This window comes from Streptomyces sp. NBC_01445 (assembly GCF_035918235.1).
GTDB lineage: Bacteria > Actinomycetota > Actinomycetes > Streptomycetales > Streptomycetaceae > Streptomyces.
Genome location: NZ_CP109485.1, coordinates 8610808 through 8725203 on the forward strand (window position 1 = coordinate 8610808; position 114396 = coordinate 8725203).

Genomic DNA, 114396 nt, shown 5'->3' on the forward strand with positions numbered 1-114396 from the left:
AAGGTGCCGTTCTGGCGGGACCAGCGCGGCTCGCTGGCCAGGTCGATCTGCGGGTGCAGGGCCACCCGGAAGCCGACGGCGAGGTACTCCCGGCGCACCGTGTCCGCGAACTCGTACACCAGCTTCGGATCGCGCAGGGCCGCGAGGCCGATGGGCTCGGGCCAAGCGGAGAAGGCGCCCGCGTTGAAGGACGCGCCGACGTTGTCGGTAAAGGCGTGGCGCGGGTCGGTGGAGAGCGTGACCGGGATGCCGAGGCGGGTGTCGGCGGCCATCGACTGGAGGGTGTTGTGCCAGCGCGCCATGGCGCCAGGCTCGTACGTCCCCATGAGGTTGAAGTGGGTCATGAACTGGCCCTTCAGTAGGGCCGTGGTGTCCAGCGGCATGACGCCGACGTTGCCCTTCTCGACCGTGGAGCCGTCCGGCTTCATGGCGAGCATGGTGTGGAAGAACTGGCCGGCCTTCTCAGCGAGCGTCATCCGGCTCAGGAGATCTTCAACCCGCTGCTCCACGGGGAGTTCGGGGTTCTGGTACGGGTGGCCTTCGTTGCGGATCGTGGACTTCTGTGCCGTGGGCTTCATTGCTTGGTGCCTTACTTGGAGCTACTTGACGCTGCGAATGAACTGGACGGCGAACGCGCCGAGCACGCACGCGATACCGCCGAAGAGGAAGAGGGCGCCGTAGTTCCCGCCGCCGCCGAGGGCGAGGAGGGCCGGGGCGACGATCGGGACGAGCGACTGGGGGAGCGCGTTGCCGATGTTGAGGACGCCCATGTCGCGGGCGGCCTGCTCGGGGTCGGGCAGCACGGCGGCGGCCAGCGCCACGTCGACGGAGAGGTACAGCCCCTCACCGAAGCCGAAGACCGCCAGGGCGAGCAGGAAGACCGGGAAGGAGTGCGCGAACGCGAGCAGGGCCAGGCCTGCCGCAATGATCATCGAGGAGCCGAGCACGTACGGCTTGCGGCGGCCCGAGCGGTCAGAGAGCTGCCCGCCGATGACCGAGCCAGCGACGACGGTGACGACCATGACGAGAATGCCGACGAACAGCTTGTTCGCGACCTGGTCGTCGTCGTAACCGAGGCGGTCCATCAGGAAGTACGCCTGGTAGGAAGTGACGCAGGAAATGCCGACGAACACCAGGAAGCGGCCCGCGAAGTTCCACACGAAGTCCGGGTGCTTGCGCGGGCTGACCCAGAAGCTGCGCAGGAACTCCTTGAAGCTGTATGGCGCGAAGGCGCCGAGGCGGGCCGGGCGGTCCTTCATCACCGCGCACAGCGTTATTACGCCGGCGATGCCTAGCAGGCCAGGGCCGAGGAAGGCGAGCGCGAGGTGGGTGCTGAAGGCGTTCGCGAGGCCGCTGCCCGCGATCATCGACAGGGACGTCGTCATGCCGACCATGCCGGAGACCCGGGCGCGCTGATGCTCGGGCACGAAGTCTGGGATGCTGGCAGTGACGGCGGTCAGGGCCGCGTTGCCGCCGATCTGAGCGAGGGCCCAGCCGAGCATCAGCGTCGGGACATTGCCACCGAGTGCCACCACTACCAGGCCCGCGAAGGCGGCGAGCACACCGCCGAGCAGCCAGGGCCTGCGTCGGCCGAACCGGGACGTGGTGCGGTCGGAGAGGCCGCCCATCACGGGGTTGGCGATCATTGCGAGGACCGCGCCGAGGGAGAGGACCTGGCCGAGGGCGGCACCCCGGTCGCCCTCGGGGACGATCTGGGCGACGCGCAGGGCGAGGGTCACCATCACCGGGGTGAGCAGGGTGGCCATGACGCCGAACTGGGCGAAGGCGAGTCCGAAGACCAGCTTGCCGGAGGCGTTCGCCGGGGCCGGACCGGGAGCGGGGGCCGCAGCGGCCGTGGGTGCGGACTCGGGGGGTGTGGCGCTCGGGGCGACGCCGGGGAAGACAGCCATGACGGCTCTCCTGAGAGGACGGGGACGGCTTCCTTGCCGACCTGCGCGGTCAGCGTAGACGTGAAAAGCGAGTGACCAGTAGGTTTCGTTGAAGTGGCTTGAATCACACCAGGTGGAGCCTTGTCGGCCGCCCGTTAAGGTGAACCTCATGGACCGGAAGCAGGAGCGGAACCCGCGGACGAACGCGGCCAGGGGCAGCTATGCCGTCGGTGACGAACGGCGCGCGAGGATCCTGGACACGGCCGTCGAGCACTATGCCCAATGGGGTTTCCACGCCTCCTCGCTGGCCCGCATCGCCAAGGATGTTGGCATCACGCAGGGGGGACTCCTGCACCACTTCCGATCCAAGGAAGACCTTCTCGTCTCCGTCCTGGAACGCAGCGAGGAGCAGGATGTGGCGCGGTTCTTCGCGAAGGAACCCGGCAGCGTGGTGGAGGTGTTCGAGGCGATGCTGGAGCTGGCCGAGTCCAACGCTCAGCGGCCCGGCCGGACCAGGATGTTCAACGTCCTTGCTGCTGAGGCCGGTGAACCCGGCCACCCCGCCCATGACTTCTTCGTGCGCCGCTATGGCGCCGTCATCGCCAAGATCGCCGGAGCTCTCCGCGGTGACCTGGAACGCGGCGTGTTGGAGCCCGGCACTGACTGCGAAGGCGTCGCGAGTGAACTCGTCGCTGTCATGGACGGGTTGCAGCTGCAGTGGGCGCTCGCGCCTGGCGCCTACGACATGACGGGCGGGCTGCGGCGCTATATCGACCGGCTGCTGCGCTCGATCAATCGGGATGGGTCCGGTCTGCCCAAGTGACGGTGACTGGCCGCACCCGCTGCGGGCGCGGGCAGCCGACTCACTTTGTGGCGTGACTTTGCGCGCTGAAGAAGTCCCACATGATCTCGGTGGCGTCGATCTCGTGGGTGACCGGGCCGAGTCCGGGCATCTCGGGGCCGGTGGAACCGGGCCAAGTGTGGCCGCCGCCGTGCACGACATACATTTGCGTGTCTGCGCCCGTGCGGCAGCCCTTGTACGTCACCTTGTCGACGTGTGTGGAGACCTCGGCGGTGCGCGGGCCAGCCTTGCAGCCATTGAGCTTCGCCCAGGTGTGCAGGGCGCTCTCCGCCCCGTAACCCCAGTAGGGTGCGCCGCCGCCGAGGTACGGGTTCACCGGGTCGGCGTCCCCCTGGAAAGTGAGTACCGGGACGGGTGCGCCGGGCTGTGCGGTGCTTGTTCATTTCTGCGCTGGCAGCGGGAGCCGTCGGTGTTGTCTCGACGTGTTCTCGATGACGCACCATGTTGAATGCGTCGCGGTGCTTGAACCGGTCGCGAAGGGCTCCTGACCTGCGCTTTTACCCGTGCGCATTATGTGCAGTGTGGGCGTTACGGGCGATATCTTGACGCCGAAATGGCGCTCGTTCTGATGGGTCGTCAGCCGCCCTGTGGAACTGGTCAGACGCTCTGCCGCCTACTTGAGTGTGGCAGGGCGTGGGGGTCCTGTGACGCTAGGCGGTGCCGCTGATCCATGTGACCTCAGCTGGCGGTTCAAGGCGGCTGGTGGCCTCCTGTCGGTGCCATCGCCCGGAGAGGATCTGATCCGCAGTTGATCCGGGCACGGTGGCCGCCGACGAGGACGGGGCGCCTACTTCCGCTTCCGCGTCCGCTTTGGCTCAACGATCACCGTCTGAGGCGCAGCAGGCACTTCGGCGTCCGACAACGGCTCAAATTGCCCTGGAGTGCTCCTGCGCATCGCCTCGACGTACGGCGGGAGTACGAAGGTCCGTTGGTCTCGATCGATCGGAACCTCTCCAAGGTGTCCCGAGGCATCCCTGGCGCCGCGCGCCCCCTCCCCGGGCGAGCACGTCGAGCGTGCCGTGGACGCGATCGACCCAGTCGCCGCGATCCAGCCTGGGATGCCAGCGTTCCTCTCCTCGCTTGCGGTCCCAGGGCGGGAAGCCAAAGGCGTATGACCAGGGAACGGCTTCCGACAGGTACCTCTGCACGTGATATTTGCCGGCGGCTTCACCAGCCGGCGCTCACTGAGTGCTGACGCACTCCTCGATCACCGAGACGACCTGGTCGGTCGCGGGGGAGGCGCGGCGTGCCCGGCGGGCCAGGAGGAGATCGACCGTCTCGGGTTCCGCCAGCGGCAGGTAGGTGACGCCGTCGAGGCTGAGACTGCGTACGGACCGAGGCACCAGAGCGACCCCGTGGCCGGCGGCTACGAAGACGACGAGGGTGGTCGTCTCGCCGACCTCGATCAGCGAGACCGGCTGGAACCCGGCACGCTCGCACGCGGACAGCACGCGGTCGTACATGGAGGATCGTGACCGCGAGGGATGGATGACGAACGGTTCGCCGGCCAGCTCCTCAAGGCCGATGTTCGCGCGGCCCGCCAGCGGGTGGTGCGAGGGCAGCACGGCCACCAGCGGCTCGGACCGCAGCGGTGTGACGAGCAGGTCCGCGTCTCCGGCCGCGCCGCGGACGACCGCGAGATCGTACGTGCCCGAGCGCACGCCCTCCACGAGTTCCGGGGTGAGCAGCTCACCGCGCAGGTCCAGGGTGATGCCGGGCAGCTGTGCCCGTACGGTCCGTGCGACCCGCGGCAGCACGTCGTACGTGGCCGTGCCGATGAAGCCCACCGACACCCGCCCCGCGTGGCCGGTGGCCAGCTCGCGCATGTGGATGCGGGCCCGCTCCTCCTCCGTCACCAGGGCGCGCGCGTAGTCGGTGAGCCGGCGGCCAGCCTCGGTGGGTTCGACGCGGCGCGTGGACCGGTGGAACAGGGTGACGCCCAACTCCCTTTCCAGCTGCTTGATCTGCTGTGAGAGGGCGGGCTGTGCCACGTGCAGACGGGCCGCCGCGCGGCCGAAGTGGCACTCCTCGGCGAGGGCGAGGAAGGACCGGAGCTGACGGAGTTCCATGACCCCAGCCTATCCAACTCATAAAGATGCCTTATCAATCGATGCTGACTAGGTCTTGGACGTGATGAACCCGGCGCTTCTACGGTGGAGAGTGTGACCGACAGTTACCTGTACGCAGCAGCACGAACCCCCTTCGGACGGTTCTCGGGAGCCCTCGCGAACGTCCGGCCCGACGACCTTGCCGCCCGAGCCGTCACCGGGACACTGGCCAAGACCCCCGGCCTCGATCCGGCGGAGATCGGCGACGTCGTCTGGGGCAACGCCAACGGCGCCGGTGAGGACAACCGGAACGTCGGCAGGATGGCCGTCCTTCTCGCCGGGCTCCCGACGTCGGTGCCCGCCACGACGGTCAACCGCCTGTGCGGGTCGTCCCTGGACGCCGCGATCATCGCCTCCCGCGCCATCGAAACCGGCGACGCGGACATCGTGCTCACCGGCGGCGTCGAGTCCATGACCCGCGCGCCCTGGGTCCTGCCCAAGCTCGCGAAGGCCTTCCCCGCCGGCAACATGACCGCCGTGTCCACCACGCTGGGCTGGCGCCTGGTCAACGAGCGCATGCCCAACGAGTGGACCGTCTCGCTCGGCGAGGCGAACGAGCAGCTCGCCGACCGCTTCGACGTCCCCCGCGAACGCCAGGACGCCTTCGCGGCCCGCTCCCACACCCTCGCCGACGAGGCCTGGAACGCGGGCTTCTACGACGACCTGGTCGTGCCGGTCGCCGTGGACGCCAAGGGCGCCACGCTCGACAAGGATGAGGGCATCCGCCCCGGCTCGACGGCGGAGAAGCTCGCCGGCCTCAAGCCCGTCTTCCGCCCCGACGGCGTCATCACGGCCGGTAACGCCTCCCCGCTGAGCGACGGTGCCTCCGCCGTCCTGCTCGGCTCGGGTGCTGCCGCCGCACGGATAGGCGCCGACCCCGTTGCCCGGATCGCCGGACGTGGCGTGTCCGCCCTGGATCCGCAGATGTTCGGTTACGCCCCCGTGGAGGCGGCGAACCGGGCACTCAAGGCCGCCGGGATCACCTGGTCCGACGTCGCCGCCGTCGAGTTGAACGAGGCGTTCGCCGTGCAGTCCCTTGCCTGCGCCGACGCCTGGGAGGTGGATCCTGGGATCGTCAACGCCAAGGGCGGCGCGATCGCCATCGGCCACCCGCTCGGCGCGTCCGGCGGCCGACTCCTCGGCACCCTTGCCCACCGGCTACGCGAGTCCGGCGAGCGCTGGGGCGTCGCTGCCATCTGCATCGGAGTGGGCCAGGCACTCGCCGTGGTCCTGGAGAACGTGACCGGGAGCAACCGATGACCACTCAGATATGCGCCGACGTGGACGAGGCTGTGGCCGGGATCGAGGACGGCTCCACAGTGCTCGTCGGCGGTTTCGGCATGGCCGGCATGCCCGTCGACCTGATCGACGCGCTCATCCGCCAGGGCGCCAAAGACCTCACCGTGGTCTCCAACAACGCGGGCAACGGCGACACCGGACTCGCCGCGCTGCTTGCCAAGGGCCGCGTCCGCAAGGTGATCTGCTCTTTCCCGCGGCAGGCGGACTCGTGGGTGTTCGACGAGCTGTACCGCGCCGGCCGGATCGAGCTCGAGGTGGTTCCGCAGGGCAACCTCGCGGAGCGCATGCGGGCGGCGGGAGCCGGCATCGGCGCCTTCTTCTGCCCCACTGGCGTCGGCACGCTGCTCGCCGAGGGCAAGGAGACACGCGAGATCGACGGCCGAACCTACGTCCTCGAGTACCCCATCAAGGGCGACGTCGCGTTGATCGGCGCCCACCGCGCCGACCGCATGGGCAACCTCGTCTACCGCAAGACCGCCCGCAACTTCGGACCGGTCATGGCCACCGCGGCGACCACCGTGATCGCGCAGGTACGCGAGATCGTCGAGACCGGCGAGATCGACCCGGAAACCATCGTCACCCCGAGCATCTATGTCGACCGAGTGGTGCAGGAGGCGGCACGCGCATGAACCCCACGAGCCACGTACTGAAGAACGAGCAGGGTCCGCTGAGCAAGCACGACATCGCTGCCCTGATCGCGCGCGACATCCCCCAGGGCGCATTCGTCAACCTGGGCATCGGTCAGCCGACCCTCGTTGCCGGCCATCTGCCCGCCGACTCCGGCGTGGTGCTCCACACCGAGAACGGCATGCTCAACATGGGGCCCGCCGTGCAGGACGCCCAGGTCGACCCCGACCTGACCAACGCGGGCAAGGTCCCCGTCACCGAACTGCCCGGAGCCGCCTACTTCCACCACGCCGACTCCTTCGCCATGATGCGCGGCGGCCACCTGGACATCTGCGTCCTCGGCGCATTCCAGGTCTCGGCCCTCGGCGACCTGGCCAACTGGCACACGGGCGCACCTGACGCCATCCCCGCCGTCGGCGGAGCCATGGACCTGGCGATCGGCGCCAAGAAGGTGTTCGTGATGATGACCCTGTTCACCAAGGACGGCACACCCAAGCTGGTTCCCGAGTGCGGCTACCCGCTCACCGGCCTCGGCTGCGTCGACCGCGTCTACACCGACCTCGCGGTCTTCGACATCACCCCCCAAGGAGTGCGCGTCGCGCAGACCTTCGGCATCACGCCGGACGAGCTCGCCGCACGCCTGGACATGCCGCTGACTGTCGTCGAGCAGTGATGTGCGGGTGATGGACCGCCGTCGCGGAACATGCGAGGTGTGCACAGCAGGCGTCAGTCCGCAATGGTGACCAGCACCCGGCCGCGCCCGACGGCCTCAACCCGCTCGTGGGCTTTGGCGATATCCTGAAACGGCTGGCGGTCGCCGATGTCGACGGTGAGGGCGCCCACGGGTTCAGCTGCGTACCGAGCGGGACCTGGAGCGCGCTCAAGACCTGTTCCGGCTGAGCTACGCCGCGGCGTGACGGAGCAGGAGCCGGCACACGTGACGCGTGGCGGTGACGTGATGGATCGTGGCAGTGCTGCCTTTCGACGGGCGGTCAGGAAGTGGCGGTGGAGCTACAAGTATTCGGCGGATCCCCGGTTTCGGTAACCGGGGATCCGCCGCTATATTGCCGCCGCCTTCCCGCGTGCCCCTGAATGGACTGCTGCTCTCGGTTCTCTGCTGGGGTCGGCTTCCGGTGTCGACCCCGGCCTTTCTCCAGCGCGGGGCGATCCCATTCGGCGGCTTTCTGTTCGGCCGGCTGCGGCGGGTGCAGCACGGTCTTGGCCTCGGCGAGATCGCTGACCAGGCTGACCGTCTCCCACTCGGTTCCGTCCCATTCCTGGATCACGCGGGGTGCGTCGGGGGCGACGTGTTGCCCGCGGTGCGGCCCTTCGGTCAGCGGCACCGCGCGACGCTTGCCCTTCGAGGCGTTCTGACGTTCCTCGCGTCGCCGTGCCCAGTCCTCCAGCGACTCCTGTTCGTCGTGCATCTCAGCATCGTGGCGCAGATGTGATGGCCGCGGCCACCGGCTTGGCCAGACGTCACCGTGACCTCGCCGAACCGGCGCGTGTCTGCGCATCGCCTCCCCGTCCGTCGATGAGCTGCCATCTGGCCAATCGACGGACGGGGAGGGCAGTTGGGAGACCCCAAGACCTTACCGTCATGCAAGAAGGTGTCTCAGGTTGCCCGTCGTGACGCCTCGATGGAGCGGCAGAAGATGTTGACGATGTTGAGATCGAAGACAGCGCTCATTGTCGGACCAGCGCGATCAAGCGTAGATCTGGATGACTCATCGGAGCGAAGGCCATGATGCGTACTTGGATCTCCTGGCCGCCGTGAAATGGCAGCGAGAAGCCTCGGACATCCCCGTCTGGATGCGCCTGTGCCAGACGATCGGCCCAGAGCTCACGAGCTTCGTCGTTGCCGTCCAGGATGTCGTCGCGGAGTTGTAGGAGCTCTGGAACGTCGGGATGCGTGGCGATCGCGAAGCGGATCTGCGCGAGGAAGGGGACGGCCCAGTCACTACGCCAGTTGACGAGCTGGTCCCGGGCCTCCGGATACAAGAAGGCGAAGCGCATCAGGTTCGGCTCATATGGCAGCCAGGGGAACCAGTCCTCCTGGGGCTTGTTATGGGCGACGATGTCCCACCAGAGGTTCGAGACATAGGCCGGATGAGGCAGGAGCGCGTCGAGCACTGACTGCAGATTCGCATAGGACGCGGGGTCCGGCGCTGTCCGGGGCGGCGGAGGCGCGTGGCCGAGCGCGAGCTGGAAGAGGATGACGCGCTCGGCTTCCTTCAGCCGGAGAGTCATGGCCAAGCGCTGGACGAACTGTTCCGAGACGGGGCGCGGGCTGCCGCCCTCCAGCTGGCGATACCAGGAGCTTGCGACGCCGGTGAGAGAGGCGACCTCGTCCTGAGTCAGCCCGGGTTTCAGGCGCCTGCGCGTGGAATCGATGCCGGTGATCCGCCTGTGGTCGATCCGTTTGCGCCACCGCTTGAGCAGGGGGCCCAACTCCGGAGAAACCGCGTGCTTGGACGGTGTATGGGCTGTGTCACTCATGTGCCGAATGCACCGCTTCCCGCGTAGGAAGAATTTGAGGTTATGTCCGACTATTTTTGCTGGTTGATGTGTGCGGAGGGCGACATTCTGGACGTGTGTGGAGTGTCGAGGGTGCGGCAGGTCGAGTAGCGCCACTCCTGGTGGCGGAAGTGGCTGTGCAGGATTACTCATGCAAAGAATGTGTGAGTGAGGGAGCTGGGCAGCCGTGGTGTTGCGATGGCGGTCCGCCAGGTCTGAATCGGTACCGAGCCTCGGATCGGAGCAGGCTTCCGGGGAAGTGGGGCGGCCGGTCCCACGTGGGCGGTCGAGGGGACGTGGCGTGCAGGTGTGGACCAGCCGTGAGCTGGAGAAGCGTATTCGGCGCTTGTTGCGTTCGCTCGATGTTCAGCCGCCGCTGAGCGTGCCGGATCTGTGTACGGCGCTTGCGCGGCACAGAGGCCGGCACATCGAACTGCGGGCCTTTCCGCTACGGGCCGACGGCCCGCTCGGGGCATGGCTCGAGACACCGCAGGCGGACGTGATCGTCTTCCAGCGGGAGACGACAGCGCACCACCAGGACCACATCGTCCTGCACGAGCTGGGACACATCCTCGCCGACCATCCTGGACCACCGGGCGGTGCCGTATGGGAGGCCCTGCTTCCTGGGCTCGGCGCGGACGCGATACGACGTGCGCTCCTTCGCTGCTCGTACGGGACCAAGGAGGAGCAGGAAGCCGAGCTCGTCGCCACGATCGTGGGGGAGTGGGCGGCGATCTTGGATCACGTCACGCCGACGGTGCAAAGTGATGACCTGTCAGTCCGCCGGGTGCAGTCCGCTTTGGGTGATCATGCAGGGTGGCTGTAGTGGCGTTCATCTTCCTCTTCTGCCTCGGCGTGGCCGTGGCCTGGAAGTGGTATCAGCTGTCGAAGGCGCCGAGTGATCGACCTCTCCGGTCCGTCACCCTCTGTCTGACGTGTGCGGCCGCGTCGTACCCGGTCGCCATGCCCGGGGGAGCGACAGGCCTGGATACGGTCGCCGGCGATGGCGCTGCAAAGGTCGCTCAGAATCTGCTGCTGCTCGCCACGGTGTACTTCCTGATGTGCTTCTACCTGTACGCGGCCGCGGACGAGCGCCGTGGCCGCCGCCGGGCGCGGGCCGAGGCCGCTCTCGTGCTCGTGGTCGGTACCGCCATCACGGCCGCCGCAGCAAGCGTCCCGCACCGCGAGCTGGCAGGCAGCTTCGCCACAACCGACATGACGGTGTGGCAAGTCGCCTTCTTCTACGCAGTGGCCGGCGTGTATCTGATGTACGCGCTGACGGTTGCCGGCCTGTGGACCCGCCGGTACGCACGCCTGTCCATGAGGCCGCACTCGACGGGCCTGTGGGCCGCCGGAGCGGGCATGGTCGGCATGGCGACCGCTTGTGCGATGCGTGCCGTCATCGTCGCCGCGCGATGGCGCGGAGCGGCGGTCTCCGACTCGGTCTTCCTCTGCGTAGCGCTGATCCTCGTCTGCTCGAGCCTGCTGTTTGTCCTCGGCATCACCTATCCCGGCCTACGCACCCGCCTGTCGCTGTATCGGTTGTGGCTACGACATCGGCGCGAACACGCGCGCCTCGAACCGCTCTGGCTCTTGATGACCGAGGCCGCACCGCACGTGGTGCTCAAGACCGACTCACGTTCGCGCTGGGACCAGTGGCGGGCGCGGGGCGTCCACCGTCGGCATCACCGCCGGTTCGTCGAGTGCCGCGACGGCCTGGTCGAGATCAGCCCATACCTGGAATCGAATCCGCGCATCGATGCGGTCTCACCCGAGACGAACGTTGACCGGGTGGCGGAGCAACTCCGCGCAGCCGTGTACTCACGTCGGAGCGGGGTACCGACGAACGCAGCCACGCCCACGACGCCTACTCTGCCGGGCCCACCCAGCCGGGAAGCCGACATGCAAGAGCTCCTCGCCCTGTCCGACGCCCTGCGCTCCACCAACTGACTTGCAACACAAGGAGAACCGCGTCACATGCTGATCACCGCCGCCCACGTTCTCGCCGGACCTGACCGGCAGCCGATCGCCGATGGCGCCGTCCTCGTACGCGATGGCGCGATCGCCGGTATCGGACCACGCGAAGAGGTCCAGCGCCACGCTCACCCCGACGAGCCGCGCCTTGCTTTCCCGGCCGGCACAGCGATGCCCGGCCTGATCGATGCTCACGTGCACCTTTGCTTCGACGCAGGCCCCGATCCCGTCGCCACTCTTGAGGAGCAGGACGACGAGGCCCTGTTCACGGCGATGCAGGCCCGAGCCGAGCAGCTGCTGCGCACGGGCATCACCACCGCGCGCGACCTCGGTGACCGCAATGGCCTGGCCGTGCGCCTGGCGCAGTCTGTCGCCGACGGCCGCAGTGTCGGCCCGCGCGTCGTCTCGGCCACCACGCCCGTGACGCCTCCGGGGGGCCACTGCTGGTTCCTCGGAGGTGAGGTGTCCGGTGTCGACGAAGTACGCCGTCTCGTGCAGCGCAACGTGGCCGCCGGTGCCAAGGTCATCAAGGTCATGGAAACCGGCGGTGGGCTCACCAAGGGGGGCGCCAAGAGCTGGGAGACCCAGTTCTCCCGGGCCGAGCTGGACGCGCTCGTCGACGAGGCTCACCGCGCCGGACTGCCGGTCGCCGCGCACGCCCACGGCGTCGACGGCATCACCGCCGCGGTCGAGGCAGGCGTCGACACGATCGAGCACTGCACCTGGATGACCGCCGACGGGTTCGAGGTCCTCGAGGACGTGCTCACCCAGATCATCGACAAGGGCATCTACGTCTGCCCGGCGGTCAGCCCGCACTGGCCGATGCTGCCGAAGTTCTTCGGCCCCGAACGCGCCGAGGCCATGTTCGACGCCGTACGGCGCATGGCCCAGGCCGGAGCCCGACTGATCGCGGGTACGGACGCCGGGGTGCAGCGCGCCGGCTTCGACGGACTGCCCTCAAGCCTGCGTTTCTACGAGCACCTAGGGCTGCCCAACGAGCGCATCCTCGCGATGGCCACCACGGACGCCGCCGGCGCGCTGGGGCTCGGCGACACCACGGGGCAGCTGACCCTCGGATACAGCGCCGATCTTCTGGTGGTGGAGGGCGACCCGCTTACCGACCTCGACTCCCTGAAGTCGGTCAACGCGGTGATCGCGGCGGGACGACACCACCACCTGGACACCAACGGGTAACCGTACGAAGGAAGTTGTTCAGTGCCCGGGGCCGTCGGCTCCGGGCCTTTCCCTGTCGGCCATCTCCTCAACGACCTGGTTCAGGAACGACAGAAGCTCGTCCGACATCCCCTCCGGCCCGAGCCCTCGCGCCGCTACGCGCCCCACCGCGCCGGTCCTGACGGCGGCGAGCAGCCGCAGCCCTTCCACGACCTGCCGGGCCACGGTGTCGTCCGGCTGGAAGAACAGGGGGGAGACGTCGAAGACTTCGGCCAGGCCGGATGCGACGAGCGGCGGCAGTTCGGCGTCGTCGCCCGTTCTCAAGTCGCGCACACCGGTCTCCGTGATGACCTGGCCACCGGCGTGCTCATTGACCGCGCGGGCGATCTCGGCGTCCGACGGGGGAGTCTGAGCGCCGGGATATGAATGCTCCAGCAGGTAGGTGATTTTCTCGGCCACCGATCGGGGCACCGACGATCCACCGGATGCCGCCGGTACCTCGATGCCGAAGGAGCGCTCCTGCGCCGCCAGGAGCTCCTCGACGGGCACGCCGTAGGCCTTCGCCAGCGGCTCCTGGAACTTCGGACTCAGGCGACGCTTACCGCGCTCGGCATTGGCGACCGGGCCTGAGCTCTTGGTGCCGATGAGCTCTCGCGTCTGGTACTGGCTGTAGCCGGCATCGCAGCGCAGATCGGCCAGGTCGGGCTGCTCGCCTGAGGGGCGGGGGAACAGGTCGTCCAGCGGGAGGCCGAAGAATCTGGCCAGGAGGGGCAGCTTCTCACCGTCGGGTGTCGAGGAGCCCAGCTCCCAGCTGGCCACGGTCGAGTCACCCACACCGACCGCGTCCCCGAGATCGCTCTGCGTGATGTCGCGTGCGCGGCGCAGGGCGCGAACTCGGTCGCGATCGAAGCGACGAGGGGCCATCTGGCGGCTCTCCCGATCCTGGTTTCCCAAATCCCGAAAACTTCAGCTTGTTGATTCGATGCTCAAACCGGGATAGATTCAGTTTGGCGAATCGAGGTGTCCAACGTACACCTCCTCCGCTCCTGCGCTCATGTCGACCTGCGTGTCCCGCGGGCGGCAGGACACGCAGGTCGACTGCTCGCCATGCGTCGGCGATGACGAGTAGGCGTCGAAGTGAGGTCATGGACGCGGTCCGCTGGATCGCCGAAGGCTTCATGCATCCGTTGCTGATCCCTCGGGGACAGCGCCGACCTGAAGAGCAACTCATAGGAGCTGTTTGGGAGTTACCACACGCCAGAGACGGCGCCCCTACCAGGGGAAACGAAACCGGCGCCCAGAAGTTCGCAGCTTCCGGACGCCGAGACCACACCCCGAGGGGGCGGCTTCATAACTGGAGCGGGTCGGCTGGCCTTTTCGACGAGAACGGCCGTCCCACTTCATCTACGAGTGAGGAATTCTCGCATGTCCCAGCACAGCCGCGAAAGACCGGCAGACCCTCGTGCTTCCGCCGGCAGCCCAGCCGCCGGCAATCGCCGCATCCGGCTGACGCGCTGCCTCGCAGAGATCATCCCGAACGCCCGCACTATCCGGGTCACGCTCCAAGCACCGGCACGGACCTGGCCAAGCCCCTACGCAACCGCCTACGACGCAACAGGGCGACGGCTCACGCTCAACCAGGCCCAAGCCCGAACGGCCGCCCGCTGGATCATCCGTGCCTGCCCCGAGGCCGAGTGGCGCCACGAGCAAGTACTCGACCTGGCAAGCGGATCGATCACCAACGCCGCAGCCACTGCGTACTCGATGGACGGAGCACGCTGATGGCCCGCATCCGCACCATCAAGCCCGAAGCCTTCGCGTCCGAATCTCTCGCTGCGGTCTCTCTGACCGCCGAACGGACCTTCTTCGGCCTCCTCACCCAAGCCGACGACCGCGGCCGCTTCCGCGACCAACCTGCCGTCATCGCCGGCCTGCTGTGGTCCCTGCGACCGGGCCATGGGCCCATGGGGGTCGAGGACGACCTCATCCAACTCGCCGCCGAAGACCTCATCTGCCGCTACACAGGTGACGACGGCAAGGCCTACCTCCACGTCGTCACTTGGTCCCGGCATCAGCGGATCAACCGGCCCAGCGGCGTACGCACCCCCACTTGCCCACATCACGACCAGAAGCCCGCCGACCGGGCCGAGGACGCGAACACGCGACGAGCGCTCACGGAGGACTCACTGACGGCTCACGACGCTGACAAGCGACTCCCACCCCACCCTGCGGACGCGCCTGAACGCCTCGAAATAGCAGGCCAGAGAGTTGTATCGGGGGGCTCTGCCCAACCTCAGGCACAGCTCACTGAGCCCTCGGTGAACCCTCACACTCCGGATCTAGGACCTAGGAACCTGGATCTAGGAACTACTTCCCCTTCGGGGAGCGCAAGCGCTCCCGCGTCCCAGCACCTATCCGCCCAACAGCTCATTGCCGAATACACCGCTGCCTGCACACACCGCCCACCCAGCGGAGTCCTGGGACATCTGGGCCGGGAGACGGTCAAACTCCTCTCGGAAGGCATCACCCCGGCCCACATCCGCTCGGGGCTGAGCCTGCACCGGGCCAAGGGCCTGCACCCCAGCACCCTGCCGAGCCTCGTCCACGAAGCGATGAATGCCTCCCGGACCAACTTGGACCGGCCGGACTCCCGACCTAATGTGCCCGCCCATCGGGCCTGGGCCAACCCCGCCGACCCTGCCGCCGCCTACGCCGAGGAGCTGTGATGCGCGACCACGACGCTCAGCCCGTCGGCGGCCTAGCCCGACGCCTCGCGGGCATCCTCGCGGCTCGCGGCCAGGACCCCACAGCACAACCCTCCTACGAACCAGAACGGCTACCCGCCCTCGAACTGGGCGAGGCCCGCATCCCCGCCCGCTACCAGAGGGCCGTCGCTGATCACCCCGCCGTCGCCGCCTGGGTGCGCGAGGTCGCCGACGGTGGACGCCCCGGCCCCCAAGGCGCCCCGGGACTCGCCGAAGGCCGATCACTCCTGATCGTCGGCACCACCGGCACCGGCAAGACCCATCAGGCCTACGGAGCGGTGCGCTCGCTCCTGATCGCCGGAGTCCGACTGCGCTGGAAAGCGATCACCGCCGCCGACCTCTACGCCGAACTGCGCCCAAGGCCCGGACACGACGGCGAACGGGAACTGATGGACCTGGCCCGCTGCCCCCTGCTGATCATCGACGACCTCGGCGCTGCCAAGTACAGCGAATGGACCGAGGAGATCACGATGCGGCTCATCAACCGCCGCTACAACGCGATGCTCCCGACCCTGATCACCACCAACCTCGGCATGGCCGATCTACGCACACACATCGGCGACCGCGTCGCCTCCCGCCTGACCGAGATGACCGACCGCGTCATCCTCGACGGCCCCGACCGTAGACGCGCCCTCGCCGCCGAGCGCCACGCCTCAGCGGCAGCCCGTACCTGACCGCACGGATCCACGTCACCCCCCGCACCCTGCACCACCCCCTGGCCACCCCTGCCCAAAGGCGCCCAGGGGAGACGGAGACACCCATGCACAACACCACCAGCAGTAACTCGCAGCACCGCGCACTTGGCAATCACGCCTGGCGCGACCGCGCAGCATGCCGCTCGACTCCCCACCACCAGATCGACCCCGACCTCTTCTTCCCCGAACCCGACGAACTGGACCGCATCCACCAGGCCAAGGCACTCTGCGCCCAGTGCCCCGTCCGCCAAGGCTGCCTTGACGCGGCCCTCGACAACGGCGACACCGTCGGCATCCGAGGCGGCATGACCGAAGAGGAACGGGAACCGCTGCACAAGAAGACGGAGTTCCGACTCGACTACAGCCGAGTCAACGACGCATTGGCCGGCCGCGACATCTTCCTCTCCCGAGCCGAACGCCGCGCCGTCGCGCGTGCCGCCTACCAGGCCGACATCCCCGCGGACCGGCTCGCCACCATGCTCAAGATCAGCGATGAGCACGCCAAGAAGCTCTACCGCCGCACCCGGCGCGAAATCCGCAACCGTGCCGCAGAACAGCAGCAAGCGACGGAGCACAACGGGGCAGTGATCCCCCTCGGCAACACCCGCAAGGCGCCGCATAACCCGCAGCGCAAAGCCCCCGCACACGGCACACGCCAGAGCGCCGCATGAGCCACTCGACGCCGACACCGGCCCACATCAACTCATGGGACCGAGCCGCCATCGTCGCCCTCGGCGGCGCCGGATGCGCACTCTCCTACGACGCCCTCCAACAGATGGCCACCGCCATCCACATCCGAGGCTTCCTGACCTTCGTCTTTCCCCTGGTCATCGACGGCTTCATCGCCTACGGAGTACGCGCACTCCTCGTCCTGCGCACCGCACCCCTCGCCGCCCGCTGCTATGTCTGGCTGCTCTTCGCAACAGCGACCGCCGCCAGCATCTGGGCCAACGCACTGCACGCAGTACGCCTCAACGAACAACAGCCCGAGCGCACCGGCCTCCGGCTCGGCGACGTCACCGTCGGGGTGTTGTCCACCCTGGCCCCACTCGCCCTGGCCGGAGCCGTCCACCTGTACATCCTCATCGCCCGCCGAATAACCGAAGCAGCTGTGACCGGGACAATGGACAACCAGAGTGACCGGAGCGGGCGGGACGGCGCTGCTGACCCGGACACCGTCGCGATAGCCACCGGCCACGTACTCGCAGACAACGTCCGTCGGCCGACCGTCCAGTCATCGGCCACAGAAGTGTCCCTGGCGACCAACACGGTCACAGCGTCGGCCGAAGCCTCCGGACACTCGCGGGTCGGCCCGGAACCCGAACGCCATGACCGCGCTGCCGACCTGGACGGACAGTCGGTCACCAGACCTCGGCTGGCAACCGTCCTTCCCCAGGCGAAAGCGCCAGAGGCCGTCGGGGACACCATCCGCGCTCGCCGCCCGGACAGCCGTGACCAGAAGCCAACGGCGGTCACCGACGACCAACTCCTCGACATCGCCCGCACCGCGGTCAGCGACTCCGGACGCGTGACCCGGAAGGTCGTCGGCGACGCCATCCGAAGCCGAAACCTCGGTCTGGGCAACGACCGGCTCACCGACCTCATGCGCCTCCTGCGCGAAGAACGTGACAAGGCCCAGCAACAGGTCAGCGAATCGGTCAACTGACCGGACACCTTCTCTCCGGCGGGTGCCCAGAACCGCCACCGAGCCGGGCACCCGCCCCTGCACACGAAACGGGAGGCAGCACGAATGCGCCCAACTCCAACCACCCGCCTCGAAGCCGACACGTGGATCGCCGTACTCATCAGGTACGGGCACCTGCACAGCGCAGAACCCGGACCCGACGAGACCTGGATCGTGAAGCGCACACCCGCGAGCACGCCTCAGACCCTTCACCACCCCGTTCTGGCCCTCGACTTCGTCGCTGACGTCCTGCGCGACGCACACCGCGACGCCTCCGGCCTTCGCCGATGACCCTTCCCGACTCGACTCCGACCCGCCTGGCCTCGGGGGAGGTCCATTGCCCGTACCGAGGCCGAGCAAGCTGTAGCTTCCGTAACTCCTCCGCTGCCACGGGCTGCGGAGGAGTTACGGAAGCGCATGCCCCCACCCTTGAAGGGGAGGGAGAGGCCCGGCACCAGGGGGTGCAGGGCTGCGGGGCTGCGACCGAGGGTGGACCGCAGCCTGCGGGAGAAGCCGACCCGGCCGCCGCGACGCGTGCGCGACCCCGACTGCGACAAAGCGTGCCCCGCGACCAAATCCGCAGCATCCGCCTGACCCGCGACGAACTCGACCTCGTCCACCACGCCGCCGAATCCGTCGGCCTGAAGACGGCCGGATTCCTCGCAGACTCCGCGGTCGCGGTCGCCCAGGCCCAAGACAGTCCGAAAGTCTGGCTGTTGGACCAGCGCCGCCAAGTCGAGGAACTGATGGCCGCGAGCACCCAGCTCGCCCGCGCCGGCAACACCCTCAACCAGGTCGCCCGCATCCTCAATTCCGGAGGCCACGTCGAATACGCAGGCGAGGCGGTCGCGCGCGTCCTGCGGGCCGCGGCCCGTATTGAGGCTGCGGCTATCGAACTGGCCAGGCGGTGAACCGTGGTTCCGGACGTCTCTACCGGCAGCCGTACGTACGGACTCCTCGCCTATCTCTATGGCCCCGGCCGCCGGGACGAACACACCGACCCGCACATCGTCGCCGCCTGGCGGCCGGAACTCGCCCCAGACCCAGGCCGCGACCCGGCCGCCACCCTCAAGCAGCTCACCGACCGACTCGACCTCCCCGTTCTCGCCCTGCCCAAGGACCGACGCCCGACCCAGCAGGTCTGGCACTGCCCCGTACGCACCGCGCCTGACGACCGGCACCTCACCGACGCCGAGTGGGGCGAGGTAGCCCGCCGCATAGTCCACGCCACAGGCATCGCCGAAAAGGGCGACGACAAGGCATGCAGGTGGGTCGCCGTACGCCACGCCGACGACCACATCCACATCGTCGCCACGCTCAAGCGCGAAGACGGACGCAGCCCTCGCCGCCACGAAGACGGCATTCGTGCCCAGGCCCAATGCCGCAAGATCGAAAGGGAATGGGGCCTACAGATCCTCAACGAGGGTGACGGAACCGCTGCTCAACGCCCGACCAGTGCCGAACGCTCCAAGGCCGAACGCGCGGGCCGGGCCGAACCGCCCCGCGAAACGCTACGCGAGCAGGTCCGCCAGGCCCTGGCCGGAGCCGCCGACGAGGACGAGTTCTTCCGCCGCCTCACCGAGGTCGGCCTGCGTCTCGAAAAGCGCATCGCTCCCTCCGGCGACACCATCGGATACAAGGTCGCCTTGCCCGGCGACCGCAATCGCGACGGCCAGCCCGTCTGGTTCCCCGGCTCCAAGCTCGCCCCCGACCTCTCCCTGCCCAGGATCCGGGAACGCCTCGAAGTTGGAACCGTCGACAACGAGCCAGTCCCCGGCGGCCCCGTCCACCAGTCCTCCCGACCGGCCCGCGCACGACGTAACGCCACCCGCATCGCTGAGCAGGCGCTCACGACGCTCGCCGGAGACCACGACGGAGACATAGCCGCGCAGCTCGTCGGCGTCGGTGAACTCCTCGACGCGGTCGCCCAGACGTCCCCGGCCTCCACCCGCAAGCAACTCTCCGAAGCAGCCCGCACCTTCGAGCGCGCCACCCGCTCCCACATCCGTGCCGAGCACGCCGACCATCACGCTCTACGGTCCGCTGCGCGCGGCATCGTCCGTGCCGGCAACGCCCTGGGCAAAGGCGAGGACGGCGGCACCACCGCGATGCTCCTGTCCACCATGGTCCTCGTCACCTTCGCCGCCATTCAATGGCACTCCGCCCGCGGACACACCCAACAGGCCGCTGCCGCCCGGCAAGCCGCCCAACACCTGCGCGCCGCGTACCGAACAGCTGCCGCCACCCCCCTGAACACGATGCGCGCGCAGGGCCGCCACCTCCCCGCCCCCGTCTGCGAGCGCTACGCCCACACCCTCGAAGGCGCCCTCCCCACACAGGCCGACCACCTCCTCTGCGAACCCGGCTGGGACGCCCTTGCCGCCACCCTCGCCCAAGCCGAACATAAAGGACACGATCCTGAGGCGCTCCTTCAAAAAGCCATCGAATCACGCGAGTTGGAAACCGCTGACAACGTCACCGACGTACTCGTCTGGCGACTGCGTCGCATCGGAGAGCTGCCAGCAGCTTCCATCTCAGCCCGCGTACGAACGAACCCCCGGTTGCACCCGCCACAGCCCCAAGCCCCGAAGCCAGCGACAACCGAGTATCCGCACCGCAGGGGCACGAACAGCTCGCGCAGGCCAGGCCCACTGCGCTGACCAGCACCGCAACGGGCTGGACGTCCACGGGTGTCGCCTGTTAGGCCTGGTGAAGGAGAGGACGAGGAGACCATGCCGATGCTCATTGAAGACCGCCAGCCCCCGAGAACCATTCCGCCAACATCGGGTGGGGACGCCGACCCCCTGCTGTGGCTCCAGCAGGAAACCCAGCGCGGCGACGGCATCATCCGCCTCCGCACCACCACCCACCCCGAAGAGATCCGGATCACGGGCATCCCCGTGAGGTGCTCGAAGTGTGGGGCCCGCCGAGACTGGATGGTCATCTGTGACCGCAGCACGATCAGCATCCGCTGTCGCTGCGCGCACGAGTGGGTTGAGCCCGAGCTGACTCGCGCGGACTATGAAGCGGTGATCGACGTCGGCGGCGTGGACCACCCGAGCCTGGAGGCCGCCGCCCAAGCCATGGGATACGACGGCACGCTGGCCGGCACCTACCTCGCATAACGAGCGGTATTGCGTTGGATGGCAACATACGTGGTGGCACTCAAAGCCTCGTGAACGGCGAGTGTCAGGCCACACGTTTCGCGGATCGCTCATCGCGAGCGCCGAACCCCTGCGCTTCCCGCGCCGGACCACCGCCGCCGTGAACCGGGGCAGGACCCACTCACAACTCTCCGGGCTGCTGCCTGCTTTGCGGGCTGGGAGGCGACCGCGTGGGTTTCTAACACCAGTGCGGCGAAGTCCGTCAGGGTGTGCGCTGGCTCTCCAACGCCTGTAGCTGCGCGCGACCCTGACGCTGGGGCAGGTCGACCCGCGCGGCGACGGCACACCGATACCTGCCGACGATCAGGACTTGACCCGCTACCTCTCCGGATGGCCGACGGCATCTCGGGGCAGGCTGAACTCCTCAGACAGATGGCCATTCACGCCACTCGTTCCGCTGCCGTGCCCGCATGGTGGGCAACGAGTTCGGCGTTCGCAGCAGGAGCAACGTTTCGGGGCGAGGGGCCCGTTGGGGAGTCCCCAAGTCCAGGGCGACCGTCGAGGCGCTCGCACCCTTCCTCGGGGTCAAGGTCAAGAGTGCACGGTGCCTGACGCGAACCAGTCGTAGGCGTTGGGCAGGGCTTCGTCGGGGACGTCGGTGAGGAAGACGACCGCGAGGCCACGGCGAGCTCTGGAGCACGAGACATAGAAGAGGTTGCGTGATCGCTCCAGTCGTTTCTCGAGGTCGCGGCCGGTGAGCATCTTGCCCATGTTGTACTGGGTCCACGACCCGTCGTCGATGATCACGATGACGTTGTCGAACTCGTCGCCCTTGACTCCATGCTGGGTGTGGAACGGGGTGAGCTGCTCGCGGTACTCGATGAAGCGGATGACTTCCTTGTAGGGGACTTCCCGCAGGGCGTTAGAAAATTCGGCCAGTTTTGCGTCGTAGCCTTCGAGGTCTTCAGACCTCCGTCGGCGTTCGAGGTCGCTGAGCTTGCGGGGCACTGACAGAAGGTGCTGCCGAGCCATGTGGTCGAGTACGTCACCGATTGTTCCGGACTCTCGCACCGTGGTCAGTTGTCTGATGTCGGCTGCGATCCGCTGCTTGTCAGTGTGACTTGTGATGATGGTCCGTCCTGCCACCAAAAGGGTTGTGAGCTCTGCGTAGTCGAGCGCGTGGAAGGCACGACAGAGAGCTTCGACCCGGCTGAAATATTCGACGTAGGGCTCGTCGTTGTCCAGAAGCTTGTCGCGACCTCGAGAGCCGAGGATCTGGTACTGCTGCAGAAGGGCACCGTAGGACAGGGCTCCCGCGATCCCTCGGTGGGTGAGCATCAGGTAGCTGGTGGTGTCGTCGCTCCAGCCCAGTTCGGCGAGTTGCCGACGAGCCGCATCCAGGCGTGCCTGGCCAGTGGGCAAAGCAGAGTTGAGGAAGAGGTGCACTTCCCCGTCTGTGTGCTCGCCCACCGCTTCCTGCTGCAGCTCGGGACGGATCTTGTTGAGAACGGAGACAACCGGGGGAGAGCAGCGGTAGTTCTCGTGCTTGGTGATGACGGTCAGCTTGGAGTGCAGAACGGCGCCCTGCCCCGTGGCGTAGATCTTCTGCATGGAGTCGCCGAACAGTCCAACGACGCAGGACTGGCGGCCGGCCCCAGCGAGGTGGTCGAGCAGCAGGCGGATCGTCTTGGGGGAGGTGTCCTGGTACTCATCCACGAAGACGACGGGGTAGCAATCGGCGATGAGACGTGTGAGTTTGGGATGCCGGGTCACCATGCGCAGCGCGAGGTCGATGACCTCGTCGTGGGATATCTCCCCCCGGTCCAGGCGCCGCCGCCGGTCGACATACTGGACAGGCGGCAGAGGGCTGGTTAGCTCGCTGAGATCCTCGGGCGTCGGCAGAGCATCGTTATATTCAATGATCTGCTGCCACAGCTCGGCTCCGAAGCCCTTGATGATCTCCCAGAGAAACTCATGGATGGTTGCAACCGCCACGAGCGGGTTGTCGCGGATCCGGTCGGTGATCTTGCGTTTGGCCACGTTGGTGAAGGTGATGCATGCGATGCGACGGCCCTTGCTCGCCAATTCCGCACCCTGGCTCCGGAGGCTGTGCTCCAGAGCCTCGACCAGTGTCGTGGTCTTGCCAGCGCCGGCACCGGCCTCCACCAGGAAGCTACGCCGTGCTTCCAGTTCACCGATAACCTTGTCGATCGTCGTCTTCACGGTAGTGTCAGCCACTGCAGGCCCTCGTCGATGTACCGGGGCACCTTCCAGCCGTTCAGAAGCATGGCGTCGAAGGCGAAGTCTGTCTTGTGGTCACGGAGATTCTCCGCGATCTGGTAAGCCTGCGTCGCGATTGCTGCCTCGCTGGGGTGCTCGCCGACAGTGCGGTCGAAGTGCCCCTTCAGAGCGAGGCCGGAGATGTTGTCGGCGAGGACAAGGGCGTTGGCGATGATGAAGGCGTCCTCGAAGCTGCGGCCGAAGGACCCGCCTGGCTGTTCGGGCACCTGATAGGCGACTCGAACGTTCTTGCTCACCTTGTCTTCGTTCGGTGTTGAGAGTAGTTCGATGATGGCTTCCTTGCCCGGAAGCCAGTGCTTCAGGGTGGAGTTGGAGGTGCAGGCACCCGGGGTGGCAGGATGACAGCCGAGGCGTTTCTTCTGGGACGGGTCGACGGAGTCGATGTCCGTGATGATGAGGGTCTTGACGTTGAGGAACTCCAGCAGGCTGCGGAAGCGGACCGCGTAGGCGTCGCCTACTTCGATGACCGAGACGTACTGGTGCTGCAGACGCGCTGCGCAACGGGCGATCATCTTCGGCAGGAGGAGACGTTCGGCCGTCCCCTCGATGAGGATGATCTTGTCTGCGAAGAACATGTCGCAGCGGTGCAGTTCCATGTACTGCTCCAAGAACCGCAGAGTCTCCCTGCCGTCGCTCCTCTTCTTGACGCTGGCCTGGAACGTGGACATGTCCTTGATGGTGACGTGATGCTCCGCGGCGTCGAAGTAGCGGATCTTCGAGAAACCACTCCTGGCGACCATGTGGGAAGAGTGCGTGGTGATGACGACCTGCACCTTCCGGTCGGTCTTGCTCCGGATGTACTCCTCGATGTTCTTGATGAACGTCTCCTGCATCTGGGGATGCAGGTGGGCCTCAGGTTCCTCGATGAAAAGGATCTGCAGCGCAGGCCGTGGGCTAGCCTTGCTGCAGCTCTCGATGAAGCCCCTGATCTGCAAAATAGTGAAGATGAGCTTGCTGTAGCCGAGGCCGTTGTGGCCTTCAGGCAGCGGGTACTGATCATCCCCGGAGGGGTACTGGATCCGGGTGCTCCCACGCAGGACGGCAGCGCCCTCGATCAGAGCGACGATTCGGGGCGGGTGCAGTGGAGACATCAGCTGCAGGCCGAAGCGACTCAGGTCGTCGAGGAACGGCTCGAAGAGTTCGTCGTAGTTGGAGTCCAGCTCCTTCGACGCCAGCGCGAGCGCCTCTTCGATCCGGTCGACATTCTGCCCACGGTTGTCATCACTGCTTGAGGCCCGGTAGTAGGCCTCGAACGTCTTCGACAGGGTCCGGGTCTTGTCCGCGGGAGTGTCGTCGAACTTGTTCTGCGCGTAGATGAAGCGGACCGCGAGTATCGACCGCGCGGCAGTCGGTTTGAGTTCACGGCTGACCGAGTCATCGACGGGGCTCACCGCACGGTACGTCGCCGTGAAGTACTCGTTGAACTTCCGACGCAGCCACTTGTAGCTGTCGAACTGGCTCCCAGCACGGCGAGCGGCTTCGCTGAAGTCCGCAAGGAGCTTCACCGGGTCGCCGGCAGCCAGCGTGGCAACGATGCGGACACTGCGGCAGGTCTCGTCGAGATCGAGGATCGCGGCGCTGATGGGGGCGAGGTCGTCCTCCTCGTCGTATTCGACCGTGATCGCGAGACGAATGGCCGGCACCAGCTCAAGCGCCTTACTCCGCAGAGCTTCAGCGGCCTCTCTGTCGCCCGCAGCGTCCAGCTGCGCGGCGTCAGTGAACTGTCGGCGAGCGTGCTCCAGGTCGGCAATGCGACTTGTGGTGAAGTCCTCAAGGACGAACTTGACATCGTCGCTCGGGCTGAAGAATTTCTCGAACAGGTTGACGAATGATGTCTTGCCGCTGTTGTTCCGGCCCACGACCAGTGTCGTCGACGCGTCGATCTGGATCTCCGCGTCACGCAAGGCGCGGAAGTTAGCCACTTTGGCGTGGGTGACGTGCATGGTGCTCCCGGAGCAGCCCGACGGAATCCGTGCCATCACCACGCCGTACAACCCGTGGCACGTGAGGCGACAAGTAGTATGTGTTACGAAAAGCCGCTGTGGGGGAGTTTCTGGCCAAGGGGTGGAACGGAGGCTCACGCGCCGGAGCTTGGTGGCGGGCTCACGCCCAGCTGCACCCTCGGGGCCTGGTGCTTGAGATGCTTCTGTTCTCTGCCGCCGACTCGAGGCGTTCGCTGGGATGCTGTGGGAGGAGTTGCCCGGGGATTACTCGTCGTTACCCGATGACCGTCGGTTAGGGTGCCCCTTCACGCCGAACTGGCTGTCCCAGTAGCGCACTTGGCAGGCGCCCTCGGCAGGGCTGGCAATCGCAGCTGAATTCGAACGGGCGATCTAAGAGGCGTACTGCTTCAGGCTGGGCATCGATGACGCGACTGCCGATGGGCGGCTGTCCCCAGCCGTCTCACGGGATCTCGGCGGGTAGCTCAAGCGGGAGCGGGAGGTGTTGTTCCCTCCGCCATGGACTGACCGGCGCATACTGGCGCGAGCGGTATGGCTCGCCGTCCAGCACAGCTTCTCGCCTCGCAGGAACACGGCGATGTGGCTGCCGCGTTCATATCAAGGCTGTCTCCGCCGAAGATTTCTGGGCCCGCTATGGCGACACACGCCTCTTGATCTGCGCTGTACCAAGGTGCCAACTATTTCGCTGATTCTGCGACTCCGGCTGCTGAAGGTACTTGGCATCAGTGCAGGTCGTGAACGTGGCCTGGTGCCAGCTAGCGAGCCCGGTCACAGCGGCGTGCGGTGACCAGCAGCGTGCCCAGGTGCTCGCCGTCGGGAGCGGGCACGGTGCCGGCCCGCACCTCGCTGAACCCAAAGCGTTCCAGGGCCTGAGCCCACACACCGGGTTCGTACGCCCACCGCCGGATGGCATGCGGCTTCCTGTCCGTGCCGCGCACATAGGCGCCCTGGGGGCCGTAGCACTCGGCGATGGGCGGCTCCTGGGAGAACGCCAGTACTCCGCCCGGAGTGAGATGCTCATAGATCGCGGGCAGCAGGTGGGCCGGGTCGGTGAACCAGAGCGCGCCGAACACCGAGTACACCGCGTCGAACCATGGCGCCGAGCCCAGATAGGCGAGCGCGTCCGCCTGCGCGAACGTCACCCGTTCCAGGGCCTTCCACTGCTCCTGCGCCTGCTTGACGCGGGCGCCGGCGACATCGACGCCGACCGTCCGCACCCCGACAGTGGCCAGATGCGCGGCGTTGCGGCCCGTCCCACAGCCCAGGTCCAGCGCGCGGTCCGGCGTGCCGAGGAGTTCCACGCCGGGTCCGTGGTCCGCGTATTGCGTCCAGTTGAACCACGTTGAATGGCCTGCGGAGTTGACCGCCCGCCCTGGGCCTTTGGTCATTGCGTAGACGTCCCACGCGCCTTGGCTCATGCTCTTCCGCCCTGCCTCATGTTCGGGCCCGCCCACACCCCGGGGGAGGGTGCAGGCGGGCGATGGTAGCGCTGCTACTTCGGGCTGTCGTGGCACCCGGCGTGGCACTGGTTGCACTTCGCCGCGAAGGCAGGCCACAACTCCTCGTCGACCGCGAACCCTTGAACAGTGATCGCTGCGACCGTACGGGTGCGTGCGGCGGCGGCCTCGCTGCGGTCGACGGCAGCGTCCTCGGGAATGTGGTGTACGAAGTGACCGGCGAACTCATCGCACCAGTCGGCGTAGTCGCGGGTGTGCAGGATCATCGCGTGCCAGGCGAGGTCCACGATCGGCGACGGCGACAGCAGCTCCCCGGCACGGGCGGCGGTGTACAGGTAGGCCAGGCCCTGCTCGGTGATCCGCTCGGCCAGTGCCCGCTCGAACGTCGGGTGCGCGTTGAGGAGCCGGTTCGTGATGCGCTCGAAGAACTCCTTCGAGCACACTTTGCGGGGGTCGGTCCGCTTGATCGGCGTCGAGGTGTCGGTCATGCCGTCTGTCCCTTCTCGCGGTTGGCGCGTGCACGGCGCATCCGGTAGATCGCTGCGACGGCGCGCGCGTTGTTGCCCAGGTGCCGCAGGTGGTCGTACGCATCGGTGTGCGACATCTGCCCTGGCGGCACGGGGTGGGAAATCAGCCGGTGCGCCGTGGAAAGCAACCCTCCGAGGGTGGGGTCGTCCTTGTCGATCACTCCAGACTCGATGACCTCGGCCAACTGTCCGCGCAGGCGCAGGACGCGTGTCTCAACGCGCTGCTTGTCCGGCAGCTCCAGCCGGATCTGGAGCGCCCACTGCACGTCCGCGTCAAGTTGTTCGAGGTCCAGAGGAAGGGCCTCGGCGTGGGATTCTCGTTCCTGCTCAACTTCGATCACCGCGCGCCCCCAAGGGTCGATCACTTCCGACTGGTGCATTTCAAGCTAGGGAAGTGGCGAGTCGACCCTCTATGAAGTTGCGCGAAGTTGCGCGGGCGTCACCCGAGAGCGGCGATCTCCTTTAGGATCAGGGCGCGTGCTTTTGGCCCGAACACCGCCATGTCCCGCAGGCGGTCGAAGGCGCGCGAGTAGGCAGCGATCTCGTCGGGTGCGGTGATGTTGATCTCCGCGGTCAACGTCTCCACCTGCACACGCGATTTGTCGAAGATCATGAAGGTCTCCAGCGGCCACATGGTCCGCTCGGCCGGCTGGGGCACGATGCCGAATGCCACGCTGGGCAGCGACATCACTTCCAGCAGGTAGCCCAGTTGTCCCGCCATCACCGAGGGCGTGCCGAACCGGTAACCGAGAACGGCCTGTTCGATGAGCAGCACGAACCGGTGCTGGCCCTCATAGATGACCCGGGAGCGCTCCAGGCGGGCGGTCGCCGCTTCGGGGGAGTCGTTCGGGGTTCCCTGGAAGTCGCTGATCAGGTTCATCAGCGCTTCGGCGTACCCGTGGACCTGCGAGAGGCCAGGGACGACGTTGTGACAGTAGACGCGGAACACGCTCGTGCCCTCGTACAGCGGGACCGCGCTCTCCTGCATGCGGCGGATGCCGTCGCGGTGCAGTCGCTTCCACTCCACGTAGAGCAGGTCCGCATCCCGCGTCTTGGCGATCAGGTCACTGACCTGGTCGGGTGCCCGGCATGCCGTGCACCAGGCGCGAATGTCCGCGTCCGAGGGCAGCATCCGGGCGTTCTCCAGCCGGGACACCTTCGACTTGTGCCAGCCGCAGGAGGCGGCCAGCTCCACGGCCTTGAGGCCGGCGGTCCTGCGCACGTCGAGCAGACGTGCGGCGACCTGAGCGCGGGCCGCTTGGGCGGCAGATGAAGGACTGCTGTTCATGGTGGTGCGTGTCGCAGATCGTCAGAGGGCGTACTGCTCGTGATCGATTCCGAGCTCCCACACTGTCTCAAAGGCGTGCGTGCTCTGCTTGATGACGCCCGCGTCCCAACTGGCCTGCGGCTCTACGGCTTTCCCGTCGCCGCTGAAGATGTTGAACCGGATGACCCGGTCGTCGATCAGCCAGAAGTCGTTTCCCGGAAGCATCAGGTGCGAGGCGCGGGCGCGCGGCAGCCACCTGACCTGTTCCCCGGCGTAGAGGTTGGCGCCGGTGATCGCGTGTTCGAATCGGATGTACTCCGTGACCGGCTCCGATACGACGCGAGCGCGCCTTACGGCCACGCCACGGGCGACGGTGCGCTGGACGAGTTCGACCCACGGCTTCCAGAATGCCGAGTCGACGGCCGGGACAACGCCGCTGTCGCGCCAGGCGCCCACGGTGTCAGCCTCTTCGTCGACGCCGTAGTGGTCGCGCATCTCCAGGTGCAACGCCTGGTGCTGTGCGCTGTCGAGCAGCTCGTCAAAACTGGGAACGTTCGACAACGTCGCATGCCTCCCTGATCTGTTTCACCATCCGCGCGGGGATGCGGATGACGGCCTCGGTGTCCGGTCGCGGGCTGTCCTGAGCGCAACGCTCCAGCATGGCGGCATCGGCCAACCATCCCTGGAGCACCAGCTCAGGCTCCTCGCCTGCGCCGTCGGGCTGGTCGACCCAGACCGCCGGGCAGTTCCCGCCGCCGGTGTTGGGGTCGATCCCGATGAAAAGTAGTGCCATGACCGCCTCCTGCGTCCAGACAGTTGCGCCATGTTGCACTGCGATCATTACGGAGGACTAGGTTCGCGGGAAGGGCGGAATCCGGCCGAAGGGTTTCGCGCCCCCGCGTGGCGCGATCGTTCCGGTGAAGAGAGGGGGTTGCACGACGCGGGCCCTGCCGTGCGGCCCCTCGGGGCCGGGCGCGCGACTCGATTCCCACCGGCAGCGCGCTACGCCCTGCTCGCCGTAGCGTAGAGGCAGGGTGTGACAACGGTGGCGAGCGCCGTTCAGGGCCCGTCACACAAGCGTGCGACCCCCGTGTGTATTAAGCGAGCCGGGCACGCAGCAGCCGCGAGACGGTCGACTCCCCCCGTCCAGGAGGAGTTGGAGCAACGCCTGTGCCACGTCGTCGAACGAGTGGCCCGAGTGCGCGGCCTCCCGCTTGAGATACTCGTTGAGCAGCGACACGTGCCAGTTCGTACGTGTTGGCCATGTCAGGCTCCGGCGGACTGGGGGGAGGCCAGCAGTCGGTGGTTGGGGCGGGTTGCGTTGGTGGTGCACGCCCCAAATGGGCCGTCAGGGGTGCGGAGTTGAAGCAGCGTGGGATCGAGATGATCGCGGTGCCAGGTCGATGGGCCCGTGAGGCCGGCCTCGACATCGGTGAGCTGCTGCCAGGCCAGCCACAAGGCATGCAACCGTGCCACCGCTTCGGGGTGCTCCAGCCACTGCTCGCACCACGGGCGACTGGTGGAGACCTCCCGCCCGTACACCGGCAGCAGCAGGTCGTCCACCCACTTGGTGAGCGTGGCGAGTTCCTCGGTGTACGCCGTGCCGTCGAGCGCCAGGATGAAAATGGAAGTCGGTGCCTCGGCCGAGGTGACCGGCGCGGTCTGCGCGGCACCGGAAGGCGAGGTCGCCGTGCTCACGGACTCTGCCTCACCGTCGGCGCCGTCGTTGATGGACGTCTCCTCGTCGGTGAGGCGGGCGAGCGTTTCGTTCTGCTTACGGGTCTCCGTGACCAACTGCGTAACCGTGGAGACCAGGTCGTCCAGGTCGTGGTCCGGTATGCGTACCAGCTCGGCCCCGTCCCGTGCGGGCTCGGACATTTCGATACCTCCGAAGAGTTCGTGGGTGTCGAGAGTCCGGAGATTCAGCGGTTTGGCCCGGCCGGAGTTCTCGTGTAGAGGACCCGCTCACAGCGCGATCCGATGAGGGCGCCTGTCCTTCGGAGGGGCAAGGCACTTCAAGGCATAGGCTGCCTGTTGGGGAACGACACCGGTGCAAAGCGCGGACGGTTGGGCAGGCCTGCCCAGGCCTGGGGTGTCGGTTCCCCATCCTTCGTCGGGGCCCGCATCCATTCCATGAACCGCGGGCTCAGGCGGCCCGCGTCGTCGGTGGGACGGGGCGAGCAGGTAGCCCGGTGTACGACTGAGTGATGTCGGTGCGGAGATTCTCGAATTCGTGGGCCATGGCGTACAGCCTGTCCTACCCCAAGCCGACCCGGCTGGCCTGATCGTTCATTTCGGACTCCGATGGGTGCGACGGTCGGTACTGGAGCGGTGGGGGACTGCGGTGGACGCTGCCGACAGCGTGGTGTCTGCGAGGCGGCTGCGGACACGTGCGGCATCGCTGCGGGCGCTCGGCGCCGGGGCGCCGGGCGGGCTGAGTGATGGACGTGGTTCCGGCTCAGCTTGGCGCGCTGTGCGAAGGCGACGGCGGACGTCGTCCAACGGATGGAGAGTGTGCAGGGCGTAGCTGATGAGCTGCCCAGGGGCGAGCGCGTCACGGTCGGCTAGGGCGCCAACCTGCCCGGCTGTCAGAGTTGCGGTGCGGACGAGAGAGGCTTGGACGACCTGCTCGCCAAAGTGTTCGGCTGCTCCACCGAGTAGTGGGTCACAGATCCGCCGTACGCGCTTGGCGTCGAGAACACCGTCGGCCAGTGCACCGCGCCGCTGGGTCTCCCACAGCACGGTCAACTGGTCGATCGGTTCGCCGCGATGGTGCAGTGCTACGAGCGCGCGGTAGATCTGCTGATTACCAGGGTCGGCGAAGTCGTCGGGGAGGAGCGAGTGCACCAGCTCGAGAAGCTGCTCAGGCCGGGACGCGAGGCAACCGAGGAGGAACTCCTCGTCAGCTAGCCCCTGTTCGCTGAGGGGTGGGGGAGGGGCGGCTTGCGGCGTGTATGCGGTGGGCGGCTGCGCGGGCCGGGCCTTGGTTCCCCAAGCGCGGGCAAGGTCGGTCAGCACGTCGGAGAGTACCTGGGCGTGGTGCAGCGTCTCCGCCACTGTCCCGTTCCGGTCGTCGGCGAGCGCGGCCTGGTGCAGGCGTGCGGCATGCTGGGCGACGCTGCGGCGGATGGCGCCCTCCAGGACCATTCGTCCGTACGCCGGGGCGTGGTCGGGGCGCGGGCACGCGGAGATCAGAAGGTGCGGGTACGACGGGGTGAGCCCGCGGGCGTGAGTGCTCGCCTCGTACAAGGTGTCGGTGATCCAGGCCAGCGGTACGGGTCCACCTACCGGCGCGGTCGTCGCTGGGTGTTCGTCGGCCTGGAGCTTGAGCATCGTGGCGTAGAGCGCGGAGTGCGCGGGACGGGAGAAGTGCTCCGGGTGGAGCCAGGTATCAAGCCGGTCGAGCTGGCCGGGATCCAGGAATAGTGCGCCCAAGACGGCTTGCTCGGCTTGGACGAGCGGGGTCACGGCTGCGCCTTGCGTGCGTGCTGGCTCTGGGCGTGAATCTCAGCAACGGCACGGTTGGCGTCGGCCAAGGCGGTGGCAAGGCGCTGCAGTTCGTCGGTGAATGCCGGGTCCGCTGCGAGCAGAGAGCCGCTCGGGGACACGAGCCACCAGTGGGCGCCGCGCTTCACGGCGGGGGTGTCGGCGAGTCGTTCGGAGCGGCGGACGGAAGTCCAGGTCGGTGCGGGGTGGGACATGGGAGTACCTCGCGAGGGAGGGGCGAAGGCCCGGACGTACTGCGGTTCGGGGACGTGCGCCGTCGCGTCTCGCCCTTGAGGGGTTCGGCTTCGGCGGGGTCATGTGGCCGGACCGAAGTCGTCGTGGTGCAGGGTCTTGGCCAGCGCGCGCTCGGTGATGGCCGCGGTTTCCTTGGCGGATGCGGCGCCGAGCCGGTCGGCGTTGGGCTCGCGGTACCAGGGCTTGAGGCTGAGGAGTGCAGGGCGGATGCCGGTGGCGAGCAGGAGCGCAGACCCCTTGGGTAGGGCGCGAATTGCGTCGGCTGGTAGTACGCGTTCCTGGCGCATGGATACTGAAGTGGACTTGCCCGACTCGCTGGTGGACACCGAGACGGTACGGACGTCGTGGTCGCCCACCAGGCGGGAGAGTTTGTCCGCGAAGTCGGCGTCGTCGATACCGGAGCCGACGAGCTTGATCGTTGCAGCCGACCAGAGCGCGTCCATGCCGGACTCGCCCCATACTCGGACGCCCTGGCGGTAGGACTGCAGAATGGTGATCGGGATGACGCCTCGGCTGCCGAGGTGGGAGTACAGGTCCGGCAGGTCCGCGATCTTGCATACGTTGGCGGCCTCGTCGAGGATCGCGAGCAGCGGGGCATCGAGGCGACCGCCGTCGCGCTCTGCCTGGGTAACGGCCGAGCGCATCACAGCGTCGGCAGCGGCGGCGATGATCGCCGACGCGGAGCCGCCGCCGTCCTTCGACAGCAGGAACAATGTGTCCTTGCCGGTGACGAACGCTTCGGGCTTGAACTCCAGGATCGTGTCCATCCCGCTGGGTGGGGTGACCCAGGCGGCGATGGCCGGGTTGAGTAGGCAACTGGCGTACTGCCGGGCGGTTTCGAAGATTCCGTCACGGGTCTCGACGGCTCCGGCCACGGTGCCATGGAGTTGGGCGGCGATCGCGTCAAGCCCGGCGTCCTGGAGCAGGTCAATGGGGGAGCGGTCTGCTGGCGAGGCGAGCCAGGCCAGGACGTCGGTGATCGGCCGTCGGCCGCGGGCGGCGGCTAGGAACAGCGCGGTGAGGGTGTTCGCGGCGGCAGTCGACCAGAAGTCACCGGCACTCGATTCGTCCACGGAGGCGGTCACGAAGTGCCCCGCCAAGCGGCGGGCCCCGGCGAGATCACGGGCGTCGGAGAGGATGTCCCACCACATCGCCTGCGGGGCGTGGGCGATCTGCTGTGGATCGAGCGTCCACACTGTGCCGGCCTCGGCGCGGGCCGTGAGCGTGGCGGTGTAGGCGTCGCGCGCCGCTTTGTTGGAGGTCAGCAGTACAGGGCCCGGCGCGCGGAGGATAGCCGGTATCGCCAATCCGGAGGTCTTCCCCGAGCGGGGCGCCATGATCGCGAGGAGGACGTCCTCCCACGATGAGCGGACCTCCCGCGCACCGGGCGTGAGCGTGCCGAGCAGGACCCCGCAGTCGTCGGGCGCGACCGCCTTGGGCTTGGTGCCCTTGAGACTCGGACGGAGATCGATCGACTTGGCCGCGACCTTCTTGGGCATCAGGTCGGCCAGGTCCCGCTGGTCGGCCAGTCCCTTGGGATCGCCGCGCAGCCGGAGCCGCACCTTCATCCCGAACAGAGCGGTGGCCAGGAGGAAGAGTGCGGGGAGGGCGTAGCACCCGCTGATCACGGCAGGGTGGGCGAGATGCGGCCAGACACGACCAGGGTGCAACAGCGATTCTGTTGGTCGGAAGGAGGCCCACGGATCGGAGCCGACAGCCGCGTTGAGGAGATTGCCGAACAGCCAGGCGAGTGTCCCGCCGCCCATGGTGAGTGCGGCGACCGCGATTAGGAGGTAGAGGAGGGCGTCGGTGCCGGTGGTGGTCGACGGTGTGCTGGTGCGTGCAGGAGACAAGGCGCGGTCCCGTTACGTGCTGAGTGGCGGGCGATGGGGTGGGACCAGCGGCTTCTTCTGGTGATCACGAGGGGGCTCCAAGAGGCTGTGGCGCGAAGGAAGAAGGGGGCGGCAGTCGGTGCAGTCCCGGCCGGCGAGCCAGCGCGTATCCAGCCCGCCGGTCAGCCGGGCGGCCGGAGGGTACGAGCTGGGGTGTGCGGGGTGCCCGCACTGCTCGGTGCCGCCCCGTCGGGGTGCGGCGCAGCCCTCGCAGGGTGATTGCCGAGGACGACCGACGCTCGTCTGCGACGGCGGCGGCCACCCCGAGGCGACGTCCGGCTCGAGCTGCAGATTCATCGTGAGTTCTTGTTGGCGCGGATCGGCTAGCGGGTGCGGCTCGGCTCCGGGGCAGCTGGGGTGGGGTGGTACTCGACGGAAACAGCGGGCCGTCGTGGCGGCGATACACCCGTACAGGCCGGGGAGAGGGCAGTGGCGGCCTGGGCTCGGCGCTGTTGCATGGTCGATACAGGGTCTGGCCACCCGCTGTCGCGCACGTAGGAAAAGGCGTCGAAGGCGAGGTCGGTACGGACCTGCAGGGTCTCGACGTACTGGAGGTCGCCCTCGCCAGGGAGCGGGACGCCCTCGTTGGTGCGGGTCTCAGTGCCCATGGCCCGCAGGATGCCTTCGGGGTCGCGAACCTGGTCGTGCACGATGATCCGGTCGGCACGGATGTCGGCGTCGAGGGGGCGGGCCGAGGCGACCGCCGCCTCCTGGATGCCGGAGACCGGCATGATGGGAGGTTTCTCCGGCAGGTCAGTGGGACCTCGGCTCGGGCTCAGCCGGGTGTAGGGCTGAAGGTCGTACGCGGCGTCGGAGGTGACGCTGTACTGCGCGGCCCGCATGGATTGCACGGCTTGTGCTCCGCGCCGCAACGGTTCGCGGGTCGGATCGGTGAGGCTGTACAAAACGCTGCCGGGGAGTCGCTCGAAACCGACGAGGCGAAGGATGTGCTCGGCGACGTGGTTGTCGTGCGATGTCGCTGCCACGACGCCGTAGCGGCCGTGATGGCCGACGGTGATGTGCGGATGTGTTTCCGCCACGAAGATGCACCTCGCAGAAGTCGGGGCCGTGCGGAGGACGAGAATGCGGCCCGAAGCCGGGTTTGGTGCGGCCTGGAATCTGAGCTATTGAGCGCGAGCGCGGCGGCCGGGCAGCGCGGAAGAACCGATCGGCCGGTGGGCCAGAGGCGTCTCGATCGCCGCAGCGGTGTGGGCAGGCCATGTGGCCACGTGTGGTGACCAGGCGCGGGCTGCCTCGACCCGAGCCGAGGGGTATCCACCGGAGGCCGGCCGCGTCGCGAGGGAGATAGGGCCTTCTTGGTCCGAGCCATGTCGACGCGCGCGCATCGGCGTTCTCTGCCTGCGTCAGGGAGTAATGCCAGCCACAGGCGTTGCTCAGGGCGACGACGTTCGCGAGGGCCGCTGCACTGACCTGCTAGAGCCCGGGGCGGGCCCTGGGCCCAGTCCTCATCACCGGGGGTCGCCCGCCGACCTTCGACACGGAGGCAAATTAGCAGCGCAACGCGGTCGAGCGATGCACCAACGGACGCCCTGCGTACCGACAAACTCTCCATTGCCTACCAGGCTGCAGCCCACCTCGCAGTCATCCTCATTTGAGCAAGGCGCTGACGGCTGAAGGACGCTCTTGCTGGTGCGCCCGGATATCGTGCACCAGGGCGAGTAAGAAGTCATTTCGTTTGGTGTGATCTTGCGGGATGCTGATGGGGTGACGACGAAGCTTATTGAGCGGTTGGTGCCGGACGTCTTGTGGGAGTTGTTCCAGCGGGTGGTTCCTCCGGCGCTGGCATGGGGACCGTGAAGTGCTGGCGGCCATCGTCTTCGTGGCCTCGTCAGGATGTACGTGGAACCAGCTCCCACCTGGTTTCGGGCCGTCAGGTGTGACCGCATTCCGGCGTTTTACCGAGTGGTCTCAGGCCAGAGTGTGGGCCAGGCTCCACCGCCTGGTGCTCGATGAATTCGGTGCCCAGGGCGAGCTGGAACGGTCGCGCTGCGCGATCGATTCGATGAGTGTCCGAGCGCTCAAAGGGGGCAGGTGACGGGACCGAATCCGACCGACCGAGGTAAGAAGGGGCCCAAAATCCACCGCATAGTTGACCGCAACGGTCTTCCGATCTCGCTCGGAATCTCCGCGGCCAACACCCATGACAGTCAGGGCTCAGTCCCTCGTCCGTGGGATTCCGCCGATCAGGTCCCGCCGCGGACCTCGTCGCCGCAGGCCGGACAAGCTCCATGGCGACAAGGGCTGCGACTACCCTCATCTGCGGCGATGGCGCCGCTCACGCGGCATCACGCCCCGCATCGCCCGTCGAGGCATCGAAAACTCCGAACGCCTCGGACGGCACCGCCCGGTCGTGGAACGGTCCGTTGCCTGGCTTGCTGGCTGCCCGAGACTTCACCGTCGCTACGAACGCAAGCCCGAACACTTCCTTGCCTTCGTCGCCATCGCCGCAACACTCATCTGCCACCGCAGACTCCCCAAATGAAATGAATTCTGAGGTGGCTGGGCCGTTATGCACCTGTCGTCGAGCCAGGGCGGACGATCATCAGGACCACCACGATCAGCCAGGCGAGGGCGAACAAGCCGGTGATCATCGACAGGCGAGGCAGCCGGGCGATCAGGGGCTCCACGGAGGTCGACACCTGTTCGGGCTTGTCGAGCTGGGTGACCACGCTGTCCTGGATGCCGAGTACCGCGATGCCCAGCAGGACGGCGGCGACAACTGTCAGTGCTATGGAGGCGATGAGCCAGGCGCTGCCCATCACACCCATCACCTCGGCGGTGCCGACACCGAAGACCGGGACGGCGATTCCGACCACCGAGTAGACGCGGCAGATCCGGTGCAGCAGCTCGACCGAGCCGCTGGCCGACTGCTGCTCGGGTCCGTCGGCCAGTGCCTGGCGCGCGTAACGCGGGAACAGGCTCGCCGCAATGGTGACCGGTCCGATGAGCAGGATCGCCGCCAGCACGTGGACGCTGAGCAGGAATTTGGCCATGGCGGTGTCTCCCCTTTTCGCGCACACGCTGACGCGGGGGTCAGGTGCACAGTTTCAGTCAGACTTAAACTGGGTCGACGATAGCATTCCTGTTTCAAGAGCCCAGAACTGCCGACTGTCGGCAGCCGGCCTGGAAGGTGGGACAGGTGACGAGCAACCCGGCCGAGCGCCTACCCCCAGGGCGCCCCGCGCTGCTGCTGCTCACCCTGGGGCGGATCGTGCGGGAGGAGGTCGAGCGCGCCCTTGAGGCCCAGGGGCTGTCGCTGCGCCTTCTGAGCGCTTTGGGTCATCTTTCGCGTGAGCCCGGGCTCTCCTACAGCGCGTTGGGGCGCAGGGCTGGAGTCACCGCGCAGAGCATGCAGGCCACTGTTCGCCAACTCGAACAAGCTGGCGCCGTCCGCCGCGTGAGTCCAGCAGGACGTGGCCGCACCGCCGAACTGCGCGTCACTGACACAGGCCGCCAGTTGCTGCGCGAACTGGACCATGCCCTCGGCTCGGTCGAGACCCCACTGCTCGATGGGCTGACGGCCGAGGAGCAGGCCAGCCTCGGCGCGCTGCTGCACCGCCTCCTGGCCAAGAATCTCCGGGCTGACGCGCCCGGCAGCTCCTGACTCCCGGTCGCGGAGCGGCTCGCCGAAGGGTGCGGCGTCCTTGCGGGCAGTTCCCACACGGCCGGCTCCACCGCGTCCACCGCCGAACCCTTCGGCGCCCGCCGATACCGCGGCGGGCGGTCCGAGGCCGGCGCCCGCAGCATGGTGATCCTGGAGGTCCTCAGCTGACGAGCCACCGCCCGAGCCGGCAGCCCTCTCATCGGATGTATCCGACGGATCTCAGCCCAGTCCTCCACGTGGATCACCCTTTCTTCCTCTCTTCCTCCCGACTCCAGAAACGGTGAAGTCAGGAGGATCAAGAGATCGCAGAGTGGCTCACTTTTCATCCGCCGTCCGTGGCCCTTTGGTTCACCCGTCTTCAAGACCTGGACGGTCCGTAGTGGGCCGATCGAAGGTCGACAACTCCACCCCGATTTTGCATGTATGACCCGCACGAGCCCCGGAGCCGGGGAATGCGCCGAGGCTCGGGTCTGTGGGGGCGGCTCTCCGCGCGGGGCCAACTGGTCGTCGGTCGCGGCCGGTAGCCAGGCTGTCGGTCCCACCGGTCGTGGGGCCGGGTCGGAGAATCATGAGGACGGTCACGATGTCCATAACAGGTTGAACGCGCCAGCCGTCCCGGCCAGCCGACCTGGCGATGCGAGGCGGGACTCCTCCAGCGCCTTCGTCTGAAGCGCCACGGTCGCGAAGAGGGTCACGGCAGCCAAGGCCGTGAGACAGATCGAGGCGATCAGCCACAGGGAGTCCAGGACATGCATGCGTGAGGCGGTGGCCATACCCAAGGTGGGTACGGCGAGGCCCATCAGGGCGTAAACGCTGCAGATGCGATGCAGGATCCGTTGTTCCCTTCCAGCCGCTGTGGCTTCAGCTTTCATGCGGCGCAGGCGGCGGTTCGGAGACCGTTCAGCGTGTGGCGAGGAGTTCCAGCGTGTCGATCACGCGGTTGGAGAAGCCCCACTCATTGTCGTACCAGGCGACTACCTTGACGTGGCGGCCGTCGACGCGGGTGAGGGCGGCGTCGAAGATCGACGAGGCAGGGTTGCCGATGATGTCGGACGAGACGAGCGGGTCGTCGGAGTACTCGAGGATGCCGAGGAGCGGGCCCTGCGTGGCGGCGCGGTACGCAGCCAGCACATCGTCGCGGGTCACGTCGCGGGCGACGGTGGTGTTGAGTTCGACGATCGAGCCGACCGGCACAGGCACACGAATCGAGTCGCCGGACAGCTTGCCGTCGAGGCTGGGCAGCACGAGGCCGATCGCCTTGGCGGCGCCCGTCGTGGTCGGCACGATGTTGACAGCGGCGGCGCGGGCGCGGCGGGCGTCGCGGTGCGGACCGTCCTGCAGGTTCTGCTCCTGGGTGTAGGCGTGCACCGTGGTCATGAAGCCGTGCTCGATGCCGGCGAGCTCGTCGAGCACCGTGGCAAGCGGTGCAAGGGCGTTGGTCGTGCATGAGGCGTTCGAGACGATTGTGTGCGCGATCGGGTCGTATGCCTCCGTGTTGACTCCGTAGGCGAGCGTGACGTCGGCACCGTCCGACGGCGCACTCACGAGCACCTTCCTCGCGCCCGCGTCGAGGTGAGCGCGGGCGGCCTTGGCGGAGGTGAAGCGGCCGGTTGCCTCGAGCACGATGTCTACGCCCAGCTCGGCCCACGGCAGCTGTGAGGGTTCGCGCTCGGCGAGCACTGTGATGCGACGGCCGTCGACGACGAGGGCATCCACGTCAACGGTCACCGGACGGCCGAGCCGTCCGGCCGTCGTGTCGTAGGCGAGGAGCCGGGCGAGGGTGACGGGCTCGGCGAGGTCGTTGACGGCGACGACTTCGAGGTCGCTGTCGCGTTCGAGTAGTGCGCGCAGCGCGTTGCGCCCGATGCGGCCGAATCCGTTGATGGCGATGCGAGTCATGCGTTGTGTTCCTTCGGTTCGTTACCAGTGCTTGTTGAGAGGCGCTGCGCTTCTTTTCGGCACAGCTGCGCTCATGGCCCGGAACGTGAATTCGCGGGAGGTGCCGGTGTTGATGAGAGGGGCTGCTCAGCGATCAACACCGGCTGCTCGGTGGGACGTTGTTCGGCTAGAAGACCTTCAGGCCTCGCAATGGCGTTCGCCTACCGCTTATGCTTCGGCGGATTTTCGGGGACTGTGAACCTTGTGGCGGACGAACAGCGCGGCAGGTACGGCCATGACGATCAGTACGACTCCGCCGATGACGTTGCCCACGTGCACGGCGTCGGTGAAAGCCCTCGGTACCGCCGTTCCCACCACGCGGGCAAGGGAAGCGGGGAGGTCCGCTCCGCCACCCCCGTGTGACACACCCTCCACGATCTTGTCCGCCTGCGGCGAGGGGATGTTCGCCTCGACGAGGCGGTCGTGCAGGTTGCGGGGGAAGCGGCTGGTGACGATCGTTCCGAGCACACTGGGGCCGAGAACCGTGCCCAGCTGGCGAGCCATGTTGACCGCTGCCGCCGCCATGCCCTCCTGCTGTGGCGGGACGCTGTTGACCGCGGCGGCCGTCGAAGGTGCCGTCAGCAGGCCCGCGCCGACGCCCGCGATGAGCAGCCCCGGCCACATCGCCCCGTAGCCTCCCGAGGCGTCGGTCGCGAGCAGTGCGAGGGACCCGGTTCCGATGAGGACGAGACCTGCGGTGATCAAGGAGGTCAGGCCGACCCGGCGTACCAGCACCCGGGCGGCCACCACGGTGACCAGGAGGAACGGTCCGAACAGCGGCAGCAGGCGCACCCCGACGTCGAGAGGGCTGGTCTGTCCCACGCGTTCCATGTAGAGCACGCTGAGCAGGGCGACACCGACCAGTCCGAAAACGCTGACAGCGGCCACGCCCATCACGGCCGAGAAGGAAGCGCTCCGAAAGAGCCTCAGGTCCAACATGGGGTCGGGGTTGCGGAGTTCCACGCGTACGAACAGGAACAGGGATAGGGCGAAGACCACGTACATGGTGATGATCGGTGCCTCGGTGTAGCCCGTGGAGCCACCTTGGATGATCGCGTAGGTGGCCGAGGCCGTCATCACAGTGCCGAGGACGAGGCCCGCGAGGTCGGGCTTGCGCGTGGGGTGCTTGGACTCGGCCACGAAGGCCGGGGCCAGGAGGAGGGCCACGCCGGCGATGACGATGTTGGCGATGTAGACGGAGTGCCAGGAGAAGTGTTCGAGCAGGGCTCCGGCGAGGATAGGGCCGACGGCGAGGCCGACTCCGGAGCATGCGGCCCAGATGCCGATCGCGGAGGTGCGCTCGTGCGGGGCGGTGAACGTGGCGCTGACGATCGCCAGGCTCGTCGGCAGTACGGCTGCCCCGCCGAGGCCCGCGGTCGCCTGTGCGGCGATGAGCATGCCGGCGCTGTCGGCGAAGACAGCGACCACGCTGCCGGCCAGGAAGACGGCGGCACCCAGGCTGAACACTCGCCGGCGCCCCACGAGGTCGCCGAAGGTACCTGCGGACATCACGAAGCTCACGACAGCGAGGCTGTAGGCGCTGGTGATCCACACCAGGGTGCTCGCGGTGACGTGCAGGTCGGTCTGTATGTCGCCCAGGGCCGAGATGGTGGAGGTGACGTCGACGAAGGCCATCATGACGCCGAGGCAGACCACCAGGAGGCCGAGCCAGCGGGACCGCCCGCTGCCGGGGCCCGCGGCGCGGGAGGTCTGAGCGGGAACGGACGCCGTCATCGGACCGCCACCGCCCTCTTCGGAGACACGCCCAGTGACACCACGCCCGCGACGGCCATGAGGGCCATCGCGACCAGCCACGCGTGCCGGTAAGTGTCCAAGGAGGCGCCACCGGAGGCGGTGCCGAGCATGGCGACCAGGATGCTGATGCCGACGACCGAGCCGATCTGCGTCGACATGGTCACGATGGCGCTGCCGGTGGCGGCCTCCTCGGGGCGCAATCCGACCGTCGCGGACGAGACGACGGTCGGTAGCGCCAGGCCGGCGCCGAACCCGAAGAGCAGCCAGCACGGGAGGACTCCGGAAAGGTAGTTCGGGTCGTCGTGCAGCAGGAAGACGAAGAGCAGGATGCCGACGGAGGCGATCGCGCTGCCGACCGCCGCGACGACACCGGCCGGGATCCGGAACCGGCGCTGGAGGGTCTCACTGATGGTGGCGGCGACCGCGAAGCCGATCGGGCCGGGAAGGCTGGCGCATCCGGTCTTGATGGCGGAGTAGTGCCAGTGGTTCTGCATCCAGAGGATCGACGACAGCAGGAGGCTGGCGAACGAGGCCAGTTGCAGCATGCCGGCGAGGTTCGCCGAGGCGAAGATCCGGTCACGGAAGAGCGAAAGGTCGACCACGGGCACCCGGTGCCGTGACGAGCGGAACAGGAACGCCACCAATCCGACCACTGCCACGGCCAGGGACGTGATGACGCGGGTGTCCGACCAGCCCCAGTCGGGCGCCTTCACCACGCCGAGAGCCAGGGCGCCGACCATGACGATCAGCAGGACGCCGCCGAGCAGGTCGGGGATGCGGGCGTCCTGTTCGTGCCGGGCGTTGGTGATGAGCCGGGCGGCCAGTGCGATGGCGAGCAGTCCGACGGGAATGTTCACCAGGAACAGCCACCGCCAGGAGGCCTGGACCAGCAGCCCGCCGAAGATCGGTCCGCACACCCCGGACAGCGAGCCTGCGGTGAACCAGATCTTGACGTACCGCTCCACCTTGTCGGCGGGGGCGCTCGTCAAGACCAGGCCGAGGCTGGCGGGGGTCAGCAGGGCGGCACCCACCGCCTGGATGGCGCGGAAGACGACCAGCACCCAAACGTCGCCGGACAGCGCCGCACCGAGGCTCGCCGCTACGAAGACGGCCATGCCGAGCAGGAAGCCGTTCTTGCGTCCGAAGCGGTCGGCGAGCCGCCCGGCAGGGACGAGAAGGGCAGCGAAGACGATCGCGTAGCCATTGAGCACCCAGCTCAGGTCCGACAAGGAGGTCGAACCCAGTCCCTGCCCGATGTTCGGCAGACCGACATTGGTGATCCACACGTCGAGTTGGCCGAGGAAACTCGCCATGGCCATCACGGCGAGGATGAGGACAGGCCGTGTTTTTGGTGTCTCCCCGCCTTTCGTCTGCGCTCGCGCAGGGGCCATCTGATCTTGCCAAGACATACGTCTTTTATCCGTTCCGTGGGCTTCGAGGGTGCCGTGAGCAACTGGCAGCAAAGTTCTGGACTGATTCGCCAAGAACTCTACGAAGTTCTGGAACGACGTGTCAAGAATGCTCGTGCGGCCTGTAAAGTGGCCCCATGGGACGCCCACCAGGATTCGACAGGACCAAGGTCATGCAGGCCGTCGAGCGACAGTTCCGCCGAAGCGGATACGCCGGCACGAGCGTTGACGACATCGCCAAGGCCGGCGGGCTGGGCCGCGGCAGCCTTTACGCCGCCTTCGGCGACAAGAGCACCCTGTACCGGCAGACGCTGTCGGCCTACTGCGAGCGCAACGAGGCCGCCTGGGCGGCGGTACTCGAAGGCCCCGACGAGACCGCGCTGGAGCGGCTGCGGGCATATCTCTTGAAGTCGGCACGGGTCGTCCATGACGACCCCGACGGGCTCGGCTGCATGGTGACCGGCTTCGTCGTCGAGGGAGTCGACCACGATCCGCAGGCCCGCGCACGCGTCCGGCAGGCTCTCGCGAGAATCGGGGGCTCACTGACCGAGTGCGTTCAGGCCGGACAGCGCCATGGCGACCTCGATCCGGAGGCGGATGCCCCCGAAATCAGCCAGATGCTCATGGCGGTTAACCGGGGCATGGAAGTAATGGCCAGGGCCGGGCTCGACGCGGTCGCGCTGGAACGCGTCGCCGGTCACGCGTTCGAGGGACTCCCGCTCACGGTGCAGGCCCGGTCCCAGCAGGTGTCCCAGGCGGCCACCGCGGATGCTTCCTGAGCGCTCACGCGCAGGTCAGGAGACGTTCGGATCGCGCTCCGCCCTGGCCGGAGTCGCCCTCCTGCGCCACCGTGTGATCCTGACGTGCCATCTCTGACGCCGCTACCCGTGACGGGGTGTCACCGGCGCACCTGGATCCCGGTGCGTGAGTATCCAACGTCGTGTGACCTCCTCGGAGGGGGACGTCGGTCGGCTGGCGGTAGTTGCGCGGTCAGGTCTGCGCCGGCTCCGTCTTGTGGCGGAACAGGGTCCGGTATTCCTGGGGGGAGGTGCCGAGGTGCCGGTGGAAGGCGGCCCGCAGCGAAGCGGGAGCACCGAAGCCGGTGAGGCGGCCGACCTGCTCGACGGGCACGGTGCTCGCCTCCAGCAGTTCGCGTGCTCGGTCGATACGCGCGTCGGTCAGCCAGGCCATCGGTGTAGTGCCGGTTTCCTCGCGGAAACGGCGGATCAAGGTCCGCCGGGACATATGGGCGTGTTCTGCGAGGTCGTCGACAGTGAAGGTGGCTGCGAGGTTGTCGAGCATCCACTCGCGCAGGGGAGCGAGCTCGTCTCCGCTGGCTTCGGGGCGGAACTGTTCGATGAACTGCGCCTGGCCGCCCCGTCGCCGTGGCGGTGCGACGAGGTCTCGTGCGTGTGTGTTCGCTGCTGCGGCGCCCAGGTCGGTGCGGATCAGGTGCAGACACAGATCGATCCCTGCCGTCACGCCGGCGGATGTGAGGATGTCGCCGTCGTCGACGTAGAGCTGGTTGGGCAGGACATCGACGTGCGGGTAGCGCCGTCGCAGTTGCTCGGCATGCCGCCAGTGCGTGGTGGCGGGGCGCCCGTCGAGCAGTCCGGTCGCGGCAAGGGCGAAGACCCCGGTGCAGATGGAGACGAGCCGGGCGCCCCGGGCGTGAGCCGCCCGCAGCGCTGCCAGCATTCCCGGTGAGTGGGTCGTGTCGATGTCGTCGTAACCCGGGATGATCACGGTGTCGGCGTCCTCCAGTGCCTCGAGGCCGGCTGCGACAGTGATCGTGAAGCCGGACACGGGCACGGGTCCGGGCCCGTTGTCGGCGCATAGGGTCAGCTCGTAGTGCGGGTCCGTCGAGAAGATCTGCGTCGCAGCGCCGAATTCGAGCGCGAGCACACCGGGCAGCACGAGCACGGTGACATGGTGTCTGTTCGTCATGGTGGCACGACAGTAGCGCTGGTTGGCATCAGTGCCACTTTTCGCGCGAGATCCGCTCTCGTAGCGTCGAGTCATGACCGACATTCCTGCCCCCTCGAACAGGCTGCACGACGGCGTATTCGCTCTCCCTTCCGGGCCGCTGGTCGAAGCGAGCCTCGCCGCCGCCCGCGCCGCGATGCATCCGTCCGTGCTGAACCACTGCATCCGCGGCTTCTACTGGTCCCGTTTGTTCGCCGCCCATAAGGGGGTTCTGAACGACGCGGACTACAGCGAGGAACTCCTCTTCGCCGCCAACGTGATGCACGACCTGGGAACCGGGCCGGACGCACCGGGCTTGCTCCGGTTCGAGATCGAGAGCGCCGATCTCGCCGCCGCTGTGCTGACCGGTGTCGGCGCCCCGGCCGGGGATGTGGACAAGGTCTGGGAGGCCATCGCTCTGCACACCATTCCGCAGATCCCCGAACGAATGGGGCTGCTGACCTACCTGACCTACGAAGGCATCTCGATCGACTTCGGCAAGAACGCCGACCTCGTGGCCGGGGAGCAGAGTCAGATCCATGCCGCGTATCCGCGGCTTCAGATGGTCCACCACCTGGCCGAGGAAATCCTTGCCCACGGTGCCCGCTCCGAGTCAGCCGCGCCTCCCTACGCGCTCGCCTTCCACCTTGCGCAGGAGCGGGCAGCTGACGGCGTCACCACCATGGAGCGGGGCGTGGTCGGCGGGCCGTGGGGGGAGTAGCCAGGAGCCCTCAGCGGCTGTGCCAGGTGCCCATTCCCTATCTGAAACGTTCCTGGCTTCCCGAGAGAGCCGGGGAGTCAACCATGAGAAGCGGAGTCAAGCAGTGTCGGATTTTGCGGAGTTCACGTTTCGAGCGCAGCCGGGTTAGGACGAAGCGGTGGCTCGGGAGATCGTCACCGGTTCGATTCCCGTCAGGACGATCATCATGCACTGCTTCGACCCTCGGGCGGCCGGGGTTGCGCAGGCGGTGGCCGATCACTTCGGCGACGAGGTCTACCCCGGCGAACTTCTCCTCGACGCGACTTGTAAGAAGATGGGCTCCACAGCGACGGTGTTCCCCTGATCGTCGGGGTGGGCGCGCTGCGGATGCTCTTCGCTCGATCACGGTCTCCCAGCACCTCTTCGGTGTCGAACGAGTTGTCGTCGTACACCACTCCTTCTGTGGCGCCACCTCCTTCACGGCGGAGGGAATCACCTCTGCGTGGAGAAATGAGCAGCACACCGACATCTCGTCGTTGTACGACTGGGACGGCATCGCCATCACCGACTTCGAAAAGTCGCTCAACTACGACGTGAGTCTGATCCGCAACAGCCCGGGCACCCGAAGCACGTGGAGATCTACGGCCTCTTCTACGACATCGATTCCGGCGACCTGACCGAGATCGTCCGCGACGTTCCCGCCGAGGTTGCGCAATAGTCCGTACGAAAGCACAGCGGACGGGGTAAATCTCGTGGACGTCCGCCTTACCCGCGCTCGACTTCACTGTCTCAGGGCGTGGCGGCCGGTACGTCGACCAAGACCACGGAGACGAAGTGCCCGGTAGCAGCCAGGCACTTCGCCGCCGCTGTGCCCGGGTCGGACTGCCACTGTGCTTCGTCGAGCAGTCCGGACAGCCGACCGAATCGGTTGCCTCGCCAAGGATCTGATCCACGGTGAACTCGCCTGTGCTCGCCCGTTCCTGTACCCACTTGACGGCCTGTGCCGGATCGTCCAGCAGGTCGGTGAGGAAGTCGGCACCGACATCTGCCAGCGCGCCGTCCGCCTGGGCCAAGATCCCTTCCGCCTCGGTTATGGCGCATCGCGCGGCGTCCTGAGCACGCGCCGCGTCCCCCGAGTACCGGCAGAGGCCGCCAAGCAGCCCGAGGTTCACGGGGACATCAGTCTGTGTGGGCGGGGCCTCGGCGACCGGCCGGTACACCTCCCCGGCGGCTTGTGCGCAGTCGCCGATCAGTTCGGTGAGAGTGGCGAGCAGCCAGGCGTGCCGACGACGGCGTGCGAGCGGCTCCGCGCAATTCGGCGCGGCCACCCCGTCCATGCCTCGTTCGGGCAGCGGATCCATGGTCAGTACCTCGTCGATGCCGAGTGCGGCACAGCGCCATGGCGACCTCGATCCCGAGGCGGACGCCCCGGGGGATCAGTCACCTGCTCATGGCGGTCAACCGGGGCATGGGAGCGCTGGCCTGGGCCGGGTCCGACACGGCCGCGCTGGAACGCGTCGCCGATCAAGCGTTCGCCGGGCTCCCGCTCACGGCACAGGCCTGGTCCCCGCAGGCGCCCCGCCCGGGTCCGGTCGTCTCTGGCGCTTCCTGAGCGCCGCTTGCCCGAGGGCACTCCGCGGTGCGGTCAGCGTTCCGCGGCGAATGACTCGACGTAGGCCAGGGCTCCGTACAGTGCGTCGCGCAGAGGCGTGGAATCGCCGGCCGCCTGGTCCAGCAGCGCTCCGCCTTGAAACGCGGCGGTGAGCAGGTGGGCGAGCGCGGCCGGGTCGGCCTCCGGCCGTAGTTCGCCGCGCTCGCGCATCTTGCCCAGGCCGCGCTTGAACAGCTCATGCCACCGCTCGAAGCCGACTTCCACCGCGTCCCGGTGGATGGGCTCGGTCTTGACGACCTCAGCGGCCAAAGAGCCGAACGTGCACCCGCCGCGCAGCATGTCCTGCGAGGCGATGTAGGAGTCGGCCCACCAGTGGAGGGCGGCGAAGCTGTCCAGCTCGCCCAGCTCGGGTGCCTGGTGGCGGGCGACGATGCTGTCGGCCTGCCAAGCAAGCACTGCGCGCACCAGGGACTCCTTGGTGGGGAAATGGCGCGTCAGCTGCGAGCCGCTGACTCCGGCGGCCTGACGGATCTGATCGTTGTTGGTGTTCTGCGCCCCGTGTTCGTAGATCAGTTTTGCCGCCGCCCTGACGATGCGTTCGCGTGTGGCCAGGCCCTTTGCGGTGAGCTTCCGGCTCGACGCTTCGCTGGTGGTGGTCATGGGGGCAACAGTAACGCAAAAAAGGGCTTGACAGCCCATTCCAAAGGGTGTCTCCTGACCGCAGACCAAAAAAGGGCTGCCAGGCCCATTTCCTTGGAGGCGGACAGGATGTCCACACAGGCTGCACCGCAGGCGGTCGCGACGACAACGCGCAGCGGCCCGGGTCCGGCCGCCACCGAGGCGGGTCACCCGCGCCGCTGGAGCATCATGGCGGTGCTCGGTGCCGTCGCCTTCATGGCGCAGCTCGACTTCTTCGTCGTCAACGTCGCCCTCGACGGAATCGGGCAGTCCTTCCCCGGCACGAACGTCGCGAACGTGTCGTGGGTGCTGTCGGCCTACGCGATCGTCTTCGCCGCCGTGCTCGTGCCCGCGGGCCGGATCGCAGACCACCGGGGACGCAAGAAGATGCTGCTGTCCGGAGTGGCGCTCTTCACCCTCACCTCAGCCGTCGCGGCCGCCGCACCCAGTCTCGGCGTGCTGGTCGCGGCCCGGGCTGTCCAGGCCGTCGGCGCGGCGATGATCGTGCCGACCTCGCTCGGCCTGCTCTACCCGAGCTTCCCCAAGCGCCAGCACACCCTGGTCGTCGGCCTGTGGGCGGGCGTGGGCGCGATCGCCGCCTCGGCCGGCCCGCCCGTCGGCGGTCTGCTCGTCACCCTCGACTGGCGCTGGATCTTCCTGATCAACGTCCCCGTCGGCATCGCCACCCTCCTCGCCGGCGCGCTGCTCCTGCCCGAGGTGCGCCAGCCCAAGGGCGCCGCCGTGCCGGACGCGGCGTCCACCCTCGCACTGCTGCTGGCCGTGAGCCTGCTGGTGCTCGCCACCGTCCAGGGACCGGCGTGGGGCTGGACGGACGTCCGCACCGTGGCCCTGTTCGCCGCAGCCGCCCTGGCCGCCGCCTCGACCATTGAGCGCACCCTGCGCGCCAAGTCACCGGTGATCGAGAAGCAGCTCTTCGTCGGCAGGCAGTTCACCGCCGCCACCGTGGCCCTGTTCCTGTTTTCCGCCGGCTTCGCCATCGTCCTGCTCGGCACCGCCCTGTTCATGCAGGAGGTCTGGCACTTCAGCCCGCTGCGCGCAGGCGTCTCCATCGCCCCGGCCCCCCTGGCCTCGATCGCCTTCGCCATGAACGCAGGCCCCATCCAGCGCCGCTTCGGACGCACCGCCCCCGCCGTCACCGGCACGCTGTCCATGGCACTGGCCGCCGGCTACTGGCTTGCAACCGTGCACACCACCCCCGACTACTGGGGCGCCATGTTCCCGGGCCTGATTCTGGTCGGCCTAGCCGGCGGGCTCGCCTGGGCACCGCTGTTCGCCGCCGCAGGCACCCTCGCACCCGAACGCGCCACCACCGGCAGCGCCGTACTCAACATGAGCCGACAGATCGGCAGCGCCGTCGGCGTGGCCGTGCTCGTCGCCCTCACGCCTCACGCCACGCTCATCGGATTCGACCATGCCTGGTCGGTCCAGGCCGGAGCCGGTCTGGCCGCCGGTATCGCCCTGCTCGCCCTCCACTCCCGCCGCATGCCCTGACAGCACGGCCTCCCAAGCGCTCGGGAGCGAACGCTATCGCCCATGGAGCGCCTTCTCTCGGCCCTACGCGGCCGGGGTCCACCGAGTTGGGTCACTATGCAGTCGGCGCACAACTGCATGCGGCCATCGGGGTGCAAGAGGGCTTGGTGCAGACCGGAGAGCCGGGGCCGCCCGATTTGCGGGATGTGGCGGCGGGCTGGCTGTATTCGCGTGTACCGGGTCGGCGAGAAAGGCTGAGCTCCCGACACTCCGAGCCCCATTGTTCGAAGTCCGCCGGGACATCCTGGGCCTACCTGGGCAGCCTTCCTGGCGCGGTGCATCTCCCGCGCGGGGGGTCGTTGACGCCGCAAACGCCCTCGCTTACGCCTTGCTGTGAAGCAAACCGAGATTTTTCTGCCATATCGGGAAGACTCTGGAGCCCCTGATAGTTCTAAAACAAGTAGTAACAACTACATGTTTTCAAAGTGGGCGACAGTTCCAGGCGTGTGAGCGCGACGAGGAAGGAGAAGGTCCATGAGCGACAATAAGTGGATGGTTGGATTCCGCCGCCGCTCTGGGGTGGGAGTGATCATTGAGCACTTCTATCTGGTGGACGGCGTATCAGACAGTGCCGAAGCACGCCGCGCTGCCGCCCGGATGGCCGAGTTCGAGTCGGAGCCTGCGGGCCGACGTGGCGGCGAACTCGACGTCCAGCGGGTGCAAGTGCAGCGAGTCATCAGTGGCCTGCTGGGTCATGTCAGCCTGTCCGCTCCGGTAGCCGACCGGATGGCAATGCCCTCCGCATGCTCGGTGATGTCGCCGGCTGGGGTGGCATGATGAGCCGCTCCTACGAACAGACCTGTTTCATCGCCCGCTCGCTTGACGTGCTGGGTGAGAGATGGACGCTGCTGATCGTGCGGGAGCTGGCCCTGGGCCCTCGCCGCTACGGGGATCTCCTATCGGCCCTGCCGGGCATGGGAACCAGCCTTTTGGCCGCACGTCTCAAGCACCTCGAGCAGCATGACGTGCTGCGTCGCACCACGCTGCCGGGTCCGGGCCGCGTAGCCGCCTATGAAATGACTGGCCGGGGCGAAGCGTTGATGCCGGTCCTCGCTGGCCTCGCCGAGTGGGGCGCAGGTCGGGGAGACCCGCCGCCCAGCTACACCGATCGCGCCGCCTGGTCCGTGGTGGCGATGCGCCTCACGGCTACAGGAGAGGCGGCGCGCTTCGACACGCTCACGGAGTTGGTGGTCGGCGAGGAGATGCTGTGGCTGCAGGGCGACGGCGAGCGGGTACGGGTGGAGACCGGCCCGGCGCCGCTGAAGCCCGGTCTGCGCTTGATCTGCGACAAGGAAACGTTCTACGCCCTCGCGAAGGGGCAGGTCGCCGTCGATGACGCGGTGGCCTCGGGGCGACTCGTCGTGCACGGCGAGCCAGACGCCGCCCGGCTGTTCTTCGAACTGTTCCGCCTGCCCGATGGGCATGGCACGACCCCTCACTGAGTGCGGCGCCCACTCAAAGGACTCAACCCCCCATACACCGGTACTTCTCCAGAAACGGAAACATCATCATGGAACGCAACCTCCTCGTGATCGGGTCCACCGGCAAGACCGGCGGCCAGACCACCGAACTCCTGCTCCAGCGCGGGCACCGCGTCCGCGCACTCGTCCGCGGTCACGACGGGCGCGCCGAGCGGCTCGCCGCCCTCGGGGCGGACGTCGTGGAAGGCGACGTCCTCGACCTGGACTCCCTGGCCCAGGTGACCAAGGGGATCGACGCCCTGTACTTCACCTATCCGATCCGCCCCGGCCTGATGGACGCCACCGCGAACGTGGCCCAGGCGGCGGAGGAGAACGGGGTCCAGGCGATCGTGAACATGTCGCAGGTCTCCGCCCGCCGCAACACCGCCAGCAACGCGGCACGCCAGCACTGGGTCGCCGAACGCGTCCTGGACCGCTCCCCGGTCCCCGTCACCCACATCCGCCCGACCTTCTTCGCCCAGTGGCTGATCGACACCTGGGCCGACGGAACCGGCGAACTGCGCCTGCCGTTCGCCGACGGACGCCACGCCCCCATCGCGGAAAGCGACCAGGCGAAGGTGATCGCCGCCGTCCTGGAAGACCCCGCCCCGCACGCCGGCCAGATCTACCGGCTGTACGGAGCCGAGGAGCTCAACCACTACGAGATCGCCGAGAAGATGTCGCGGGCGCTGGACCGTGAAGTCACCTACGTGCCCATCGAACTCGACGAATTCGCCGCCATCCTGCGCGGGCGCGGCGCACCGGACCACCTGATCCAGCACCTGCTCGCCGTGGCCGTCGACTACCGCAACGGCGTCTTCGCCGGCACCAACGACCTGGTGAAGACGATCGGCGGCAGCGACCCCCTCGACGTCGAGGGCTTCATCGCCCAGAACCGTGCGGCCTTCGATCTGCCCACTGCCTGAACACCGGAGCAAAACAATGAGCGTTTGGTTCATCACTGGATCGTCCCGGGGCTTCGGCCTGGAAATCACCCGTGCCGCCCTCGCCGCCGGCCACCAGGTGATCGCCACCGCGCGGAAGGCCGAAACCATCCGCGAGCAGCTTCCCGACACCGGCGACGCGCTGCTCACCGCACCGCTGGACGTGACCGACCCGCAGAGCATCCAGGCGGCCGTAGACGCAGCGGTCGAGCGGTTCGGCCGGATCGACGTCCTGGTCAACAACGCCGGCACCGGACTGCTCGCCGCCGTCGAGGAATCCGACGCCGCCGCGGTCCGCGCGGTGTACGAGACCAACGTGTTCGGACCGCTCGCCGTTCAGCGCGCCGTACTGCCGGTGCTGCGGCGCCAGCGCTCCGGCCACGTGATCAACATCAGCTCCATCGTGGGCTTCGCCACCGCGCCGGGCTGGGGCATCTACGCCTCCACGAAGTTCGCCGTCGAAGGCTTCACCGAGACCCTCCACACCGAACTGGCCCCCCTGGGCATCCACGTCACGCTCGTGGAACCGGGCTTCTTCCGCACCGATTTCCTCGACCCCACCAGCCTGCACACCGGCCCCGACACCATCGACGACTACGCGCCCACGGTCGGCGCGATGCGTGCAGCCGCCGCGAGCCTGAATCACGCCCAGCCCGGCGACCCGGTCAAGGCCGCGGGCGCCATCGTCGAGATGGCCGCCGCCTCCGAGCCGCCCCTGCGCCTGCCACTCGGAGCCGACACCCTGCAAGCCTTCGACGCCAAGCTGGACACCTTCCGCAACGAGATGGACGCCTGGCGGCACGTCGCCCACTCCACCGATCACGACTAGGACAACACCGCCGCATCCGCCTTCTCCGGCACCACGGCCCGAAGCCCTGCAGGAGCTTCGGTCGCGCCTCGACCACCCATGACCTGAAGGACGTTCCCGTGACCGCACCACAGCCGTCCGCTGTAGCACGCCATTATCGGCAAGGCGATCTGCGCCGGAAGATCGACGAAGCGCTCGACCGCCTCTACCCGGGGCATACCGCCCTCACCACCGACGACCTTCATGGCGTGGACGAGTTCCACACCGGCGGCCATGCGGCGACGCGAGAGCTGGCTGAACACCTGGAGCTGAGAGCGGGCCTGCGCGTCCTTGACGTGGGAAGCGGCCTGGGTGGCCCGGCCCGCCATCTGGCCCAGCACGCAGGCGCGGACGTCACCGGCGTGGACCTCACCGAGGAGTACGTCGACGTCGCCCGCTGGCTCACCGACCGTGTGGGCCTCACGGGCCGGGCCCGGTTCCAGCAGGGTGACGTGACCGCACTGCCCTTTCCCCGGGCGAGCTTCGACCGGGCCTGGATGCTGCACGTGGGCATGAACATCGAGGACAAAGCCCGCCTGTTCACCGAGATCAGCCGCGTCCTGACCGACGAGGGCCTCTTCATCGTGTACGACGTCATGCTCCTCGGCAATCCCGCCCTCGTCCGCTACCCACTGCCGTGGGCCTCGGAGCCCGAACACAGCTTCCTGGCCCACCCCCAGGAATACCGGTCGCGGCTGCGCAGGGCCGGCTTCGACATCGTCGCCGAGCACGATCACCGCTTGCAAGCAGTCCAGTCGCTTCGTGGCGCGGGCGGTGCGCACCACCGAACCAGTACGCCGCACAACCCTGCAGGCGGGGACACTCCTCCGGCCCCGATCAGCGTGGCGATGGGCACTGACGCATCGACCAAGGTCGCAAAGGTACTCCAGAACATCGAGGAAGGTCTCCTTGCTCCGACCGAGATGATCTGCCGTCGCCGCTGATTTCACGGAGACTGCACCTGGGGTGAAGACGCGAGCCAGGCCGAGAAGTACCGGCTCAGCGCCATGTCGTACCCGCCCGCCGGACTGATCAGGAACGGCTGCCCCTCAGGTATACCCCGGTCGTCCAACCCCTCATTGAGACCGGCGAACAGGGCGCTGAACTCCCGTAAGAACGGGGTTTCTTCGCGCGGCCACGCCTGGTCTCGGCGAGTGAAGTGCACCCGCCAACCCGTGATCGAGATGACGGTGGACGATAACCCGTGGACAGCTCAACAGCGCATAAATCAAGCCCGACGGACGTAAGCCGCCCGGTGCCGCTCACCACAGGCCCTGCGCGAGGACCGCATCCTCCAGGAGATCTTCGCGACCGGCGGCGACGTCCGCCGCATCTGCGACTTCTTCGGCATCGGAATCGACGCGGCCCTGCGCTACACCCTGGTCCTCACACAGGCCGACCCCGCAGGCCACTCCGAGCAGTAGCCGACTGGCTCGGTACACAAGCGTGGGCAGCAGTTGTTCGTCCTCTCGCCAGGCGGTTGGATCAAGCAGGGGTCGCTGTTCGCGAGAGCGGGAGGCACCCACGCTTCCGGGCGTGCTCCGGGAGCGGCTGTCTCTGAGGGGGTTGTAGTGCACTGGTCGACGGGCCTGCTCGGATTCGTGGCCGGGCTGCTGATATCGGTGGTCACGGCGCCTGTGGGCGTCTCCGGCGCCGTCTTCCTGCTGCCCGTACAGGTCAGCATTCTGGGCGTGCCGAGCCCGGCGGTGACACCGACCAACCTTCTCTACAACGTCGTCGCCGGTCCCGGTGCTCTGTTGCGTCACCACCGGACGGGGAGCTTGCGAGGGCGGCTCACGCGCCTGTTGATCGCGGGCACCGTGCCCGCCGTGGTCATCGGCGCGGTGATTCGGGTATTCGCCTTTCCCGGCCCGCGCGTCTTCCGACTCCTCGTGGCCGCCTTGCTGCTGCCCCTTGGGATCTGGTTGCTGGCACGGACACTGCGTCCGGCGGATGTCCGCCCGCCCCGGCCGCCGTCGCCCCGCGCCACGACGGCGCTGGCCCTGACCGTCGGGGTGGTCGGCGGCGTCTACGGCATCGGGGGCGGCTCCTTGCTCGGCCCGATCCTCGTCGGCCGGGGAGTGCCGGTTGCCACCGTGGCACCCGCCGCTCTGGCCTCCACCTTCATCACCTCGATCATCGGGTCGTCCACCTACGCACTGCTCTCCCTCGCTGTGACCGGTGACGTCGCCCCCGACTGGCTCCTCGGCCTGTCGTGTGGAGCCGGCGGACTGGTCGGCGGGCACCTCGGTGCCCGGCTCCAGCCGCATCTGCCCGAGGCCGGTCTCCGGCTCTTGCTCGGCGCTCTCGCCGCAGGCATCGGCGCCCTCTACACGGTCCAGACCATGAGCTGACATCCAGGTCTCAACTTCCGGCTGTGGACTGCTATCGCAACGGGCGACCATCTCGGACCTACCTCGACTGGTAGGTGCCTCCCGGACCCGAGTCGAAGTGGTGTCGGGCCCGACGCACGATGCCAGTCGCCCGGAACTCAGGACCTCACCTACACTCATCACTGCACCTCCCGGAGCCTGAGGGGCAGCAAAGGCGCTTCAGTTTTCGTGAACTCGGCGCTTTTGGCGTGCATCCGGGCGTCGGTGTCGAACAGTTCGCGTTCCCGTGGGTGGAGTAGGTGTTGGGTGATGAAGGATCGGCCCGCGGCCTTCCACAGGCCGCGTCCCTTGGTCAGTGCGGAGACCGCCTGTGTCTCGACCCCGGTCAGGCCCAGCAGTGAGGCGGCGGAACCCAGCTGGTCGGCTTCCTGGCGGTAGATGATCCGTGTGGAACAGTCGGTGAGCAGGCCTTCGGCCAGTGCTCGGCCCCGGGAGCCAGCATCGCCCGCGGTGAGCAGGTCGGACAGGCGGTGGATGACCATCATGTTGGCGATGCCGAGTCCGCGGCTGAGTTTCCACTGGGACTGCATGCGCTCCAGCAGGGCTACGTGCCGCATTACCCGCCACGCTTCGTCGTAGATCACCCAGCGTCGCCCTCCTGCGGGATCCGCGAGCGCGGACTCCATCCAGGCCGAGGCGCAAGTCATCGCCAGGACGAGCGCGGTGTCATCGCCGGCGCCGCCGAGGCGGGACAAGTCGATGGAGAGCATCGGAGCGGCCGGGTCGAAGTCCACGGTCGACGGCGCGTCGAACATCCCGGACAAGTCACCGTGAACCAAGCGCCGCAAGGCGTGGGCCAGGTCCTCGGCGGCCTGCCCAAGGCGCCCCGACAGCTCCCCGAGCGCACCGTCGAGTCGCTCGGGAGAGCCGAGTACGTACGCCACGTCGCCGAGCAGTGGTGTGGTGCCCGTGGCGTCGGCGTGCGTGACTGCTTGGTCGAGCGCGACGTCGAGTGCGGTGTGCTCCATTGGGTGTAGGTCGCGCCGCAGGACGGTCTTCGCGAGGGAGCCGAGCAGGAGAAGGCGTCGTTTGCGGACCTCGCTGGCAAAGTCCGTCTCGCTGACGCCGGACGGCTTGGAGGGCGCGTCCAACGGATTCAGCCGGCCCTGGAGCCCGGGTCCAAGTGCGATGGTCTGCCCGCCCAATTCCTTGGCGACGATGGTCCATTCGCCCTTGGGATCGCAGGGTACGTAGATGCGGTAGCCGAAGGCCACGGCTCGCACGGCAAGAGACTTGGCCAGCGCGGACTTGCCCATGCCGATGACCCCGGCGAGCAGGATGTTGGGGTTGGTGAAGCCGTCGAGCCGTCCGTACAGGGCGAACGGGTCGTAGGTGAACGCCGCTTCGGCGTGCACGTCGCGTCCGACGTAGATGCCCTGGGCGCCGAGGCCGCCCTCGGCGAGGAAGGGGTAGGCGCCCGAGGCGGTCGCGGTGGTCATTCGATGGGCGGGGAGTTTGAGTCGGCCACCTCGGGCGGAGGCGGGACCGGGGCGCCCTACGGGCAGATAGGTGGCACGCAGGTCGGGGTCGGCCCCGGCCTGAGGTGTGCTGGCCTCGGGCCGGGCGGCATTGCGGGCCTGGTCGCTGCCGGCGGCGAACTGTTTACGGGCGGCGCGGGCCGTACGGCGGTCGCTCTTGCGGGGAACGAACAGTGGGCTGGCGTAGGCGCGAGTGCGGGAGTACATGGCGTGGTGCTCCTGGTGGTCAGTGCCGGGTGAGGCCGGTGAAGGGGTCCCGCAGGTCGGCCGGGGTGTGGTCGCGTCGAACTCGGGCCGAGGCCGCCAGATGGCGCTGGCACACGGTGAGTTCGGGCGCGCCCTCGGGCAGCCGGGTCCGGCAAGCGTCATGGGTGGCAAGGCGGTCAGTGCCCGGATGCGGCGCCGAGTGGAAGGCTGCGTGGAGGTGTTCGGCTGCTTGCCACAGCCGGATCCGACAGGCCCTGAGGTGATCGCCCTCGGCATCGGCGACCTGGGCGGTGCGTACGGCGTGCGTGTCGAGCAGCTCGTACAGGGCAATCACGTGGGCGTGCAAGGTGTCCAGTTCGGTGCGGCTTGCGGCGACCGGGGCGACGGGCATGTTGATGGCCCGGTGGAAGTCGAGCGCGGCGGTGGCGAACGGGATGAAGTCCGACGCCAGTTCGGTCAGGGGCTCGGTCGGCATGAGGTTGCCCTTCGGGTGAGCGTGGTCGGTGGTGCTGGGGTGCGCTACGGGCGGGCGAGTGGCAGGGCGGCGTTGGTGAACGCTTCGGCCTGCTGCCAGGTCAGCGGGCGCAGATCGATGAGCGCGGCGACGGCGGCGGTCTCGATCGCGGCGCAGGCGGCGTTGAGCTGTTCGTCGCTGTCGGCGCTGACGGTGAGCAGGCCTGTGAGGGCGACATCAGCGTGCCCGGCGATGAGCTGGCGTTCGCGCTGCTTGATGTCGGCGTACTCGACCGAGTCTTCCTCGGAATCGACCTGGCCCTTGCGTGCTCGCTCGGCGGCGTCTGCGATCACGGTGGCCTTCTTGCGCTGTACGTCCTTGAGTGCGGAGTCCAGTCCCTTGGGCTCATACGTCAGTGACAGGGTGCGGCGGACGCCGGAGGTGAACAGGAGCTGGTGGAGGAAGCCCGGTGAGGTCTCGATGCGGGGCCAGTTCTCGATCCAGAACGTGGCGTGGTGGGCGGAGTCGGTGTGGATCCGGTCGGCCTTCTCGACCAGGACGACGGGTCCAGCGGCAGCCGGGTCGGCTTGCGGGTGCCCTGAGGCGGACCACTGGTCGAGGGCGGCCGACGCCTTGGGGTCGTACGCAGTTCGGATCACGGCGGCGATCTCGGTCGCGGTCAGCCAATTGCTAGGCATGAGGCCGGAGTTGCGGGCGGCCTGGTCGAAGGTGGAGGTGAGCTGGGCCAGGACGGCGAAGCCGCCGGTGAGCCCGCCGCCGGCCTGGTTGATCAGGCGGCGGGCCGCCTTGAGGTCGAGGGCGAGGGCGACGTATGCCTCGTGTGGCGCGGCGGCCGGACCAGCGGCGGCCAGCAAGTCACGGTAGATGGGCCCAGCCAGCGGCGAATGCGTATCGCCGTGCTGATTCCAGTAACGGTGGAGCGCGTCACCGGAGTCGGGGACCGTGCGCTCGAGGACCTGGACGCGGGCGATGTGCCCGGTGCGCGCGAGGGCGGCGAGCGTGCGGCCCCAGCCGGAGACGTTGCTGGTCTGGGTGGCAGGGTCTAGCAGGGCGAAGGCACGGGAGGAGACCTTGACCACGGCGGTGAGGGTGCCCTCGTGTGGGTCGTGCACTGCGCCGAAGCGGCCGTCGGGAGAGGTGGCCACGCGCAGCGATGCAGCGGTTCCGGGAAGGTGGAGCAGGCCCTCGCGTTGCGGCCGGGTCGAGGGCCGGGTGAGCCAGATCAACTGGCCCCGGAAGCGACGGAGCGCGTAGCGGAATACGATCGGCGCCCAGTCGGCGAGCGAGCGTCCACGGTGGCGCATGAAGACTGCCGCGAGTACCAGGGCCCACAGCGGTATCAGGTTGAGTGCCCCGGTCACGCCGGCTGAGAGCAGCACCGCGAGCAGCAGCAGGCCGGTGACCGCGACGACGATCAGTTGCGGGGCCGAGAGTCCGAGCAGCACGCCGCGGCGTGAGCGGTGTGGGAACTTCACGGTGACCGGACCGTCGGGGTGAGGAGAGCCAGAGTGCATGGCGAAGCCGTCCTTGGAGCGTGAAGAGAAGGAAGGGGGAGGGAGGATGGGGCGGCCGGGCTGGGCTTCCGGCCGCCCCATCAGCTATGGGCTATGAGCCCGAATCGCCCGGCGGCGCGGGATAGATCCATCGTTGCGGGGTGGCACCGCCCTGCGGCGCAGGCCCGATGCGTGGCGGTGCCGGCGGATCCTGGTGTGTAACCCGTGGCGGTGCGACGGAGGCACTTTGTGGCGTTGGCGTTGAGGCCACTGGAGCGGAGTCGCTCGCGGAACCCTGGCCGGGGCGCTGAATGAGAGGTACTCCCCGGTCGCCGCCCGTGGGAGGCCGGCGGATCAGCGCCCGACCCTTGTCGCCGGAGGCGTTCGGGGCCTCGCCGAAGCGGAAGTGGGCCTGGTTCGGCTTCTCATCTCCGCCGGAGCCGCCGGTCGGATCGATCCCGGAGGCAACACCGTCCGACCCCTGGCCCGGAACCTTCGCCGGACCCTGCGGAGCACGCATCCCCATACCGGACTGCATGGCGAGCTGACCTGCAGTTTTGGCCGCGCCAGCGGCCACCGCCATGCCCGCAACACCGGAGCGGTGCACGTCGCCATGGCCACCGCCGTCGGCTGCCCAGTGCACGAACTTGTACGTCGCATACGGGCAAAGCATGACGAGGACCATCACGACGATGCCCGCGAGCGCATCGGACAGGGCGCTGAGCCCGTCGTTTGCGTCGGACTTGCCCATGGCCGAGACGCCCAGAAGGAATACGATCGTCATCAGGAGCTTGGAGACGATCAGGGTACTGGTGGCCTCGATCCAGCCACGCCGCCACCGCTTGGCGACCTCCCAGCCGCCACCGGCCCCGGCAAACACGGCAAGCGTAACGAGCACCAGGATGCCGACCTTGCGGGCCACCATGACTGCCCAGTAAAGGAAGGCGCCCACCGCGCAGCCGAGTGCCATCAGAGAGGGGATGGCCCAGCCTAGGCCGTACATCGGCCCCAATTCGTTGACCTTGATGACCCGGCGCACCGCATCGTCCACCGAACTGTTGGCCGCCTTGAACAGTCCCGCACTGAGTGCGTCGACCACGGTGATTGCGACGGTGGTGCAGGCGATGGCAGCGAAGGCGAACAGGACTCCGGCCACGGTGCCGTAAACCGCCTGGCCGAGGGCTCGCTCGTCCCGTCGCCAGGCGGCGCGGGTGAGTTGCAGACAGAACGTCCCCACGGTCAGGATCAGGCCGATGGGCAGGATCAGTTCGTAGTTGCTGCGGAACCACTCGGCGTTCAGATCGATGCCCGTCGTCTGATCGACGGCCTTCGACGCCAGATCAGCTGCTGCCTGTGCCATTTCACCCATCGACTTGGCGATCCAGGCACCGATTCCGTCTGTGACTGCCTCGCCGGTTACGCCGACGACACTGTCCACGGTGGCGCACACCGTGTTCATCAGAGGAAGGTCGCAAGCCCCCATCAGGGCACCTCTTTTCGAGAGTTGTGGGGGTGGATCACGGCGCGACGCTCGGCAGGACCCCGACCAGGGCACAGTTCTGGTGCGGTCGGCACTGGACGGCGAGCGTTGTCGAGCGGGACTCGGCCCCGGCGCCTGAGCCCTCCCAGGCGATGGACTGCTTGCCGGTGACCGTGACGGCGTAGACGTACGCCTCGGTGATCGCGCCGGGATCCTGGGCCAGGGCCGTCTTGAACGCCTGCGGGAAGTGGCCCTCGCCGACCGTGGCGCTCGCGTGCTGCTGGTTGTCGTGCATCCGTGACCACAGCACCGGCCTGGGGACCTGGTCCAGGACCGACTTCCAGTCCGCGTACTTCTTCTCGCTGGTCATCCACTGTTTGAGGCCGGCCAGGTGCTCGGCCTGGGAGGAGGAACGTGTGTTGTACGTCCACAGGACCTTCGTGGCGGCCTCGCCGAAGACGATCGGATCGCTCGTCTTCGGTGGTGCAGCGACCGCCGAATCTGCGTGCGGAGCTGCGGACGCGGAGGCCGACGCTGAGGAGGGTGGCGAAGCCGGGGCTGCCTTGGCCGAAGCGGGGCTCCCCGGGCGCGTGACGTACGCGAGGAGCCCGGCGACGGCCAGCAGCACGGCGAGGACGGCCCCGCCGATGGAAGCTCGGCGAAGTACCGAGGCCGGAGCCTGGTGCGTTCGCTCGTCAGCGGAGGGAAGTGGTTTCTTCGGCATCAGTGGACGTGCGTCCCCATCGCCGAGAAGAACGCCACGATGCCGTTGGCCGCGCCGAGCAGCAGCGCGCAGCCGGCCGCGACGACGGTGCCCTTCTTGCCGTTGGCCTCCGCCTGGTGGCCGCCGCTGTGGTGGCCCCAGGCCCAGACGATCGCCGAGATCGCGAGCGCGCCCACCACGGCGATGATGCCGAACAGGTTGATGCTGCCAATGACCTTCTTCAAGACATCGAGACCGGGCAGGCCGCCCTCGCTCGGGCTGACGCCAGGGTTGTACGCCAGGCTTTGGGCATGCTGCATGAGCTTCACTTGAACTCCAGTACGATTTTGGGCGCGCGAGAGCCCGGAGAGGGTGGAGCGAGAAGAGAGGGGTAGGCGTCGGTCAGACGATCCGGCGGGCGGCCAGCAGGCCCGGTCGCCAATCGGTGACGGTCGAGATCTTGACCACGTCGCCGGTGTGCGGTGCCTGAAGGATCAGGCCCTCACCGATGAACATTCCGACGTGTTCCGGGACTTCGGCGGTGCCGCGGGTGAAGAGGAGATCGCCCGGCTTGAGGGCATCCACGCTAACCGCCTCGCCCTCTTTGACCTGCGTGTACGTGGTCCGGGAGATCGAGATCCCACCGGCCTTGTACGATGCCCGCATGAGGGACGAGCAATCGCAGCGGCCCATCGGATCCTGACCGTGCGGATCCGAACACTTGCCACCCCATTGATATGGAGTGCCGAGCTGGCCGAGCCCCCAACGGATAGCCGTGCGCACGGACTTCGGGGCGTCGGTCGGGATCTTGTAGCCCTTGGGGACGGAACCGGCGGGGAGCGGACCGAACTTGGCCCCGTCCTCGCCCGTGCCGCACCCGGAGGGCAGAGAAACCGACTCCCCGTCCTGGGTGTCCTTGGAGCCACTCCTGACGGACGTCGACTCGTTGGACAGTGACTTCGCGATGGCTTTCTGCAGAGCTGTGGCCAAGGGAATCCACTTGGCGTATGCGTCGGGTGAGCCGCTTTGCTGGACCGCCTGCGCGGCCTGCGTGACGGTCATGGACTGCCAGCCCGAGACGCTGAGCAATTCCTCGTAGAACTTCGTCGAGGCCTGCACCGGATCGCGTACCTGAGTGGCTGTCCCCCAGCCCTGACTGGGACGCTGTTGAAAGAGGCCGAGTGAATCCCGGTCGCCGTAATCCAGATTCCGCAGCCCTGACTCCTGCAGGGCCGTGGCCAGGGCAACGATCTGCCCCCGCGTCGGCACCTTCATGGCGACGCCCGTGGCCTGGATCGTCTTGGCATTCGGGATCTGCTCCGTGCGATCGTCCAGGCTTGCAACCGAAGCAAACCGTTTGTCGCCGCCCTTGAGGATCGACTCCACCTGTTTGGCGGCCGCCGAGGATTCCAAAGGCTCTGTATCACCATCAGAGCAGGCGGCCTGAGCGTCAGCGGCACCAGCTGCGGCGACAGCGATCGGCGCAATCAACAGCAGCGGACCGAGCGCCACCACCCCGACTATGCCTGCGGCCGTCTTCAACGTCGCGGGCCATACGTCGAGTGGTGGACCGGAGCGCAGGGTCCCGGTGAAGGGCGTGCCGGTGCGTGCTGCATCAGCAACTCCTTACGCGTAGGCGGCACGACAATGGCGTTCTCGTCGGAAAGGTCACCAACGCCGCGCCGGGCAGGAATAAAGGAACTCGTGGAAAGAAGGGGCCCAAGGGGTCGGCAGCAGATAACACCCATCCCCTGGGCGCCCGTTACGGAGGGCGGCAGTCAGCCGCCTTCGTAATCTCAGACTCCACACGGAGAATCGCTCCTGCCCAATTCGCAGCACGTTCGGTGAGTGCCAGAGTGTCGCCGCCTGGATGCGGCAATGCGTATTGACACAGCTCAACAGGCGCGGAGCCGGCGCCCGTCCGTTGAACATGGCTGGACTGTAGGGACGTATTCCGGCCGCACCAAACGAACCCGAACGCGATGGTCCCGCGCAGTCGCCGGGCGAGTTCAGGTCATTGAGGTTTTCTCAGCGACCTTCTGATGGGCTCCCTCAGCCGACGATGCGAGCCGTGGCGAGGTCAGCGAGGATCTGATCCACGGTTTGGTGGGGTGTCTGGTTCGACGTGTCCAGCCAGAGCCCGCGGGACGGGGTGTCCCGGCGTAGTGCGTCGTCCAGGATGTCGACCGTCCAGGGGCCGCCGTAGCCGTTCTTGTGGCGGCCGGCCTCACGCGCTGCGACTGCTTCGGGGCGGGGGGCAAGGACGACCAGATAGAGGGGCCTCGCCGTCACTGCGTCAAGATAGGTGTCCAGGTGCTCGCCGAGAACAACGTCTTGAACGATGACGGTCCATCCCGCTTGCGCGTACAGGTCTGCGACCGCAGCGGATGCCTGGTAGCGCAGCCGTAGCTGAGCCCTTCCTTCCGCGGTCGGCTGAGGCGTGAACTCCTCGCGACCGGACACGATCATCCGCCGGAAGCTGTCACCGTGCAGATGCACGGAGCGTGGGAGCCGCTCGGCCAGCAACTGGGCGACGGTGGACTTCCCTGACGCCATGACTCCGGTGACGAGCACGACTGCGGAACTGAGCTCCTGCACTGTTGGCCCCCGTCATGGTGCACCTGAGTCCGAACTGCCGTGAAGCCCCTGGTAGGACAGGTCTCACCACAAGATCATGTCCGTAACCACCAGAGGCTTCACGTTGGTCACCTATGTTGCCACGCTCGATGTCTCCCGCCACGTCGTGGACCACCTCGCCCGTCTGCTGGCCGCGCACGCCGCCTGATCGGCACTCCGCGCGGCTCGCGGGCGCTCGGGCCGTTCCGACAGGCCGTGTTGGTGTTGCGCTGGTTCCGGGAGCGCGGCTGCGTGCACTGCCTGGCGCGAGACCCGGGATTTCGCAAGCCGCCGGCTACCGCTACCTGCACGAGGGCATCGACGTCCTTGCCGACCAGGCCCCCGACCTGCACGACGTCCTGACACGCTGCCAGGAGGAGGGAATGACGCAGTTGATTCTGGACGGCACCCTGATCGAGTCTGACCGCGTCTCCGGGGAGCGCGAGAATGGCAACGATCTCAGGTTCAGCCAGAAGCACAAGGCGTTCGGCGGCAAGGTGCAGTTCCTCTCCGCGCCGGACGGCACTCCGCTGTGGGTCTGCGAGGTTGAGCCCGGATCGACGCCTGACATCACCGCGGCCCGGATCTACGTCCTGCCTGCGCTCTACCAGGCGGCTGCCCAGGGCCTGCTGGACGATCGGATACATGGGCGGGCCGGTAATCCGGCGGTGCTCGCAGCCCTTGAGCAGCTCGTTTCGGCGCAGGCGCAGGCGCAGGCGCAGGCGCGGGTGCGTGTGGCGGGGCCGGATGCGATGTGGCAGCAGGCCCAGCAGGCCCATCAGGTAACGCAGGCGTTCCACGGTGTACGACGTCAACTGCATGGCCCAAGGGGCTGGATGCCCGTTCCGGGGCAGGTCTGGATCGGAATGGTGCAGTCGGTGACGGGCCCGCAGGACCAGTTCGTGGTGGCGGCCGCGAAGGTGCTGGACGATCCAGAGCAGTGACGAGTGTGCCCGGCGGCAGCATCGGCTTCAGTGATAGGTACCGCCAGGCATCGCCCAGGGTCGCACGGGGCAATGACAATGCGACCGGACACCCGAGGACCAGAGCTTGTCGTGTGACTTTTCGAGCTAAATAACACCTGGTCGAGCTAGATGACGATCGCGAGCGGCTCCGGCCGGGGATGCGGTCCGACTGGGCGACGTACTTGGCCCGTTTGGCCAACTACAACGCTCAGCAGCACAGGGCGATGACCTACGACAGGGCTGTGAGCTCGGCCTTCTCCAGCCAGTCGGTGTACCAGCGCGCGAACGTCACCGGCATACCGTCGTCGTCGAGAAGCGGGGCGAGGTCGACGTCGTCGACCCGGCAATCGGACCAGACCGTGCCGCGGTAACTGCCGTTGATGATCAGCCACTCTCTTTGGGCGCAGCCCAGGTGGGAGATCACGATCGCGCCGGCGGTGCGCTCCGGGGCGAACATGACGGCCTCCCACCGCTCATCCCACGCTTTGATGGCGTCGTCGAAATCCTCGATGTCGTCGAAGTCCTCTTCCTCGGGACGTTGGGCAAGAACATCTTCGAGCAGCTCCGGATCCGGACCCTGGTCAGGAAACGGCTCGGCAAGCCTCGACAGGTCAGCCAGGTCCGCGCCGTCGCCCTCCCAACCCCAACGGCCCTGCACACGCCGAACCGGGAACAGGCCATGCGCGGGGCCGGCGCCGCCCGCGCCCACGTGGAGCAGGAAGGCCCGGTATTCTTCCGGCAGCTGCACGCCTATCTGAGCCTCGAGTTCGGCAAGCTCGCCTTGGGTAAGCGGATCCGCCACGACCCACTTGTGCCCCAGTGCACCGAAAACCTTGCTGGCCGCAGGGCCTGCACCGGCCCCCTCAACTCGCTGGCGTACGCCCGCCCACCACTGATCAGTCATGCGCAGACCGTACGTGCCGCCACCGACACCCTGGGAGCGGGCTCCACTGCTACCGCGGGAACAGCCCGGCGCCACAAGTCCCTCGGCACATCACGCACACCAGCCAACTGAAGGGAGTGTCGGCGATGGCCAGATAGCACTACCTCAACCGTTAAAGATCTCTAGCCGGGACAGAGACCAGCCCGGACGAGCATCACACGGGCTGAGTTTTCGTCCCGACGTCGGGAGACTCCGCACCCGGGCCCCGGAGTTCTCCGGACTTGTCCGGGTTTGAGCCGGTGAGGGGGCTGACGTAGAACGAGCACGGTTCCTGTAGATCACGGAGTTCTCTACGCTTCGAGATCCGCAAGGTTGCCGTGTCGGGAACGGGCGCCGTCCTACTTCTTGATCTTGGATACCACCTGGCGTGCCAACTGGACCCCCACGTCGCACTTCTTGCCGGTGAGCGCCTTGTTCTCCCCGCTGGAGTCTGCGATGTCGACCCGGAACTGGTCGAGGCCGACGTTGACGTCGACGAAGCACTCGGACGTGAGCTCGTTGTACTGCGACGCGCCCTCGAAGCCCGAGAAGTCCTGCTTCTCTCCCTTGTCCAGGTCGTTGACCTGAGCGCCCACGCTGACGGTGAGGTTGACGATGGTCCTGTCCTGCATCCACCAGCAGCCGAGGATGTTCGGGTATTCGGCCGGGAGCTGCCCCTTCGAATCCTGGATTCCGGCCGCGGCCAGGGCTGCCGGATCCAGCAGGCTGCAGTAGTCGAGTCCCTTCAGCGTTGCCGTGGTCGAATCGCCTTCGTCCGCGGAACCCGTGTCGGAGGCGGACGTGCTTCCGGGAAGACCTGATGATTTGAACGCCGATGTGATCGATGGCATCCACGTGAAGATCCGCGACGGAGCGGTCGCCAACCGTCCGATCTATGTGGCCCTGGCCGTTACCACGGAGGGCCGCCGGGAATCCTCGGTCTGTGGTCCGGCGACGGCGGCGAGGGCGCCAAGCACTGGCTGAACATCCTGACCGAGATCAAGAACCGCGGCGCGGGCGATGTCCTCATGCTCGGCTGCGACGGGCTCAGGGGCCTGCCCGACGCAGTCGAGACCGTCTGGCTGGCGACGATCGTCCAGACCTGCGTGGTCCACCTCCTGAGGAACTCGTGGTGGTCCGTTGGTACTGCTGTGGCCGAGTGATATGTGATCGTGTTGGGCCATTGGTATAGGGGGTTTGAGCTCTGTTGAACCAACAGTCGTACAGATGCTGAGATGGATGCGTCAATGGCGCTGCGGTCCTTAAAGGGTCTCCGCGGCGCCATTGTCGTGTGCGCGTACGGCGGCCGACGGAAGGGGCGGGGCACATTGCTGAAGAGGGTGTTCGTGGCGGCGGATCCGGGTCGGATGCGGCTGCGTTTCGCGAGCCGGGCCGTGCTGGGGATCGGGCTCGCGGTGACGCTGTGCGGCGTGGTCGGGCACTCGCTGGTGCCGGCCATCGCGGGGGGACTGACTGCGCTTCTCGCTCTGTTCACAGTGACGGATGCGACGGTACGTGGGCAGGCGGTGACGACGGCGCTGCTGCCGGTCGTGGGGTTGCCCGTACTTGCGCTCGCGGCCGTGGTGCATGACGTGCCTGTCGCGCGGGACGCATTGTTCCTCACTGTCGTAGGGGTGGGGGTGTACGCGCGGCGCTGGGGGCCGCGCGGGCACTCGCTCGGCGTGTTCGCCTTTATGGCCCTTTTCGCAGCCCAGTTTCTGCACGCTGTGCCTGCGCAGCTGCCCGAGCTGTACGGGGCCATGCTTCTGTCGTTGATTGCGTCGTCCGCAGTGCGGTTCGGGGCGTGGTGCTACGAGCGTCGGATGCCGGGGCCGGCTGTGGTGCCCGCGCCGACAGGAGGTAACGGGCTCGGTCGGATGACGACGCGGCAGGCCGTGCAGGCCACTGTGGGAGCCGGGCTCGCGCTCGCTGCCGGGCAGGTGCTCTCCGACGAGCGCTGGTATTGGGCAGTCGGCGCCACATGGTGGGTGTTCGTCAATACGACCTCGCGCGGCGAGACAGTGGTGCGGGGTTTCAGACGGTTCCTGGGAACAACGCTGGGTGTGGTGCTGGGCTTCGCAGTTGCTGTGCCGCTGCACCATGAGCCGATGATTGCCGCCGTAGTCATCGCGCTCAGCGTCTTCGGGATCTTCTACACCGCCGCCGTCTCCTATACGTGGATGATGTTCGCGGTGACTGTGATGGCGAGCATGCTGTACGGGCTGCTCGGGGTGCTCGACACGGGGCTACTTGCACTACGGGTAAGCGAGACGGCGGTCGGCGCGCTCGGAGCTGTGCTGGCAGTGCTGTTCGTGCTTCCGGTGACCACGCACTCGGTGACCGACGCATGGGTCGAGCGTGCGCTGCACTGTGTGCACGCCTGCACGGCTGAGACCGCGGCACGGCTCGCCGGAAGCGCGGACGCCGATCCAGTCCCGCTCGTGGCGGAGTTGGACGCGATCCTGGGGCGGGTGCGGCTGTCGCTCACGCCGCTCGTGCATCCCTTCAGCCCGATGCGGGCGCGCAAGAAGCGCGCTCGGCAGGTGCTCGTGCTGCTCGACGACTGCGCGCGTGAGGTGCGCGGGCTCGCGTCGGTAGCAGCCGACCCGGAGGCCTCTCACGACGCGCGGCTTGCTGCTGCCTGCTGGCGGGTAGAGGCCGCAGTCGAGGCGCTTACCGACGCGCCGACCGTCCGTCGGCGCGTCCGCGTCGACGATGCGGCGGCTCCCGAACCTACAGGCGCCGAGCACGTGCTCGCCCACCTCCAGGCCCTGGAGCACGCTCTGCTTGAACTCGCTGTCCTCCTGCGCAGGACCAGTCAGGTTTCGTCGAGCGCCTGAGCCGACGAGGCTGTGCAGCGCATCGGTCAGATACCTGTGTTGAGCAGCCTCGCGGCCCTCCCGATAGAGGACGGCATCAGGTGCCGGTAACTGCGGTAGGTCACCTCGATGGACTTGTGGCCCATCCAATCGGCGACATCCGTGATCGGGATGCCCATGCTGAGGCAATTGGAAGCGAAGAAGTGGCGAAGGCCGTACATCGTGTAGGGCACCTTGATACCCGCTGAGCGCAGAACCTTCCGCCACTTACTGCGAAACGCATTCCCGCAGTAGTACGGGCTGCCGCCGACGCCGGCTCCTCCCCGTCCGCCATTGGTCAGTAGGTACCCGTGATCATCGGCGGCGTGAGTCTCCGCGTATTGCAGCAAGAATGCTCGCGTCTTTGCGGGCAGTGGCGTCTCGCGGAATTCTCCCCAGCTGCGGTGCTTGAGCGGTGCTGGTATTCGCTGGCGCCCATGAATCTGATTACTGATGCGGTAGACATCGTCGGCGACGAGCCCGTTGATGTTGGTGGCATGTGCCTCACCGTTTCGTAGGCCACATGACGACATCATTTCCACTACGAGGCGCAAGTCTTCATCGTGTGCGTGCTGCCTGATGAGGTTGAGCTCCTCCAGGGACGGGATGAGGATGTCCTTGCGCCGGTAGTCCGGGGGAGTGGCGTCCATGAACGGGTCCAGGCCCAGGGCACCGCGAAGCCGCGCCGAGTTGATCGCCAGACGCAGAACTTTGTACGCGGTCATCTGCGCCGCGCTGCCGATGCCGTCGAGGGCCATGTCGGCGACGAAGTCGTCCACGGTGTCGGCCGTGAAGGTGCCGATCTTGCGTGACCCCAGGCGGGGGAATATGTGCACCGTCAGAGCCCGCTCGTAGCTTTCGACGCTATTGTCCGTGAGCCCGCGTGCTCGGTGCCGAATCCAGTTGGACGCGAAGTCCTCAAGAGTCTGGAGGGCGATCCTCTCTCCGTCGGAGGGGCCTGCCTTCGCTGCTCCCTTCTTCGCCTGGTAAATCTCCGTGAGCCGGGCCGTCGCCTTGTCCTGTGTGGCGTAGCCCGACTCCTCACGTTGCTTGCCGAACGCGTCCCTGTAGCGGATCTTGTAGGGGTGCAGGCACCGGGTCGGTGCCTTGCAATCGCACTCCTTGAAGAAGCTGCCCATCCCGCGTGCGAGGGTCTTGGTGGCCACGTGCTGACTCCGTACTCATGCTGACCTTTTGCTGACCCCAGGGGCGTCAGTATGGCGCTGACCTGCGGCCGCGCCTAACGAGCAGCTTTCATGACCTTCTTCGCCGCGCAGTTCCTGCACACCGTGCCGGAACAGCTCCCCGAGCTGTACGCCGCCGTACTCCTCTCGCTCGCTGCCGCGTCCGTCGTGCGGTTCGGGCTGTGGTGCTACGAGCGCCGGCTGCCGGCGCCCGCGGCGGTGGCGGCGCCCACCGGCGGGAGCCGACTCGCGCGCATCACGACGCGGCAGGCCGTGCAGGCGACCGCGGGTGCCGGCTTCGCGCTCGCCGCCGGTCAGGTGCTGTCCGACCAGCGGTGGTACTGGGCCGTGGGCGCCACGTGGTGGGTGTTCGTGAACACCACGTCCCGCGGGGAGACCGTGGTGCGCGGGTTCCGGCGGTTCCTGGGCACGGTGCTGGGCATCGTCCTCGGCTTCGCCGTGGCCGTGCCGCTGCACGACCAGCCCGTCGCGGCCGCCGTGATCGTCGCCCTCAGCGTGTTCGGGATCTTCTACGCCGCCGCTGTCTCGTACACGTGGATGATGCTCGCCGTCACCGTCATGGCGAGCATGCTGTACGGGCTGCTCGGCGTGCTCGACCCGGCGCTGCTGGCCCTGCGGGTCGGCGAGACCGCCGTCGGGGCGCTCGGCGCCGTGCTCGCGGTACTGCTCGTGCTGCCGGTGACCACGCACTCCGTCACCGACGCGTGGGTCGAACGTGCCTTGCGCTGCGTGCACGCCTGCACCGCCGAGGCCGCCGCCCGGCTGGCCGGTTCACCGACGGCCGACCCGGCCCGGCGTGTGGCCGAGCTGGAGTCGATCCTCGGCAGGGTGCGGCTCTCGCTCGCGCCGCTGGTGCATCCGTTCAGCCCGATGCGGGCGCGGATGGGCCGGGCCCGGCACGTACTCGCGCTGCTCGACGACTGTGCGCGCGAGGTGCGCGGGCTCGCCTCCGTGGTCGCCGACCCGGAGGCCTCGCACGACGCGCGGCTCGCCGCGGCCTGCTGGCGCGTGGAGACAGCCGTCGAGGCGCTCACGGACACGCCGGCGGGCGGAGCGCGTCGCCGGACCGAATCCGCGACGCTGCCGCAGCTCGTCGAGGGCGAACCCGTGCTGGCGCATCTCCACGCCCTGGAGCAGGCCCTGCTCGAACTCGCCGTTCCCCTGCGCGGATCCAACCGCGTGCCGGTCAGCGCCTGAGCCCTCGCGGCGCGGGTCTGCCGAGGGGCGGGGCCCTCCTGAGGGGCGCGCGCTGTGCAATTCGCGCCCCAGTACTGCTCTGTGCGCCCCCCTCTCCTCGGAGTCTGATCGCGCGTACGGCCGCGGCCCTGCGTCACTCGTCCCACCTGCGGCAACGCCCCGTGAGGTGGACGGTCCGGCGCGTTCCGGGGCGGATTCGCCTGTCACGTAGACGACGGATCGGCCCCCGGAAGGGTGACGCAGCGGCATCATGTGGACGCACGGAGTGCGCGGCCCCGCGGGAGGGCCCGCGGCCGGGGACCCCCTGGGAGTGCGCCATGCCCGATACACCGCAGCGAACCGACGGGCCCGCCGGATGGCTGGACCGAGCCGAGGCGAGAGACGGAGGCGCGGCCTGGGACGGAGCCGAGGCCCGGGATCGCGAGGCAAGGGATGTCGGCGCGGCGCTGGACGGAGTCGCGAGTGGAGACGGAGCCGTCACCTGGGGCGGAGGTTTCCAGGAGCGGCACGATCGCTGCCCGGAGGGCGCCGCCCGCCGACACGCCTCCGCCCCCGCCGGCATCGGCCACCCCCGCAGCTTCGACTCCCGCGGCCCCGACGCCCGTGACCCAGCCCCCCGCACCCCAGAGCTCTGGCCCGCCGCCTCCGGCTTCATCCGCGCCCACCACGCCGAGGAGCGACTCGGTGACCCGGCCGCCCGCCTCGCGGAGGCATACGCCGAGATCGCGGACACAGGAACGTATCGCCACACCGAGCGCGAGCTCACCTTCGGGGCCCGCGTCGCCTGGCGGAACGCCAATCGCTGCATCGGCCGCCTCTACTGGAACTCCCTGCACGTCCGCGACCGCCGCCACCTCACCGCCGCCGAGGACATCGCGGCCGCCTGCACCGACCATCTGCGCGAGGCATCGCAAGGCGGCCGCATCCGTCCTCTGATCACCGTCTTCGCACCCGACGCGCCCGACCGCCCGGGGCCCCGCATCTGGAACGAACAGCTCATCCGGTACGCGGGGTACGTCCAGCGTGACGGCCGCATCGTCGGCGACCCGCGCAATGAAGGCCTCACCGCGCTCGCCCGGCGCCTCGGCTGGCGCGGCGGCGACGGCACCCCCTTCGACGTACTGCCCCTGATCGTCCAGGGCACCGACGACAAGCCGCGCTGCTTCGACCTGCCGCCCGACGCGATCCTCGAAGTGCCCATCGAGCACGAGGACCACGACTGGTGGGCCGGGCTGCGCCTGCGCTGGCACGCCGTGCCGGCCCTGTCCACGATGTGCCTGGAGATCGGCGGGATCTGCTACCAGGCCGCCCCCTTCAACGGCTGGTACATGGGTACCGAGATAGGCGCCCGCAACCTCGCCGACACCGACCGCTACGACCTCCTGCCGCGCATCGCGGAACGCCTCGGCCTCGACACCACCAGCGACCGGTCCCTGTGGAAGGACCGCGCCCTCGTCGAGCTGAACCGCGCCGTCCTGTTCTCCTTCGACCGCGCGGGCGTCACCGTCACGGACCATCACACCGAGTCCCGGCGCTTCCTCACCCACCTCGACCGCGAAGAGCGCAAGGGCCGCACCGTGGGCGCCGACTGGTCCTGGATCGTGCCGCCGATCTCCGGCTCGGCGACCCCCGTCTTCCACCGCACGTACGACACCACGGAGCGCACGCCGGCGTACGTGCAGCATCCCGAGGCGCTCGCCAGAGCGTCCGGCGAGTTCTTGGTCTAGGGCCACGCCCATCTGCGGCGTTGTCGTCGGTGGCCGACTCCCCGAGCTCACGGCTGCGCTCGAGCAGGCGGAACCCCATGACCCCGCTCCCTGATCCGGCCTGATCCAAACGAAAGGCCCTGGAGCCGCTGCTACCGTCGGCCGCACGGACGGCGAGCACCGGGCTCACCGTGCATCCGGCGCAAGGGGATTCGCGTGGGCGACAGGCAGGGCGGACGGGCGTACATCGGATCCTTCACCGCCGCGGGAGGCTCCGGGATCGTCACCGCGTCCGTCCACATGGACAGCGGCTCACTGACCGTGCTCAGCGCCGTCGACACGCTCCCTGACCCCTCGTACCTCGCGCTCTCGCCCGCGCGTGACTTCCTCTACGCGGTGAGCGAGACCGCCGAGGGGGCCGTGGCGGCGTTCCGCACGGGGGACGGCAAGCCGGAACTCGCCGGGCGCGGCGTCCCCGTCCGCGGCTCGGGCCCCACCCACCTCGCCCTGTACGACGGCCATGTACTCACCGCCAACTACGGCTCGGGAAGCGTCACTTCGGTACGGCTGCGCGCCGACGGCACCCTCGACGGCGACTCCGCCGACGTGTTGCGCCACGAGGGTTCGGGCACCCACCCCAAGCGGCAGCAGGGCCCGCACGCCCACCAGGTGGTGCCGGACCCCAGCGGCCGCTGGGCCGTCAGTGTGGACCTCGGCACCGACTCCGTACGCGTCTGCTCGATGAAGGGCGGAAGCCTGGACGTCCACCGCGAGGTCGCGCTGCGGCCCGGCTCAGGGCCTCGGCACCTCGCGTTCCACCCGCGCGGCGACCGCGCGTACATCCTGAACGAGCTCACGCCGACCGTCACCGTCTGCCAGTGGGACGCCGCCGAGGGCGCCCTGCAGCCGCTCGGGGAGATCTCCGTGCTGCCGGACGCGCCACACGGCGACGCCTTCCCGTCCGAGGTCGTCGTGGCGCCCGACGGGCGCTTCCTGTGGACCGCCACGCGCGGCGCGAACGTCATCTCCGTCCTCGCCCTCGACGCCAACGGCGACCGCCCCACACTGCGCGCCACCGTGTCCTGCGGCGGCGACTGGCCACGCGACCTGGCCCTGCACCCCTCGGGCCGCTTCCTGTACGCGGCGAACGAGCGGTCCGGCGACGTGACCTGGTTCTCCGTGGACCGCGAGACCGGCCTCCCGCGCCGCGGCGGCTCCATCGAGGCGCCCGCCGCGTCCTGCGTGATCTTCGGCTGAGACCGTTCCACAGCGGATACGGAGACGGGCCCGGCCCCATGGGGGTTCGGGCCCGTATCCGGTGCCTGTGTACGTGCCTGGTCCGCTAGCGGGCCGGCGCGCCCTGCGGCTGCTGCGGGGCGATGCCCAACGCCGTCGCGTACTTCGACAGGGCCAGCTTGCCGATCGCCGGGTAGGCGCCCAGCGACTCGGCGGACGCGCAGCCCGCCTCGTTCGCCGCCGCCTGGAGGAGGCTGGCGTCTATCTCCGGACCGATCAGGTACGGCGCGAGCGCCAGCTGCTGCGAGCCGGAGCCGCGCAGCTGCTCGGCGGTCGCCGCGATGGCGCCCTCCTCGTCGAGCGCGGCCGCCATGACCGGCACCGCGAGACGCGCGGCCAGGAGCATGCCGGTGATCCCGGCCGCCTGGACGGCCTCGTCGCCGCCGACCGAGGCGAGGATGATGCCGTCGGCGGCGGTCGCCACCGTGAACAGCCGGGCGCGGTCGGCACGGGCCAGGCCCGCCTCCGACAGACGCACGTGCAGGCCCTCCGCGAGCAGCGGGTGCGGGCCGAGGACATCCGTCAGCTCGGCGGCCGTACGGCTGTCGATCACGGCCTGCCGGATACGGCGCGTGAGCGCGCTGTCCGGGCCCGCGAGCAGGGGCACGACCACGGCGACCGGTCCGTCGGGCTCCGCGACGTCGGCGCCCGCGGCACGGGCCTGCTCGAAACGGGCGGTGCGCTCCTTCGCGGCGCGCGACAGCACGGCCCGCAGGGAGGGGAACTCGGCGAAGGCCGAGGCCTCGGCGGCCTCCGAGTCGTCACCGTCGAGGTATCCGATGCGGGCGTCGAGGCCCGGCAGCTCGGAGCGGGCGATGCTCACGACCTCTTCGGCGAGGCTGCGCGAGGTGCTGCTGGGCGTGCCGGGCACCGCGAGGACGAGTGCGGGTGCGCCCTCGGGGGCGGCCACGGGTTCCGGGCGGCGGTGCCGACCGGGCTGACGGGGTCGCGGCATTCGTACAGGCAGGCCGGATGCAGGCCCAGTGGGGGAGCTCATGCCGCCGCATGCTACTGGCTCGCGGGTCGCCCTTGCTCGGGGAGGGGGCAGCTGAGCGGTATCCGTCCGGATTTATCCTTTCGGTGACGAATGGCTCAACTGTCCAGGTCAGAGGGGGCGCACGGGCCGCCCTCAGTGGCCGGCATCCTCCCGGGGGACGTGGAGGAGGCGGCCGTCGCACGGTAGGAGCAGGCCGTCGAGCGCGAGCGCGGCGGCGATCACCAGCGCACCGTGCAGGGGGTCGCCGGTCGCCGACACGGCCTCGGCGTACGGGAGTTGCTCCGCGAGCTCGGCACGGAGCGGGGCGAGCAGCGGCTCGCCCGTCTTGAACAGGCCGCCCGTGAGCGCCACTTCACTGCCGTCGCCCGCAGGGCACACCGCGGCCGCCGCCTCGGCGATATGGCCCGCCGCCGCGCGCAGGATTCCGGCGGCGACGGAGTCGTCGAGTGCGGCGCGGGCCACGTCCGGCGCGAAGGAGGCAAGGACGGCGGGACGGTCCGTACGCGGATAGATGCGTGCGGGCAGCCCGGCCACCGGGCCGAACCGCTCCTCCGCCAGGGCGAGAAGCGCGGCGGAGCCCCCGCGCCGTCCGTCGTACGCCCGCATCGCCGCGTCCAGGCCCGCACGGCCGATCCACGCGCCGCCCCCGCAGTCGCCGAGGAGATGCCCCCAGCCGTCGGCCCTGCGCCAGGTGCCGAGGTCCGTGCCGAGCGCGATCATGCCGGTGCCCGCGGCGACGACCGCGCCGGGCCGCTGGCCGAGCGCGCCCGCGTACGCGGTGACACCGTCCGCGGCCAACGCGAGCCGCCGTACGCCCAGTTCGGCCGCGAGCGCGTCCGGGAGCTCGGCCCGCAGTCCGTCGCCGAGCGTGGCCATGCCGGCCGCGCCGACGGCGACCGCGCTCAGCCTCGGGACGCCCGGGCCGCGGTCGCCGACACGGGCGAGCAGCTCCCGGGCCATCGGAAGGATCTGTGCGAGCAGATGCCCGGCGTCGATGCCCGCCGCACCGGTCCGCACGGGCTCGCGGGACACCGTCGTCTCGGGACGTGTGAGGTCCCCGGCGGCGGCGAGCGCCACGCGCAGACCGGAGCCACCGGAGTCGACGCCGAGGACCCACTCGGGGCCCGCGGGAGGGTTCCCTCCGCTGCCCGGCCCGGCAGCGGCGGGCCCGCGGGTCACGGCAGCCGCCAGTCCACCGGCTGTCCGCCCTGCCGCGCCAGCAGGTCGTTGGCCCGGCTGAACGGTCGCGAGCCGAAGAAGCCGCGGTCCGCCGACATGGGGGAGGGATGCGCGGACTCCACGGACGGCAGGTCGCCGAGGAGCGGGCGCAGATTGCGGGCGTCGCGGCCCCACAGGACGGACACGAGCGGGCGGCCGCGCGCGGCCAGCGCCCTGATCGCCTGCTCCGTCACCTCTTCCCAGCCCTTGCCGCGGTGTGCGGCGGGGCGGCGCGGGGCTGTGGTGAGCGCCCTGTTCAACAGGAGCACGCCCTGCTGCGTCCAGGGCGTCAGGTCGCCGTTCGACGGTTGGGGCAGGCCCAGGTCCGTGTTCAGCTCGCGATAGATGTTGATGAGGCTGCCGGGCAGCGGCCGCACCTCGGGCGCGACCGAGAACGAGAGTCCGACGGCATGTCCCGGCGTCGGATAGGGGTCCTGGCCGACGATCAGGACCCGCACCTCGTCGAACGGCTGCTGGAACGCGCGCAGCACGTTCGCCCCGGCCGGGAGGTAGGTGCGTCCCGCGGCGATCTCCGCGCGCAGGAACTCGCCCATGGCGGTGATCTGTCCCGCGACGGGTTCGAGGGCCTTGGCCCAGCCGGCTTCTACGATTTCGTGCAAGGGTCGTGGTGCCACGGGCGTCACCCTACTGCCGTGACGGACGGGCCGATCAACCGACCACGGCCGCTCGCACACACAGCACGTCCGGCAGGTGGGAGGCCAACTGCCGCCAGCTGTCCCCGTCGTCGGCCGACGCGTACACCTCGCCGTTGCGATTGCCGAAGTACACGCCCGCCGGGTCGGAGTCGTCCGTGCACATAGCGTCGCGCAGCACCGTCCCGTAGTGATCGCCCTGCGGGAGCCCCGCCGTCAGCGGCTCCCAGGACCTGCCCGCGTCCTCGGTACGGAAGACGCGGCAGTGCCTCTCGGCGGGCACGCGGTCCGAGTCGGCGTTGATCGGGAACACGTACGCCGTGTCCCCGCGGTGCGGATGCGCGGCGGCGGCGAAGCCGAACGTCGAGGGGAGGCCCGCTCCGATGTCGTTCCACCGGGAGCCGCCGTCGTCGCTGCGGTAGACCCCCCAGTGGTTCTGGAGGTAGAGGCGGTCCGGGTCGGCCGCGTCCTGCGTGACCTTGTGGACGCACTGGCCGAACTCGGGGTTCGGATCCGGCAGGAAGACCGCGGAGACCCCGGAGTTGGCGGGCTCCCAGCTCTGTCCGCCGTCCCGTGTGCGGAACACCCCGGCCGTGGACACCGCGACCGTCACCGCGCTCGCGTCACGGGGATCGGTGACCACCGTGTGCAGGCCCTCACCGCCACCGCCGGGCACCCACTTCGACCGCGTCGGGTGTTCCCACAGCGGACGCACGAGATCGAACGTCTCGCCCCGGTCCTCGGAGCGGTAGAGCGCTGCCGGCTCGGTGCCCGCGTACACCACGTCCCGCTCGGCGGCGGCCGGATGCAGTTGCCACACGCGCTCCAGCGAGGCCCCCGTGTCCTTCGGGAACTTGACGGCGGGGTGCGACGGCTCGGTCCACGTACGGCCCAGGTCGTCGGAGTGGAAGACCGACGGGCCGAAGTGCGCACTGTCCCCGCCCGCAAGGAGCCGTGGGACGTCGCCCCGCGTGTCGATCGCCACCGAGTACACGGCCTGCGAATTGAAGTACGGGCCTTCGTCGAACTCCCACGCGCCGCCGCCCCGCCTGCGGCCGATGAAAAGCCCCTTGCGCGTGCCAACCGTCAGCAGCACTTCAGTCATGCCGGACACCTCCGAGGACGCCGTTGTCTCAGGTACGGCCCAGTCTGCACCCGACCACTGACAGTCACCCCCAGAGCTGGTGTCGTCGCAGGTCACACCGGCTGGGCGGCCGCTTCCTCCGGCACCGGCAGCGGGAAGTGACAGGCCACCTGGTGGCCGGCTCCGCGCGGCGCCGCGACCGGCGGCTCGACCTCGGCGCAGACGTCCTGTGCGAGCGGGCAGCGGGTGCGGAACCGGCACCCCGACGGAGGCTTCGCAGCGGACGGCGTCTCACCTGTGAGAGGAGCCCCGGAGCCGGCGGCGGCCGACGGATCGGGCACGTTGACGGTGTCGAGCAGACCCCGCGTGTACGGATGCAGCGGCCGCGCGTACACCTCCTCCGCGGGACCGGTCTCGACGAGCTTGCCGAGGTACATCACGCCCACGGTGTCGGCGAGATAGCGCACCACCGCGAGGTCGTGCGAGATGAACAGATACGTCAGGCCGCGCTCGCGCTGGAGCTCCCGCATCAGGTTGAGGATCTGCGCCTGCACGGACACGTCGAGCGCGGACACCGGCTCGTCGGCGACCACCAGATCGGGCGACAGCGTCAACGCCCGTGCCAGACCGAGGCGTTGGCGCTGGCCTCCGGAGAACTCGTGCGGATAGCGGTGGACGGCGCCCCGCGGCAGCCCCACGGCGTCGAGGAGCCCGTCGATCTGCGCCTCCTGCGCGGCGCGGCTGCCGACGCCCTGGATGACGAGGGGTTCGCGCAGGATCTCGCCGACCCGCATCCGCGGGTCCATGGCCGCGGTCGAGTCCTGGAACATGAGCTGGATCCGGCGGCGGTGCGCCCGGCGCCCCGCCCGCGTGAGGCCCGCGAGGTCCTCTCCGCCGAAGCGCACCGAACCGGCCGTCGGGTCCTCCAGGCCCGCGACGATCCGGCCCAGCGTCGTCTTGCCGCACCCGGATTCGCCGACCATGCCGAACGTCTCGCCCTTACGGATGGTCAGCGACACCCCGCCCACCGCACTGACCGTGCCGCGGCTGCGCGAGAACGGGCCGCCCTTGAGCGGGAACTCCTTGACGAGACCGTCGAGTTCGAGAAGCGGCGCGCCCGGGGCCGACTGTGCGGGGATGGCGGCGGGGGCGATGATGCCGGACGTCTCGCCGCCCTCGGACACGTCGGGCACGGGGTGGAAGCAGGCGAACCGGTGCTCCCCTCCCCGTAGTTCGTCGTCGGCGAGCGGCGGCTCCTGGGCGCGGCACTCGTCCGTGGCGAACAGGCAGCGCGGCGCGAACCGGCAGCCCTCCGGACGCACCGTCAGGTTCGGCGGCAGCCCGGGGATCGTGTGCAGTTCGGTACCGCCGTCGCCCGCCCGCTCCGGCAGCGCCGCGAACAAGGCCTCCGTGTAGCGGTGGCGCGGCCGGGCGAACAGGTCGCGTACGTCGGCCTGTTCGGCCACTTTTCCGGCGTACATGACGGCGACGCGGTCCACGCGGTTCGCGATGACGCCGAGGTCGTGCGTGACGAGGATCATCGCCATGCCGAGCCGCTCGCGCAGGTCGTCGATCAGCTCCAGGATCTGGTGCTGGGTCGTCACGTCGAGCGCGGTCGTCGGCTCGTCGGCGATGAGCAGCTTCGGCTCGCAGACCAGCGCCATCGCGATGGCGACGCGCTGGCGCATGCCGCCCGACAGCTGGTGCGGATACGCCTTCATGCGCTCGGCGGGCTGCGGCATGCCGACGAGCCGGAGGGTCTCCTCGGCCCGTGCCCAGGCCTCCTTGCGGGAGACGCCGCGGTGCAGGAGGAGCGGCTCGGCGACCTGCCGGCCGATCGTCATGGTCGGGTTGAGCGAGGTCAGCGGGTCCTGGAAGACCATGCCGACGGTGTTGCCGCGTACGTCCTGGAGGACGGGGGCGGGCGCGGCGGCCAGGTCCGCTCCGTCGAACAGGACACGCCCGCCGGTGATCCGGCCGCCGGGCGGCAGCAGTCCGAGGACGCTGAGCGCCGTCATCGTCTTGCCGCAGCCGGACTCGCCGACGACGCCGAGCGCCTCACCGGCGGCCAGGTCGAGGGAGATGCCGTCGAGGGCGTGGACGGTGCGGTCGCGGGTGGCGATGTCGACGCGCAGGTCGTCGATCCTGAGCAGGGGCTCGGTCATGTCTGTCTTCCTCAATGCCTCGGTCCCTTACTTCCGCAGCCGTACTTCGAACGCGTCACGCAGCCCGTCGCCGATGAAGTTGAACGCGGCGACGACCAGCACGATCGCGATGCCCGGCGGGAAGATCAGCCACCAGTAGCCGTTCTGCGTATAGGTGATGCCGGCGGACAGCAGCGAGCCCCAGTCGGCCGACGGCGGCGGGATGCTGAGCCCGAGGAACGCGAGATAACTGACGTAGAGGATGGCGTCGGCGATCTGGAACGTGCAGTTCACGATGACCGTTCCGATCGCGTTCGGCACGATGTGCCTGAACACGGCCCGTATGCCGCCGCCGCCCATCATCCGCATGGCCTGGACGTACTCCCGGTTGCGCAGCGACAGCGCCTCGCCGCGCACCAGGCGGGCGGGGGAGAGCCAGGCGACCCCGGCGATGATCAGGATGAGGACGCCCTTGCTGGGTGTGATGATCGCGGCGACCACGACGAGCAGGAACATCGCGGGGATGGCGAGCGCCGCGTCGGTGACCCGCATCATCGCGGCGTCGACCCAGCCGCCGAAGTACCCGGCGACCGCCCCGTACACGGTGCCGAACAGCGTCGCCAACAGGCCTGCCGCCAGGCCGATTTCGAGCGAGGTCCGCCCGGCGACCATGAGCCGGCCTAGCAGGTCGTACCCGAGGTCGGTGGTGCCGAGGAGGTGTCCGGCGGTGCCGGGGGAGAGGTTCGCCTGCGCGAGATCCGTGTGGATCTGCTCGGTGGGGTGGACGAGTGGGCCCAGGTAGCAGAAGGCCAGCAGCAGGAGCAGGACCACGACGCCCGTCAGGGCCAGCTTGTTGCCGGTGAAGACGCGCAGGGTGCGGCGGGCGAGGGAGGGGGTGGCCTGCGCGGCTTCCTCCTGGCCCGGCTGGACGGGAAGGACGGCGGACGTACTCATGCCACGCTCCGGATCCGGGGGTCGAGGACGGCGTACAGGATGTCGGTGAGCAGCGAGCCGAGGACCGTGGCGATGCCGACGACGAGGGTCACGCCGAGGAGGACCGGGAAGTCGGAGCCCTGGGCCGCGTTCCAGAACAGCAGCCCCATGCCCGGGTAGTTGAACATCGACTCGACGACGAGAGCGCCGCTGAACAGGGTCGGGAGGTAGAGCCCGAGCAGGGTCGCGAGCGGGATCAGGGCGTTGCGCAGGACGTGCCTGACCATGATCCGCCGGCTGGACTGGCCCTTCGCCATGGCCGTGCGGACGTATTCCTCGGTGAGGTTGTCGAGCACGGCGGAGCGCATGTAGCGGCTGAACATCGCCACGATGCCGAAGGCCATCGTCACGACCGGCAGGATCAACCCTGTGAAGTCGCCGAGGAGTTGACCGATCGTCTCACCCTGCGGTGCCTCAGCCGGGAAGATCGGCATGACCTGCGCGAACAGGATGATCATGATGAGGCCGAGGAAGAAGACGGGCGTCGCGTACAGCAGGAAGGCGAGCCCCGTGAGCGCGTAGTCCGAGGCCTTGCCGCGCCGCACGGCCTGGAGCAGGCCCAGCGGGACGGCGATGACGACGGCGAGGACCGTGGACAGGACCGTCAGGAGCAGCGTCTTGGGCAGGCGCTGCTTGAGCAGGTCGAAGACCGGCGAGTTGAGCTTGTACGAGTCGCCGAGGTCGCCGGTGAACAGCCGCTTCAGATACATCACGTACTGCATCGGCAGTGAACGGTCGTAGCCCTGCTGGTGGTTGAAGTGCTCGATCTGCTGCGGGGTGCCCTTCGGGCCGAGGATGGCGCGGGCCGGGCCGCCCGGCAGCAGGTGCAGGAGGGTGAAGACGATCACCGAGACCAGGAACAGGACGACGAGGGCCTGCAGGAAGCGCTTGACCAGAAAGCCGGTCACTTCGCGGCTCCCTTCTTGGCGTGCTGGTTGTTCGTGTCGTTCGTGTGCTGCTTGTCGTTCTTGACGAAGTACCAGTGCTGGGGCGCGAACGTGACCGTCGGGTTCTGCTCGATGCCCCGCAGGTCGTTGCGGATCACCGACACCTGGTACGCGGGGTTCGGCATCCACATCACCGGCAGCTGCCCGGCGAGGTACTCGCCGTACTCGTGCACGGCCTTCATGTCCGGCGAGTACTGCACGGCCCGGATGATCCGGTCGGCCTTTCTGTCGCTGTAGTTGCCGAAGTTGGCTGAGGCGCCCGTGGAGAAGAGCTGCTCGCCGCTCGGGTTGAGCGGGTAGTACCAGCTGCCGGCCGTACCGAAGAACGACATGTCCCAGTCGCAGCCCGGTGCCTTGGCGGTGCACGGCACGGAGTTGCCGAGCACGGAGTTCAGGGGCTGCTGACGCACGGTCAGATCGATGCCCGCCCGGCTGAGCGACGACTTCAGCTCCTGCATCATGTTCGTCGTCTCGGTGGAGCCCGACTGCGAGAGCAGGGTCATCTCCAGCGGAGCGTTCTCCTTGACGCCGGCGCCGCACTCGTCGTCGCCGGTGCCGGGGCGTGCGCAGCGCGCGATGCCGTCGCGCGTCTTCCAGCCGTGCGCGGCGAGCAGCTCGCGCGCCGTGCGTACGGAGAACGGGTACTGGTTCTTCGCCATGGCGGGGGACAGGTACTGGCTCTTCGGTGTCACCGGCACCGGGCCGAGCGTCGGTGTGGCGCTGCCCTGCCAGATGACGTCGCTCATCGCCTTCTGGTCGACGAGGTGCTGCATCGCCTGCCGGATGTACAGCCGGCTCATCAGGGGCCCGGCGTGGGTGGAGTTGAAGTTGTAGACGATGTACGTCGCCGCCCAGCCCTCCCACGGATCGACGCGGTACCCCTTGTCCTCGAACTTCGCCTTCTGCGCCATGACGGACGGCGGTATGTATCCGTAGTCGACGCCGCCGGAGCGCAGCACGTTGTACTCCGAGTCGGCGGTGGTGAAGGGCTTGAAGACGACCTGGTCCAGGTGCGGCCGCTCGGAGTCGGGGCCGGTGAACTTCTCGTTCGGGACGATGGTCACCTGACCGCTGTCCCGCCAACCTGCCAGCTTCCAGGGGCCGTTGACCGTCGTCCAGAGCGGGTCGCTGCCGTACGAGCCGAGGCTCTTGGCGTGCCGCGTGAGTCGGGCGAAGACGGCTTTGGCGCCCTTGGTGGTGCGGTCGTGGTCGCCGACCCTGCCGCCGTCGGTCGTGGCGTCCCAGGCGTGCTGGGGCAAGGCCCGCATCAGCGTGAGCTGGTTGGCCGTGAACCAGTCCGGGTTGTACGCCCGGTCGAGGTGCAGCCGCACCGTGTGGTCGTCGACGACCTCGAACCGCTTCACGTTGTCCGGCATCGTGCCGACCGAATAGCTGCCCCAGTCCGCCTTGTCGGCCTTGACGAGGTTGAACCAGAACTCGAGGTCGCGGGAGGTGACGGGCTTCCCGTCGGACCACTTCACGCCCTCGCGCAGCGGCACGGTCACCGTCTTGTTGCCGTCGCTGTACTTCGGTTCGAGACCGAGCGTGCTCGGGCCGTGCGTGGTCAGCTCGCCCTTGAGCTGCACGGCGTCGTAGACCGGCATGAACAGCAGGGTCTGGATGGCGTAGTTGTACGAGGCCCCGTAGCCGGGCGCGCCGATCGGGAAGATCCAGTTCGGCGTGGCCGCGGGAGGCAGGGCCATCGTGGCCGTGCCGCCCTCCACGGGGGTGCCGCCGGTCGGCCCCATGGCGATGCTGCCGCCCTCGTGCGTGCAGCCGGTGAGCGCCGCCGCGAGGACGAGGACGGCGGCCGCCGTTGACCTGAATGAGCGCATGCCGGAGGGCCTCCAAGGGGACGGGGGACGGCCCCGTACCGGAGTGCGACGGGGCGGCGCCCGAACGCTAGGCCGGTCGGCAAAACCAAGTCAATAGCTTCATTCGGCAAATAGTTCTTCGGCCTGGAGGTATGGCGAACTTGGTTCGGTTCCGCCTAGGGTTCGAGTTGTAATCGAAGAAACTGATCGAACTAACCAGGCGAACGAGCCCGCCGAACGAACCAGCGCGCTGAAGCAAGCAACCAAGCAACGAAGAGGGCGTATGTCCGACACATCGCAGGGTGAACCGGGGTCGGCGCAGCACATCCTGCACCTGGTCTCCTCCGGCGCCGCCACCTCCCGGGCCGATCTCGTACGGGAGCTGGGCCTCGCCCCCTCCACCGTCTCGCTGCGCGTGCAGGAACTCGTAGCGGCGGGCGTGCTCACCGAGTCCGGCGAAGGAGCCTCCCGCGGCGGGCGGCGCCCCCGCCTGCTGCGCGTGCGGGCCCAGGGCGGCGTCGCGCTCGCCGCCGACCTCGGCAGCCATCACGCGCGGCTCGGCGTGATCGGCCTCGACGGGACCGTCCTCGACGCCGTCGACCTGCCGCACGACATCACCGTGGGGCCGGAGTCGGCCGTCGACTGGCTCTGCGGCCAGGTCGCCGAACTCGCCGCGCGCCAGCGTGAGGCGGGCCGCACCGTGCGCGCGCTCGGCGTCGGCTTCCCCGGCCCGGTCAAGCCGGGCGAGGGCCGAGTCCTGAGCCCGTCCCGCATGCCCGGCTGGCACCGCTACCCGCTGCGCGACGTCCTCGCCGAACGCCTCGGCCTGCCCGTCACCGTGGAGAACGACGCCACGATGATGGCCGTCGGCGAGCACCGCGCCGCCCGCCCCGACCTCGACCACATGGTGGTGGTGAAGGCGGGCCGCGGCATCGGCAGCGGCATCATCTCGGCGGGCCGTCCGCACGACGGGGCCAACGGCTGCGCCGGCGACATCAGCCACGTACGTGTGGAGGCCGCGCAGGACCGCCCGTGCAGCTGCGGCAACATCGGCTGCCTGGAGACGGTCGCCAGTGGCGCCGCGCTCATCCGCGAACTCGCCGGGCAGGGCGTCGAGGTGGCCTCCACCACCGAGCTCCTCCAGCTCGTCGCCGACGGCGACCCGCAGGCCACCACGCTGGTCCGCACCGCGGGCCGGCACATCGGCACGGTCCTGTCCGTGGTCGTGAACTTCTTCAACCCGCAGGCCGTGGCCCTCGGCGGCGCGCTCGCCGCCGCCGAGCCCCTGGTCGCCGCCGTGCGCGGAGTCCTGTACGAGCGCTGCCTGCCGCTCGCGACGTCGGACCTGGAGATCACCACGACGGTCACGGGCCGCGACGCAGGACTGCTCGGCGCGGGACTCACCGCCCTGCGCCACAACCTCCCCACCGCACCCGTCCCCCAGGAAGAGAGCGCCTCAGCATGACCAGCACGGCCCCCGCACGCCGCCTGCGCATCGGCATCGGCGGCATCGGCATCGAGTCCTCCACGTTCTGCCCGCACCGCTCCACCACGGACGACTTCCGGCAGACCCGCGGCCAGGAACTCCTCGACCGCTACACCTGGACCAGGCCCGACTCCGACCTCGCCGACGTGGTCGAGTGGGTGCCGCTGCTGCACGCGACCTCGCTCCCCGGCGGCCCGGTCGAGGCGGAGTCGTACCTGGTCCTCAAGGACGAACTCGTCACCCGCATACGCGAGGCGGGCCCCCTCGACGGCATGGTCTACGACATCCACGGCGCCATGAGCGTCATCGGCCTCACCGACGCCGAGGGCGACCTCACGGACGCGGTCCGCGCCGCGCTCGACGCGCACGGCACCCGCCCCCTGCTGTCCGCCGCGATGGACCTGCACGGCAATGTGTCGCGCCGCTTCGCCCACCCCTGCGACCTGCTCACGGCCCACCGCCTCGCCCCGCACGAGGACGCGTGGGACACCCGCGAGCGCGCCGCCCGCAATCTCGTACGCTGCCTGCGCGACGGCACGCGCCCGCACCGCGCCTGGGTCCAGGTGCCCGTCCTGCTGCCCGGCGAGAAGACCAGTACCCGCCTCGAACCCGCCAGGTCCCTGTACGCCTCGCTCGCCGAGATGGAGAAGCTTCCAGGCATCCTCGACGCGGCGATGTGGGTCGGCTACGCCTGGGCGGACGAGCCGCGCTGCAAGGCCGCCATCGTCGTCACCGGCGACGACGCCGAACTCGCCGCCGCGGAGGCGGAGAAGCTCGCCCGGCGCTACTGGGACGCCCGCAGGGACTTCGTCTTCGTCGGCCCCACCGGCAGCGCCGAGGAGTGCATCGAGAGGGCGGTGGCCTCCGACAAGCGCCCCTTCCTCATCAGCGACTCCGGCGACAACCCGACCGCGGGCGGCGCCGGCGACCTCGCGTACATGCTGGGCAAGCTCCTCGCCAACGACGCCATCCGCACGGGCGAGGTCACAGCCGTGCACCCGGGCATCACCGACCCGGTCGCCGTGGCCCGCTGCTTCGAGGCGGGAGTGGGCTCCGAGGTGACGCTGAGCGTCGGTGGCAAGGTCGACGCCGGCCACGGCGGACCGTACGAACTCACCGGTACTGTCACGGCGTTGCAGCGCGCCACCGAGCAGAAGGACCGGGCCGAGGGCGGCGCCTACGACCGCGGCGTCGACATGGCGGCCGTGCGCGTCGGCGGACTCACCGTCGTCCTCGTGGAGCGCCGCAAGCCGTTCCACACGCTCGCAGACTTCATGGGCCCCGCCGAGGGCGGCCTCGGCGTCGACCCGCGCACGTACGACCTGGTCGTCGTGAAGATCGGCTATCTGGAGCCCGAACTCCACGACATGGCCGCCGACTGGCTGCTCGCCCTCACCCCGGGCGGCGTCGACCAGGACCTCCTGCGCCTGGGGCACCACCGGGTCGAGCGGCCGCTGTACCCGTTCGACGACGACGCGTACGCGGACGGGCCGGGCCCCGACCTCACGGCCGTGCTCCTGTAGGCGGGCGTGCTCTTGCGGACGGGTGGCCGACGGAGTCGCGGAGCGGCCGCTTCCGGGTGAGGCTGGAGAGGCCCGTACCGGCTGCCGACGAGCCGGTGCGCTGAAACCGCGCGCTGAAGGAGACACGATGCAGCAGGACAAACAGCCCGGCTACGGCCCCGTGGTGTTCCGCGACCGGTCGGCGGGCTATGCCTTTCTGACCCGCTCGACGGCCTCCAGCGACGAGACGATCGAGTGGGACGACGGCGAGACCTACCCCGTCGTCGACGTGGAGATCTCCTCCGAGTCGCACCCCTTCTACACGGGCAAGGCGCGGGTGGTCGACGCCGAGGGGCAGGTCGCCAAGTTCGAGAAGCGGTACGGCGAGCAGGACAAGGGCTGACCGCCCGCGCACCTGACTGACCGCCGTACCGCCGGGGGATCGGACCGTACCGCTGGGGCTCAGACCGAGCGGTGGTACTGGTCCGGCACGTGCACGTCCCCGCCCAGCTCGCGCGCCGCCGAGCGCGCCCACGACGGGCTGCGCAGCAGTTCACGGCCGAGCAGGACGGCGTCGGCCTCGCCGTTGGCGAGGATCTTCTCGGCCTGCTCCACGTCGGTGATGAGGCCGACGGCGGCCACGGCCAGCTCCGTCTCGGCCTTCACGCGCGCGGCGAAGGGGACCTGGTAGCCGGGTCCGACCGGGATGCGGACGCCGGACGCGTTGCCGCCGGTCGAGACGTCGAGCAGATCGACGCCGTGCTCCTTGAGGAGGGTGGCCAGGCGCACGGTCTCGTCGGGCGTCCAGCCGTTCTCCTCCAGCCAGTCGGTGGCGGAGATACGGAAGAAGAGCGGCTTGTCCTGCGGCCACACCTCGCGGACCGCGTCGACGACCTCGAGGGCGAAACGCACCCGGTTGTCGAAGGAGCCGCCGTACTCGTCCGTGCGGACGTTGGAGTGCGGCGAGAGGAACTGGCCGATCAGATAGCCGTGCGCGCCGTGGATCTCGGCGACGTCGAAGCCCGCGTCCAGGGCGCGGCGGGCGCCGTCGGCGAACTGGCCGACGATCTCGCGGATCCGCTCCACGGTGAGCTCGGCCGGGGCGGGGTGCCTGTCGTCGAAGGCGAGGGGGCTCGGCGCGACCGAGTCCCAGCCGTGGGCGTCGGCGCCGACCGGGGCGCCGCCCTTCCAGGGCCGGTCGGTCGACGCCTTGCGGCCGGCGTGCGCCAGTGTTAGTGAGTATCGTTGTACCCATGGCCGATGGAGAGTTGCGGCGAGCGCCGCACTGGGGAGGGCTACGCGTCGTCGGGGCCAAGCGGTTGAGCCGCTTCACCGACGCCACTACGTCGCCTGAAGTCCAAGAGGAAATGATCATTGGCGCGCAACGGCGCGTGGGCGGTGAGTTCGTCGGTTGGGCGACGGACCTTGACATCTCCGCCATCAAAACGACGCCGTGGGAGCGCCCGGAACTAGCGTACTGGCTGGAGAACCCCGAACTCTGGGACGTCTTGATCTGGCAGCGCATGGACCGCGCGGTTCGCTCTATGGCGGACATGGCGGATCTTGGGCGCTACGCGAAGAAGCACAGGAAGCGGCTCATCTTCGCGTCCGGGCCCGGCGGGGACATGCTGGAGCTGGACTTCGCGTCGCCCATGTCTGAGCTGATCATGCTCATTCTCGCGTTCGCTGCCCAGATGGAGGGGCAGACGATCATGGAGCGCACTCAGGGTGCGGCAGCACATCTTGAGTCGCTCGGGCGCTGGGCCGGCGGTCCTGTGCCTTACGGCTGGGCGCCGGGGCGCAAGGTCTTCGAGGATGGCAAGGAGGGTTGGTGGCTCTTCAGGCACACGGACGACGACCCCACGCGATCGACGTCGGAGATCCGACTCGGGATGATCGCGCGTGCTGTCACGGGGAAGAACTACACCGAAATTCTCCGCTGGTTGGAGGAGATGAGCGCCATCACGCCGTGGAATCACCGGGCGTTGCTCGCGACCCCGCCGCGTGACCTGGATCCGGAAAGCGCGTGGAACGTCACCGTTGTGCGGGACATGCTTCAGTCCGCACTGAATCGGGGCCACACCGTCAAGCGTGACGGCACGGTGGTTCGCGACGACAACGGCGCCCCGATCCTCCAGGCGGAGCCGCTTATCGACGACGCGACTTCCTACGAGCTCAAAGAGGCGTTGAAGCTCCTGGAAAACGGACTGGCAGGGAAGCCGCGCAGCGACGGGCACGAGCTCCTGGGAATCCTAGAGTGCTCCATCTGTGAAAGGAACCTAGTCAAGTCCTGGACATCGGAGACGAAGGGCAAGGGGAAGAACCGCGTTCGTACCGATGTCCGCGTCGACATCTTCAGGTGCAACGGCAAGTACCACCCCGAGGGCGTACCGGGCATCTCGATGAAGGCGGTAGAGGTATTCGAGTGGATCGATGGTCAGTTCCTGGCCCACATCGGGCCATTCCGTCGCACTCAGGTCATCACCACACCCGGCATTGACCATCGCCCGGAAATCGAGGAACTCCAGTCGGACGTAGACCAGTTGTCCGCTCGCCTGGCCCGCCTCCGTGGACCCGCGGCTGACGCCGTGGAGAAGCAGCTAATTGGGCGCTCCAACCGTCTCGAAGAGCTGCGGGAGCAGCCGTTCGTGCCAGCCAGTCAAAAGCTCGTCGAGCTTGACGAGACGTGGGGCGACGCCTGGAGGGCAGCCCCCGACTGGGCCGCTAAGGCTGTCCTCATGCGGTCTGTCGGCGTGCGCGTGGAGGCGCTGCCGGCTGAAGGGTGGCGCCCGGACATTTCCACGCGACTGCGCTTCCACGTCGGCCAGCACGTCGACCCGGTGCAGGACGCGTTGGATGACGTGGCTTACCAAGAGGGTCTCTAAGGTCACGTTCAGGTAAAGGAGTTGGGAGCCCCGGCGGGTCAACGTCGGGGCTCCCGGCGCGAGTTTGGCCGCCTCGTCGACGTCGGCAGCCGTCCGCGTCGTCCACAGGATGCTGTGGATAACTCCAGGGAGTGACGAAATTCTGTGGATTCGCTACGCCGAGTGACGTGGGTGGCCATTCTGGGGGTCAAAGTGTCAAACCAACCCCTTATTTCAATTTCCTCTAACGCGCGTTAACCTCGCCGTTTCACTTGGTTGCGGCTGGCTTTGGGGCGGAAACGCGAAAGTGCCTTCCTGACCTGGGACGATGAACCTTGCTGAGGGGTTCTGTCGGTCCAGGCGGAGGGCACTTTCTACGTGCAGGCTATCGGGTTGCGTCCCAAGATCCAGGTCAGTGCAGATGGTTCGGGGGTGGTCGGTCATGCCGGGGCACGGTTACTGGCTGATCTCGCTGATGCCACCGGGCTCACCGCCTCGTACTCCACCGCGCTCAGGCCGCTTCGGCCGCGCGGGACTGGGCATGATCCGGGCCGGATCGCCACCGACCTGGCGGTGATGCTCGCCGACGGCGGTGAGGCCATCGCGGACCTGGCCGTACTGCGGGACCAGGCAGGGGTGTTCGGTTCGGTCGCCTCGACACCGACGGCCTGGCGAATGCTCGCCGACACCGACGGGAGGACACTGGCTTCTCTGCGCTCGGCGCGTGCCCACGCTCGGGAAGTCGCCTGGATGCAGGCTGCCGAGACCAGCGGGGGCCTACCTGCTGCTCGGGCCGGCGGAGGAGAGCTTCCCGGCCTGGTTCTGGACCTCGACGCCACGCTGGTCACCTGCCACTCCGAGAAAGAGCAGGCCGCACCCACCTATAAGGGCGGCTTCGGCTTCCATCCGCTGCTGTGTTTCCTCGCGAACACCGGCGAGGCCGTGTCGGGGCGGCTGCGGCCCGGGAACTCCGGCGCCAACACTGCCGCCGATCACATTGCGGTGCTCGACCAGGCGCTCGCGCAAATCCCCGACGCTCACCGGCACGGCATCGACATCCTGGTCCGCGCCGACAGTGCCGGATCCGCGAAAGCCTTCCTCGCCCACGTCCGCGACCTGCGGAAACGAGGAATTCGTACCTTCTTCTCGGTCGGATACGCCATCACCGAGCCGGTCCGCCGTGCTGTCCGGGCCATGCCCGACCGCCTCTGGCATCCCGCCCTGGACCAGGACGGAACCCTGCGTGATGGCGCAGAGGTGGCCGAGCTGACTGGCATGGTCGATCTGGGCGGCTATCCGACCGGCACCCGCATCATCGTGCGCCGGGAGCGGCCGCACCCAGGAGCCCAGCTGTCCCTGTTCGACCAGGACGAGGGCCTGCGCCATCAGGCGTTCCTCACCGACACCCCATACTCCGGCGGCGGATCCGCCCAGTTCCTGGAGGTCCGCCACCGCGGGCATGCCACCGTCGAAGACCACATCCGGTGCGGCAAGACCACCGGCTTCGGCCGCTTCCCCTCCCGCGACTTCGCCGTCAACGCCGTCTGGCTCGAACTCAGCCTCGCGGCGATCGATCTGCTGGCCTGGACGCGCGTCCTGCTGCTGGACGGAGAACTCGCGTCTGCCGAGCCGAAGAAGCTTCGCTACCGGCTCCTGCACGTTGCCGCCCGCCTCACCCGCGGCGGCCGACGCCTGCGCTTGCGGATATCGGCGACCTGGCCCTGGAGAAACGAACTGGCCACGGCCTTCCATCGCCTCGCCGCACTGCCCCGTCCCGCCGACTGACCGGCAAACCCCTGACCGCCCACGACCCGAAGGACCCTGGAGAACCCGACCACCGCGCCGGGCTTTTGTCATGTCCGAACACCGAAATCGCGTGGGCCACCCGACAGTTACCCCTCAACAACGCCTCATCGCCGCAACCGAAACGGCGAGGCTAAGAGGTTTGTGAAATAGGGGGTTAGTTTGCCAGTTCGTGCGCGGCCCCGGGAGGGGCGGGCGCGGAGCAAGATCACTGCCGCGTCACACGCGACCCATAACAGAGGTAGGAGGGAAGGACCGCGACGCCGGCGAATGGCGCGGCGTCCGCTTCCCTCCCTGACGACCGGCGCCGCTCCTGCGCTCCCCGCACTCTCCTCCGGGTAGACGCGCGGTAGAGCGGCCCCGGTCGTCCCATAGCTGTCTCGTCCCGCGGGGACGAGGAAGCCGTCCATGACGATGACCCGGGGCAGACCGGGAGGCGCCAGGGGCGCACGACGAGCCGGAGCGATGCGCACGCTTGCGCGGTAGCTCAGTCAGGCAGAGCGCCGGCCCCCGCTGAGACATGCGGGACTGTCGGGACGACACGGGTTCAAATCCCGTCCGCGACGGCTCGTCACACACCTTTCGTAGCTCAATGGCTAGAGCCGCGCGTTGTGGTCGCGCTGATCCCGGTTCGACTCCGGGCGAAGGGACGTAAGCAACTTCCGTGCACTGACAGAGGAGCGAGCATGAGCGTTGTGGTGTCCTCCCTGAAGTGGGACGCCAGCGTCGCGGGGTCGCAGAAGATCACGAACGACAAGGACGGTTACCACCTCGTCCGCTTCCCCTACACGACCGCCGGCGAGTCCTACGACCCGTGGAAGATGCACGACCCGAAGAACGGCGGCTCTGCCGCGTCGAAGTTCCCCGACGCCCGCTCCGGGCTCATCTGGCCCTCTCACGACGGCTGGGGCGTACTGTCCGCGCTCGTGTTCTGGGATGCGGATCCTGACGCCCTGGAGTACCGGGCGCGGTTCGTCCGTGACCCGCTCGGCTTGTCGACGGGCTACGACGCCACGGCGACGAGCGACAGCACGCCGACGAAGGGCGGACAGTACCGCTCGTACATGTGGCAGATGTTCGTACGCCGCGGGACCCCGCTGGGCCTGAAGGTAGCGGCCCGGGGAGCCGGCGACGCGAAGCGTTCGACGCCGCTCATGCTCGCGGAGCTCAAGCTCGCCATTCATACGGACGTGGAGACGCCCGCCTAGACGCAGCACGCCTGGCGGGCCTCTGGAGCCACGGTGTGCGCCGCTGGAGCTAGGGCGGGGTCACGCCCGTCTGGCGATGCGACGGCGATGCTATGTGCGGCGCCAGCTCCAAGGGTGTCGGGGACAACGAGGTGAGGCAGGGAGGGATTCGACCCTCGGTGCCTCGTGGAGCTGCTAGTTAGCCGATGCAGGGTCCACTCCCACCATTCAATCTGCCCGGGGATAAACTCAGGCGTTGATAGATATCCTGATGAAAAGAAGGATGCTCCCGAACCCGAATATGGTGAGAGCGAACATTTCCAGTAGCGGCCACATGGCGCGCCCTTTTCGGTAGTGACACATTCCGCGGACGGCGAGAGACCTTCTCGACTGTCTCTCCGCTGGGCGTTTCAAGCGTCCACGCTGTGCAGCGTGGTTTCGAAACATCGAGCGCTGGGACTGCGTCACTTCCTATGTTCCTAGCACCTCAAGCGTAACTCCCATGACGTGCAAACTGACTAATTTGACGGGATGTAGTTCAGCGGTCAGAGCACCCGCTTTGGGAGCGGGGAGTCGGAGGTTCGAATCCTCCCGTCCCGACCAACACGCAGCCCCGCCGCGGAGGAGAGATCCCGCGTGCGGGGCTGAGCTACGTCCCGAGCTAGGCCTTCGGCAACAGCACCGCGAAGGCCCCCGTTCCTGGCGTGTCGTAGTACGTGACGGTGCCGCCCTTGCGCGGGACGTCCAGGACGACGGACCCCGTCACGGACTGGTCCGGCCCGTATTCCGTGTCGACGTCCTGCCCATCGACGGACTCCAGCGTCGTGCAGTCCTGAGCGGCCGTCTTGTCGTCCTGCCACTTCATTGCGCCGTACGGGCTGAACCGTCCAGGCGCGTTGCCGACGTTTTTCAGCGTGAGTTTCAGGACGACGTACTGACCATGCTCAGGCTTGTTCGACGTGTCGAGTTCCGCGGCCGTGACGTACCTCGCGGACTCCACCTTGACGTTCATCTTCGTCTGTACCGACTCGCCTGTGTCGTCGAAGACGTCGAACGGACCGCTCGTGCCGACGACCAGCAACGGCGCTGGCGGGGCATCAGCTTCCTTGCCGGCGTCCACCTTGTCGAACGAGGCGGACGCCTCAACAGCTGGCGTGCTGGGTGTCGCCCTGTCGACGTCGGCATCCGCGCTCGTGCAGCCGCTCAGTACGGCGACGAGGACGGCAGGTGCCGTCAGCAAAGCGGCACGGCGAATGTAGGCACGCATAGCAACCCCCATGGAACAGCGGCCTCCCCTGGCCGCATGGAGCAGTCAGCGTAAGGCACAAGCGCGGGATGAGGAGGCGCTATGGCGTGGCAGGGAAGTACACGCAGGCAGCGCCTACCTAAGGACTGGCCGCGCATACGACGCCGCATCATCCGCCGTGACAAGGGCGTCTGTGTAGCCACGTACAGCGATGGCACACAGTGCGGCTTGCCTGGTACTGACGTGGACCACATTGTCCACGGTGACGACCACAGCGATGCGAACCTACAGCTTCTGTGCACCTGGCATCACACGCACAAGAGCAGTAGTGAAGGCGGCTCAGCAGCGGCCCTCACACGCGTGCGTACTGCCCGCCCTACCACCACACACCCCGCCCTGGAGGACTAGCCCATGAGCGGTGCCTATGTGGTGCTGGAGGAGGCCGACGACACGGGTGAGGACGGAGTCTTAGTGACTCGCGTCGTAGTCAATGGTGTTGATGTTGGTCGACTCGCAAGAGCTCCGAAGATCAGCGTTGGAAGTGATCGCGATCGTTCCGTCACGACGGTGACGATCACGCTCGTTCCGAGCCGCCTGGAGATCAAGGGCGAGCTAGCTGACGGTGATCGTCGCGAGCCGCGCGCCGGGTTCGCAGCCAAGATCGACTAGCCCTGACCCCAGGGGGGTGACCCCCTGCCGGCCACCTTGCCGACCGTAAAGGTGCTGGGCCTCGTGCTCTGTACGGGTCTGGGGGATGTGGCTGAGGCGTCCGCAGGCGCCTCCTGGAGGCCCGAACGCCGGCCCGCTGGACTGCCGAAGACCCCGACACGGGAGGCGGCGACACAGCGATCCGGTACGCGCTCGACTTGAATCAATGCAGGTCAAACACTGTTCTACCGTTACACGCCGCGCTAAGATGGAGCCATGAACACACGACAATGCGAGCGGTGCTCGGAGCACCTGGGGGCGCGGCACTCACACCGCGCGCGCTTCTGCTCGACCCGTTGTCGTGTGGCATCGCACCGCGCGGCGAAGAAGGATGCGACTCCCTACGAGCTGACGACCCGCGACAGGTGGGTTCGACGCGCCGCGGACAAGCGCCCGTTGACCGTCGCCGGCATGGCGGCATCGTCGACGCGCCCCCGCACCTGGAGCACGCACAAGGAAGCCGCCGCTTCGACGGCCGGCGTCGGTCTGGGCTTCGTCCTCTCGGACGTCGACGACATCGTCTGTCTCGACCTGGACCACTGCTTGAACCCGCTCACTGGGCAACTCGCCCCGTGGGCGGCTGCCATCGTCCGCGACGCAGGCGCCACCTACGTAGAGGTGTCACCGTCCGGCGATGGACTGCACATCTGGGGTGGCGCTGATGTCCGCCATGGACGGAAGATCCGGCGCCCCGAAGGTACGGCCGTAGAGATCTACGGGACCGGCCGCTACATCGCAATGACGGGGCGCCGACATGGCAACGCCCCGTCGATCCTTGCCGATGTCACGCCTGCGGTCGAAGGACTCTTGCGCTAGTAGGACTCCGTTAGGTCTTTCGGTCGGTCGTGTTCAGGAGCATGGTGAGTGTGTGGACGCACATGAAGTGAACCGTGCTCGGGCGAAGTTGGCGTTATTCGTGGCTGATGTGTTCGCGTCGGTGCCGCGCAAGGATCAGCGGGCGAAGGGTGACTGCTATCTGCGGGGACTGATGACGGACGGTCGCCGCAAGTCCATCCAGGCCATGGCGTCGCGGCTGCCGGACGGCAATGAGCAGAACCTGCAGCAGTTCGTGAACCAGTCGACCTGGGATCCGGTGCCGGTGCGGCGGCGGATCGCCGAGCGGTTGGTGCCGCTGATCGGCCCGGATGCCTGGGCGGTCGATGATGTGTCGTTTCCCAAGGACGGACGGATGTCGGTCGCTGTCGCCCACCAGTACTGCGGAGCACTGGGCAAGCAGGCGAACTGTCAGGTCGCGGTGAGCGTGCACGCGGTCTCCGACACCGCCTCCTGTCCGCTGCGGTGGCGGTTGTTCGTGCCCCAGGAGTGGGCGGACGATGCCGGACGGCGGCAGAGGACCGGGATACCGCCAGAGGCCGGGCACCGGGAGAAGTGGCGGCTGGCCCTGGACACCTTCGACGAGCTGGCCGGGTGGGGGCTGGTGCCTCCGGTGGTGGCCGACGCCGGATACGGGCAGAACGCCGACTTCCGCGACGGCCTGAGCGAGCGGGGCATCACATATGTCGTGGCGGTCCGTTCGGACGTGACCGTCCATCCGCACGACGCGCAGCCCACCGCCCCGGTGTGGTCCGGCAACGGCCGCAAGCCGCAGCCCCGCTACCGCGACAAGGCGTCCTCGGTGGCCGCGCTGGCGGCCGGCCATGGGCGGCAGGCGTTCACCGAGGTGACCTGGCGGGAAGGCTCCCGCGGGCCGATGCGCTCGCGCTTTGTGGCGCTGCGGGTGCGGCCGGCCGGGGTCAGGGCCCGCCGCCTGGCCCAGGCCGCAGCCACCGCCGAACACGGCTACTGGGACGGTGTTCTGCCCGAAGTGACGCTGCTGGTCGAATGGCCCGAGGACGCCCAAGAACCCACCGGCTACTGGCTGTCCAGCCTGCACGCCGACACCCCGCTTGCTGAACTGGTCCGCCTCGCCAAGATCCGCTGGCGCATCGAGCACGACTACCGGGAACTCAAACACGGCCTCGGCCTGGACCACTTCGAGGGACGCTCCTGGACCGGCTGGCACCACCACGTCACCCTGGTCACCGCCGCCCACGCGTTCCTCACCGAACAGCGCCTGGTCCCAAAAGCCGATACAGCGGACTCAGCCTCTACCAGATCCTCGACGCCATCCAGGACCTGCTGAACTGCTGGACCGGCACCTGCACCACCTGCCACCGCCCCTTGCCCAGAACATCCACCGCCAGCCAGAACCCAAGATCCAGAGCGACCTAACGGAGTCCTACTAGTCGATTACCGCTGGGTCCACCATGCGATTCCGCTTCCGGCAACGGTGGTCACCGTGGTCACGAGCCACGTGGGAACGCGATCAATCGTCACCCGGATGCCGCCGCAGCGCAGTTCGAAGGCGGGATCCCGCTTGGGTTTCGACGCGTCGGAGGGTGGCGCGATCTTGGGCACGGCGGTTCCTCCCGCGGGGCTCTAACTGCTTTCACAGGGTGACGAGTTCACTCGCGCACAAGCGCGAGCGTACGCCGCAAAATTTACCGCATGGAACCCAGGAAACGAAAGAATCTTCGGCATGTACCCGTGAACTGGGGCGCTGGCCGCAAAAGGATGCTGGCTCACCCGAGACGGAAGGAGCGCCGATGGCCGGACGAGGTCCCGCCCCAGAGGGCACAACCAAGCGCCGCCGGCGCAACACCACGGCGGTGCTTGCTTGTGTTGCAACGTTGGCGGGTTGGCTCATCGCGCTTCCGTAAGGGACTTGCGCAGGCACGGGGTTGATGCATGTTCATCGCGTTGTGATCCATGCCGTGAGCGCAGATCCAGCGCAGGTGATCAACGCCGTCAGCAGGCGCACGGGGACGCGCTGAAGGGTCATGCGGAACCCGCCGATTCGGATGTCGAGTGCGGGGGCGGTTCGTTCGATCTCCATGAGCTGACCCTCCATTAAGTCCCTTGCTCTGCCCGGCTGATCTGGTTTCGTGCGACGCCCTCAGCATGTCCCAGCTGGCCCAGCAGAGTGCACTAGGGGTCGACCGTTGGGCCTATAAGCGGCACTGAGTGCCGCCAACCCCCTATGGGGGCGTGCGGTTGGGTGGGTGCCGAAGGTCCGTATCGCCAAAGCTAGATGACCTTTCCAAAATGCCGCAATACGGACTCTTCTCGCCCGTTCCGCGAACCGATTGGAGGAGCGCCCATGGGAGGCCGTGGCCCCGCCCCGAAGGACCCGACCAAGCGCCGCCGGCGTAACGCCGGTGAGCCAGAGACCGTAATCACCAATGACGAGGAACTCCGCGGCCCCGAACTCCCCGCGGGCGTTCTCGGCGAGGAAGACGGCGTTCCTGTCGAGTGGCACTCGATGACTCAGCTCTGGTGGAACTCCTGGCGAACGTCGCCGCAGGCGCAGACGTTCGTGGCAACGGACTGGCTCTTCCTCATCGACACCGCCCTCATGCATCAAACGAGGTGGGCTAAGGGCCGATGGGAGTTCGCTTCCGAAGTCCGGCTCAGGGCAGCCAAGTTCGGCGCCACGCCGGAGGACCGCGCTCGCCTGAAGCTGAAGGTCGATGAATCCCCAACGAGTAGGAAGAACGTAGGCCCCAGCCCTACGGGCAACGTCTCCGACATCAACTCGCGCAGAGCGCGTCTCACAGGCTAGGAGGCCGGATGCCGCGCGCAATCGTGCGCGCTCCCGGTCATGACCGCTCCCGCTTCGCTCGGGTGGATGGCGGTCGCATGGATGGAGTACTTCGTCGTCCACAGTCCTGGCGACGTCCAGGGCGAGCCTGTACGCCACGGCGACGAGTACACAGGCTTTGTCGTGGACTGCTACGCCGTCGATGACGACGAGGGTCGCCTCCTCTACGACAGTGCGTTCTTCTCCCGCCCGAAGGGCTGTGACAAGAGCGGACTTGGCGCCCGCATCGGCCTCTTCGAAGCCTTCGGCCCTGCGCGCTTCGCCGGCTGGGCAGAGGGCGGAGAGGTCTACCGCGACCCGTGGGGGCTGGGCTTTGGCACGGGTCAGCGTCCCTGCATCAGGAGGTGCAGCAGCGTCGCCACGCCAACACCGACCAAGAGGGCAGTGCCGAACGACGGGTGCTCGAAGGCGACGTACACGGTGCCGCAGTCGACGAGCATGAGCAGTGCCGTCCGCTGATCTGTCTGCCCGTTCATTCGTGAGGCCCACCCTGCGTCTACGCCGCTATCGCTGTCGCAGGGAATCAACGACTGGAATCTAGACAGATTTCCCACCTGGTTTAGGGCGTTTTCTGATCATGCGGTATTACCCCGCGCTCCTCGGTGGCCCCGATTCTGTCGACGGGCGCCGCCTCTCCGTCTCTGACCAGTGCGATGACACTTCGATGACACGAACTCGCCTCAGTCAAGGTTCGATGGCGTGCGCTCAAGCTTCGCGGTCACATGAGGCCCCCGCAACATGGCGGCGGCTCAAGCTCTGAACTGGACATGCTCCGCTCCTTGGAACGCGACCTCTGGCGTACCCGGCGGTGGATCGAGGAGGCGGAGCGCCGCGAGGACGAGCGCACGCGCGGCGAGCGGGAGCGTCCACCGGCCCCGGAGTGGCTGATCGAGATGGGGCTCGGAGGCCGGGCGCCCGTGTACGGCCACGTTGGTGAGTGCCACGTGGCGGGCAAGCGCTCGCGCGGCGTCGACCGAGGCCAAGCACTCCGCGCCGTGACAGAGGGCGTCCCGGCTTGCACACACTGCCGGCCGGATACGGGGTTGGGGGTGCTGAAGTGATCGGACCGCCGCACCCTGGAGATATGGCGATATCGCTGATAGTTGTTCACCCGGTGCTCGGCACAGGCGGCCGGCGGGTGACGGTGCGCGGGCAGATTCTCGGCCTTGCGAACTCGGACCGGGACGTCGTGGAGTTCCTCCGACGTGCCGGCTTGCCGGACGCGGAGGACCTGCTTGAGGATCCGTCGTGGGTGAAGTGGCACGGCGGCCGGGCGCACCACTACGAAGCGGCGTGAGTGTGAACGGTCGTGCGTGTAGGGCGTGTTGGCAGTTGCGGGCTGTGTGATGTAGATACTCCGCATGGTCATTGCCGCGGGGGACCCCTGGTATCAGAGTGCGTTGTTTGTTGGCATCGTCAGCGGGCTGTTGGGGGCCGCTGGTGGTGTGGTCGCCGTGTTCATGCAGGGGCGGCGACTGCGGTTGCGGTGGGCTGAGCGCGCCAACACATCGTTGTTGAGCACCTCGGATCCAGATCTTGCCGTGTTTCACGGGGGCGCACCCGTCACCAACCCGCGAGTAGTCAGGTTGGAGATCTGGAACCCTTCAAGACGTGAAGTAACCAGTGACAAGTTCAACAATGACGGCCTGGTCTTTGACTTCAAAACCCCGATCGTTGCAGTGCTCAGCGCTGAGTCGACACCAGTAACGCGTGTTGCGCCCAGCACCCTGATTGCAGGGGAGCATCTGGAGATCAACCCCGCACTCCTCGCAGTCAAGCAGCGCTGCACGTACACCGTCTTGGTCGACGGCCCAGAGGAGCGTGTCGTCACGTCATTTGATCCCTTTGTGGGTGTGACCATCACGCGTGAGCTGACCGTGGACGAGCAGCAGCGGCAGCAGTTGTTCAGTGTTCTGGCAGGTGGTGTGTCGTTCGCATTTCTCCTCGTAGGAACCGTGTTGGTTTGGCTGCGCTGAACCGCAATCCACAGGAACACCCTTTCCCCCGCCCTTCGCCGCACCGTGCCCCCCGACCACAACCACGGGTGCCCCATACACGATGACCGCCTTCCGCTCCTCAGCCTCGACGAGGCTCATGCGCTCCTTGACGTCCTTGCCGGCACCGCGGAGAGGGACGACGAGCTAAGGGACGACGCGGCGTGGCTGCTCGCCGAACACGCGGCCCGCGTGCCGTCGCGCGAGGACGAGATCAACGGGAACTGAGCGTTCTCCGAGCCGCGTTGATGACGTTGTGCGCGTCGGCGCCGTAGACCGCGGACTCTTCCAGCGTCTTCCACGCGCGCATGTATGTGGCGACACTGTCCGCGTCCTCTAGCCACAGCTCGGAGTGCCATGTCTCCGTGACGACCTGGCGTTCGTCGTAGATCCAGAACCCGGACCCCGGCGGCAGCTTCAGTGACGCGCCGAACGGCACGATTCCTAGCTCCACGGTGTCCATGCCGACGACGCCGGCCAGGCGGTCGAGCTGGGAGGCGAGCACGGAGGGCGGGCAGACCATGGCCCGGAGGACGGCCTCCCACATGATGATTCGGTAGCGGCGCGTCCCGGTGTAGAGGAGTTCCTGACGCTTGATCCGCGCTCGGACGGCGTCCTCCACGTCGCGTGGCGACCGGTGCAGTTCGCTGAAGCGCGTGAAGATCGATCGCGCGTAGTCGGGCGTCTGGAGGATGCCGACGACCCACGACGACTCCCATGCGTGTAGCACCGTGGCGTGGGCCTGAGCTGTGTTGTGGGCGTCCTGTGCGGCGCGGTGTCCGGAGGCGAGTTGGCGGCGCCACGAGCGGATGTGTGACTCGAAGCCGGCGAGCCTGGAGCGCAGTTCCTCGAACGCTTCAGGCTGGCCCGTTGCGTCCGCCCACGCGCGGAGGTCGTCGGTGGTGGCGGTCTGCCGGCCATTCTCCAGCTTGGAGACTTTGGCCGCAGACCACCCGAGCCGTTCCGCGAGCTGTGCCCCGGTGAGCCGCCCGTCAGGGTGGTTGAAGCGGAGCTCTCGGAGCCTTTCCCCGAGAGCCTCGCGCGATTGCTGATAGTCGGTCGTCACCGGTCACGCTCGTTCGTGGCTAGTCGTTGAACTCTTGGTACGGCACGGCGTAGTGCCAGGCAGCGTCACGGAGCTGTGCATGCCGGTTAACGGCCGCAGGCTCCGTGATCAGTTCGGCGTTTGTGAAGTTGTCGTCCTCGTCGAACACGAGGCGGGCGACGATGCGGGAGTCAAAGATCCAGAAGTCTTCGTCCCCGAGGAGCAGCCGATCCGCGTCAGCGCGGCTGAGGTTGCGAATGTCCTCCCCAAGCGCCGTGTTCTTCACGGCGTGGGCGGTCAAGTAGCGCTGCCCGATGGTTGAAGGGGAGTCGACGAGGCGGACGCGTTCGACGCGGGCGCCGTCAGCGGTCTTTGCCTTGATCGTCTGGCACCACGAGGACGAATAGTCCCACGCCGGCTCTTCCTCGGCGACGAACTGGGCGTAGGTCGACGTCGCCTCGTCCGACGCGTACCGCCCGCGCGTCTCAAGCCTCCACGCCGTGTGCTTGAAGTTCTCGAAGAGTCGGCCGAACGCGTCCAGGTCGATGACGCGAGGCGTCTCGTCGCGCGGGCCGAAGTCTACGAGCGTGTTCCTGGGAATGACGACCGCCACCTCCCCCGCGTCGAGATGCTGCAACTTCGCGATGTCCGCGGGGTCTTCGAGCGGCGGGCCGTGGACGATGACCTCTCCGGAATCCAGGTCTTCGTGTACCGCAGGGCATCCGCCTTCGCCTGATCCTGTGCCGTTGAACCGGAGTCGTCGTGGCATGGCCAAGTCCTCTCGTTCAGGTTCGGGTCCACAAAGGATCGCCGGGCGTGACGGCGCTGAGCCACCGGCTACCAATAGCCTCGTGAGAAATAGAGCGAAAGACAAGAGGGTCACCGCGAAATTTCGCGAAAGTGGGCTCCCGCTGCACCGGGTGACGTCCCTAGCGTCCCTTTCATGGCGAAGACACGAGAGCCGGATAACGCCGAAGCGCGGGAAGTAACTGAGTCCCTGCGGGCGGCACTTGATGAGGCGGGAATCGTCTTTCCGTCCCTTGGCGTCGACGACGCGTCATTCGGTCCCGGCCTCGTGAATCTGGGGCGGGTCCGGGCGGACGTCGCCTCTCGACTGGCCGACGTAATCCGACGAGGGGGCCAAGGGGCGTGACGGTGAACCATAAAGTCGGCGCACTCGTCGTCGACACGAGGAACGACAGACTCGGCCGCGTCATGGGCCGTACAGGGCCCTATCTCCAGCTCCGCCCTCCGGGTGGTGGACGTGAGTGGGACGCCGACCCCGCTCACGTCCGACCGGCAAACGAGGCTGAGAGACGCCGCGCATCCGTCGCGGAGGGGTCACTCCTAAAGCGGGTGCCTTCATGACGGCCGCCGTGGAGGCGCCCAACCTGCGCCGGCTGAACGGCGATCAGCTCCGGGGCTGGGCGTGTGCTTTGTGTGGCGCCAGGCTCTACGAGGACCGGGCGCTCCCTCCGATCACAGAGGTTCGTCACGGGCTGAAGGTGCGCATCGAGCTGTGGGCGTGTGCCCCGACGTGCCTGGAGGCGAGCCAGAAGGAGAGACGGGGGCCGTGGCTATGACGTCGCCGCCCCCGTGCATCGCTGTGTCCACGATCCCGCATCTCCTGGCGCGGAGTCTTTTGGCGGTGTGTCAGCGAGACCTCTCGGCTCTCATCGTCCGATGCGCGCTCCCTGACGGCCACCACCCGAGCCACGAGGCCGCTCTCCCTGGGGGCGGCATCTTCTACTGGGAGTGATCTCCCACCACATACCCGCGTGCCAGGGGCTCCCACTCCGGCGCGCGGAGGGGCGGCAGGGTTCCGGCGTCGCCGTTAGGGACCCTGCCCGCTCCGGCGGCGAAGGCCCCGTCCACTCCTAACTGTTGGGGGAGTGGGCGGGGCTTTGTCGTGTCTAGGCGCGGCCGTACTGGCTCGGCGTGTAGACCTCCGCACCAAGCTCGCGTGCGGCGTGGCGCGCCCAGTAAGGGTCACGCAGGAGTTCACGGCCTAGGAGGATCGCGTCCGCCTCACCGCTGGTGAGGATCTTTTCCGCTTGCTCCGGCTCAGTGATGAGGCCGACAGCTGCCGTCGGCATCGGCGTCTCGTTCTTCACGCGCGACGAGAACGGGACCTGATAGCTCGGACCCACCGGGATCCGCACGCCGGGGGCGTTGCCTCCGGTGGAGACGTCGAAGAGATCAACCCCGTGATCCCGGAGAAGAGTCGCCAGGCGAACCGTGTCGTCAGCGGTCCATCCGCCTTCCTCCAGCCAGTCAGTAGCGGAGATGCGGAAGAAGAGGGGGAGGTCGTCAGGCCACACGGCGCGAATAGCGTCGACGACCTCCAGGGCGAATCGGGCGCGGTTCTCGAACGACCCTCCGTACTCGTCCGTGCGCTTGTTGGAGTGCGGAGACAGGAACTGCCCGACGAGGTACCCATGGGCGCCGTGGACCTCCGCCACCTGGAACCCTGCGGCGAGCGCACGGCGAGCAGCGTCCGCGAACTGGCCCACCACGCCCGCGATCTCGTCCGTGGTGAGCTCGTGCGGCACCGGGTGCCCGTCGTCGAAGGGCACGGCGCTGGGCGCGACGGGCTGCCAACCGTGCTCGTCCGCGCCGACGGGCGCTCCGCCCTTCCACGGGCGGTCGGTCGAGCCCTTGCGCCCGCTGTGGGCAATCTGGATTCCGGGGATGCCGCCCTGGCTCTTCACGAAGTCCGTGATCTTGCGCAGCGCTGATACCTGCGTGTCGTTCCAGATGCCGAGGTCGTACGGAGAGATGCGGCCCTCAGAGCTAACGGCTGTGGCCTCAGTGATGATCAGGCCCGTCCCGCCGACGGCACGAGCCGCGTAATGGGCGAAGTGCCAGTCCGTCGCTACGCCCGTCTCCGGACCCTCCGGGGCGGCGCTGTATTGGCACATGGCGGCCATCCATACGCGGTTCGGAATGGTGAGATCGCGCAGCTTGTAGGGCGTGAAGAGTTCGGTCACCGGATGACTCCTGAGGCAGTTTGGGCAGTTCAGCGGGGTGGAGGCAGGGTCAGGCGCAGAGAGCGAAGTCGGCCGGCATGGTGCCCTGATACTTGGTAAGACTGGCCTGCCCGAGCTGGATGCCCGGGACGGTGCCGTGCGCCTTGAGGAAGTCGGTGATCCGGCGGAGCGCCTCGACCTGCGTGTCGTTCCAGATACCGAGGTCGTACGGGCTGATGCGGCCCTCGGGGCTGACAGCGGTGGCCTCGACGATGATGAGTCCGGTGCCGCCGGCGGCGCGGGCCGCGTAGTGCGCGAAGTGCCAGTCGTTCGGGGCGCCGGTCAGCGGGCCCTCGGGAGCGGCGCTGTACTGGCACATCGGCGGCATCCAGACCCGGTTGGGGATGGTCAGCGACCGAAGGGTGTAGGGCTCGAACAGCGCGCTCACGGCAGACTCCTATACGTTCACGACGGGCGTGGCGGGTCCTCGTACGATAGGCATCGTAGTACGGCACCTGTCAAACTACGACAGGTCTCGTACAATGGGCCTGACGCAACCGGAACGCACCCGCCACCCCCATCCGCACACCGGGCCGAACGAAGTGGAGCCGCCGTGACGACCGCCGCACCGAGCAGCAGGGCGCTTGCTCACCCCACGCGTGACGAGATCCGCCTGGAGTCGGTGCTGCACGCGCTCGCCGACCCGATGCGCCTGCGGGTGGTGCGGGAGCTGGCGGCCGAGGAGGGCGAGGACGCGGAGCTCTCCTGTTCGCACTTCGTCCTGCCCGTCACGAAGTCGACCACCACGCACCACTTCCGCGTCCTGCGCGAGAGCGGCGTGATCCGGCAGATGTACCGGGGCACCGCCAAGATGAGCGTGCTGCGCCGCGCCGATCTAGAGGTGCTCTTCCCCGGGCTGCTCGACAGCGTTCTCGCGGCCGCCGCCCGGCAGGACGGCCGGCTCGAGGGCTGAACTCCCGCTTCCCGGAAGGTGGTTGAACAGCAGGTTGAGCACGATGGCCGTGATGCAGCCCGCGCTGATCCCGCTGGTCATGACTGTCTGGAACCAGTCGGGGAACTTCGCGTAGATCCCGGGCACACCCACCGGAAGCACGCCCACCGCGACCGACACGGCGACGACCGTCAGGTTGTGGTTGCCGGCGAAGTCGACCCGGGCCAGCGTCCGCACACCGCTCGCCGCGACCGTGCCGAACATGACCAGGCCCGCGCCGCCGAGCACCGGCGCCGGGATGGCGGCGACGACCGCGCCCAGCTTGGGCAGCAGGCCGAGCAGGACCAGGATCCCGCCGGCCGTGGCGACGACCCAGCGGCTGCGCACCCGCGTCATGCCCACAAGGCCGACGTTCTGCGCGAACGCGGTGTACGGGAACGTGTTGAACACGCCGCCGAGGACCGTGGAGAAGCCGTCCGCGCGCAGGCCGTCCGCCAGCGAGCGCGGCTGGACGGGCCGCCCCGTCATCTCGCCCACCGCGATGAAGTCGCCCGTCGTCTCGGTCATCGTCACCAGCGCCACGATCAGCATCGACGCGATCGCCGCGCCGTGGAACGTCGGCGTGCCGAAGTGGAACGGCGTGCTGATGCCCACCCAGTGCGCGTCACTGACACCGCCGAAGTCCGTGAAACCGGTCGGCACCGCGACGGCCGTCCCGACGACCATGCCGACAAGCACCGCGACGCGGCTCAGGAACGGCGGCGCGAACCGCTGCACGGCCAGGACCACCACGAGGACGAACGCGGCCAGCGCGACGTTCTTCGGGGCGCCGAAGTCCTCCGTACCCGCCCCGCCCGCGACCCAGTTGCCCGCCACCGGCAGCAGCGAGACACCGATGATCAGGATGACCGTGCCGGTGACCAGCGGCGGGAAGAAGCGCAGCAGCCTGCCGAAGACCGGCGCGAGCAGCATCATCGCGAGCCCGGCGACGATCACCGCCCCGTAGATCGCGGGAAGCCCGCCGCCCGTCGTGCCGATGATCACCATCGGCGAGACCGCGGCGAACGTACAGCCCTGCACGATCGGCAGCCGGACGCCGAACCGCCACACCCCGACGCATTGGATCAGCGTCGCGATGCCGCACACCAGCAGATCCGCGGTGATGAGATACGCGAGGTCGGCGGGCGACAGCTTCATCGCGCCGCCTACGATCAGCGGTACGGCCACCGCGCCCGCGTACATGGCGAGCACGTGCTGCAAACCGAACACGGCCAGCTGCCGCACGGGCGGCACCTCGTCGACGGGGTGTACGGACGGTGGGGCGGCCGGGGCTGCCATGGGCACTCCAGGGGGCTGTCGGAACGCGAACGCGCAGGCGATGCGGGTGCGGGTGCGAGGGACGAGGCGGACAGCACGAGACCGTATGGGGCTTAAACGTTTTGTTGATTTCGCGACTGTTGCCGGGATGTGTCGCCGTTCCCGGGCGCCACGCGACAGTGCGTATCGCTGCTCAGACGCTACGTCGTCCCGTCGCGGGCAGCCGCCAGCAGGCCCGCCCAGTCCGGGATCTTCACCGGGCCGCGCCCCAGGGACCGGCCCAGCTCCGCCTCCGCGCGCTCGATCGCGAGCCACCCGGGCCACTCGACGGCCGCACAGCCCGCCGCGCGAAGGCCGGGGAGCGCGTCATCCGGAACGTCCCCGGCGGCAAGTGCCGCGGCGTCGTCGAGCAGTGACTGCGCGGTCTCCTTGGCGCACGGGCGGTTGGTGCCGATCACGCCCGTCGGGCCGCGCTTGATCCAGCCCGCGACATACTCGCCGGGCGAGACCTCGCCGGCCCGCAGGATGCGCCCCTCGCGATGCGGCACGGTCCCGGTGGCCGCGTCGAACGGCAGCCCGTCCAAGGGCACTCCGCGGTATCCGACCGAGCGCAGGACGAGCTGCGCGTCGATGTCGTCGAACCGGCCGGTGCCGCTCACGCCGCCCGAGCCGTCCGGCGCGGTGTGCTCGAACCGTACGCCCGACACCTGGCCCGCCGCCCCTTCCAGGAGTGCCGCCGGCCGCTGGAAGAAGCGCAGATGGATGCGGCGGGGCAGACCCGGCGACGGGCGCTCGGCCCAGCCGCGCAGCACCTCGACGTTCCGCCGGTTCGCCGCCGGGAGCCCCGACGGGTCGAGGTAGGCGGGATCGAGCGCCAACTCGGCCGGATTCACGACCACTTCGACCCCGGGCAGCGTGCCGAGCTCACGCAGCTCCTTGGTGGTGAACCGGGCCTGCGAAGGGCCGCGCCGTCCCACCATGTACACGTCCCGCACCCGGCTGTCGGCCAGCGCGCCGAGCGCCGCCTGCGGCATGTCGGTGGGCGCCAGCTCGGCCGCGCCGCGGGCCAGGATCCGCGTGACGTCCACGGCGACGTTGCCCACGCCGATGACGACGGCCGACTCCACACCCCGTACGAACCCCTCGGCCACCGCGTCCGGATGCGCGCTGTACCAGGAGACGAAATCGGTCGCCGACCAGCTGCCCGGCAGGTCCTCGCCCGGTACGCCCAGATGGCGGTCGGTGGCGGCGCCCACGCAGTACACGACCGCGTGGTACATCTCCAGGAGCCGGCCGGGCGGCAGGCCGGGGCCGATCTCGACGCCGCCGACGAAGCGGACGCGCTCGTGCTCCAGAACCGTGCGCAGATTGTTCTGCAGCGACTTGATCTTCTCGTGGTCCGGTGCCACGCCGTAGCGCACCAGGCCGTACGGGCAGGGGAGCCGGTCGAGGACGTCCACATGGACGTCCGGCACCCGCTCCTGCTGGACCAGGCTCTGCGCGGTGTACACCCCGCTCGGCCCCGACCCCACAACGGCGACGCGCAGCACGGCGGACTCCTTCCGCAGGCCGACGGACTTCCAGCATGACACCACGGGGGCCGGGCCGGGAGGGTGTGGGGCGCGCGGAGCTCACCGGTCGGGCGTCAGGACATCTTCCGCATGCGCCCGATCTCGGCCGTCTGCTGCGCGATGACGTCGTTCGCCATCTCCTCGATCTGGACGTTGTTCCCCTCGGACAGCACGTCCGTCGCCATGGTGACCGCCCCGGTGTGGTGCGTGATCATCAGCTTCAGGAAGAGCTCGTCGAAGGCCGCGCCGTGCGCCGCGCGCAAGGTCTTCAGCTGCGCCTCGGTCGCCATTCCAGGCATCGCCCCGTGCTCGTGGTGCCCGCCGCTCTCGCGCTCCCTGCCGTGGGAGTTGAGCCAGCCCTCCATGGCCCCGACCTCGGGCCCCTGCGCCGCGGCGATGCGCTCCGCGAGGCGCTTGACCTGGCCCGACTCGGCCCGCTTCGGGGCCAGTTCGGTCATCTGCAGGGCCTGCGTGTGATGCGCGATCATCATCTGCGCGTAACTGAAGTCGGCCGAGTTGGGGCTGTCGTCCGGCCTGCGCTTCTGCGCGTCCTCGGCCGACAGCGTCTCGGCGCCCTCGCCCGGCTTGCCCGGCGCGATCACCGAAGGTCCGGGCCGCGCACGGGAGTTGGTGTCAGCGCCCCCGCTGTCCGGCGCCGTGTCACAGCCGCCGAGTACGAGCGCGGCCACCGCGACCGTCAACGGCAGAACAACTTTCATGACGAGTACGTTGCCATCTGTTGATCTGTGCATGATGAAGACGATACTCGTGGGGTCCGTGCTCCGCTCCCGCGTGAACGGGGGATGCGGGGAAGTCCTCGACGAGGGAGACAGCAGTGACCCTGTTGGACACGTCCCGAACGCGACGCAGACGCCTGGGAGTTGCCACGACCGCGGCCGGGCTGCTGGCCGCGCTGCTCATGGGGAGCCCGGCGGCAGCGACCCCGGATCCGGGCGACACCCCGGCCAAGTCCGAGCGGCTCTCGAAGAGCGCGGCGGCCGACACCCGGGCGGCGATCGCGAACGGCGACATACCCGCCCAGGACGAGGTCGTCCACTCCGACAACATCGAACATCTCACCAACATCCCCAAGGACGCGCTGCCCGGCTTCAACTCGGACCTCGCGTTCCAGGGCAGGTACGCCTTCGCGGGCAACTACGACGGCTTCCGCATCTTCGACATCAGCAACCCGAAGGCCCCGAAGACCGTCGCGCAGGTCCTGTGCCCCGGATCGCAGAACGACGTCTCCGTCTCCGGCGACCTGCTCTTCCTGTCGACGGACTCCTCGCGCAGCGACAACTCCTGTGCCAGCACCACCCAGCCCGCCACGGAGAAGTCCTCCTGGGAGGGCATGAAGGTCTTCGACATCAGCGACAAGAGGAACCCGAAGTACGTCGCCGCCGTCGAGACCGCCTGCGGCTCGCACACGCACACGCTGGTCCCGGAGAAGAAGAACGTCTACGTGTACGTCTCCTCGTACTCACCGAGCGCGACGTTCCCGGACTGCCAGCCGCCGCACGACGGGATCTCCGTCATCAAGGTGCCCCGCAAGGCACCCGAGAAGGCCGCGACGGTGAACTTCCCCGTGCTGTTCCCCGGTGAGGGGCCGGACGGCGGCGGCAACCCGGGCGGACCCACCAACCCGGGCGTCTCCAAGACCACCGGCTGCCACGACATCACGGTCCTGCCCTCGAAGGACCTGGCCGCCGGCGCCTGCATGGGTGACGGCATCCTGTTCTCCATCAAGGACCCCGAGAACCCGAAGGTCATCGACCAGGTCGAGGACAACACCAACTTCGCGTTCTGGCACTCGGCGACGTTCAACCAGAAGGCCGACAAGGTCATCTTCACGGACGAGCTCGGCGGCGGCGGGGCGGCCACCTGCAACGAGGCCGTCGGGCCGGACCGCGGTGCTGACGGCATCTACGCCGTCGTGGGCAAGGGCGACCACCGCAAGCTGGTCTTCAAGAGCTACTTCAAGATCCCCCGCCACCAGGCGGACACCGAGAACTGCGTGGCCCACAACGGCTCGCTGATCCCCGTCAAGGGCAAGGACATCATGGTCCAGGCCTGGTACCAGGGCGGCGTCTCGGTCTGGGACTTCACCGACTCCTCGAAGCCGAAGGAGATCGGGTACTTCGAGCGCGGTCCGCTCACCACGGACACCCTTCAGGTGGGCGGTGCCTGGTCCGCGTACTACTACAACGGCTACATCTACTCGAACGACATCGCCAAGGGCTTCGACGTCCTGAAGCTCACTGACCGGCGCACGGACCCGGCCGAGCGGGTCCGAATGGGCGAGCTGAACGTCCAGACGCAGCCGGACTACTTCGACTGAGACCCGGGACGCCCCGGCTCGAAGTACTGGGAGAAGTCCGGAGCGCTCTCCGGGCTTCTCCCGCCGGGCGCCGCGTCGTCCGGCGGGGTTCCGAGCTCCCACGCGAGCCCGTACCGGGCGAACAGATCCGCCCGCAGGGTCGGCAGCGGCATCGGCGCCCCCGGGACCAGCGCCGCGAACACGGCACCCATCAGCTGGGAGCGCAGCAGCGGATAGTCGCGGTCGACGCTGAGCGAGCCGTTCCGCAGGACCGTGTCGCGCAGCAGCTCGGCGAGCCGCTGCTGCTCGGGGCACTGCACGAAGCCCTCGGCCTGGAGGATCCCCGCCATGTGCGTCCGCATCAGGACGGGGTGGTCGACGGCCAGGCCGAGGATCGCGTCGACGGCCCGCGCGAGGCGTTCCGGCCCGTCCTCGGTGTGCGGCTCGCGCTCCAGGGCCGCCTCCAGCGTCCGGTGCATGAGGCGGTGCACCGCGGACTGGAGCAGCTGCCGCTTGCCGGGGAAGTAGTACGACACCAGGCCCCGCGCCGAACCGGCGCGGTCCGCGATGTCGCCGAGGGTCGTCGCGTCGTACCCGCGCTCCCCGACGAGCTCGACCGTCGCCTGCAGAAGCCGCTCGCGGGATCGCCGTCGCAACTCCTCGTTGACCGATGCGCTGCGCGGGGACATCCGGTAACTCCTGCGTTGACTGGCTCACAGCCAGTATACTCAGCACGTCCCTGTCAGAGGGCCCTTTCCGGAACCTTTGGCCAGGGCTCTCGGGTGTATCCGGCGACGCGGGGGATCGTCGGATGCACCCGGACCTGCCGGGCCGGTGTCCGGACGGCGTCGGCGCCGTCCGGACACCGGCCCGGTACGGGTTTCCGGTACGGGATACGGGATTCCGGCAAGGGTTTCCGGTACGGCCGCCGGTGCCGGAAATCCCCACCGCGGCGGACGCCTCACGGGCACACTGGCCCGATGCCGCAGCTGATCGCTCCCGACGTCCGCGTCCACGCCTCCTTCCTCGCCGCCATGGACGAGGCCCGCGCCGATGGCGCCGGCGGGCCCGACGACGACTCCACCGCGGGGCTCAGCCTGCGCGCGTACGGAGACACCTGGCAGGACCCGGCGGTCTTCGCGCAATACGTCGCCCGCATGCGGCTCACCCACGGACCGCGCAGCATCCTGCAGTACGACGTCGAGTGCACGACCCTCTGGTACGTCGACGGGGACGCCTACCTCGGCCGCCTCGCGATCCGCCACCGCCTCACCGAGGCCTGGCTGCGCGACGGGCACATCGGCTACGACGTACGGCCCGGCGCCCGCGGCCGCGGACACGCCACGGCGATGCTCCGCGCCGCCCTCCCGCTCGCCGCGCGCCTGGGCGTCGATCCGGCGCTGATCACCTGCGACACGGACAACGCCGCCTCCCGCCGCGTCATCGAGGCCTGCGGTGGCGTACGGGACGACTCGCGCGACGACGACGGGGTGCTGAGGTACTGGGCGCCCGCCGGAGCCGGATCGCACACCGCGCGAACCCTACCTACAGTGGGCCAGGGGTGACGGACAGGCCACCTAGGAGGCGTACCGACATGGATCAAGAGCAGATCCTGGCCCGGATCACGGCGATGGTCGACGACGAGAAGCGGCTCCGCGCGTCGCTCGCCTCCGGTGAGATCGACGGGGCGACCGAGCACGAGCGCCTTGCCGCCGTGGAACGCGAACTCGACCAGTGCTGGGACCTGCTGCGCCAGCGCCGGGCCAAGACGGAGTTCGGCGAGAACCCCGACGAGGCGAGGGCCAGGCCCGAGTCGCAGGTCGAGGGCTATCAGTCGTGACGGCCCAGTCGTGACGGCACACCCTGACGTTGCCCTGACGGTCCTGCCCTGACGGGTCACCTGCTCGCTGCGAGCCGCTCGTACGCCGTCACCGACACGGTCACCGTCAGTGCCCCGAGCAGCCAGCCGCCGAGTACGTCCGAGGGCCAGTGCACGCCGAGCCATACCCGCGTGAGGCCCACGCCGACGACCGACACCACCGCGAGCGCGCACGCCGTGCGCCACAGGACGCGGCCCGCGCCGTAGCGGCGCAGGAGCCAGAGGACCAGCCCCCACACCACCGTCGCCGTCATCGCGTGCCCGGAGGGGAAAGCCGCGTAGTGCGCGGAGTCCACGGGGTCGGTCCACACCGGGCGGTCACGGCCGACGGCCGCCTTCAGACCCTGCTGGATCAGTGTGCCCACCGCACATGTGGCCACCACCCATAGCGCGAGCCACCAGGCGTTACGGCGCCATACGAGCCAGACGACGACCACGGCGCACAGGGCGCGCATCGTCCACGGGTCCCAGAACCAGTCCGTCAGAACCCGGTTCACCTGCGTCAGTCCGGGATCGTCGACGGCCCAGCGGTGGACGGTGCGCGCCAGTTCGTCGTCCAGCGTCATCAGCGGTTCCCAGCGCATCGCCACCGCGATCAGCAGCAGCGCGCTGAGGGCGGCGAGCACCGCCGTCGCGCGTGCGGGCCGCGGATGCCGGGGGCGGGACGGGGAGTCGACCGGTGCCGGGTGCATGGGGAAGATCCTCACCCATGGACGGGGCCGGTGGCCATCATGCGGAGCGGGCGCGTCCGGCTCGGGTCGTCGGTCAGCCCAGCGCGCGCAGGCCCGGCACGAACGTCACCAGGAGCGGCACCACCGGTACGAGGGCTGCCGCGGCGGTCAGGCGCAGACGCCGGGCCGGGGTGAGCCGCCGCGGCGGGGTCAGCAACCGGTGCACGCGCTGCGGCACATGGGCCTGCGGCGTGGGGCAGGGGCCGAACACCCCGCGGTCCTCGTTGAGTTCGACCAGGGCGAGGGCGATGGTCAGCCGTCCGAAGCGGCGCGACGCCATGTCGTCGGCAGCCAGTTCGACGAGCCGGTGCATCTCGTCGCGGAACGCGGCGAAGACCGGAACCTGCGGGAAGCCCGTGGCCAGCGCACCCGAGCAGTGCAGCAGCCAGTCGTGCCGCCACTGCGCGTGGCCCATCTCGTGCGCGAGGACCGCGTCCAGCTGACGGCCCTTGAGGCGGCGCAAGGCAGCCGTCGTGATGACCAGTTGGGGCGCGGCGCCCGGCAGCCACCAGGCGTCGGGGCGCTCGCCTTCGAGGACCACGAGTCGGTCGCTGCCCGGCTCCTCGCCCGGCAACAGCGGGGAACGCACCAGGAGTTCGGCGCGCCGCTGCCTGCGCCTCGCCCCCGAGCGGAAGATCTCCCGGGCGAGCATCGCCGCGGTCCACAGCCCGCCGAGCGCGAGCGTCACGGCCAGCGTCGCCGCCCATCCGCCGGCCGCCCGGAGCGCGTACGCGTCGACGACGGCATGCGGGGCGGACGCGAACACATGGCCGCGGACGGCCTGCCAGGCGGCGGCCGCGCTCAGCGTCATCGAGAGCGCGCAGCACAGGAGGACGCCGGCCACCACGCACTGCCACACCCACAGGGCAACCACCGGCTCGCGCTCCGGCCACTCGGCCCGCGCGAGAAGGCGTGGGGCGAGGACAGCGGCGAGGGTGCCGAGCAGCAGCAGTGCTACGGGGACCGTCATGGCCTCAGCCTATGAGCCGGGGCTACCGGAGGGTACGGGCTGTCGCGTCAAGTGACGTACGCCACGGTTTTGAGCGGACAGTTGTCCGCAATGGAGCAGTTTCCCGGGATCCCTGTCCGTACGGGCTCGCAGCGGCACCTCAACGGCCCCGGCCTGCGCGTCTGCAGGGTCATCTGCAGGGTCGATCTGTCGTGCGCGTCTACATGGTCAGCAGCATCGCGACCATTCCGATGCCCATCGAGAGCCGGCAGGCCCGTGCCAGCTCCGGGCGGTCGCCCCACCCGGACGCCGGCGGGCCGCCCGCCGTCGCCGTCGCCACCGGCACCAGCCGCGCCCCCGACCACAGCACGTACCCCGCGAAATAGAGCAGGAGCAGACCGGTCACCAGCGGTGCGCCCGTCCCTTTGTGACCTGCGTGCCCGCCCGGCGCCGCGGCCATCGCCACCGCCATGTACGCCATGGTGAACGCGCCCACCAGGTGGTGCAGATGGTGCGCGCTCGAACGTGCCGCCCACAGCGCGCGCAGTGCCGCGGCCCCGAACACGGCCGCGTACACCGCCCAGGCGGCGGGCGGCGGCGTGACCACCGCGGCGGGTATCGCCATGAGCGCCATGCCGAACCCCATGAGGGCCTCGCCGCCCGCCGTGCGGCGCTGCTCCTCGACCCTGCTGCGCATCCGCAGCAGGCAGTACGCCCCCGTCGCCGCGCACACCGCGACGAGCAGCCAGGCGGCCGAGCCCGGTCCGTGCACGCGAACCTCCCCCAGTCGGACGCCGTACCGCGTCGGGGACGAGATGCCCGTGCATGGCGGGGCGCAATCGAGCGCAGGGGAGCACTGGGCGCTTTCGGCAGTGCCACCGTGCGCGGGTTGCGTGGGCGGCTTCCTGGGCCTGTCCGTGCCCGAGCGCGGACTCACGGGAAAGTTTTCAGGTAAAACACTTGCTAAACTTCTCTGTATGAGCAGCGCAGAAACCCCCACACCGACCCCCGCACCGTCCCCGTCCAGGCCCCGGCCGATCCGTC

General features: G+C 68.5%; 110 protein-coding genes, 3 tRNA genes and 5 pseudogenes (2 of these 118 cut by a window edge). 58 read left to right on the forward strand and 60 right to left on the reverse strand.

The window, feature by feature from the left end:
- A protein-coding gene (locus tag OG574_RS39190) for a glycoside hydrolase family 3 protein (protein WP_326777025.1) crosses the window boundary here: on the reverse strand, positions 1-578 show its 5' end (the start). The gene continues 1210 nt to the left of window position 1, outside the view; the window shows 578 of its 1788 coding nt (coding positions 1-578); it begins with the start codon at positions 576-578; its stop codon lies off the left edge, out of view.
- A gap of 21 nt (positions 579-599) precedes the next feature.
- Complete coding sequence (locus tag OG574_RS39195) at positions 600-1910, reverse strand: MFS transporter (RefSeq protein WP_266667601.1); 1311 nt, start codon at positions 1908-1910, stop codon at positions 600-602.
- A gap of 148 nt (positions 1911-2058) precedes the next feature.
- On the opposite strand from OG574_RS39195, the gene OG574_RS39200 reads away from it, so the two are divergent.
- The gene (locus OG574_RS39200; RefSeq protein WP_266667599.1) at positions 2059-2712 is read left to right on the forward strand and encodes a TetR/AcrR family transcriptional regulator; all 654 of its coding nucleotides are present in this window, start codon (positions 2059-2061) and stop codon (positions 2710-2712) included.
- Between the two features lie 40 nt (positions 2713-2752).
- Here the strand turns inward: OG574_RS39200 and OG574_RS39205 are convergent, their stop codons facing one another.
- Both OG574_RS39205 and OG574_RS39210 read right to left on the reverse strand, forming a co-directional pair.
- Positions 2753-3067, reverse strand: a complete 315-nt coding sequence (locus OG574_RS39205) for a hypothetical protein (protein WP_266667597.1) — start codon at positions 3065-3067, stop codon at positions 2753-2755.
- An 865-nt stretch (positions 3068-3932) separates the two neighbouring features.
- Complete coding sequence (locus OG574_RS39210) at positions 3933-4820, reverse strand: LysR family transcriptional regulator (protein WP_266667595.1); 888 nt, start codon at positions 4818-4820, stop codon at positions 3933-3935.
- A 93-nt stretch (positions 4821-4913) separates the two neighbouring features.
- On the opposite strand from OG574_RS39210, the gene OG574_RS39215 reads away from it, so the two are divergent.
- Genes OG574_RS39215 through OG574_RS39225 form a run of 3 tightly spaced genes read left to right on the forward strand, consistent with a single transcriptional unit; the run spans position 4914 to position 7458 of the window.
- Entirely contained in the window at positions 4914-6119 is a 1206-nt protein-coding gene (locus OG574_RS39215; protein WP_326777026.1) for a thiolase family protein, read from the forward strand.
- Positions 6116-6787: a 3-oxoacid CoA-transferase subunit A gene (locus OG574_RS39220; RefSeq protein WP_326777027.1), complete on the forward strand. Its 672-nt coding sequence runs from the start codon at positions 6116-6118 to the stop codon at positions 6785-6787. Before OG574_RS39215 ends, OG574_RS39220 begins: the two co-directional genes overlap by 4 nt.
- Positions 6784-7458, forward strand: a complete 675-nt coding sequence (locus OG574_RS39225; RefSeq protein WP_266667589.1) for a 3-oxoacid CoA-transferase subunit B — start codon at positions 6784-6786, stop codon at positions 7456-7458. The genes OG574_RS39220 and OG574_RS39225 overlap by 4 nt, the downstream gene beginning before the upstream one ends.
- 319 nt (positions 7459-7777) lie before the next feature.
- Here OG574_RS39225 and OG574_RS39230 read toward each other — a convergent pair whose 3' ends face one another.
- Positions 7778-8212 carry a DUF6087 family protein gene (locus OG574_RS39230; protein ID WP_326777028.1) on the reverse strand — a complete coding sequence of 145 codons (435 nt, stop codon included), beginning with the start codon at positions 8210-8212 and terminating at the stop codon, positions 7778-7780.
- 259 nt (positions 8213-8471) lie between these two features.
- Positions 8472-9284 (reverse strand): helix-turn-helix transcriptional regulator, encoded by an 813-nt coding sequence (locus OG574_RS39235; protein WP_326777029.1) that lies wholly within the window; start codon positions 9282-9284, stop codon positions 8472-8474.
- Positions 9285-9648: 364 nt separating this feature from the next.
- On the opposite strand from OG574_RS39235, the gene OG574_RS39240 reads away from it, so the two are divergent.
- Genes OG574_RS39240 through OG574_RS39250 form a run of 3 tightly spaced genes read left to right on the forward strand, consistent with a single transcriptional unit; the run spans position 9649 to position 12470 of the window.
- Positions 9649-10128: a hypothetical protein gene (locus OG574_RS39240; RefSeq protein ID WP_326777030.1), complete on the forward strand. Its 480-nt coding sequence runs from the start codon at positions 9649-9651 to the stop codon at positions 10126-10128.
- On the forward strand, positions 10128-11252 hold the full coding sequence (locus OG574_RS39245) for an MAB_1171c family putative transporter (RefSeq protein WP_326777031.1): 1125 nt from the start codon (positions 10128-10130) through the stop codon (positions 11250-11252). Before OG574_RS39240 ends, OG574_RS39245 begins: the two co-directional genes overlap by 1 nt.
- Positions 11253-11279: 27 nt before the next feature.
- Positions 11280-12470: an amidohydrolase family protein gene (locus OG574_RS39250; protein WP_326777032.1), complete on the forward strand. Its 1191-nt coding sequence runs from the start codon at positions 11280-11282 to the stop codon at positions 12468-12470.
- An 18-nt stretch (positions 12471-12488) separates the two neighbouring features.
- Here the strand turns inward: OG574_RS39250 and OG574_RS39255 are convergent, their stop codons facing one another.
- On the reverse strand, positions 12489-13373 hold the full coding sequence (locus OG574_RS39255) for a helix-turn-helix transcriptional regulator (RefSeq protein ID WP_326777033.1): 885 nt from the start codon (positions 13371-13373) through the stop codon (positions 12489-12491).
- Positions 13374-13874: 501 nt separating this feature from the next.
- On the opposite strand from OG574_RS39255, the gene OG574_RS39260 reads away from it, so the two are divergent.
- From OG574_RS39260 to OG574_RS39300, 9 genes are all read left to right on the forward strand, one after another.
- Positions 13875-14231 (forward strand): hypothetical protein, encoded by a 357-nt coding sequence (locus tag OG574_RS39260; RefSeq protein WP_326777034.1) that lies wholly within the window; start codon positions 13875-13877, stop codon positions 14229-14231.
- The gene (locus OG574_RS39265; protein ID WP_326777035.1) at positions 14231-15175 is read left to right on the forward strand and encodes a hypothetical protein; all 945 of its coding nucleotides are present in this window, start codon (positions 14231-14233) and stop codon (positions 15173-15175) included. The genes OG574_RS39260 and OG574_RS39265 overlap by 1 nt, the downstream gene beginning before the upstream one ends.
- Entirely contained in the window at positions 15175-15888 is a 714-nt protein-coding gene (locus tag OG574_RS39270; protein WP_326777036.1) for an ATP-binding protein, read from the forward strand. The genes OG574_RS39265 and OG574_RS39270 overlap by 1 nt, the downstream gene beginning before the upstream one ends.
- Positions 15889-15974: 86 nt before the next feature.
- Positions 15975-16580 (forward strand): WhiB family transcriptional regulator, encoded by a 606-nt coding sequence (locus OG574_RS39275; RefSeq protein WP_326777037.1) that lies wholly within the window; start codon positions 15975-15977, stop codon positions 16578-16580.
- Positions 16577-17575 (forward strand): DUF2637 domain-containing protein, encoded by a 999-nt coding sequence (locus OG574_RS39280; RefSeq protein ID WP_326777038.1) that lies wholly within the window; start codon positions 16577-16579, stop codon positions 17573-17575. The genes OG574_RS39275 and OG574_RS39280 overlap by 4 nt, the downstream gene beginning before the upstream one ends.
- Before the next feature lie 84 nt (positions 17576-17659).
- Positions 17660-17884, forward strand: a complete 225-nt coding sequence (locus OG574_RS39285; RefSeq protein ID WP_326777039.1) for a hypothetical protein — start codon at positions 17660-17662, stop codon at positions 17882-17884.
- Between the two features lie 269 nt (positions 17885-18153).
- Positions 18154-18504, forward strand: coding sequence for a plasmid mobilization relaxosome protein MobC (locus tag OG574_RS39290; protein WP_326777040.1), 351 nt, complete (start codon positions 18154-18156; stop codon positions 18502-18504).
- A gap of 3 nt (positions 18505-18507) precedes the next feature.
- Entirely contained in the window at positions 18508-20253 is a 1746-nt protein-coding gene (locus OG574_RS39295) for a relaxase/mobilization nuclease domain-containing protein (RefSeq protein WP_326777041.1), read from the forward strand.
- A gap of 72 nt (positions 20254-20325) precedes the next feature.
- On the forward strand, positions 20326-20718 hold the full coding sequence (locus OG574_RS39300; RefSeq protein ID WP_326777042.1) for a hypothetical protein: 393 nt from the start codon (positions 20326-20328) through the stop codon (positions 20716-20718).
- Between the two features lie 570 nt (positions 20719-21288).
- Here the strand turns inward: OG574_RS39300 and OG574_RS39305 are convergent.
- The 13 genes from OG574_RS39305 to OG574_RS39365 all read right to left on the reverse strand — a co-directional run bounded on the left by OG574_RS39305 (position 21289) and on the right by OG574_RS39365 (position 34883).
- Positions 21289-22920: an ATP-dependent helicase gene (locus OG574_RS39305; RefSeq protein ID WP_326777043.1), complete on the reverse strand. Its 1632-nt coding sequence runs from the start codon at positions 22918-22920 to the stop codon at positions 21289-21291.
- Positions 22917-24941, reverse strand: coding sequence for an ATP-dependent nuclease (locus tag OG574_RS39310; RefSeq protein WP_326777044.1), 2025 nt, complete (start codon positions 24939-24941; stop codon positions 22917-22919). The genes OG574_RS39305 and OG574_RS39310 overlap by 4 nt, the downstream gene beginning before the upstream one ends.
- A gap of 773 nt (positions 24942-25714) precedes the next feature.
- Positions 25715-26377: a class I SAM-dependent methyltransferase gene (locus OG574_RS39315; RefSeq protein WP_326777045.1), complete on the reverse strand. Its 663-nt coding sequence runs from the start codon at positions 26375-26377 to the stop codon at positions 25715-25717.
- 74 nt (positions 26378-26451) lie between these two features.
- Positions 26452-26904, reverse strand: coding sequence for a glycine-rich domain-containing protein (locus OG574_RS39320; protein ID WP_326777046.1), 453 nt, complete (start codon positions 26902-26904; stop codon positions 26452-26454).
- The gene (locus OG574_RS39325) at positions 26901-27323 is read right to left on the reverse strand and encodes a hypothetical protein (protein WP_326777047.1); all 423 of its coding nucleotides are present in this window, start codon (positions 27321-27323) and stop codon (positions 26901-26903) included. Before OG574_RS39325 ends, OG574_RS39320 begins: the two co-directional genes overlap by 4 nt.
- A gap of 59 nt (positions 27324-27382) precedes the next feature.
- Positions 27383-28231, reverse strand: a complete 849-nt coding sequence (locus OG574_RS39330) for a helix-turn-helix domain-containing protein (protein WP_326777048.1) — start codon at positions 28229-28231, stop codon at positions 27383-27385.
- 21 nt (positions 28232-28252) lie between these two features.
- A complete protein-coding gene (locus OG574_RS39335) occupies positions 28253-28771 on the reverse strand; it encodes a DUF6879 family protein (RefSeq protein WP_326777049.1) in 519 nt (172 codons plus the stop codon).
- Positions 28749-29003 carry a hypothetical protein gene (locus tag OG574_RS39340; RefSeq protein ID WP_326777050.1) on the reverse strand — a complete coding sequence of 85 codons (255 nt, stop codon included), beginning with the start codon at positions 29001-29003 and terminating at the stop codon, positions 28749-28751. The genes OG574_RS39335 and OG574_RS39340 overlap by 23 nt, the downstream gene beginning before the upstream one ends.
- Before the next feature lie 473 nt (positions 29004-29476).
- Positions 29477-30088, reverse strand: coding sequence for a DUF4913 domain-containing protein (locus OG574_RS39345; RefSeq protein WP_326777051.1), 612 nt, complete (start codon positions 30086-30088; stop codon positions 29477-29479).
- Positions 30089-30499: 411 nt separating this feature from the next.
- Positions 30500-31678: a DnaB-like helicase N-terminal domain-containing protein gene (locus OG574_RS39350; RefSeq protein ID WP_326777052.1), complete on the reverse strand. Its 1179-nt coding sequence runs from the start codon at positions 31676-31678 to the stop codon at positions 30500-30502.
- Positions 31675-31911, reverse strand: a complete 237-nt coding sequence (locus tag OG574_RS39355; protein ID WP_326777053.1) for a hypothetical protein — start codon at positions 31909-31911, stop codon at positions 31675-31677. The genes OG574_RS39350 and OG574_RS39355 overlap by 4 nt, the downstream gene beginning before the upstream one ends.
- Before the next feature lie 99 nt (positions 31912-32010).
- Positions 32011-33804 carry a type IV secretory system conjugative DNA transfer family protein gene (locus OG574_RS39360; protein ID WP_326777054.1) on the reverse strand — a complete coding sequence of 598 codons (1794 nt, stop codon included), beginning with the start codon at positions 33802-33804 and terminating at the stop codon, positions 32011-32013.
- 362 nt (positions 33805-34166) lie between these two features.
- Positions 34167-34883 carry a hypothetical protein gene (locus OG574_RS39365; protein WP_326777055.1) on the reverse strand — a complete coding sequence of 239 codons (717 nt, stop codon included), beginning with the start codon at positions 34881-34883 and terminating at the stop codon, positions 34167-34169.
- A gap of 685 nt (positions 34884-35568) precedes the next feature.
- Here OG574_RS39365 and OG574_RS39370 point away from each other — a divergent pair.
- Positions 35569-36346, forward strand: a pseudogene (locus OG574_RS39370) (IS5 family transposase).
- Positions 36347-36371: 25 nt separating this feature from the next.
- On the opposite strand, the gene OG574_RS39375 reads toward OG574_RS39370, so the two are convergent.
- Positions 36372-36857, reverse strand: coding sequence for a DUF2269 family protein (locus OG574_RS39375; RefSeq protein ID WP_326777056.1), 486 nt, complete (start codon positions 36855-36857; stop codon positions 36372-36374).
- 146 nt (positions 36858-37003) lie between these two features.
- Between OG574_RS39375 and OG574_RS39380 the strand changes: the two genes are divergently transcribed.
- The gene (locus tag OG574_RS39380) at positions 37004-37468 is read left to right on the forward strand and encodes a MarR family winged helix-turn-helix transcriptional regulator (protein ID WP_326777057.1); all 465 of its coding nucleotides are present in this window, start codon (positions 37004-37006) and stop codon (positions 37466-37468) included.
- Between the two features lie 578 nt (positions 37469-38046).
- On the opposite strand, the gene OG574_RS39385 is transcribed toward OG574_RS39380, so the two are convergent.
- The 4 genes from OG574_RS39385 to OG574_RS39400 form a co-directional block, all read right to left on the reverse strand.
- Positions 38047-38340, reverse strand: a complete 294-nt coding sequence (locus OG574_RS39385) for a hypothetical protein (RefSeq protein ID WP_326777058.1) — start codon at positions 38338-38340, stop codon at positions 38047-38049.
- A 28-nt stretch (positions 38341-38368) separates the two neighbouring features.
- On the reverse strand, positions 38369-39367 hold the full coding sequence (gene gap / locus OG574_RS39390; protein WP_326777059.1) for a type I glyceraldehyde-3-phosphate dehydrogenase: 999 nt from the start codon (positions 39365-39367) through the stop codon (positions 38369-38371).
- A gap of 207 nt (positions 39368-39574) precedes the next feature.
- Positions 39575-41140 (reverse strand): MFS transporter, encoded by a 1566-nt coding sequence (locus OG574_RS39395; protein ID WP_326777060.1) that lies wholly within the window; start codon positions 41138-41140, stop codon positions 39575-39577.
- Positions 41137-42480 carry an MFS transporter gene (locus OG574_RS39400; RefSeq protein WP_326777061.1) on the reverse strand — a complete coding sequence of 448 codons (1344 nt, stop codon included), beginning with the start codon at positions 42478-42480 and terminating at the stop codon, positions 41137-41139. The genes OG574_RS39395 and OG574_RS39400 overlap by 4 nt, the downstream gene beginning before the upstream one ends.
- A gap of 227 nt (positions 42481-42707) precedes the next feature.
- Between OG574_RS39400 and OG574_RS39405 the strand changes: the two genes are divergently transcribed.
- Complete coding sequence (locus OG574_RS39405; protein ID WP_326777062.1) at positions 42708-43349, forward strand: TetR/AcrR family transcriptional regulator; 642 nt, start codon at positions 42708-42710, stop codon at positions 43347-43349.
- A 211-nt stretch (positions 43350-43560) separates the two neighbouring features.
- On the opposite strand, the gene OG574_RS39410 is transcribed toward OG574_RS39405, so the two are convergent.
- On the reverse strand, positions 43561-44517 hold the full coding sequence (locus tag OG574_RS39410; RefSeq protein WP_326777063.1) for a GlxA family transcriptional regulator: 957 nt from the start codon (positions 44515-44517) through the stop codon (positions 43561-43563).
- 73 nt (positions 44518-44590) lie between these two features.
- Between OG574_RS39410 and OG574_RS39415 the strand changes: the two genes are divergently transcribed.
- The 3 genes from OG574_RS39415 to OG574_RS39425 all read left to right on the forward strand — a co-directional run bounded on the left by OG574_RS39415 (position 44591) and on the right by OG574_RS39425 (position 46847).
- A complete protein-coding gene (locus OG574_RS39415; RefSeq protein WP_326777064.1) occupies positions 44591-45256 on the forward strand; it encodes a hypothetical protein in 666 nt (221 codons plus the stop codon).
- Between the two features lie 157 nt (positions 45257-45413).
- The gene (locus OG574_RS39420; RefSeq protein ID WP_326777065.1) at positions 45414-45599 is read left to right on the forward strand and encodes a hypothetical protein; all 186 of its coding nucleotides are present in this window, start codon (positions 45414-45416) and stop codon (positions 45597-45599) included.
- A gap of 1086 nt (positions 45600-46685) precedes the next feature.
- The gene (locus OG574_RS39425; RefSeq protein WP_326777066.1) at positions 46686-46847 is read left to right on the forward strand and encodes a hypothetical protein; all 162 of its coding nucleotides are present in this window, start codon (positions 46686-46688) and stop codon (positions 46845-46847) included.
- Between the two features lie 33 nt (positions 46848-46880).
- Here OG574_RS39425 and OG574_RS39430 read toward each other — a convergent pair whose 3' ends face one another.
- The gene (locus OG574_RS39430) at positions 46881-47507 is read right to left on the reverse strand and encodes a TetR/AcrR family transcriptional regulator (RefSeq protein WP_326777067.1); all 627 of its coding nucleotides are present in this window, start codon (positions 47505-47507) and stop codon (positions 46881-46883) included.
- Between the two features lie 108 nt (positions 47508-47615).
- On the opposite strand from OG574_RS39430, the gene OG574_RS39435 reads away from it, so the two are divergent.
- From OG574_RS39435 to OG574_RS39465, 7 genes are all read left to right on the forward strand, one after another.
- The gene (locus OG574_RS39435; protein ID WP_326777068.1) at positions 47616-49037 is read left to right on the forward strand and encodes an MFS transporter; all 1422 of its coding nucleotides are present in this window, start codon (positions 47616-47618) and stop codon (positions 49035-49037) included.
- 513 nt (positions 49038-49550) lie between these two features.
- A complete protein-coding gene (locus OG574_RS39440) occupies positions 49551-49853 on the forward strand; it encodes a hypothetical protein (protein ID WP_326777069.1) in 303 nt (100 codons plus the stop codon).
- A complete protein-coding gene (locus OG574_RS39445) occupies positions 49820-50518 on the forward strand; it encodes a winged helix-turn-helix transcriptional regulator (protein WP_326777070.1) in 699 nt (232 codons plus the stop codon). Before OG574_RS39440 ends, OG574_RS39445 begins: the two co-directional genes overlap by 34 nt.
- Before the next feature lie 68 nt (positions 50519-50586).
- Complete coding sequence (locus tag OG574_RS39450) at positions 50587-51462, forward strand: NmrA family NAD(P)-binding protein (RefSeq protein WP_326777071.1); 876 nt, start codon at positions 50587-50589, stop codon at positions 51460-51462.
- A gap of 16 nt (positions 51463-51478) precedes the next feature.
- A complete protein-coding gene (locus tag OG574_RS39455; protein WP_326777072.1) occupies positions 51479-52309 on the forward strand; it encodes an oxidoreductase in 831 nt (276 codons plus the stop codon).
- 98 nt (positions 52310-52407) lie between these two features.
- Positions 52408-53271: an SAM-dependent methyltransferase gene (locus OG574_RS39460; RefSeq protein WP_326777073.1), complete on the forward strand. Its 864-nt coding sequence runs from the start codon at positions 52408-52410 to the stop codon at positions 53269-53271.
- A 627-nt stretch (positions 53272-53898) separates the two neighbouring features.
- Positions 53899-54681: a sulfite exporter TauE/SafE family protein gene (locus tag OG574_RS39465; protein WP_326777074.1), complete on the forward strand. Its 783-nt coding sequence runs from the start codon at positions 53899-53901 to the stop codon at positions 54679-54681.
- Positions 54682-54839: 158 nt separating this feature from the next.
- On the opposite strand, the gene OG574_RS39470 is transcribed toward OG574_RS39465, so the two are convergent.
- The 8 genes from OG574_RS39470 to OG574_RS39505 all read right to left on the reverse strand — a co-directional run bounded on the left by OG574_RS39470 (position 54840) and on the right by OG574_RS39505 (position 63154).
- Complete coding sequence (locus tag OG574_RS39470; RefSeq protein WP_326777075.1) at positions 54840-56405, reverse strand: ATP-binding protein; 1566 nt, start codon at positions 56403-56405, stop codon at positions 54840-54842.
- Positions 56406-56424: 19 nt separating this feature from the next.
- Complete coding sequence (locus OG574_RS39475) at positions 56425-56880, reverse strand: DUF6238 family protein (RefSeq protein ID WP_326777076.1); 456 nt, start codon at positions 56878-56880, stop codon at positions 56425-56427.
- A 44-nt stretch (positions 56881-56924) separates the two neighbouring features.
- Positions 56925-58394 (reverse strand): SCO6880 family protein, encoded by a 1470-nt coding sequence (locus tag OG574_RS39480; RefSeq protein ID WP_326777077.1) that lies wholly within the window; start codon positions 58392-58394, stop codon positions 56925-56927.
- A 91-nt stretch (positions 58395-58485) separates the two neighbouring features.
- Positions 58486-59856, reverse strand: a complete 1371-nt coding sequence (locus tag OG574_RS39485; protein WP_442816874.1) for an SCO6881 family protein — start codon at positions 59854-59856, stop codon at positions 58486-58488.
- Between the two features lie 34 nt (positions 59857-59890).
- A complete protein-coding gene (locus tag OG574_RS39490; protein ID WP_326777079.1) occupies positions 59891-60577 on the reverse strand; it encodes a hypothetical protein in 687 nt (228 codons plus the stop codon).
- The gene (locus OG574_RS39495; RefSeq protein WP_326778757.1) at positions 60577-60876 is read right to left on the reverse strand and encodes a DUF6112 family protein; all 300 of its coding nucleotides are present in this window, start codon (positions 60874-60876) and stop codon (positions 60577-60579) included. Before OG574_RS39495 ends, OG574_RS39490 begins: the two co-directional genes overlap by 1 nt.
- 82 nt (positions 60877-60958) lie before the next feature.
- Positions 60959-62098 (reverse strand): C40 family peptidase, encoded by a 1140-nt coding sequence (locus tag OG574_RS39500; protein WP_326777080.1) that lies wholly within the window; start codon positions 62096-62098, stop codon positions 60959-60961.
- Between the two features lie 510 nt (positions 62099-62608).
- Positions 62609-63154, reverse strand: coding sequence for an AAA family ATPase (locus OG574_RS39505; RefSeq protein WP_326777081.1), 546 nt, complete (start codon positions 63152-63154; stop codon positions 62609-62611).
- A 401-nt stretch (positions 63155-63555) separates the two neighbouring features.
- Here OG574_RS39505 and OG574_RS39510 point away from each other — a divergent pair, with 401 nt between their 5' ends.
- A complete protein-coding gene (locus OG574_RS39510; RefSeq protein WP_326777082.1) occupies positions 63556-64116 on the forward strand; it encodes a transposase family protein in 561 nt (186 codons plus the stop codon).
- A 250-nt stretch (positions 64117-64366) separates the two neighbouring features.
- On the opposite strand, the gene OG574_RS39515 is transcribed toward OG574_RS39510, so the two are convergent.
- Both OG574_RS39515 and OG574_RS39520 read right to left on the reverse strand, forming a co-directional pair.
- Positions 64367-65041 carry an SMI1/KNR4 family protein gene (locus OG574_RS39515; protein WP_326777083.1) on the reverse strand — a complete coding sequence of 225 codons (675 nt, stop codon included), beginning with the start codon at positions 65039-65041 and terminating at the stop codon, positions 64367-64369.
- A 377-nt stretch (positions 65042-65418) separates the two neighbouring features.
- Positions 65419-65910, reverse strand: coding sequence for a DUF3558 family protein (locus tag OG574_RS39520; RefSeq protein WP_326777084.1), 492 nt, complete (start codon positions 65908-65910; stop codon positions 65419-65421).
- On the opposite strand from OG574_RS39520, the pseudogene OG574_RS39525 reads away from it, so the two are divergent.
- Positions 65900-66192: pseudogene (locus OG574_RS39525) on the forward strand (transposase); the annotation flags it as partial. The gene OG574_RS39520 and the pseudogene OG574_RS39525 sit on opposite strands and share 11 nt — an antisense overlap.
- A gap of 195 nt (positions 66193-66387) precedes the next feature.
- Positions 66388-67899, forward strand: a complete 1512-nt coding sequence (locus tag OG574_RS39530) for an FUSC family protein (RefSeq protein WP_326777085.1) — start codon at positions 66388-66390, stop codon at positions 67897-67899.
- Positions 67900-67925: 26 nt separating this feature from the next.
- Here OG574_RS39530 and OG574_RS39535 read toward each other — a convergent pair whose 3' ends face one another.
- Entirely contained in the window at positions 67926-69083 is a 1158-nt protein-coding gene (locus OG574_RS39535; protein ID WP_326777086.1) for a tyrosine-type recombinase/integrase, read from the reverse strand.
- An 84-nt stretch (positions 69084-69167) separates the two neighbouring features.
- Here OG574_RS39535 and OG574_RS39540 point away from each other — a divergent pair.
- From OG574_RS39540 to OG574_RS39550, 3 genes and pseudogenes are all read left to right on the forward strand, one after another.
- Positions 69168-70319, forward strand: a pseudogene (locus OG574_RS39540) (FUSC family protein); the annotation flags it as partial.
- 317 nt (positions 70320-70636) lie between these two features.
- Positions 70637-72046: a nitric oxide synthase oxygenase gene (locus OG574_RS39545; RefSeq protein WP_326777087.1), complete on the forward strand. Its 1410-nt coding sequence runs from the start codon at positions 70637-70639 to the stop codon at positions 72044-72046.
- 195 nt (positions 72047-72241) lie between these two features.
- Entirely contained in the window at positions 72242-73282 is a 1041-nt protein-coding gene (locus tag OG574_RS39550; protein WP_398378672.1) for a lactonase family protein, read from the forward strand.
- Between the two features lie 85 nt (positions 73283-73367).
- Here OG574_RS39550 and OG574_RS39555 read toward each other — a convergent pair whose 3' ends face one another.
- From OG574_RS39555 to OG574_RS39590, 8 genes are all read right to left on the reverse strand, one after another.
- A complete protein-coding gene (locus OG574_RS39555) occupies positions 73368-74318 on the reverse strand; it encodes a sirohydrochlorin chelatase (RefSeq protein WP_326777088.1) in 951 nt (316 codons plus the stop codon).
- A gap of 132 nt (positions 74319-74450) precedes the next feature.
- A complete protein-coding gene (locus tag OG574_RS39560) occupies positions 74451-75497 on the reverse strand; it encodes an N-acetylglucosamine kinase (protein WP_326777089.1) in 1047 nt (348 codons plus the stop codon).
- On the reverse strand, positions 75494-76171 hold the full coding sequence (locus tag OG574_RS39565; RefSeq protein ID WP_100598827.1) for a uracil-DNA glycosylase: 678 nt from the start codon (positions 76169-76171) through the stop codon (positions 75494-75496). Before OG574_RS39565 ends, OG574_RS39560 begins: the two co-directional genes overlap by 4 nt.
- A gap of 34 nt (positions 76172-76205) precedes the next feature.
- Complete coding sequence (locus OG574_RS39570; protein WP_326777090.1) at positions 76206-77294, reverse strand: WD40/YVTN/BNR-like repeat-containing protein; 1089 nt, start codon at positions 77292-77294, stop codon at positions 76206-76208.
- A gap of 92 nt (positions 77295-77386) precedes the next feature.
- On the reverse strand, positions 77387-79438 hold the full coding sequence (locus OG574_RS39575) for an ABC transporter ATP-binding protein (protein WP_326777091.1): 2052 nt from the start codon (positions 79436-79438) through the stop codon (positions 77387-77389).
- 27 nt (positions 79439-79465) lie between these two features.
- Positions 79466-80371, reverse strand: a complete 906-nt coding sequence (locus OG574_RS39580) for an ABC transporter permease (RefSeq protein WP_326777092.1) — start codon at positions 80369-80371, stop codon at positions 79466-79468.
- On the reverse strand, positions 80368-81318 hold the full coding sequence (locus tag OG574_RS39585) for an ABC transporter permease (protein WP_326777093.1): 951 nt from the start codon (positions 81316-81318) through the stop codon (positions 80368-80370). The genes OG574_RS39580 and OG574_RS39585 overlap by 4 nt, the downstream gene beginning before the upstream one ends.
- Positions 81315-83192, reverse strand: a complete 1878-nt coding sequence (locus tag OG574_RS39590) for a peptide ABC transporter substrate-binding protein (protein ID WP_326777094.1) — start codon at positions 83190-83192, stop codon at positions 81315-81317. Before OG574_RS39590 ends, OG574_RS39585 begins: the two co-directional genes overlap by 4 nt.
- Positions 83193-83454: 262 nt before the next feature.
- On the opposite strand from OG574_RS39590, the gene OG574_RS39595 reads away from it, so the two are divergent.
- The 3 genes from OG574_RS39595 (at position 83455) to OG574_RS39605 (ending at position 86562) form a co-directional block, all read left to right on the forward strand.
- A complete protein-coding gene (locus OG574_RS39595) occupies positions 83455-84636 on the forward strand; it encodes an ROK family transcriptional regulator (RefSeq protein WP_326777095.1) in 1182 nt (393 codons plus the stop codon).
- On the forward strand, positions 84633-86180 hold the full coding sequence (locus OG574_RS39600; RefSeq protein ID WP_326777096.1) for a M81 family metallopeptidase: 1548 nt from the start codon (positions 84633-84635) through the stop codon (positions 86178-86180). Before OG574_RS39595 ends, OG574_RS39600 begins: the two co-directional genes overlap by 4 nt.
- A 127-nt stretch (positions 86181-86307) precedes the next feature.
- Positions 86308-86562, forward strand: coding sequence for a type B 50S ribosomal protein L31 (locus tag OG574_RS39605; protein WP_100598819.1), 255 nt, complete (start codon positions 86308-86310; stop codon positions 86560-86562).
- Positions 86563-86621: 59 nt separating this feature from the next.
- On the opposite strand, the pseudogene OG574_RS39610 reads toward OG574_RS39605, so the two are convergent.
- Positions 86622-87395 (reverse strand): annotated as a pseudogene (locus tag OG574_RS39610) (oxidoreductase); the annotation flags it as partial.
- 17 nt (positions 87396-87412) lie between these two features.
- Here OG574_RS39610 and OG574_RS39615 point away from each other — a divergent pair.
- From OG574_RS39615 to OG574_RS39640, 6 genes are all read left to right on the forward strand, one after another.
- Entirely contained in the window at positions 87413-89044 is a 1632-nt protein-coding gene (locus OG574_RS39615; protein WP_326777097.1) for a recombinase family protein, read from the forward strand.
- Positions 89045-89371: 327 nt separating this feature from the next.
- Positions 89372-90808: an IS1380 family transposase gene (locus tag OG574_RS39620; protein ID WP_442816945.1), complete on the forward strand. Its 1437-nt coding sequence runs from the start codon at positions 89372-89374 to the stop codon at positions 90806-90808.
- 494 nt (positions 90809-91302) lie between these two features.
- A tRNA-OTHER gene (locus OG574_RS39625) sits at positions 91303-91393 on the forward strand.
- Positions 91394-91404: 11 nt separating this feature from the next.
- Positions 91405-91476, forward strand: a tRNA-His gene (locus OG574_RS39630).
- A gap of 36 nt (positions 91477-91512) precedes the next feature.
- Complete coding sequence (locus tag OG574_RS39635; protein ID WP_326777099.1) at positions 91513-92034, forward strand: hypothetical protein; 522 nt, start codon at positions 91513-91515, stop codon at positions 92032-92034.
- Positions 92035-92540: 506 nt separating this feature from the next.
- A tRNA-Pro gene (locus tag OG574_RS39640) sits at positions 92541-92616 on the forward strand.
- 58 nt (positions 92617-92674) lie between these two features.
- On the opposite strand, the gene OG574_RS39645 is transcribed toward OG574_RS39640, so the two are convergent.
- Entirely contained in the window at positions 92675-93280 is a 606-nt protein-coding gene (locus OG574_RS39645) for a DUF4352 domain-containing protein (RefSeq protein ID WP_326777100.1), read from the reverse strand.
- A 390-nt stretch (positions 93281-93670) separates the two neighbouring features.
- Here OG574_RS39645 and OG574_RS39650 point away from each other — a divergent pair, with 390 nt between their 5' ends.
- From OG574_RS39650 to OG574_RS39660, 3 genes are all read left to right on the forward strand, one after another.
- Entirely contained in the window at positions 93671-93928 is a 258-nt protein-coding gene (locus OG574_RS39650) for a hypothetical protein (RefSeq protein ID WP_326777101.1), read from the forward strand.
- A 342-nt stretch (positions 93929-94270) separates the two neighbouring features.
- Positions 94271-94783, forward strand: coding sequence for a DNA primase (locus tag OG574_RS39655; RefSeq protein WP_326777102.1), 513 nt, complete (start codon positions 94271-94273; stop codon positions 94781-94783).
- A gap of 52 nt (positions 94784-94835) precedes the next feature.
- Positions 94836-96110, forward strand: a complete 1275-nt coding sequence (locus tag OG574_RS39660; RefSeq protein WP_326777103.1) for an IS701 family transposase — start codon at positions 94836-94838, stop codon at positions 96108-96110.
- Positions 96111-96217: 107 nt separating this feature from the next.
- Here OG574_RS39660 and OG574_RS39665 read toward each other — a convergent pair whose 3' ends face one another.
- Positions 96218-96385: a hypothetical protein gene (locus OG574_RS39665; protein ID WP_326777104.1), complete on the reverse strand. Its 168-nt coding sequence runs from the start codon at positions 96383-96385 to the stop codon at positions 96218-96220.
- A 742-nt stretch (positions 96386-97127) separates the two neighbouring features.
- On the opposite strand from OG574_RS39665, the gene OG574_RS39670 reads away from it, so the two are divergent.
- The 6 genes from OG574_RS39670 to OG574_RS39695 all read left to right on the forward strand — a co-directional run bounded on the left by OG574_RS39670 (position 97128) and on the right by OG574_RS39695 (position 99850).
- The gene (locus tag OG574_RS39670; RefSeq protein ID WP_326777105.1) at positions 97128-97589 is read left to right on the forward strand and encodes a phage terminase small subunit; all 462 of its coding nucleotides are present in this window, start codon (positions 97128-97130) and stop codon (positions 97587-97589) included.
- 66 nt (positions 97590-97655) lie between these two features.
- Positions 97656-98087 (forward strand): hypothetical protein, encoded by a 432-nt coding sequence (locus OG574_RS39675; protein ID WP_326777106.1) that lies wholly within the window; start codon positions 97656-97658, stop codon positions 98085-98087.
- A gap of 434 nt (positions 98088-98521) precedes the next feature.
- On the forward strand, positions 98522-98689 hold the full coding sequence (locus tag OG574_RS39680; RefSeq protein ID WP_326778759.1) for a DUF6233 domain-containing protein: 168 nt from the start codon (positions 98522-98524) through the stop codon (positions 98687-98689).
- 23 nt (positions 98690-98712) lie between these two features.
- Complete coding sequence (locus tag OG574_RS39685) at positions 98713-98925, forward strand: hypothetical protein (RefSeq protein WP_326777107.1); 213 nt, start codon at positions 98713-98715, stop codon at positions 98923-98925.
- Positions 98926-98989: 64 nt separating this feature from the next.
- Positions 98990-99604, forward strand: a complete 615-nt coding sequence (locus tag OG574_RS39690; RefSeq protein WP_326777108.1) for a hypothetical protein — start codon at positions 98990-98992, stop codon at positions 99602-99604.
- A gap of 45 nt (positions 99605-99649) precedes the next feature.
- Positions 99650-99850, forward strand: a complete 201-nt coding sequence (locus OG574_RS39695) for a hypothetical protein (protein ID WP_326777109.1) — start codon at positions 99650-99652, stop codon at positions 99848-99850.
- On the opposite strand, the gene OG574_RS39700 is transcribed toward OG574_RS39695, so the two are convergent.
- The 4 genes and pseudogenes from OG574_RS39700 to OG574_RS39725 form a co-directional block, all read right to left on the reverse strand.
- Positions 99837-100688: a helix-turn-helix domain-containing protein gene (locus tag OG574_RS39700; protein WP_326777110.1), complete on the reverse strand. Its 852-nt coding sequence runs from the start codon at positions 100686-100688 to the stop codon at positions 99837-99839. The two genes, OG574_RS39695 and OG574_RS39700, sit on opposite strands and share 14 nt — an antisense overlap.
- Before the next feature lie 19 nt (positions 100689-100707).
- Complete coding sequence (locus tag OG574_RS39705; protein ID WP_326777111.1) at positions 100708-101436, reverse strand: DUF6879 family protein; 729 nt, start codon at positions 101434-101436, stop codon at positions 100708-100710.
- A 1144-nt stretch (positions 101437-102580) separates the two neighbouring features.
- On the reverse strand, positions 102581-103657 hold the full coding sequence (locus OG574_RS39720; RefSeq protein WP_326777113.1) for an NADH:flavin oxidoreductase/NADH oxidase: 1077 nt from the start codon (positions 103655-103657) through the stop codon (positions 102581-102583).
- Positions 103658-103760: 103 nt separating this feature from the next.
- Positions 103761-104084, reverse strand: a pseudogene (locus OG574_RS39725) (oxidoreductase); the annotation flags it as partial.
- A 165-nt stretch (positions 104085-104249) separates the two neighbouring features.
- Between OG574_RS39725 and OG574_RS39730 the strand changes: the two are divergent.
- On the forward strand, positions 104250-104609 hold the full coding sequence (locus tag OG574_RS39730; protein ID WP_326777114.1) for an ArsR/SmtB family transcription factor: 360 nt from the start codon (positions 104250-104252) through the stop codon (positions 104607-104609).
- On the opposite strand, the gene OG574_RS39735 is transcribed toward OG574_RS39730, so the two are convergent.
- The 3 genes from OG574_RS39735 to OG574_RS39745 all read right to left on the reverse strand — a co-directional run bounded on the left by OG574_RS39735 (position 104532) and on the right by OG574_RS39745 (position 108228).
- A complete protein-coding gene (locus OG574_RS39735; protein WP_326777115.1) occupies positions 104532-105926 on the reverse strand; it encodes a nucleobase:cation symporter-2 family protein in 1395 nt (464 codons plus the stop codon). The two genes, OG574_RS39730 and OG574_RS39735, sit on opposite strands and share 78 nt — an antisense overlap.
- A gap of 179 nt (positions 105927-106105) precedes the next feature.
- A complete protein-coding gene (locus OG574_RS39740) occupies positions 106106-107455 on the reverse strand; it encodes an FAD-dependent oxidoreductase (protein ID WP_326777116.1) in 1350 nt (449 codons plus the stop codon).
- Positions 107456-107550: 95 nt separating this feature from the next.
- Positions 107551-108228: a DUF305 domain-containing protein gene (locus OG574_RS39745; protein WP_326777117.1), complete on the reverse strand. Its 678-nt coding sequence runs from the start codon at positions 108226-108228 to the stop codon at positions 107551-107553.
- A gap of 83 nt (positions 108229-108311) precedes the next feature.
- On the opposite strand from OG574_RS39745, the gene OG574_RS39750 reads away from it, so the two are divergent.
- Complete coding sequence (locus tag OG574_RS39750) at positions 108312-109814, forward strand: LVIVD repeat-containing protein (protein WP_326777118.1); 1503 nt, start codon at positions 108312-108314, stop codon at positions 109812-109814.
- On the opposite strand, the gene OG574_RS39755 is transcribed toward OG574_RS39750, so the two are convergent.
- Entirely contained in the window at positions 109802-110482 is a 681-nt protein-coding gene (locus OG574_RS39755) for a TetR/AcrR family transcriptional regulator (protein WP_326777119.1), read from the reverse strand. The genes OG574_RS39750 and OG574_RS39755 overlap by 13 nt on opposite strands.
- 291 nt (positions 110483-110773) lie before the next feature.
- Between OG574_RS39755 and OG574_RS39760 the strand changes: the two genes are divergently transcribed.
- Both OG574_RS39760 and OG574_RS39765 read left to right on the forward strand, forming a co-directional pair.
- A complete protein-coding gene (locus OG574_RS39760; protein ID WP_326777120.1) occupies positions 110774-111358 on the forward strand; it encodes a GNAT family N-acetyltransferase in 585 nt (194 codons plus the stop codon).
- Between the two features lie 29 nt (positions 111359-111387).
- On the forward strand, positions 111388-111633 hold the full coding sequence (locus OG574_RS39765; protein WP_100598810.1) for a DUF2630 family protein: 246 nt from the start codon (positions 111388-111390) through the stop codon (positions 111631-111633).
- A gap of 56 nt (positions 111634-111689) precedes the next feature.
- On the opposite strand, the gene OG574_RS39770 is transcribed toward OG574_RS39765, so the two are convergent.
- The 3 genes from OG574_RS39770 to OG574_RS39780 form a co-directional block, all read right to left on the reverse strand.
- A complete protein-coding gene (locus tag OG574_RS39770) occupies positions 111690-112364 on the reverse strand; it encodes a phosphatase PAP2 family protein (RefSeq protein WP_326777121.1) in 675 nt (224 codons plus the stop codon).
- Between the two features lie 73 nt (positions 112365-112437).
- Positions 112438-113373 carry a M56 family metallopeptidase gene (locus OG574_RS39775; protein ID WP_326777122.1) on the reverse strand — a complete coding sequence of 312 codons (936 nt, stop codon included), beginning with the start codon at positions 113371-113373 and terminating at the stop codon, positions 112438-112440.
- A 199-nt stretch (positions 113374-113572) separates the two neighbouring features.
- Positions 113573-114124, reverse strand: coding sequence for a DUF5134 domain-containing protein (locus OG574_RS39780; RefSeq protein ID WP_326777123.1), 552 nt, complete (start codon positions 114122-114124; stop codon positions 113573-113575).
- A 205-nt stretch (positions 114125-114329) separates the two neighbouring features.
- Here OG574_RS39780 and OG574_RS39785 point away from each other — a divergent pair, with 205 nt between their 5' ends.
- On the forward strand, positions 114330-114396 hold the beginning of the coding sequence (locus tag OG574_RS39785; protein ID WP_326777124.1) for an FUSC family protein. The gene runs 1673 nt beyond the window's last position; only the first 67 of its 1740 coding nucleotides appear in the window; it begins with the start codon at positions 114330-114332; the stop codon falls past the right edge of the window.

Bases quoted from the DNA above. Each gene is read 5' to 3' on its own strand.
- OG574_RS39195 (WP_266667601.1), bottom strand. From the start codon at position 1,910: ATGGCTGTCTTCCCCGGCGTCGCCCCGAGCGCCACACCCCCCGAGTCC.
- OG574_RS39200 (WP_266667599.1), top strand. From the start codon at position 2,059: ATGGACCGGAAGCAGGAGCGGAACCCGCGGACGAACGCGGCCAGGGGC.
- OG574_RS39210 (WP_266667595.1), bottom strand. From the start codon at position 4,820: ATGGAACTCCGTCAGCTCCGGTCCTTCCTCGCCCTCGCCGAGGAGTGC.
- OG574_RS39220 (WP_326777027.1), top strand. From the start codon at position 6,116: ATGACCACTCAGATATGCGCCGACGTGGACGAGGCTGTGGCCGGGATC.
- OG574_RS39225 (WP_266667589.1), top strand. From the start codon at position 6,784: ATGAACCCCACGAGCCACGTACTGAAGAACGAGCAGGGTCCGCTGAGC.
- OG574_RS39230 (WP_326777028.1), bottom strand. From the start codon at position 8,212: ATGCACGACGAACAGGAGTCGCTGGAGGACTGGGCACGGCGACGCGAG.
- OG574_RS39235 (WP_326777029.1), bottom strand. From the start codon at position 9,284: ATGAGTGACACAGCCCATACACCGTCCAAGCACGCGGTTTCTCCGGAG.
- OG574_RS39250 (WP_326777032.1), top strand. From the start codon at position 11,280: ATGCTGATCACCGCCGCCCACGTTCTCGCCGGACCTGACCGGCAGCCG.
- OG574_RS39255 (WP_326777033.1), bottom strand. From the start codon at position 13,373: ATGGCCCCTCGTCGCTTCGATCGCGACCGAGTTCGCGCCCTGCGCCGC.
- OG574_RS39260 (WP_326777034.1), top strand. From the start codon at position 13,875: ATGTCCCAGCACAGCCGCGAAAGACCGGCAGACCCTCGTGCTTCCGCC.
- OG574_RS39265 (WP_326777035.1), top strand. From the start codon at position 14,231: ATGGCCCGCATCCGCACCATCAAGCCCGAAGCCTTCGCGTCCGAATCT.
- OG574_RS39270 (WP_326777036.1), top strand. From the start codon at position 15,175: ATGCGCGACCACGACGCTCAGCCCGTCGGCGGCCTAGCCCGACGCCTC.
- OG574_RS39275 (WP_326777037.1), top strand. From the start codon at position 15,975: ATGCACAACACCACCAGCAGTAACTCGCAGCACCGCGCACTTGGCAAT.
- OG574_RS39280 (WP_326777038.1), top strand. From the start codon at position 16,577: ATGAGCCACTCGACGCCGACACCGGCCCACATCAACTCATGGGACCGA.
- OG574_RS39285 (WP_326777039.1), top strand. From the start codon at position 17,660: ATGCGCCCAACTCCAACCACCCGCCTCGAAGCCGACACGTGGATCGCC.
- OG574_RS39300 (WP_326777042.1), top strand. From the start codon at position 20,326: ATGCCGATGCTCATTGAAGACCGCCAGCCCCCGAGAACCATTCCGCCA.
- OG574_RS39310 (WP_326777044.1), bottom strand. From the start codon at position 24,941: ATGCACGTCACCCACGCCAAAGTGGCTAACTTCCGCGCCTTGCGTGAC.
- OG574_RS39315 (WP_326777045.1), bottom strand. From the start codon at position 26,377: ATGAGCCAAGGCGCGTGGGACGTCTACGCAATGACCAAAGGCCCAGGG.
- OG574_RS39320 (WP_326777046.1), bottom strand. From the start codon at position 26,904: ATGACCGACACCTCGACGCCGATCAAGCGGACCGACCCCCGCAAAGTG.
- OG574_RS39325 (WP_326777047.1), bottom strand. From the start codon at position 27,323: ATGCACCAGTCGGAAGTGATCGACCCTTGGGGGCGCGCGGTGATCGAA.
- OG574_RS39330 (WP_326777048.1), bottom strand. From the start codon at position 28,231: ATGAACAGCAGTCCTTCATCTGCCGCCCAAGCGGCCCGCGCTCAGGTC.
- OG574_RS39340 (WP_326777050.1), bottom strand. From the start codon at position 29,003: ATGGCACTACTTTTCATCGGGATCGACCCCAACACCGGCGGCGGGAAC.
- OG574_RS39345 (WP_326777051.1), bottom strand. From the start codon at position 30,088: ATGTCCGAGCCCGCACGGGACGGGGCCGAGCTGGTACGCATACCGGAC.
- OG574_RS39355 (WP_326777053.1), bottom strand. From the start codon at position 31,911: ATGTCCCACCCCGCACCGACCTGGACTTCCGTCCGCCGCTCCGAACGA.
- OG574_RS39375 (WP_326777056.1), bottom strand. From the start codon at position 36,857: ATGGCCAAATTCCTGCTCAGCGTCCACGTGCTGGCGGCGATCCTGCTC.
- OG574_RS39385 (WP_326777058.1), bottom strand. From the start codon at position 38,340: ATGAAAGCTGAAGCCACAGCGGCTGGAAGGGAACAACGGATCCTGCAT.
- gap (WP_326777059.1), bottom strand. From the start codon at position 39,367: ATGACTCGCATCGCCATCAACGGATTCGGCCGCATCGGGCGCAACGCG.
- OG574_RS39395 (WP_326777060.1), bottom strand. From the start codon at position 41,140: ATGACGGCGTCCGTTCCCGCTCAGACCTCCCGCGCCGCGGGCCCCGGC.
- OG574_RS39400 (WP_326777061.1), bottom strand. From the start codon at position 42,480: ATGGCCATGGCGAGTTTCCTCGGCCAACTCGACGTGTGGATCACCAAT.
- OG574_RS39405 (WP_326777062.1), top strand. From the start codon at position 42,708: ATGGGACGCCCACCAGGATTCGACAGGACCAAGGTCATGCAGGCCGTC.
- OG574_RS39410 (WP_326777063.1), bottom strand. From the start codon at position 44,517: ATGACGAACAGACACCATGTCACCGTGCTCGTGCTGCCCGGTGTGCTC.
- OG574_RS39415 (WP_326777064.1), top strand. From the start codon at position 44,591: ATGACCGACATTCCTGCCCCCTCGAACAGGCTGCACGACGGCGTATTC.
- OG574_RS39425 (WP_326777066.1), top strand. From the start codon at position 46,686: ATGGCGGTCAACCGGGGCATGGGAGCGCTGGCCTGGGCCGGGTCCGAC.
- OG574_RS39430 (WP_326777067.1), bottom strand. From the start codon at position 47,507: ATGACCACCACCAGCGAAGCGTCGAGCCGGAAGCTCACCGCAAAGGGC.
- OG574_RS39435 (WP_326777068.1), top strand. From the start codon at position 47,616: ATGTCCACACAGGCTGCACCGCAGGCGGTCGCGACGACAACGCGCAGC.
- OG574_RS39440 (WP_326777069.1), top strand. From the start codon at position 49,551: ATGAGCGACAATAAGTGGATGGTTGGATTCCGCCGCCGCTCTGGGGTG.
- OG574_RS39445 (WP_326777070.1), top strand. From the start codon at position 49,820: ATGCTCGGTGATGTCGCCGGCTGGGGTGGCATGATGAGCCGCTCCTAC.
- OG574_RS39450 (WP_326777071.1), top strand. From the start codon at position 50,587: ATGGAACGCAACCTCCTCGTGATCGGGTCCACCGGCAAGACCGGCGGC.
- OG574_RS39455 (WP_326777072.1), top strand. From the start codon at position 51,479: ATGAGCGTTTGGTTCATCACTGGATCGTCCCGGGGCTTCGGCCTGGAA.
- OG574_RS39470 (WP_326777075.1), bottom strand. From the start codon at position 56,405: ATGTACTCCCGCACTCGCGCCTACGCCAGCCCACTGTTCGTTCCCCGC.
- OG574_RS39475 (WP_326777076.1), bottom strand. From the start codon at position 56,880: ATGCCGACCGAGCCCCTGACCGAACTGGCGTCGGACTTCATCCCGTTC.
- OG574_RS39480 (WP_326777077.1), bottom strand. From the start codon at position 58,394: ATGCACTCTGGCTCTCCTCACCCCGACGGTCCGGTCACCGTGAAGTTC.
- OG574_RS39485 (WP_442816874.1), bottom strand. From the start codon at position 59,856: ATGGGGGCTTGCGACCTTCCTCTGATGAACACGGTGTGCGCCACCGTG.
- OG574_RS39490 (WP_326777079.1), bottom strand. From the start codon at position 60,577: ATGCCGAAGAAACCACTTCCCTCCGCTGACGAGCGAACGCACCAGGCT.
- OG574_RS39495 (WP_326778757.1), bottom strand. From the start codon at position 60,876: ATGCAGCATGCCCAAAGCCTGGCGTACAACCCTGGCGTCAGCCCGAGC.
- OG574_RS39510 (WP_326777082.1), top strand. From the start codon at position 63,556: ATGACGCAGTTGATTCTGGACGGCACCCTGATCGAGTCTGACCGCGTC.
- OG574_RS39515 (WP_326777083.1), bottom strand. From the start codon at position 65,041: ATGACTGATCAGTGGTGGGCGGGCGTACGCCAGCGAGTTGAGGGGGCC.
- OG574_RS39520 (WP_326777084.1), bottom strand. From the start codon at position 65,910: ATGCCATCGATCACATCGGCGTTCAAATCATCAGGTCTTCCCGGAAGC.
- OG574_RS39545 (WP_326777087.1), top strand. From the start codon at position 70,637: ATGCCCGATACACCGCAGCGAACCGACGGGCCCGCCGGATGGCTGGAC.
- OG574_RS39555 (WP_326777088.1), bottom strand. From the start codon at position 74,318: ATGAGCTCCCCCACTGGGCCTGCATCCGGCCTGCCTGTACGAATGCCG.
- OG574_RS39570 (WP_326777090.1), bottom strand. From the start codon at position 77,294: ATGACTGAAGTGCTGCTGACGGTTGGCACGCGCAAGGGGCTTTTCATC.
- OG574_RS39575 (WP_326777091.1), bottom strand. From the start codon at position 79,438: ATGACCGAGCCCCTGCTCAGGATCGACGACCTGCGCGTCGACATCGCC.
- OG574_RS39580 (WP_326777092.1), bottom strand. From the start codon at position 80,371: ATGAGTACGTCCGCCGTCCTTCCCGTCCAGCCGGGCCAGGAGGAAGCC.
- OG574_RS39590 (WP_326777094.1), bottom strand. From the start codon at position 83,192: ATGCGCTCATTCAGGTCAACGGCGGCCGCCGTCCTCGTCCTCGCGGCG.
- OG574_RS39595 (WP_326777095.1), top strand. From the start codon at position 83,455: ATGTCCGACACATCGCAGGGTGAACCGGGGTCGGCGCAGCACATCCTG.
- OG574_RS39600 (WP_326777096.1), top strand. From the start codon at position 84,633: ATGACCAGCACGGCCCCCGCACGCCGCCTGCGCATCGGCATCGGCGGC.
- OG574_RS39605 (WP_100598819.1), top strand. From the start codon at position 86,308: ATGCAGCAGGACAAACAGCCCGGCTACGGCCCCGTGGTGTTCCGCGAC.
- OG574_RS39615 (WP_326777097.1), top strand. From the start codon at position 87,413: ATGGCCGATGGAGAGTTGCGGCGAGCGCCGCACTGGGGAGGGCTACGC.
- OG574_RS39635 (WP_326777099.1), top strand. From the start codon at position 91,513: ATGAGCGTTGTGGTGTCCTCCCTGAAGTGGGACGCCAGCGTCGCGGGG.
- OG574_RS39645 (WP_326777100.1), bottom strand. From the start codon at position 93,280: ATGCGTGCCTACATTCGCCGTGCCGCTTTGCTGACGGCACCTGCCGTC.
- OG574_RS39650 (WP_326777101.1), top strand. From the start codon at position 93,671: ATGAGCGGTGCCTATGTGGTGCTGGAGGAGGCCGACGACACGGGTGAG.
- OG574_RS39670 (WP_326777105.1), top strand. From the start codon at position 97,128: ATGGGAGGCCGTGGCCCCGCCCCGAAGGACCCGACCAAGCGCCGCCGG.
- OG574_RS39675 (WP_326777106.1), top strand. From the start codon at position 97,656: ATGGCGGTCGCATGGATGGAGTACTTCGTCGTCCACAGTCCTGGCGAC.
- OG574_RS39680 (WP_326778759.1), top strand. From the start codon at position 98,522: ATGGGGCTCGGAGGCCGGGCGCCCGTGTACGGCCACGTTGGTGAGTGC.
- OG574_RS39685 (WP_326777107.1), top strand. From the start codon at position 98,713: ATGGCGATATCGCTGATAGTTGTTCACCCGGTGCTCGGCACAGGCGGC.
- OG574_RS39690 (WP_326777108.1), top strand. From the start codon at position 98,990: ATGGTCATTGCCGCGGGGGACCCCTGGTATCAGAGTGCGTTGTTTGTT.
- OG574_RS39705 (WP_326777111.1), bottom strand. From the start codon at position 101,436: ATGCCACGACGACTCCGGTTCAACGGCACAGGATCAGGCGAAGGCGGA.
- OG574_RS39735 (WP_326777115.1), bottom strand. From the start codon at position 105,926: ATGGCAGCCCCGGCCGCCCCACCGTCCGTACACCCCGTCGACGAGGTG.
- OG574_RS39745 (WP_326777117.1), bottom strand. From the start codon at position 108,228: ATGCACAGATCAACAGATGGCAACGTACTCGTCATGAAAGTTGTTCTG.
- OG574_RS39755 (WP_326777119.1), bottom strand. From the start codon at position 110,482: ATGTCCCCGCGCAGCGCATCGGTCAACGAGGAGTTGCGACGGCGATCC.
- OG574_RS39760 (WP_326777120.1), top strand. From the start codon at position 110,774: ATGCCGCAGCTGATCGCTCCCGACGTCCGCGTCCACGCCTCCTTCCTC.
- OG574_RS39765 (WP_100598810.1), top strand. From the start codon at position 111,388: ATGGATCAAGAGCAGATCCTGGCCCGGATCACGGCGATGGTCGACGAC.
- OG574_RS39770 (WP_326777121.1), bottom strand. From the start codon at position 112,364: ATGCACCCGGCACCGGTCGACTCCCCGTCCCGCCCCCGGCATCCGCGG.
- OG574_RS39775 (WP_326777122.1), bottom strand. From the start codon at position 113,373: ATGACGGTCCCCGTAGCACTGCTGCTGCTCGGCACCCTCGCCGCTGTC.